This window comes from Pseudomonas sp. NPDC090201 (assembly GCF_044746825.1).
Taxonomy (GTDB): Bacteria; Pseudomonadota; Gammaproteobacteria; order Pseudomonadales; family Pseudomonadaceae; genus Aquipseudomonas; species Aquipseudomonas putida_AD.
The window spans coordinates 1,232,164-1,341,818 of sequence record NZ_JBIVCX010000001.1 but is presented as its reverse complement, the minus strand read 5'-3'; the positions used below and the strand labels follow the sequence as shown (position 1 = coordinate 1,341,818).

The 109,655-nt window shown below is 61.4% G+C and carries 109 protein-coding genes, 2 tRNA genes, 3 pseudogenes and 1 riboswitch; of the genes and pseudogenes, 51 read left to right on the top strand and 63 right to left on the bottom strand.

Features of this window, described 5'->3' with window-relative positions; all coding sequences use genetic code 11:
- Window positions 1-170: 170 nt before the first annotated feature.
- Window positions 171-443: a BrnT family toxin gene (locus ACIPOO_RS06210; protein WP_400605116.1), complete on the top strand. Its 273-nt coding sequence runs from the start codon at window positions 171-173 to the stop codon at window positions 441-443.
- On the top strand, window positions 403-684 hold the full coding sequence (locus ACIPOO_RS06205) for a BrnA antitoxin family protein (protein ID WP_400605114.1): 282 nt from the start codon (window positions 403-405) through the stop codon (window positions 682-684). The genes ACIPOO_RS06210 and ACIPOO_RS06205 overlap by 41 nt, the downstream gene beginning before the upstream one ends.
- 32 nt (window positions 685-716) lie before the next feature.
- Here ACIPOO_RS06205 and ACIPOO_RS06200 read toward each other — a convergent pair whose 3' ends face one another.
- Window positions 717-1,367 (bottom strand): HD domain-containing protein, encoded by a 651-nt coding sequence (locus tag ACIPOO_RS06200; protein ID WP_400605112.1) that lies wholly within the window; start codon window positions 1,365-1,367, stop codon window positions 717-719.
- Between the two features lie 87 nt (window positions 1,368-1,454).
- Window positions 1,455-1,919 carry an Lrp/AsnC family transcriptional regulator gene (locus ACIPOO_RS06195; RefSeq protein ID WP_274132772.1) on the bottom strand — a complete coding sequence of 155 codons (465 nt, stop codon included), beginning with the start codon at window positions 1,917-1,919 and terminating at the stop codon, window positions 1,455-1,457.
- 122 nt (window positions 1,920-2,041) lie between these two features.
- Here ACIPOO_RS06195 and mdeB point away from each other — a divergent pair, with 122 nt between their 5' ends.
- Window positions 2,042-4,735, top strand: coding sequence for an alpha-ketoglutarate dehydrogenase (gene mdeB, locus ACIPOO_RS06190; RefSeq protein WP_400605109.1), 2,694 nt, complete (start codon window positions 2,042-2,044; stop codon window positions 4,733-4,735).
- 119 nt (window positions 4,736-4,854) lie between these two features.
- Here mdeB and ACIPOO_RS06185 read toward each other — a convergent pair whose 3' ends face one another.
- The 3 genes from ACIPOO_RS06185 to aztA are packed head-to-tail and all read right to left on the bottom strand — an operon-like array spanning window position 4,855 to window position 7,387.
- A complete protein-coding gene (locus ACIPOO_RS06185) occupies window positions 4,855-5,742 on the bottom strand; it encodes a metal ABC transporter substrate-binding protein (RefSeq protein WP_400605107.1) in 888 nt (295 codons plus the stop codon).
- 26 nt (window positions 5,743-5,768) lie between these two features.
- On the bottom strand, window positions 5,769-6,638 hold the full coding sequence (locus ACIPOO_RS06180) for a metal ABC transporter permease (protein ID WP_400605105.1): 870 nt from the start codon (window positions 6,636-6,638) through the stop codon (window positions 5,769-5,771).
- Window positions 6,635-7,387, bottom strand: a complete 753-nt coding sequence (aztA, locus tag ACIPOO_RS06175) for a zinc ABC transporter ATP-binding protein AztA (RefSeq protein WP_400605103.1) — start codon at window positions 7,385-7,387, stop codon at window positions 6,635-6,637. Before aztA ends, ACIPOO_RS06180 begins: the two co-directional genes overlap by 4 nt.
- Window positions 7,388-7,707: 320 nt before the next feature.
- Here aztA and ACIPOO_RS06170 point away from each other — a divergent pair, with 320 nt between their 5' ends.
- Entirely contained in the window at window positions 7,708-8,316 is a 609-nt protein-coding gene (locus ACIPOO_RS06170) for a flavin reductase family protein (RefSeq protein WP_274132763.1), read from the top strand.
- Window positions 8,317-8,450: 134 nt separating this feature from the next.
- Here ACIPOO_RS06170 and ACIPOO_RS06165 read toward each other — a convergent pair whose 3' ends face one another.
- Window positions 8,451-10,031 carry an aldehyde dehydrogenase (NADP(+)) gene (locus tag ACIPOO_RS06165; protein ID WP_400605101.1) on the bottom strand — a complete coding sequence of 527 codons (1,581 nt, stop codon included), beginning with the start codon at window positions 10,029-10,031 and terminating at the stop codon, window positions 8,451-8,453.
- Window positions 10,032-10,215: 184 nt separating this feature from the next.
- Here ACIPOO_RS06165 and ACIPOO_RS06160 point away from each other — a divergent pair, with 184 nt between their 5' ends.
- Window positions 10,216-10,464, top strand: coding sequence for a type II toxin-antitoxin system Phd/YefM family antitoxin (locus ACIPOO_RS06160; protein WP_274132797.1), 249 nt, complete (start codon window positions 10,216-10,218; stop codon window positions 10,462-10,464).
- Between the two features lie 41 nt (window positions 10,465-10,505).
- Here the strand turns inward: ACIPOO_RS06160 and ACIPOO_RS06155 are convergent, their stop codons facing one another.
- The 3 genes from ACIPOO_RS06155 to ACIPOO_RS06145 form a co-directional block, all read right to left on the bottom strand.
- Window positions 10,506-11,210, bottom strand: coding sequence for a hypothetical protein (locus ACIPOO_RS06155; protein WP_400605099.1), 705 nt, complete (start codon window positions 11,208-11,210; stop codon window positions 10,506-10,508).
- 71 nt (window positions 11,211-11,281) lie between these two features.
- Entirely contained in the window at window positions 11,282-11,626 is a 345-nt protein-coding gene (locus tag ACIPOO_RS06150) for a bacteriocin (RefSeq protein ID WP_274132758.1), read from the bottom strand.
- Window positions 11,627-11,766: 140 nt separating this feature from the next.
- Window positions 11,767-11,843, bottom strand: a tRNA-Met gene (locus tag ACIPOO_RS06145).
- A gap of 400 nt (window positions 11,844-12,243) precedes the next feature.
- Between ACIPOO_RS06145 and ACIPOO_RS06140 the strand changes: the two genes are divergently transcribed.
- Together ACIPOO_RS06140 and ACIPOO_RS06135 are read left to right on the top strand one after the other, a co-directional pair.
- Window positions 12,244-14,301 carry a methyl-accepting chemotaxis protein gene (locus ACIPOO_RS06140; RefSeq protein WP_400605097.1) on the top strand — a complete coding sequence of 686 codons (2,058 nt, stop codon included), beginning with the start codon at window positions 12,244-12,246 and terminating at the stop codon, window positions 14,299-14,301.
- A gap of 266 nt (window positions 14,302-14,567) precedes the next feature.
- Complete coding sequence (locus ACIPOO_RS06135) at window positions 14,568-15,224, top strand: class I SAM-dependent methyltransferase (protein WP_400605095.1); 657 nt, start codon at window positions 14,568-14,570, stop codon at window positions 15,222-15,224.
- A gap of 57 nt (window positions 15,225-15,281) precedes the next feature.
- On the opposite strand, the gene ACIPOO_RS06130 is transcribed toward ACIPOO_RS06135, so the two are convergent.
- Together ACIPOO_RS06130 and ACIPOO_RS06125 are read right to left on the bottom strand one after the other, a co-directional pair.
- Window positions 15,282-15,992, bottom strand: coding sequence for a glutathione binding-like protein (locus tag ACIPOO_RS06130; protein ID WP_400605093.1), 711 nt, complete (start codon window positions 15,990-15,992; stop codon window positions 15,282-15,284).
- Window positions 15,989-16,621, bottom strand: coding sequence for a TetR/AcrR family transcriptional regulator (locus ACIPOO_RS06125; protein ID WP_400605091.1), 633 nt, complete (start codon window positions 16,619-16,621; stop codon window positions 15,989-15,991). Before ACIPOO_RS06125 ends, ACIPOO_RS06130 begins: the two co-directional genes overlap by 4 nt.
- Before the next feature lie 149 nt (window positions 16,622-16,770).
- On the opposite strand from ACIPOO_RS06125, the gene ACIPOO_RS06120 reads away from it, so the two are divergent.
- Window positions 16,771-17,472 carry a glutathione S-transferase family protein gene (locus tag ACIPOO_RS06120; protein ID WP_274132750.1) on the top strand — a complete coding sequence of 234 codons (702 nt, stop codon included), beginning with the start codon at window positions 16,771-16,773 and terminating at the stop codon, window positions 17,470-17,472.
- Between the two features lie 104 nt (window positions 17,473-17,576).
- On the top strand, window positions 17,577-18,338 hold the full coding sequence (locus ACIPOO_RS06115; protein ID WP_274132748.1) for a hypothetical protein: 762 nt from the start codon (window positions 17,577-17,579) through the stop codon (window positions 18,336-18,338).
- Window positions 18,339-18,349: 11 nt separating this feature from the next.
- Here the strand turns inward: ACIPOO_RS06115 and ACIPOO_RS06110 are convergent, their stop codons facing one another.
- Together ACIPOO_RS06110 and ycaC are read right to left on the bottom strand one after the other, a co-directional pair.
- Window positions 18,350-18,619 carry a hypothetical protein gene (locus tag ACIPOO_RS06110; RefSeq protein WP_400605088.1) on the bottom strand — a complete coding sequence of 90 codons (270 nt, stop codon included), beginning with the start codon at window positions 18,617-18,619 and terminating at the stop codon, window positions 18,350-18,352.
- Window positions 18,620-19,352: 733 nt separating this feature from the next.
- Window positions 19,353-19,979: an isochorismate family cysteine hydrolase YcaC gene (ycaC, locus tag ACIPOO_RS06105; RefSeq protein WP_274132746.1), complete on the bottom strand. Its 627-nt coding sequence runs from the start codon at window positions 19,977-19,979 to the stop codon at window positions 19,353-19,355.
- A 276-nt stretch (window positions 19,980-20,255) separates the two neighbouring features.
- Between ycaC and ACIPOO_RS06100 the strand changes: the two genes are divergently transcribed.
- On the top strand, window positions 20,256-22,364 hold the full coding sequence (locus ACIPOO_RS06100) for a TonB-dependent siderophore receptor (protein WP_400605086.1): 2,109 nt from the start codon (window positions 20,256-20,258) through the stop codon (window positions 22,362-22,364).
- Between the two features lie 9 nt (window positions 22,365-22,373).
- On the opposite strand, the gene ACIPOO_RS06095 is transcribed toward ACIPOO_RS06100, so the two are convergent.
- The 3 genes from ACIPOO_RS06095 to ACIPOO_RS06085 form a co-directional block, all read right to left on the bottom strand.
- The gene (locus ACIPOO_RS06095) at window positions 22,374-23,498 is read right to left on the bottom strand and encodes an FAD-binding oxidoreductase (protein WP_400605084.1); all 1,125 of its coding nucleotides are present in this window, start codon (window positions 23,496-23,498) and stop codon (window positions 22,374-22,376) included.
- Between the two features lie 4 nt (window positions 23,499-23,502).
- Window positions 23,503-24,759 (bottom strand): SRPBCC family protein, encoded by a 1,257-nt coding sequence (locus ACIPOO_RS06090; protein ID WP_400605082.1) that lies wholly within the window; start codon window positions 24,757-24,759, stop codon window positions 23,503-23,505.
- A 101-nt stretch (window positions 24,760-24,860) separates the two neighbouring features.
- Complete coding sequence (locus tag ACIPOO_RS06085) at window positions 24,861-25,796, bottom strand: LysR substrate-binding domain-containing protein (protein WP_400605080.1); 936 nt, start codon at window positions 25,794-25,796, stop codon at window positions 24,861-24,863.
- Window positions 25,797-25,914: 118 nt separating this feature from the next.
- Between ACIPOO_RS06085 and ACIPOO_RS06080 the strand changes: the two genes are divergently transcribed.
- Window positions 25,915-26,601, top strand: a complete 687-nt coding sequence (locus ACIPOO_RS06080; RefSeq protein ID WP_400605078.1) for a TetR/AcrR family transcriptional regulator — start codon at window positions 25,915-25,917, stop codon at window positions 26,599-26,601.
- A complete protein-coding gene (locus tag ACIPOO_RS06075) occupies window positions 26,594-27,373 on the top strand; it encodes a pyrroline-5-carboxylate reductase family protein (protein WP_400605076.1) in 780 nt (259 codons plus the stop codon). Before ACIPOO_RS06080 ends, ACIPOO_RS06075 begins: the two co-directional genes overlap by 8 nt.
- A 561-nt stretch (window positions 27,374-27,934) precedes the next feature.
- Here the strand turns inward: ACIPOO_RS06075 and ACIPOO_RS06070 are convergent.
- The gene (locus ACIPOO_RS06070) at window positions 27,935-29,971 is read right to left on the bottom strand and encodes an FAD-dependent oxidoreductase (RefSeq protein WP_400605074.1); all 2,037 of its coding nucleotides are present in this window, start codon (window positions 29,969-29,971) and stop codon (window positions 27,935-27,937) included.
- A gap of 322 nt (window positions 29,972-30,293) precedes the next feature.
- On the opposite strand from ACIPOO_RS06070, the gene ACIPOO_RS06065 reads away from it, so the two are divergent.
- Window positions 30,294-31,169: a glycine betaine ABC transporter substrate-binding protein gene (locus ACIPOO_RS06065; RefSeq protein WP_400605072.1), complete on the top strand. Its 876-nt coding sequence runs from the start codon at window positions 30,294-30,296 to the stop codon at window positions 31,167-31,169.
- Window positions 31,170-31,420: 251 nt separating this feature from the next.
- Window positions 31,421-31,939, top strand: coding sequence for a hypothetical protein (locus ACIPOO_RS06060; RefSeq protein ID WP_400605070.1), 519 nt, complete (start codon window positions 31,421-31,423; stop codon window positions 31,937-31,939).
- Window positions 31,940-32,361: 422 nt separating this feature from the next.
- Here the strand turns inward: ACIPOO_RS06060 and ychF are convergent, their stop codons facing one another.
- From ychF to ACIPOO_RS06020, 8 genes are all read right to left on the bottom strand, one after another.
- Window positions 32,362-33,462, bottom strand: a complete 1,101-nt coding sequence (gene ychF, locus ACIPOO_RS06055; protein ID WP_400605068.1) for a redox-regulated ATPase YchF — start codon at window positions 33,460-33,462, stop codon at window positions 32,362-32,364.
- 21 nt (window positions 33,463-33,483) lie between these two features.
- Window positions 33,484-34,068: an aminoacyl-tRNA hydrolase gene (gene pth, locus ACIPOO_RS06050; RefSeq protein ID WP_274132729.1), complete on the bottom strand. Its 585-nt coding sequence runs from the start codon at window positions 34,066-34,068 to the stop codon at window positions 33,484-33,486.
- 75 nt (window positions 34,069-34,143) lie between these two features.
- Window positions 34,144-34,743 (bottom strand): 50S ribosomal protein L25/general stress protein Ctc, encoded by a 600-nt coding sequence (locus ACIPOO_RS06045; protein WP_274132728.1) that lies wholly within the window; start codon window positions 34,741-34,743, stop codon window positions 34,144-34,146.
- A gap of 140 nt (window positions 34,744-34,883) precedes the next feature.
- Window positions 34,884-35,825, bottom strand: coding sequence for a ribose-phosphate pyrophosphokinase (locus tag ACIPOO_RS06040; protein WP_037018241.1), 942 nt, complete (start codon window positions 35,823-35,825; stop codon window positions 34,884-34,886).
- Between the two features lie 47 nt (window positions 35,826-35,872).
- Window positions 35,873-35,947 (bottom strand) — tRNA-Gln (locus tag ACIPOO_RS06035).
- A 36-nt stretch (window positions 35,948-35,983) separates the two neighbouring features.
- Entirely contained in the window at window positions 35,984-36,850 is an 867-nt protein-coding gene (ispE, locus tag ACIPOO_RS06030; RefSeq protein WP_400605065.1) for a 4-(cytidine 5'-diphospho)-2-C-methyl-D-erythritol kinase, read from the bottom strand.
- Between the two features lie 2 nt (window positions 36,851-36,852).
- Window positions 36,853-37,470 carry a lipoprotein insertase outer membrane protein LolB gene (gene lolB, locus ACIPOO_RS06025; RefSeq protein WP_274132724.1) on the bottom strand — a complete coding sequence of 206 codons (618 nt, stop codon included), beginning with the start codon at window positions 37,468-37,470 and terminating at the stop codon, window positions 36,853-36,855.
- Between the two features lie 3 nt (window positions 37,471-37,473).
- Window positions 37,474-39,201: a tetratricopeptide repeat protein gene (locus tag ACIPOO_RS06020; protein ID WP_400605063.1), complete on the bottom strand. Its 1,728-nt coding sequence runs from the start codon at window positions 39,199-39,201 to the stop codon at window positions 37,474-37,476.
- Between the two features lie 258 nt (window positions 39,202-39,459).
- On the opposite strand from ACIPOO_RS06020, the gene hemA reads away from it, so the two are divergent.
- The 6 genes from hemA (at window position 39,460) to ACIPOO_RS05990 (ending at window position 44,857) form a co-directional block, all read left to right on the top strand.
- Window positions 39,460-40,737: a glutamyl-tRNA reductase gene (gene hemA, locus ACIPOO_RS06015; RefSeq protein WP_274132721.1), complete on the top strand. Its 1,278-nt coding sequence runs from the start codon at window positions 39,460-39,462 to the stop codon at window positions 40,735-40,737.
- The gene (gene prfA / locus ACIPOO_RS06010) at window positions 40,734-41,816 is read left to right on the top strand and encodes a peptide chain release factor 1 (RefSeq protein ID WP_274132719.1); all 1,083 of its coding nucleotides are present in this window, start codon (window positions 40,734-40,736) and stop codon (window positions 41,814-41,816) included. The genes hemA and prfA overlap by 4 nt, the downstream gene beginning before the upstream one ends.
- On the top strand, window positions 41,817-42,650 hold the full coding sequence (prmC, locus tag ACIPOO_RS06005) for a peptide chain release factor N(5)-glutamine methyltransferase (protein WP_274132718.1): 834 nt from the start codon (window positions 41,817-41,819) through the stop codon (window positions 42,648-42,650). It begins immediately after the preceding gene.
- An 11-nt stretch (window positions 42,651-42,661) separates the two neighbouring features.
- The gene (locus ACIPOO_RS06000; protein ID WP_400605217.1) at window positions 42,662-43,414 is read left to right on the top strand and encodes a molybdopterin-synthase adenylyltransferase MoeB; all 753 of its coding nucleotides are present in this window, start codon (window positions 42,662-42,664) and stop codon (window positions 43,412-43,414) included.
- An 11-nt stretch (window positions 43,415-43,425) separates the two neighbouring features.
- Window positions 43,426-44,226, top strand: a complete 801-nt coding sequence (murI, locus tag ACIPOO_RS05995; protein WP_400605060.1) for a glutamate racemase — start codon at window positions 43,426-43,428, stop codon at window positions 44,224-44,226.
- Between the two features lie 112 nt (window positions 44,227-44,338).
- Complete coding sequence (locus ACIPOO_RS05990; RefSeq protein WP_274132793.1) at window positions 44,339-44,857, top strand: acyloxyacyl hydrolase; 519 nt, start codon at window positions 44,339-44,341, stop codon at window positions 44,855-44,857.
- A 125-nt stretch (window positions 44,858-44,982) separates the two neighbouring features.
- On the opposite strand, the gene ACIPOO_RS05985 is transcribed toward ACIPOO_RS05990, so the two are convergent.
- From ACIPOO_RS05985 to ACIPOO_RS05930, 12 genes are all read right to left on the bottom strand, one after another.
- The gene (locus tag ACIPOO_RS05985; protein ID WP_274132714.1) at window positions 44,983-45,300 is read right to left on the bottom strand and encodes a YkgJ family cysteine cluster protein; all 318 of its coding nucleotides are present in this window, start codon (window positions 45,298-45,300) and stop codon (window positions 44,983-44,985) included.
- A 58-nt stretch (window positions 45,301-45,358) separates the two neighbouring features.
- The gene (locus tag ACIPOO_RS05980) at window positions 45,359-45,874 is read right to left on the bottom strand and encodes a DUF2878 domain-containing protein (RefSeq protein ID WP_274132713.1); all 516 of its coding nucleotides are present in this window, start codon (window positions 45,872-45,874) and stop codon (window positions 45,359-45,361) included.
- Window positions 45,867-47,129 (bottom strand): class I SAM-dependent methyltransferase, encoded by a 1,263-nt coding sequence (locus ACIPOO_RS05975; protein ID WP_400605057.1) that lies wholly within the window; start codon window positions 47,127-47,129, stop codon window positions 45,867-45,869. The genes ACIPOO_RS05980 and ACIPOO_RS05975 overlap by 8 nt, the downstream gene beginning before the upstream one ends.
- On the bottom strand, window positions 47,119-47,916 hold the full coding sequence (locus ACIPOO_RS05970) for a DUF1365 domain-containing protein (RefSeq protein ID WP_274132711.1): 798 nt from the start codon (window positions 47,914-47,916) through the stop codon (window positions 47,119-47,121). Before ACIPOO_RS05970 ends, ACIPOO_RS05975 begins: the two co-directional genes overlap by 11 nt.
- Window positions 47,913-49,166 carry an NAD(P)/FAD-dependent oxidoreductase gene (locus tag ACIPOO_RS05965; protein ID WP_400605055.1) on the bottom strand — a complete coding sequence of 418 codons (1,254 nt, stop codon included), beginning with the start codon at window positions 49,164-49,166 and terminating at the stop codon, window positions 47,913-47,915. Before ACIPOO_RS05965 ends, ACIPOO_RS05970 begins: the two co-directional genes overlap by 4 nt.
- Window positions 49,163-49,939 carry an SDR family NAD(P)-dependent oxidoreductase gene (locus tag ACIPOO_RS05960; protein WP_400605053.1) on the bottom strand — a complete coding sequence of 259 codons (777 nt, stop codon included), beginning with the start codon at window positions 49,937-49,939 and terminating at the stop codon, window positions 49,163-49,165. The genes ACIPOO_RS05965 and ACIPOO_RS05960 overlap by 4 nt, the downstream gene beginning before the upstream one ends.
- Window positions 49,936-50,361, bottom strand: a complete 426-nt coding sequence (locus ACIPOO_RS05955) for a nuclear transport factor 2 family protein (protein ID WP_400605051.1) — start codon at window positions 50,359-50,361, stop codon at window positions 49,936-49,938. Before ACIPOO_RS05955 ends, ACIPOO_RS05960 begins: the two co-directional genes overlap by 4 nt.
- Window positions 50,354-51,799 (bottom strand): deoxyribodipyrimidine photo-lyase, encoded by a 1,446-nt coding sequence (gene phrB / locus ACIPOO_RS05950; RefSeq protein ID WP_400605049.1) that lies wholly within the window; start codon window positions 51,797-51,799, stop codon window positions 50,354-50,356. Before phrB ends, ACIPOO_RS05955 begins: the two co-directional genes overlap by 8 nt.
- Before the next feature lie 9 nt (window positions 51,800-51,808).
- Window positions 51,809-52,747: a MerR family transcriptional regulator gene (locus ACIPOO_RS05945; RefSeq protein ID WP_274132706.1), complete on the bottom strand. Its 939-nt coding sequence runs from the start codon at window positions 52,745-52,747 to the stop codon at window positions 51,809-51,811.
- Window positions 52,748-52,750: 3 nt separating this feature from the next.
- Window positions 52,751-53,731, bottom strand: coding sequence for a YbgA family protein (locus ACIPOO_RS05940; RefSeq protein ID WP_400605047.1), 981 nt, complete (start codon window positions 53,729-53,731; stop codon window positions 52,751-52,753).
- 467 nt (window positions 53,732-54,198) lie between these two features.
- Complete coding sequence (locus ACIPOO_RS05935) at window positions 54,199-54,417, bottom strand: TIGR02450 family Trp-rich protein (RefSeq protein WP_400605045.1); 219 nt, start codon at window positions 54,415-54,417, stop codon at window positions 54,199-54,201.
- Entirely contained in the window at window positions 54,414-55,400 is a 987-nt protein-coding gene (locus ACIPOO_RS05930; RefSeq protein WP_400605043.1) for an NAD(P)/FAD-dependent oxidoreductase, read from the bottom strand. The genes ACIPOO_RS05935 and ACIPOO_RS05930 overlap by 4 nt, the downstream gene beginning before the upstream one ends.
- A gap of 300 nt (window positions 55,401-55,700) precedes the next feature.
- Between ACIPOO_RS05930 and ACIPOO_RS05925 the strand changes: the two genes are divergently transcribed.
- Both ACIPOO_RS05925 and hemH read left to right on the top strand, forming a co-directional pair.
- Window positions 55,701-56,603: a TIGR01777 family oxidoreductase gene (locus tag ACIPOO_RS05925; RefSeq protein ID WP_400605041.1), complete on the top strand. Its 903-nt coding sequence runs from the start codon at window positions 55,701-55,703 to the stop codon at window positions 56,601-56,603.
- Between the two features lie 13 nt (window positions 56,604-56,616).
- Window positions 56,617-57,645 (top strand): ferrochelatase, encoded by a 1,029-nt coding sequence (gene hemH / locus ACIPOO_RS05920; RefSeq protein WP_400605039.1) that lies wholly within the window; start codon window positions 56,617-56,619, stop codon window positions 57,643-57,645.
- Window positions 57,646-57,778: 133 nt separating this feature from the next.
- Here hemH and ACIPOO_RS05915 read toward each other — a convergent pair whose 3' ends face one another.
- Window positions 57,779-59,059: a uracil-xanthine permease family protein gene (locus tag ACIPOO_RS05915; RefSeq protein WP_400605037.1), complete on the bottom strand. Its 1,281-nt coding sequence runs from the start codon at window positions 59,057-59,059 to the stop codon at window positions 57,779-57,781.
- On the bottom strand, window positions 59,059-59,697 hold the full coding sequence (upp, locus tag ACIPOO_RS05910; protein WP_274132699.1) for a uracil phosphoribosyltransferase: 639 nt from the start codon (window positions 59,695-59,697) through the stop codon (window positions 59,059-59,061). The genes ACIPOO_RS05915 and upp overlap by 1 nt, the downstream gene beginning before the upstream one ends.
- 199 nt (window positions 59,698-59,896) lie before the next feature.
- On the opposite strand from upp, the gene ACIPOO_RS05905 reads away from it, so the two are divergent.
- From ACIPOO_RS05905 to ACIPOO_RS05890, 4 genes are all read left to right on the top strand, one after another.
- Window positions 59,897-60,454: a hypoxanthine-guanine phosphoribosyltransferase gene (locus ACIPOO_RS05905; RefSeq protein ID WP_274132698.1), complete on the top strand. Its 558-nt coding sequence runs from the start codon at window positions 59,897-59,899 to the stop codon at window positions 60,452-60,454.
- A 3-nt stretch (window positions 60,455-60,457) separates the two neighbouring features.
- Entirely contained in the window at window positions 60,458-60,937 is a 480-nt protein-coding gene (locus ACIPOO_RS05900) for a WbuC family cupin fold metalloprotein (RefSeq protein WP_274132697.1), read from the top strand.
- A gap of 92 nt (window positions 60,938-61,029) precedes the next feature.
- Window positions 61,030-61,521 (top strand): hypothetical protein, encoded by a 492-nt coding sequence (locus ACIPOO_RS05895; protein ID WP_400605034.1) that lies wholly within the window; start codon window positions 61,030-61,032, stop codon window positions 61,519-61,521.
- 67 nt (window positions 61,522-61,588) lie between these two features.
- Entirely contained in the window at window positions 61,589-61,876 is a 288-nt protein-coding gene (locus tag ACIPOO_RS05890; protein ID WP_400605032.1) for a PA4642 family protein, read from the top strand.
- Window positions 61,877-61,989: 113 nt separating this feature from the next.
- Here ACIPOO_RS05890 and mqo read toward each other — a convergent pair whose 3' ends face one another.
- The gene (mqo, locus tag ACIPOO_RS05885; protein ID WP_400605030.1) at window positions 61,990-63,495 is read right to left on the bottom strand and encodes a malate dehydrogenase (quinone); all 1,506 of its coding nucleotides are present in this window, start codon (window positions 63,493-63,495) and stop codon (window positions 61,990-61,992) included.
- 729 nt (window positions 63,496-64,224) lie between these two features.
- Entirely contained in the window at window positions 64,225-64,458 is a 234-nt protein-coding gene (locus ACIPOO_RS05880) for a hypothetical protein (RefSeq protein ID WP_274132692.1), read from the bottom strand.
- Between the two features lie 216 nt (window positions 64,459-64,674).
- On the opposite strand from ACIPOO_RS05880, the gene ACIPOO_RS05875 reads away from it, so the two are divergent.
- Window positions 64,675-65,256 (top strand): YajG family lipoprotein, encoded by a 582-nt coding sequence (locus tag ACIPOO_RS05875; RefSeq protein WP_274132690.1) that lies wholly within the window; start codon window positions 64,675-64,677, stop codon window positions 65,254-65,256.
- 174 nt (window positions 65,257-65,430) lie between these two features.
- Here the strand turns inward: ACIPOO_RS05875 and ACIPOO_RS05870 are convergent, their stop codons facing one another.
- Window positions 65,431-65,634, bottom strand: a complete 204-nt coding sequence (locus ACIPOO_RS05870) for a hypothetical protein (protein ID WP_274132689.1) — start codon at window positions 65,632-65,634, stop codon at window positions 65,431-65,433.
- Between the two features lie 134 nt (window positions 65,635-65,768).
- Between ACIPOO_RS05870 and ACIPOO_RS05865 the strand changes: the two genes are divergently transcribed.
- The gene (locus tag ACIPOO_RS05865) at window positions 65,769-66,038 is read left to right on the top strand and encodes a hypothetical protein (RefSeq protein WP_274132688.1); all 270 of its coding nucleotides are present in this window, start codon (window positions 65,769-65,771) and stop codon (window positions 66,036-66,038) included.
- Window positions 66,039-66,181: 143 nt separating this feature from the next.
- Here the strand turns inward: ACIPOO_RS05865 and ACIPOO_RS05860 are convergent, their stop codons facing one another.
- Window positions 66,182-67,345 (bottom strand): 1-acyl-sn-glycerol-3-phosphate acyltransferase, encoded by a 1,164-nt coding sequence (locus tag ACIPOO_RS05860; protein ID WP_400605026.1) that lies wholly within the window; start codon window positions 67,343-67,345, stop codon window positions 66,182-66,184.
- Between the two features lie 116 nt (window positions 67,346-67,461).
- On the opposite strand from ACIPOO_RS05860, the gene ACIPOO_RS05855 reads away from it, so the two are divergent.
- From ACIPOO_RS05855 to ACIPOO_RS05845, 3 genes are read left to right on the top strand one after another with little or no spacing between them, the layout of a single operon-like run.
- Window positions 67,462-67,644 (top strand): CPXCG motif-containing cysteine-rich protein, encoded by a 183-nt coding sequence (locus tag ACIPOO_RS05855; protein ID WP_274132686.1) that lies wholly within the window; start codon window positions 67,462-67,464, stop codon window positions 67,642-67,644.
- A complete protein-coding gene (locus ACIPOO_RS05850; protein WP_400605215.1) occupies window positions 67,644-67,904 on the top strand; it encodes a DUF2007 domain-containing protein in 261 nt (86 codons plus the stop codon). The genes ACIPOO_RS05855 and ACIPOO_RS05850 overlap by 1 nt, the downstream gene beginning before the upstream one ends.
- Before the next feature lie 51 nt (window positions 67,905-67,955).
- Window positions 67,956-68,579 carry an SOS response-associated peptidase gene (locus ACIPOO_RS05845; RefSeq protein WP_400605024.1) on the top strand — a complete coding sequence of 208 codons (624 nt, stop codon included), beginning with the start codon at window positions 67,956-67,958 and terminating at the stop codon, window positions 68,577-68,579.
- 127 nt (window positions 68,580-68,706) lie between these two features.
- Here the strand turns inward: ACIPOO_RS05845 and ACIPOO_RS05840 are convergent, their stop codons facing one another.
- Complete coding sequence (locus ACIPOO_RS05840; protein WP_400605213.1) at window positions 68,707-69,450, bottom strand: methyl-accepting chemotaxis protein; 744 nt, start codon at window positions 69,448-69,450, stop codon at window positions 68,707-68,709.
- A 111-nt stretch (window positions 69,451-69,561) separates the two neighbouring features.
- Window positions 69,562-69,765, bottom strand: a pseudogene (locus tag ACIPOO_RS05835) (HAMP domain-containing protein); the annotation flags it as partial.
- Window positions 69,766-71,142: 1,377 nt separating this feature from the next.
- Between ACIPOO_RS05835 and ACIPOO_RS05830 the strand changes: the two are divergent.
- Window positions 71,143-71,961, top strand: coding sequence for a M48 family metallopeptidase (locus ACIPOO_RS05830; protein ID WP_274132683.1), 819 nt, complete (start codon window positions 71,143-71,145; stop codon window positions 71,959-71,961).
- Window positions 71,962-72,125: 164 nt separating this feature from the next.
- On the opposite strand, the gene ACIPOO_RS05825 is transcribed toward ACIPOO_RS05830, so the two are convergent.
- The 3 genes from ACIPOO_RS05825 to ACIPOO_RS05815 form a co-directional block, all read right to left on the bottom strand.
- The gene (locus ACIPOO_RS05825; protein WP_274132682.1) at window positions 72,126-72,710 is read right to left on the bottom strand and encodes a TMEM165/GDT1 family protein; all 585 of its coding nucleotides are present in this window, start codon (window positions 72,708-72,710) and stop codon (window positions 72,126-72,128) included.
- Between the two features lie 90 nt (window positions 72,711-72,800).
- Window positions 72,801-72,920, bottom strand: a riboswitch (yybP-ykoY riboswitch).
- Window positions 72,921-72,960: 40 nt separating this feature from the next.
- Window positions 72,961-73,959 carry a methyltransferase gene (locus ACIPOO_RS05820; protein WP_400605021.1) on the bottom strand — a complete coding sequence of 333 codons (999 nt, stop codon included), beginning with the start codon at window positions 73,957-73,959 and terminating at the stop codon, window positions 72,961-72,963.
- A gap of 173 nt (window positions 73,960-74,132) precedes the next feature.
- Window positions 74,133-75,098 carry a 2-hydroxyacid dehydrogenase gene (locus ACIPOO_RS05815; protein ID WP_400605019.1) on the bottom strand — a complete coding sequence of 322 codons (966 nt, stop codon included), beginning with the start codon at window positions 75,096-75,098 and terminating at the stop codon, window positions 74,133-74,135.
- A gap of 87 nt (window positions 75,099-75,185) precedes the next feature.
- On the opposite strand from ACIPOO_RS05815, the gene ACIPOO_RS05810 reads away from it, so the two are divergent.
- Window positions 75,186-75,815, top strand: a complete 630-nt coding sequence (locus ACIPOO_RS05810; protein ID WP_274132679.1) for a LysE family translocator — start codon at window positions 75,186-75,188, stop codon at window positions 75,813-75,815.
- 137 nt (window positions 75,816-75,952) lie between these two features.
- On the opposite strand, the gene ACIPOO_RS05805 is transcribed toward ACIPOO_RS05810, so the two are convergent.
- Window positions 75,953-76,723, bottom strand: a complete 771-nt coding sequence (locus tag ACIPOO_RS05805; RefSeq protein ID WP_400605016.1) for an AraC family transcriptional regulator — start codon at window positions 76,721-76,723, stop codon at window positions 75,953-75,955.
- A gap of 91 nt (window positions 76,724-76,814) precedes the next feature.
- On the opposite strand from ACIPOO_RS05805, the gene ACIPOO_RS05800 reads away from it, so the two are divergent.
- From ACIPOO_RS05800 to ACIPOO_RS05770, 7 genes are all read left to right on the top strand, one after another.
- The gene (locus ACIPOO_RS05800) at window positions 76,815-78,017 is read left to right on the top strand and encodes an MFS transporter (protein WP_400605014.1); all 1,203 of its coding nucleotides are present in this window, start codon (window positions 76,815-76,817) and stop codon (window positions 78,015-78,017) included.
- 142 nt (window positions 78,018-78,159) lie between these two features.
- Window positions 78,160-79,836, top strand: a complete 1,677-nt coding sequence (locus ACIPOO_RS05795; RefSeq protein ID WP_400605012.1) for a fatty acid--CoA ligase — start codon at window positions 78,160-78,162, stop codon at window positions 79,834-79,836.
- A 365-nt stretch (window positions 79,837-80,201) separates the two neighbouring features.
- Window positions 80,202-82,061: a DUF1302 domain-containing protein gene (locus tag ACIPOO_RS05790; RefSeq protein WP_274132675.1), complete on the top strand. Its 1,860-nt coding sequence runs from the start codon at window positions 80,202-80,204 to the stop codon at window positions 82,059-82,061.
- A gap of 15 nt (window positions 82,062-82,076) precedes the next feature.
- Window positions 82,077-83,441: a DUF1329 domain-containing protein gene (locus ACIPOO_RS05785; protein ID WP_400605211.1), complete on the top strand. Its 1,365-nt coding sequence runs from the start codon at window positions 82,077-82,079 to the stop codon at window positions 83,439-83,441.
- A gap of 415 nt (window positions 83,442-83,856) precedes the next feature.
- A complete protein-coding gene (locus ACIPOO_RS05780) occupies window positions 83,857-86,616 on the top strand; it encodes a LuxR C-terminal-related transcriptional regulator (protein WP_400605010.1) in 2,760 nt (919 codons plus the stop codon).
- 116 nt (window positions 86,617-86,732) lie between these two features.
- Window positions 86,733-88,055, top strand: a complete 1,323-nt coding sequence (locus tag ACIPOO_RS05775) for a type II toxin-antitoxin system HipA family toxin (RefSeq protein ID WP_400605008.1) — start codon at window positions 86,733-86,735, stop codon at window positions 88,053-88,055.
- A complete protein-coding gene (locus ACIPOO_RS05770; RefSeq protein WP_400605006.1) occupies window positions 88,052-88,321 on the top strand; it encodes a helix-turn-helix domain-containing protein in 270 nt (89 codons plus the stop codon). The genes ACIPOO_RS05775 and ACIPOO_RS05770 overlap by 4 nt, the downstream gene beginning before the upstream one ends.
- Before the next feature lie 27 nt (window positions 88,322-88,348).
- Here the strand turns inward: ACIPOO_RS05770 and ACIPOO_RS05765 are convergent, their stop codons facing one another.
- Window positions 88,349-89,539 carry an HD-GYP domain-containing protein gene (locus ACIPOO_RS05765; protein WP_400605004.1) on the bottom strand — a complete coding sequence of 397 codons (1,191 nt, stop codon included), beginning with the start codon at window positions 89,537-89,539 and terminating at the stop codon, window positions 88,349-88,351.
- Between the two features lie 84 nt (window positions 89,540-89,623).
- Here ACIPOO_RS05765 and ACIPOO_RS05760 point away from each other — a divergent pair.
- Together ACIPOO_RS05760 and ACIPOO_RS05755 are read left to right on the top strand one after the other, a co-directional pair.
- Window positions 89,624-90,559 (top strand): annotated as a pseudogene (locus ACIPOO_RS05760) (methyl-accepting chemotaxis protein); the annotation flags it as partial.
- Between the two features lie 9 nt (window positions 90,560-90,568).
- Window positions 90,569-90,982, top strand: coding sequence for a CZB domain-containing protein (locus ACIPOO_RS05755; RefSeq protein WP_400605209.1), 414 nt, complete (start codon window positions 90,569-90,571; stop codon window positions 90,980-90,982).
- Here the strand turns inward: ACIPOO_RS05755 and ACIPOO_RS05750 are convergent.
- Entirely contained in the window at window positions 90,924-91,718 is a 795-nt protein-coding gene (locus tag ACIPOO_RS05750) for an Abi family protein (protein WP_400605207.1), read from the bottom strand. The two genes, ACIPOO_RS05755 and ACIPOO_RS05750, sit on opposite strands and share 59 nt — an antisense overlap.
- 253 nt (window positions 91,719-91,971) lie before the next feature.
- Between ACIPOO_RS05750 and ACIPOO_RS05745 the strand changes: the two genes are divergently transcribed.
- Window positions 91,972-92,610: an MBL fold metallo-hydrolase gene (locus ACIPOO_RS05745; RefSeq protein ID WP_400605002.1), complete on the top strand. Its 639-nt coding sequence runs from the start codon at window positions 91,972-91,974 to the stop codon at window positions 92,608-92,610.
- Between the two features lie 111 nt (window positions 92,611-92,721).
- Complete coding sequence (locus tag ACIPOO_RS05740) at window positions 92,722-93,420, top strand: OmpA family protein (protein WP_274132661.1); 699 nt, start codon at window positions 92,722-92,724, stop codon at window positions 93,418-93,420.
- 171 nt (window positions 93,421-93,591) lie between these two features.
- Here the strand turns inward: ACIPOO_RS05740 and ACIPOO_RS05735 are convergent, their stop codons facing one another.
- From ACIPOO_RS05735 to ACIPOO_RS05725, 3 genes and pseudogenes are all read right to left on the bottom strand, one after another.
- Entirely contained in the window at window positions 93,592-94,491 is a 900-nt protein-coding gene (locus tag ACIPOO_RS05735) for an acyltransferase (protein WP_400605000.1), read from the bottom strand.
- A 70-nt stretch (window positions 94,492-94,561) separates the two neighbouring features.
- Window positions 94,562-96,652 carry a phosphate acetyltransferase gene (pta, locus tag ACIPOO_RS05730; RefSeq protein WP_400604998.1) on the bottom strand — a complete coding sequence of 697 codons (2,091 nt, stop codon included), beginning with the start codon at window positions 96,650-96,652 and terminating at the stop codon, window positions 94,562-94,564.
- Between the two features lie 89 nt (window positions 96,653-96,741).
- Window positions 96,742-97,076: pseudogene (locus ACIPOO_RS05725) on the bottom strand (DUF3565 domain-containing protein).
- Here ACIPOO_RS05725 and ACIPOO_RS05720 point away from each other — a divergent pair.
- From ACIPOO_RS05720 to ACIPOO_RS05710, 3 genes are all read left to right on the top strand, one after another.
- Window positions 97,075-97,560, top strand: a complete 486-nt coding sequence (locus tag ACIPOO_RS05720) for a peptidylprolyl isomerase (RefSeq protein WP_274132658.1) — start codon at window positions 97,075-97,077, stop codon at window positions 97,558-97,560. The pseudogene ACIPOO_RS05725 and the gene ACIPOO_RS05720 overlap by 2 nt on opposite strands.
- A gap of 121 nt (window positions 97,561-97,681) precedes the next feature.
- Entirely contained in the window at window positions 97,682-98,164 is a 483-nt protein-coding gene (locus ACIPOO_RS05715; RefSeq protein WP_274132657.1) for a glutathione peroxidase, read from the top strand.
- Between the two features lie 217 nt (window positions 98,165-98,381).
- Complete coding sequence (locus ACIPOO_RS05710) at window positions 98,382-99,485, top strand: NADH:flavin oxidoreductase (RefSeq protein ID WP_400604995.1); 1,104 nt, start codon at window positions 98,382-98,384, stop codon at window positions 99,483-99,485.
- Between the two features lie 205 nt (window positions 99,486-99,690).
- On the opposite strand, the gene ACIPOO_RS05705 is transcribed toward ACIPOO_RS05710, so the two are convergent.
- On the bottom strand, window positions 99,691-100,857 hold the full coding sequence (locus ACIPOO_RS05705; RefSeq protein ID WP_274132655.1) for a glycosyltransferase family 1 protein: 1,167 nt from the start codon (window positions 100,855-100,857) through the stop codon (window positions 99,691-99,693).
- A gap of 126 nt (window positions 100,858-100,983) precedes the next feature.
- Window positions 100,984-101,283: a hypothetical protein gene (locus ACIPOO_RS05700; RefSeq protein ID WP_400604992.1), complete on the bottom strand. Its 300-nt coding sequence runs from the start codon at window positions 101,281-101,283 to the stop codon at window positions 100,984-100,986.
- 194 nt (window positions 101,284-101,477) lie between these two features.
- Here ACIPOO_RS05700 and ACIPOO_RS05695 point away from each other — a divergent pair, with 194 nt between their 5' ends.
- Window positions 101,478-102,086: a hypothetical protein gene (locus ACIPOO_RS05695; protein ID WP_400604990.1), complete on the top strand. Its 609-nt coding sequence runs from the start codon at window positions 101,478-101,480 to the stop codon at window positions 102,084-102,086.
- 30 nt (window positions 102,087-102,116) lie between these two features.
- On the opposite strand, the gene cysZ is transcribed toward ACIPOO_RS05695, so the two are convergent.
- Window positions 102,117-102,872: a sulfate transporter CysZ gene (gene cysZ / locus ACIPOO_RS05690; protein WP_400604988.1), complete on the bottom strand. Its 756-nt coding sequence runs from the start codon at window positions 102,870-102,872 to the stop codon at window positions 102,117-102,119.
- Window positions 102,873-103,132: 260 nt separating this feature from the next.
- On the opposite strand from cysZ, the gene ACIPOO_RS05685 reads away from it, so the two are divergent.
- Both ACIPOO_RS05685 and trxB read left to right on the top strand, forming a co-directional pair.
- Window positions 103,133-103,732: a peroxiredoxin gene (locus tag ACIPOO_RS05685; protein ID WP_274132651.1), complete on the top strand. Its 600-nt coding sequence runs from the start codon at window positions 103,133-103,135 to the stop codon at window positions 103,730-103,732.
- 159 nt (window positions 103,733-103,891) lie between these two features.
- Complete coding sequence (gene trxB, locus ACIPOO_RS05680) at window positions 103,892-104,854, top strand: thioredoxin-disulfide reductase (protein WP_400604986.1); 963 nt, start codon at window positions 103,892-103,894, stop codon at window positions 104,852-104,854.
- A 314-nt stretch (window positions 104,855-105,168) separates the two neighbouring features.
- On the opposite strand, the gene ACIPOO_RS05675 is transcribed toward trxB, so the two are convergent.
- The 6 genes from ACIPOO_RS05675 to ACIPOO_RS05650 all read right to left on the bottom strand — a co-directional run bounded on the left by ACIPOO_RS05675 (window position 105,169) and on the right by ACIPOO_RS05650 (window position 108,279).
- Window positions 105,169-105,510 (bottom strand): HopJ type III effector protein, encoded by a 342-nt coding sequence (locus ACIPOO_RS05675; RefSeq protein WP_400604984.1) that lies wholly within the window; start codon window positions 105,508-105,510, stop codon window positions 105,169-105,171.
- Entirely contained in the window at window positions 105,503-105,799 is a 297-nt protein-coding gene (locus tag ACIPOO_RS05670; RefSeq protein ID WP_274132648.1) for a DUF1244 domain-containing protein, read from the bottom strand. Before ACIPOO_RS05670 ends, ACIPOO_RS05675 begins: the two co-directional genes overlap by 8 nt.
- A gap of 43 nt (window positions 105,800-105,842) precedes the next feature.
- Entirely contained in the window at window positions 105,843-106,214 is a 372-nt protein-coding gene (folX, locus tag ACIPOO_RS05665) for a dihydroneopterin triphosphate 2'-epimerase (RefSeq protein ID WP_274132647.1), read from the bottom strand.
- A gap of 3 nt (window positions 106,215-106,217) precedes the next feature.
- On the bottom strand, window positions 106,218-106,778 hold the full coding sequence (folE, locus tag ACIPOO_RS05660; RefSeq protein ID WP_274132646.1) for a GTP cyclohydrolase I FolE: 561 nt from the start codon (window positions 106,776-106,778) through the stop codon (window positions 106,218-106,220).
- A gap of 21 nt (window positions 106,779-106,799) precedes the next feature.
- Window positions 106,800-107,510: a dihydromonapterin reductase gene (gene folM, locus ACIPOO_RS05655; RefSeq protein ID WP_400604981.1), complete on the bottom strand. Its 711-nt coding sequence runs from the start codon at window positions 107,508-107,510 to the stop codon at window positions 106,800-106,802.
- Window positions 107,511-107,718: 208 nt separating this feature from the next.
- Complete coding sequence (locus tag ACIPOO_RS05650) at window positions 107,719-108,279, bottom strand: antibiotic biosynthesis monooxygenase (RefSeq protein ID WP_400604979.1); 561 nt, start codon at window positions 108,277-108,279, stop codon at window positions 107,719-107,721.
- 216 nt (window positions 108,280-108,495) lie between these two features.
- On the opposite strand from ACIPOO_RS05650, the gene ACIPOO_RS05645 reads away from it, so the two are divergent.
- The gene (locus ACIPOO_RS05645) at window positions 108,496-109,446 is read left to right on the top strand and encodes a MerR family transcriptional regulator (RefSeq protein WP_400604977.1); all 951 of its coding nucleotides are present in this window, start codon (window positions 108,496-108,498) and stop codon (window positions 109,444-109,446) included.
- Window positions 109,447-109,655 lie beyond the last annotated feature (209 nt).

Genomic DNA, 109,655 nt, shown 5'->3' with positions numbered 1-109,655 from the left:
ATCGGGCGAGAAATGTTGCAGATTTGTTGTAATTTGACGGCAGGGCGATGAACGGTACTTCATCACCCCGTTTGAGCCTCTGGTTCAGCCTTTTCAGCGGAGGTCGTCAGATAAGTCTGAAGCTGCGTTTGACGTCTTGATGGATTATTTTCTGTACATACAATAATTTGATGCAGATAATCTTCGACATTGCCAAGCGCGACAAAACCTTGAATGAGCGAGGTCTCGATTTCGCTGATGCGAGTCTTGTATTCGCAGGTCCGCACCTATCCGCCGAAGATGATCGGCAAGAGTACGGAGAGTGTCGGTTCATCACGATAGGACTGTTGTCAGGGCGAATGGTCGTCCTCGTCTGGACACCGCGCGGCGCGGCTCGCCGCATCATTTCCATGAGGAAGGCCAATGAGCGCGAACAAAAACTCTACGGACACCGCCTGGGTTGATCCGGATGATGCTCCTGAACTGACGGAAGACTTTTTTGAACGGGCCGATGAGTTCGTCGGTGGGCGGTTGGTCAAGCGCGGCCGCCCCAAGGCTCAGATCGTTCGTGAGCGGATCACGATTCGGCTGGAGCCTGACGTCGTTCAGCAATTCAAGGCTTCGGGTCCCGGTTGGCAGACGCGAATGAATGCTGCGCTTGTCGACTGGCTCAAGACTCACACGCCATCGGAAATATCGGTTTAACCGGACACGCGAGCACGGGGGGGGGCTCTTCTTCAGCCTCCAATCTCCTCCATGAACTCGCGCAAGAACCGCTTCGCCCGCTCATGCCTGACCTGCGCCATTTCGCGGCCGGTTCGGGTCTGGAAGCCCTGGGCCAGGGTGAAGATCTTGGTGGTGAAGTGATCGACGGCAAAGCGTTTGTCGTCCAGTTCGCGGCGCAGGGATTGTGGGTCGGCGGGGTCGTAGAGGTGGCTGCCCATGCGGCCTGAGACGTAGAACAGCCGGGCGACGCCGACCATGCCGATGGCGTCGAGGCGGTCGGCGTCCTGGAGGATTTTCGCTTCAAGGGTGGTGGGCGTGATGTTCGCGGAGTAGCTGTGGGCTTCAATGGCGTGGGCCACGGCCTGGGTGCGTTCTTCGTCCCAACCCATTTCGGCCAGTAATTCGCTGGCCTTGGCGGCGGCCAGGCGCGAGGCGCTGGCTCGGAATGGGGAGTTCTTTTCCACGGCGACGCAGTCGTGCAGCAGCGTGGCGGCCAGCAGGATCTGATGGTCGCCGCCTTCCTTGTCGCGGATCGCGCAGACATTACTCCACACCCGATGCAGGTGCGAAACGTCGTGGGAGCCATCGGCGTGTTCGGCCACGGTGTGCGGGATGAGCCGGTTGGCCAGGTCTTGAAACGGCGCGAAGCAAAGGGCAGTCATCGAGGCTCCTTTATTGCAGGCGGGCGCAGACAATGCTCGAATGGCCGCCAGCTTACAGGATTGACCCGCAACCGCGCCCGAAGGTCCTTACGGCCTGAGCGGCAGCGCAGTCTTGTAGCGCACCTGCTTGAGCGAAAGGCTGGAGCGGATTTTTTCCACTTCCGGCATCGGCGACAGGCGTTCGATGATGAAGTGTTCCAGCGCCTGCATGTCGGCCATCACCACGCGCAGCAGGTAATCGGCATCGCCCGTCATCAGGTAGCACTCCATCACCTCTTCACATTCACACACGCGGCGCTCGAAATTCTGCAGCGCTTCGCGGCTCTGTTCCTTGAGGCTGATGGAAATGAACACGTTCAGGCGCAGGCCCAGGTGTTCCGGTGCGAGCAGGGCGACGTATTCGCGGATGCAGCCGCTGGCTTCCAGTGCCTTGACCCGCGCCAGGCATGGCGAGGGCGAAAGGTGCACGCGCCTGGCCAGTTCGACGTTGGACAGGCTGCTGTCGCGTTGCAGTTCTCGAAGGATTTTCAGGTCAATGCTGTCGAAGTTCATCGTGCTTCAATCTGCCAGTTATTGAGTTTTTTATGCTGACGATCATGCTCGTGGCCCTGCAGATCGGTCATTAAATCTGCAGGCACGAGCATAGACTTTTCCTTATTCAACGGGAGGTGTCTATGAGCCATTTCGATTCGGCGGCCAGTGTGCGCAGCCATGACGATCAATTGGAGATGAACGAGTGGCGAGATGCCCTGATGTCGGTGCTCGACAACGCGGGTGCCGAGCGCGCGCGTGAAATCCTCGACATGCTGGCCAGCCTGGCCCGCGATCCCGGCATCGGTTGGCAGCCTTCCCATGGCACGCCGTACATCAACACCATCGGTGTCGACCAGCAGCCGATGTTTCCCGGAGACCTGGCCATCGAAGAGCGTCTGGCGTCGCTGATGCGCTGGAACGCGCTGGCGATGGTGGTACGCGCCAATCAGGCCTATGGCGAACTGGGCGGGCATATCGCTAGCTACGCCAGCGCCGCTGACCTGTTCGAGGTGGGCTTCAATCATTTTTTCCGCGCCCGCAATTCGGATCAGGGTGGTGACCTGGTGTTCTACCAGCCCCATTCGGCGCCGGGGATCTATGCGCGGGCGTTTCTCGAAGGGCGTTTGAGCGAAGAGGATCTGGCTCACTATCGTCAGGAAATCGGAGGTCCGCGTGTAGGAGCCCGTGGGCTGTCGAGTTATCCACACCCCTGGCTGATGCAGGATTTCTGGCAATTTCCCACAGGCTCCATGGGCATCGGCCCGATCAGCTCGATTTATCAGGCGCGGTTCATGCGCTACCTGCAACATCGCGGGCTGCAAAGCACCGCCGCCCGCCATGTGTGGGGTGTGTTCGGCGATGGCGAGATGGATGAGCCGGAAAGCATGTCGGCGCTGACCCTGGCCGCGCGTGAAGGGCTCGACAACCTGACTTGGGTGGTCAATTGCAACCTTCAGCGGCTCGACGGGCCGGTGCGTGGCAATGGCCGGATCATCGATGAGCTTGAGGCGCTGTTCAGTGGCGCGGGCTGGAATGTGATCAAGCTGGTCTGGGGTTCTGACTGGGACCCGTTGTTCGCCCGGGATGCGGACGGCTCGCTGGTCCGGGCGCTGTCGCAGACCGTCGACGGCCAGTTCCAGACCTTCGCGGCAAAAGACGGCAGCTACAATCGTGAGCACTTTTTCGGGCAGAACGATGCCTTGAAGAAACTCGCCGAAGGCCTTACCGACGAGCAGATCGACCGCCTCAAGCGCGGCGGCCACGACCTGGTGAAAATCTTCGCGGCTTACAAGGCGGCGAGTGAGCACAAAGGCCGGCCGACGGTGATTCTGGCCCAGACCAAAAAGGGTTTCGGCATGGGCGAGGCGGGGCAGGGCAAGATGACCACCCATCAGCAGAAGAAGCTGGACCGCGAGGCGCTCCTCAACTTTCGTAACCGTTTTCATCTGCCACTGACAGATGAGCAGACAGAAAACCTGAGCTTCCTCAAGCCCCAAGCGAACAGCGCGGAAATGCGCTACCTGCAACAGCGGCGCCAGGCGCTGGGTGGCTCCGTGCCGAGTCGTTGCAGTGCGGCAGAACCTGTCGCCGTGCCGCCTCGCGAGGGCTACGCAAGCTTCGCCACCCAGGCGGACGGCAAGGAAATGTCGACCACCATGGCCTTCGTGCGGCTGCTCGGCAACCTGCTCAAGGACAAGCAACTCGGCCCGCGGGTGGTGCCCATCGTCGCGGATGAGGCGCGCACCTTCGGCATGGCCAACCTGTTCAAGCAGATCGGCATCTACTCCAGTGTCGGCCAGCGCTATGAGCCCGAAGACATCGGTTCGATCCTCAGCTATCGCGAAGCCACCAACGGCCAGATTCTGGAAGAGGGCATCAGCGAAGCGGGGGCAATCAGTTCATGGGTGGCGGCGGCAACCAGTTACTCGGCCCATGGCCTGCGCATGTTGCCGTTCTACATTTACTACTCGATGTTTGGTTTCCAGCGTGTCGGCGATCTGATCTGGGCTGCGGCCGACCAGCGTGCCCGCGGGTTTCTGCTGGGCGCAACGGCTGGCCGCACCACTTTGGGTGGCGAGGGGTTGCAGCATCAGGACGGTGCAAGTCATCTGATCGCATCGACCGTGCCCAATTGCCGGGCCTACGATCCGGCGTTTGCCGGTGAGCTTGCGGTGATCCTCGACCACGGCATGCGGGAGATGCTGGAGCGGGATGTCGATGAGTTCTACTACGTCACGGTGATGAACGAAAATTATCCACAGCCTTCATTGCCCGAAGGTGTGGAGGCGTCGGTGATTCGTGGCCTGTACCGGTTCGCCGAGCATCGGCTGGACGAGGCCCGGGGCCGGGTGCGTTTGCTGGGGGCCGGCACCCTTCTGCGTGAGGCGATTGCCGCCGCCGAGCTGCTGGCGCAGGACTGGCAGATTGAAAGCGAGGTGTTCAGTGTCACCAGCTTCACCGAACTTGAACGCGAGGCCCGTGAGGTGGAACGCTGGAACCGGCTGCACCCGGAGGATGCCAAGCGGGTCAGCCATCTTGAACAATGCCTGCCAACAGGCGCGCCGGTGATTGCGGTGTCTGATTACGTGCGGGCGCTGCCGCAGTTGATCGCCGCATATGTGAGCAGTGATTACACGGTGCTGGGCACCGATGGTTTTGGCCGCAGCGACACCCGCGCCAGGTTGCGCGGTTTCTTCGAGGTGGATCGCTATCACATCGTGCTGGCGGCGGTGACGGCGCAAATCCGCGTGGGCAAGGTGCCTGCGCAAATGGCGGCCCAGGTGATCGAGCGTTACGGCATTGAAGTCGCCAACGAGGCGCCCTGGACGCAGTAAGTCCGTAGCAGCACGGCTTGCCGGCGGGGCGGTGTGCCAGACGGCGCATTCGTCACAGACACACCGCTCCCGCCGGCAAGCCGTGCTGCTACGGTTCCTGGTTGTTCAAGAAATTGTATTCACTGCCCCTTCATCGCCGCCGTCATCTTGTCCACGTTGTAGCGAAACATCTTCACGTAGGTAGCCGCCGGGCCGTTGGCGGGCGACAGCGATTCCACATACAACTCGCCACCCGGATGCGCGCCGCTGGCATTGGCGATCTGCTGCACCAGGCGCGGGTCGCTGGAGTTTTCGAAGAAGTAGGCGCTGACGTGCTCCTGTTTGATCTGGGTAATCAGCTTGCCGACATCGGCAGCCGAAGCCTCGGTTTCGGTGGAAAAGCCCAAGGGCGAGAGAAAGGTCACGCCATAGGCGTCGCCGAAATAGCCGAACGCGTCGTGGGACGTCAGCACTTTGCGCTGTGGGGCGGGGATGGCGTTGATCTGCGCGCGGGCGTAGGCGTCCATGTCCTGCAACTGGACGATGTATTTCTCACCGTTGGCCTTGTAGTCGGCAGCGTGCTCCGGGTCAGCTTTCTGCAGGGCCTTGATGATATTTCTGACGTAGACGATGCCGTTTACCGCGCTGTTCCAGGCGTGCGGATCGGTGATCTTCTCGCCGTCTTCTTCCATGCTGCGGGTCATGATGCCGTTGGACAGCACCACTGGCTCACCCTTGTAGCCGGATGCCGTGATGAGCCGGTCAAGCCAGCCTTCCAGATGCAGCCCGCTGACGAACACCACGTCGGCCTTTTTCAGGGCCTGGGCGTCGTTGGGTGTCGGCTCGTACACGTGGGGGTCGCCATTGGGACCGATCAGCGAGGTCACGTGGACGTGATCGCCGCCGACGTTCTGCACCATGTCGGCAATAACGGTGAAGGAGGCAACGGTTTCCACGGGTTTCGCCTGGGCGAAGTTGGCCAGGCCCGACAGCGCCAGTGCGGCGGTCAGAAGCGTCAAACGTTTCATGTGATTTCCTTGAGGTGGGAGAACGATCAGCCGGACAGGTGAGCCCTCGGAAACAGGCGGTGCAGAAAACCGCTGCGTCCAAAGAACAGGGAGAACAGGTAGAAGGCGCTGGCAGTCAGGACGATGGCCGGGCCCGAGGCGACGCTGGCGTGGTAGGACACGATCAACCCGATGAAGCCGGACAGGGTAGCCACTACCGTGGAAATCACGATCATGCCGGTCAGGGACGTCGCCCAGAACCGCGCCACGGTAGCGGGGAGCATCATCATGCCCACGGCCATCAGCGTGCCCAATGCCTGGAAGCCTGCGACCAGATTGAGCACCACCAGCAGCAAAAACAGCACGTGGTACAGCGATCCGCGGCCACCGACGGCACGCAGGAAGCCAGGGTCGAAACACTCCAGAATCAGTGGCCGGTAAATCAGCGCCAACAGCACCAGGGTGAAGGAGGCGATGGCGCCGACCATGAAAATCGCTTGATCGTCGATGGCCAGAATGGTGCCAAACAGTACGTGCAGCAGATCGACGTTGGAGCCGTGCAGCGACACGATCAGCACGCCGGCGGCGAGCGACGTCAGGTAGAAACTGGCAAAGCTTGCGTCTTCGCGCAGGGTGGTGAAACGGCTCACCAGACCCGACAGCAACGCTACGGCAAGGCCGGCGATCAGCCCGCCGAAGCCCATCGCCGGCAACGACAGCCCGGCGAACAGGAAGCCCACGGCGGCACCGGGTAGCACCGCGTGGCTCATGGCGTCACCCACAAGGCTCATGCGGCGCAGCATCAGCAACACGCCGACCGGGCCGGAACCGATGCCGAGCGCCAGACAGGCCACCAGCGCGCGGCGCATGAAGCCGAAATCGACGAAGGGTTGAATCAACAGGCTATAGAGGGTCACAGCGTGGCTTCCTCGTCGAGTTCACAGGCCGCAGCGTCCGGGCTCCAGTGCTCGGCCATGTTCTTGGCGCGGCGCAGGTTATCAGCGTGAAGGATGTCGGCGGTGTTGCCCCAGGCGATGGTTTCCCGCGCCAGCAGCAAGGTACTGGGGAAGTGCTGGCGAACCTGCTCGATGTCGTGCAGCACGGCAATCACGGTGCGGCCCTGGCCGTGCCAGGTGTTGATGAGCTTGAGCAGGTCCCGGGTGGTGCGCGCGTCGATGGCGTTGAACGGCTCATCGAGCAGGATCACCGAAGCGTCCTGTAACAGCAGCCGCGCGAACAGCACCCGCTGAAACTGCCCCGACGACAGCGAGCTGATGCTGCGCTGTTCAAAGCCCTCAAGGCCTACCGCCAATAACGCCTGGCGCGCCTGTTCGGCATGCTGGCGGGTGGCGCCGCGAAACGCGCCAATGCTGCGCCAGGCGCCCATCATCACGGTGTCGGCCACGCTCAGTGGAAAGCTGCGATCGATCTCCGCCGCTTGAGGGAGATAGCCGATGTGCCGGGTTTTCAGGCTGCCACGGTCGATACGGCCCACCGCAGGTTTCAGTGTCCCGGCGATGGCCTTTATCAGCGTCGACTTGCCTGCGCCGTTCGGCCCGACAATCGCCGTCAGGCTGCCCGCCGCGAAACGCCCGCTGACGTGATGCACCGCAGGCCGGCGCTCGTAGGTCACGGTCAGGTCGTGTAGATCAATCGCGGCACTCATGGGATTGCCACCGCCCACGCGATGCCCGCCCACAGGAGCGCGATCAGGGCCAGTGAAACCAGCACCCGCCTGCCCGCCGATTGAGCGAGCGCGGAGACAGCGATGTTGGGGGAAAGTCGGGGAGCGGGTTTCACTGTAAATGTGCCTGAAATGTTTTGTTATAGTATTACATCACTATTTTCCGGCGTGAGGGAAGGGGTATTTTGGGCTGGTTCAGCAAGCCGACAGAATGCTGGTGGGTGTGGCCCCGGCGTTTTCTCGGGGCGACAAACCCTGTAGTTTCCTGAGCATGTGTTTTTCTTTTCTCAGGATCATCCGTCATGTCCGCTTCCCATCGCCGCGCTGTTCCCCTCGCCAAATGCTATCGCCTGCTCAATCACGGGCCGACGGTGCTGGTCAGTGCCGCCCATGAAGGGCAGCGCAATATCATGGCGGCGGCGTGGGCGATGCCACTGGACTTCCTGCCGCCCAAGGTGACGGTGGTGCTGGACAAGTCGGTGTGGACGCGCACCTTGCTGGAAGGCTCGGGGACCTTCGTGATCAACGTGCCGACGGTCAGCCAGGTGGATATCGTCGAGACGGTGGGTTCGACTTCGGGGCTGGAGATTTCCGGAGAGCAGGGCTTCGACAAGTTCAAGGCGTACAACCTGTCGACCTTCGACGGTGAGGTGGTCGAGGCGCCGCTGCTGGAGGGCTGTGTGGCCTGGCTGGAGTGTCGCTTGCTGCCCGAGCCGCATAACCAGAATCAGTATGATCTGTTCATCGGCGAGGTGGTCGCCGCCTGGGCGGACGAGCGCGTGTTTTCGGACGGGCGCTGGCATTTTGATGGGTTTGATGAGTTGCGCACCTTGCACCACGTGGCCGGCGGGCATTTTCTGGTGATCGGGGAGAGTGTCGATGGCAGGGTGCTGGAGCGCTCGGCGACTTGAGAGCGCAGATTATGGGCCAGTTTCAAGCTCGCTGACGCCGGCAAGCGCGACGCCCCACCCGTAGCAGCACGGCTTGCCGGCGTGGCGATCTCAAGGCCGCCGTCGCGGGCAAGCGCGCTCCTACAGAAGCGCGGTCAATCCTTGACCGGCTGACCATCCACCAGACGCCAGGTGCGCAGCGGATTGCCTTGTTGCAGCGCGGGCGGCAGCAGGGAATCCGGCACGTTCTGGTAGCACACCGGACGCAGGAAACGGTCGATGGCCGTGGCACCCACCGAGGTACTGCGGCTGTCCGATGTCGCCGGGAACGGCCCGCCGTGGACCATCGAGTAACTCACCTCGACACCGGTGGGGAAATCATTGAACAGAATCCGCCCCGCCTTGCGCTCCAGAATCGGCATCAACGCCTGGGCAATCGCCTTGTCGCCTTCCTCATAGTGCAGGGTGACGGTCAACTGGCCGTCGAACCTGGCCGCGACTTTCTGCAGGTCCGCCACATCCTTGCACACGATCAACAGCGCGCTCGGGCCGAAGTTCTCGTCTTCCAGCGCCGGGTTGGCGAGGAAGGTAGCCGAGTCGGTGCGAAAGAACGCGGCCCGTGCCTGGAACGAGCCCTCAGCTTCGCGACCTTCAGCCACCAGCGTAACGCCAGCGGCTTTGTGCAGGTTGTTCAGGCCATTGCAGTAGGCGCCGTGAATATTCGGCGTGAGCATGGTGGTCGGCGTCTTTTCAGCCAGTGCCTTGGCGGCGGCCGAAACGAAGCGCTCAAGCGCATCGCTTTCCAGCGCCAGCAACAGGCCGGGGTTGGTGCAGAACTGCCCGGCGCCCAGCACCAGGGAATCGACAAAGCCTTGTGCGATGCTGTCTGCACGGCTCGTCAGCGCAGCGGGCAGGAGGAACACCGGGTTGATGCTGCTCATCTCCGCGTAAACCGGAATCGGCACCGGGCGGGCTTGGGCTGCGGCGACCAGCGCCAGGCCACCGCGACGCGAACCGGTAAAACCTACCGCCTGAATGCGTGGGTGGCTCACTAGCGCCTGGCCGACGCTGATGTCCTTGTCGATCAGTAGCGAGAACACGCCGTCCGGCATCCGAGTGTCGGCGGCGGCTTTCTGGATCACTCTGCCAACCAGCTCGCTGGTGCCCAGGTGCGCCGGGTGAGCCTTGACGATGACCGGGCAACCGGCCGCCAGCGCCGAGGCCGTGTCGCCACCCGCCACCGAAAAGGCCAGCGGGAAGTTGCTGGCGCCGAACACTGCAACCGGGCCGACGCCGATGCGGCGCTGACGCAGGTCAGCGCGAGGCAGCGGCTGACGATCCGGCAGTGCACTGTCCAGCACCGCGCCGTGCCAGCGACCGTCGCGCAACAGGCTGGCGAACAGCTTGAGCTGGTTGACGGTGCGCATGCGCTCGCCCTCCAGGCGCGGCTTGGGCAGGCCGCTTTCCAGGTGAACACGCTCGGTCAGGGTGTCGCCAAGATCCAGCAGGCCTTGTGCGATGGCATCGAGAAAACTCGCCCGCTGCTCGTCGCTCAAGTGTCGGTAAGGGTCGAAGGCGGCTTCTGCCAGTTCACAGGCCGCCTGCACATCATCCACCGTGCTGGCGCCGAAGGCCGGGGTCAACTGCTCGCCGGTGGCGGCCGCAAGGGCAAACACCTCGCCACCCTGGCCGCGCGCGGTACGTTGGCCGATGATCGTTTCACCAAGAATCTGCATCGCTACACCTCCCGTTGTTTCCATGACGACCACTATCGGCCTGTTGTATTGCAATGCCGTGGACAGGTGTCGAGGTTACATCAGGCGCTGGGCACGCGAGCGCGAAAACTGGAAACAACAGGGGCGGGGATTGTGGGGCAGGGATAAAAGGTCCAAAATAACGACCTGTTTTGAGGGCTTAAATATGCAAAGTGTTCTTGCTGATGTCGCCGTAAGCGTGTCCGAACTAAAGAAAAACCCTTCGGCGGTACTAAAGGGGGGAAACGGTCAGCCCATTGCGGTGCTCAACCACAACCGAGTCATGGGTTACATGGTGCCGACCGAGGTCTTTGAAGCCATGATGGAGCGGCTGGACGATCTGGATCTGGCAGAGTTGATCAAGTCTCGCGCGCACGAGGTGCCGGTGCCGGTGAGTGTCGCGAAGAAGCGCTGAGTGTTGCAGATCAGAACCTGCAACACCCAGGATGTGAAACCTTACTGCTGAACCGCGCTATACCCTGCAAACGCCGTCTGCTGGGCAATCGCTGTCACGATGTTCTTGCGGGTGGCAGGCTGTTCGTTGCCTTCGTTGTCCGTGAAGATTTCGCTTTGCAGTTCTGCCTCATCGCCTTCGCCGATGAACGAGAAGCCCAGGAATTCGAAGGCTTCGCGGTCCAGGCTGGCTTTGGAGCGCGGGGTGCGCAGGGGCAGGGTGACGCTGATGCCGTCCTTGCTGATGACGAACACTTCGGCTTCTTTCTTCGCCCGTGTGGCCTTGCTCTTGCCGCCGCTCGGGTTGCTGACGGCCTGATGGGTCTGGTTCAGTACCTTCAATGCCAGGCTGTAGACCAGTTCCTGGAAGCTTGGGTCTTCCTTGTAGCTGGACAGGATCCGGCTGATCGGGAATTTCGTGCTCAGGTCTTCCAGCGCGGCCATGTCGGCGGCTTCGGCGTCCTTGAGCTGTTTGAGCTGGCCCATCAGTTCGTAGGCCTGGTCGTCGTCGAAACGATCGTGGGCCTGACGGATGGCTGCGCGAAGCTCACGAATCTGATCGCTTTCCTTGGCGCTCTGGAAGGCGTCGAGCACCATCTCGCTGATGGTCTTGGCCTGGGGCACGTGCTGTGAAAGATTGATGGCGTCTTCGTAGGCCTGCTTGGAAGACTGGGCAGGCTGGGCTGCATCATTACGAAAATCAGACATTGAACATCCATTGCTTCATTAACGGGGTTTGAGACGCGAACCAGGGTGCGCGTCTCGCAAGGGAGGGTAAATTATTTACCGCCCAGAGCACCACCTGCAGCGCCGCCCAGGCCTGCGCCGATGGTGCCGCCCGTCTTGCCACCCAGCTTGTTGCCGATCACCGAACCGGCAGCGCCGCCAAGACCGCCGCCGACGGCTGCGCGGGTCTTGTGGCCCTTCTTCGCGCCCACCGCACTGCCGGCAGCGCCTGCCAGGCCTGCGCCAACCGCAGCACCGGTGCTACCGCCCATTTGCTGACCGACCACGTTGCCCAGCGCGCCACCCAGGCCACCACCAATGGCGGTGTTGGTGCTGCCGGCCATTGCGCCTTGGGAAATCAGAAGACCTAGAACCAGTGCAGGAATCGTGAAACGCATGAGCTCGACCTCAGTAGATAAGGAATGCATCTTGAAGGGATATCTTAAAGGCTCTGGGCCAGCCTGGCTGCCGGGACGATGGACGGATCAGACAGCCAGAAACAACAAAGCCCGCACGAGGCGGGCTTTGTTGAGGTACTTGGTGGCTACACAGGGACTTGAACCCCGGACCCCAGCATTATGAATGCTATGCTCTAACCAACTGAGCTATGTAGCCAAGTGGCGCGCATTATTCTCTGAGATCGGGGATGTGTCAAGCGTCTGTTCAAAAAATTTGTGCGTGCGATCAATCGGTTAGGGTTTTCGTTCCGATTCCTGCCTTCGGCGTCCCATTGTGTCCCCATGGCGGTGACAGCCCTGCGGTGCATTCTGTGTGGTTTTGCCCCACTTTGATGCGTATCGGCTGCACTGCATTCGCGCACGTGCCCATTTAGATGGCTTGTTGCTATCGGTCCGTTTCTTGCTTCGTGCCTGCCACTTCGTTTGTCTGCGCCACAGTAGACGGGCGGTGATCGTTTTCGAAACAAAGACATGGCATTTTGCCGGTAACAATGTGAGGCAACATCTGTCGTGGTCACAAGCTGCGGTGGCGGGTTGTCCGTGAGGAGTAGTCGGACATGCAAAGTCTTCTGTCGCCAGGTATCCGTCTGCTCGGACGTTTGGGGTTTGCGCGCAAGTTTCAGGTGCTGTTCCTGCTGTTCATGCTGCCACTGGCGGGCAGCCTGTGGATGATCGGTCAGGACTATCGCAGCAAGCTTGCGGTGATTTCCGGTGAGCAATCCGGCGCCCGGCAACTGCTGGCGCTCAACGCACTGGATGAGCAGTTGACCGCCCAGCGCAACCGCGCCTCTCGCTGGAAAGCCGCTGACATCCTTCACGACCCAACCCCGGCTGCCAAAGCCGCCATGGCGGCGCTGGATGCCGCGAGCCCCGTTCTGAACCAGACACTGTCAGATCTTGGCGAGCAACTGCGGCGGCACAACGCCGGTGCCGACACCCTGGCGCGCTACCAAGCGTTGCAGGCGGCGGTCAAAGGCATGGATTCCGACGCGCTGCGCACCGTGGGCTGGTGGCCGGACGGCTATGACCGCTTCACCGCAGCGCTGACCGCACTGCAAAGCCTGCGCGAACAGATCGCCATGGACACCGGACTGATCCTGGACCCCTGGCTTGAAACCTATCAGTTGATGCAAGTGGCGACCCAACAGGCGCCGGACCTGATCGAACGCGTGGCGCGCACTGCGAGTATCGGCCAGTCATCGGTGGCGTCGGGGCAGTTCTCGCTGCAGAGCCGCCTGCAGATGCGCGACCTGCGCAGCCGCATCGGCGATGCGCGCGATCAACTGGTCAAGGCCGGGGCATCGTTGCAGGCCAAGGCCTATCCGGGCATGGAAGACTGGAGCCGGCAATACAACGACAGCCTGCAGCGCCTGGACAGCGAGCTGAAGGTGCTGGATGACGGCGTCTTCGGTGGCACCATCAAACTGGATACCGCCACATTCGAACGCAGCGTCGACGGCACCCTCGAAGCGCTGGCCGCGCTGCGCAACCGCTCGCTGATGTCGCTGGACAGCCGTCTGGATCACTACCACGATCAGGCGATCCGGCACTTCATCCCCGTCGCTGCGGTCTTTGGCATTCTGGCGCTGGCTGCGCTCTACCTGTTCATGTGTCTGCAAACCTCGATTCGGCGCAGCGCCAGTGGCATCACTACCCTGGCCGAGTCGCTGCGTGACGGCAACCTGTGCGTGGAAGTCGCGGTAGAAGGCCGCGATGAGCTGGCAGCCATCAGCACCGCCCTCAACGTTGCCGTGGTGCAGTTGCGCAGCAGCCTGCTGGGCGTCAACCACGAGACTCAGCAGCTGGGCGCGGCGGTGCAGACCCTCAACTCGCAATCGGGCAGCACGCTCAACGAAGTGGAAGATCAGCAGCAACAGATCAGCCAGATCGCGGCGGCGGCGACCCAGTTGGCGGCAACTTCCATGGGCGTCGCCAAGAGTTGCGAAGAGGCGTCCGGCAGCGCACAGCGCACCCGCCTCATCGCTCAGGACAGCAGCCGCGATAGCCAGCGCACCACGGCAAGTATCCAGCAGCTCAATCAGAAACTCACCGAGACCGCCGACGCACTGGGCAAGGTCAGCGAGCAGGGCCAGCAGATTCAGTCGGTGGTGGACAGCATTCGTGGCATCGCCGAACAGACCAACCTGCTGGCGCTCAACGCCGCTATCGAAGCGGCCCGGGCGGGGGAGCAGGGGCGTGGTTTTGCCGTGGTGGCCGACGAAGTGCGCAGCCTCTCGCAGCGCACCCAGGCGTCGACCGCGCAGATCGCCGGAACCGTCGACAGTTTGCGCGCGACCGTGAGCCAGGCGGTGAACCTGATGGAGGCGGCGTGCGGCCAGGCCGTCACCGATGCGCAGTCGGTCACAGGTTTGGGTGAGCGACTTGGGGAGATTGCCAGCGCGGTGCAAGTGGTGACCGATACCTTGGCGCAGATCGCAACCGCCGTGGAAGAACAGGCAGCGACCGCCGATGAGGTCAGCGGCAACATCCAGCAGGTGGATCAGGCCGCCGGGCGCCTGCTCGATGGCGCGCGGGCGGTGAACCACGCAGCCGATACCCTGAGCAAAGGCAGCCGCGCGCTGAGCGACAACACCTCGCGTTTCAATTTGGGATAAACCAGTCCCGTAGCAGCACGGCTGACAGGGGCGCAAACCTGTAGCAGCACGGCTTGCCGGCGGGCTGGTGCGCAGCGCCAGTAGAACCAGACGCCGCCGGTGCATCAGGCAGATCGCGTGCTCAGGGTTTACTGGCGCTTCGCACCAGCCCGCCGGCAAGCCGTGCTGCTACGGGATCGGGTTCGCAAGAACACAAAAACCTTGACGAGGCATCCTGGTCATCGGTCTTATTGCCGACTGATTCGATCACTCGCAAGGTGCTTCCCATGACCGACAGCAGCGCCGCCGGTGCGGCGGTTTACTCTCCACTGACCCTGGCCCTGTACGACGCGTGGGTGCTGGGTATCTCCAATCGCTACGCCTGGCGCTGCCCGACCGGTTCGACGCTGTTGCCGTTTTTTCGCGCCAACGTGCGCCCGCGTCATCTGGATATCGGCGTCGGGACCGGCTACTACCCGGCGAAGGCGCAGCTGTCTTCCCAGACGCAAGTCACCCTGCTCGATCTCAACCCCAGCAGCCTGGAGGCGGCCAAGCGCCGGATCAACCGCCCAACCACCCGCACAATCCAGCACGATGTGATGCAGCCGCTCCCGGGCGAGCCGCGCTTCGATTCGATTTCCCTGTTCTACCTGCTGCATTGCCTGCCGGGCCCGCTGGACGCCAAGGCGAAGATCTTCGCCAACCTCAAGCACAACCTGCAGCCGGGCGGGGTGCTGTTCGGTGCGACGATTCTGGGGGACGAGGCCGGGCACAACGCCTTCGGCCGCAAGCTGATGGCCGTGTACAACAAGAAGGGGATTTTCGGCAATCGCCAGGACACCCAGGTCGGTTTCGAAGGGCATCTGCGCGAGCACTTTCGCGACGTCACCATCAAGCGCGAGGGCTGCGTGCTGCTGTTTCGGGCGGCCCAGCCGATTATCTGAATCGGCTCGCTGCGGTCAGCGTCATTCAGTGGAAAGCGACGCTGACCGGCCCAGCGATCAGGCTTTTGTCTGCACGCTGGCAGCGGTTTGCCCGAACAGGATCTTTTTGCCTTCCTCGGTCACGGTGGTGCGGTTTTGTGAAACCGTCTCACCCTTGGCGTAGGCGCGGATCGTCGCCGGGCGAGCGGCGATCGCGTTGAGCCAGCGCTTGAGGTTCGGGAAGTCATCCAGATTCTGCTGCTGGCGCTGCCACGGCACCACCCACGGATAGCACGCCATGTCCGCCACCGAATAATCCTGCCCGGTGATGAAGTCGCGGCCTTGCAGGCGACGATCCAGGACGCCGTACAGGCGGTTCGTCTCGTTCACGTAGCGGTCGATGGCGTACGGCAGTTTTTCCGGCGCATAGACGCCAAAATGATGATTCTGGCCGGCCATCGGACCAAGGCCGCCGACCTGCCACATGAGCCATTCGGTCACGGTGTTTTGACCGCGCACATCGCTTGGCATGAACCGGCCAGTCTTCTGCGCCAGGTACAACAGGATCGCCCCCGACTCGAAAACGCTGATCGGCTCGCCGCCGTCGGCAGGCGCGGTGTCGATGATCGCCGGCATCCGGTTGTTCGGTGAGAACGCCAGGAACTCGGGTTTGAACTGATCGCCCGCGCTGATATCGATTGGGTGAATCCGGTAATCCAAGCCAGCCTCTTCCAGAAACAGGGTGATTTTGTGGCCATTGGGTGTTGGCCAGTAGTAGAGCTCGATCATCGCTGCGACTCCATGACAAGTGAGGAAAGCGAAGCAGGCGCAAGCTGTACATCGAGCAGCGCCAGCACCGGGCGGACCACGCTTTCCAGCAGGGCCCGCTGCGGTTTGGCCCGCGCCAGTACGCGCAGGCCCAGCAAGGTGTTGAGCAACAGGCTGGCCAGGTCTTCGTCGGCTTGAAAGCGCGAAATCGTGCCGTTGTCCTGACCCGCTTTGAGGCAGCGCAGGAAGAACGCCTGTGCCTGCGCCAGAAACTCATCCACCACCGCCTGGGCGTCGGGATTGTGCGGCGCGGCCTCAAGCGCCGAGTTCACCATCAGGCAACCGCGTTGCTGCGGGTCAGTGATGGAGCGCTCGATGATCTCGGCGAAAAACGCCTCGATGGCCTCACGCGGGGCGAGGCTGCCTTCAAGGCGGGCAACACGTTCCCCCAGACCGTTCTGCAGATAATGTTCCAGCGCCTTGCGGTACAGCGCGCGCTTGTCGCCAAACGCGTTGTACAGGCTGGCGCCGGTGATGCCCATGCAGTCGATCAGGTCGCGCATCGACGTCGCCTCGAAACCCTTGACCCAGAAGCACTGGATCGCCGCATCGAGCACGCTGGCTTCGTCGAATTCTCTGGGTCTTGCCACGTTGATTTCCTTGCCTGGCTGACACAAACGTTGCGCCATGCTTCACATTGCGCCTAATCTAGATCAACTGTTCTAAAACGCAAGGTGCTTTTTCGAGCAGCGCAGCCATTCGCGATTTTGCCCATTTCCTACCGTACGAGATGACCGCCATGATCCGTTTTTACTTCCATCCCACACCCAATCCCGCCAAGGTCGCGCTCTTCCTTGAAGAGTCGGGCCTGGCCTATGAATTGGTGCCGGTGGATACCAGCAAAGGCGAACAGCACCTGCCCGAGTTTCGCGCCATCAACCCCAACGGCAAGGTGCCGGCCATCGTCGACACCGACGGCCCCGGCGGCAAGGACGTGCGGGTGTTCGACTCCACTGCGATCCTGCTGTACCTGGGCGAAAAAACCGGCCAGTTCATGGGCGCTGCTGAAGACAAACCCGAGCTGCTCTCATGGCTGTTCTTCATCGCCTCGGGTCTTGGGCCGTTCTCGGGTCAAGCGGTGCATTTCCAGTACGCAGCCCCCGAAGGCAACGACTACGCCGTGAACCGCTATCGCCGTGAAATCGAGCGCCATTACGAGGTGCTGGACAAGCATCTGGCAGGCCGCGACTACATCGTCGGCAACCAGTACACCCTCGCCGACATCAGCGCATGGGGCTGGCTGATCCGCGCCCCGCGCGTAATGAAAGGCGCCGAGGATGCGCTGGCAGACTTCCCGAATCTTGCCCGCTGGTTCCACGCCATCAACGCCCGCCCGGCTGTGGCCAGGGCGAACAAGGTCGGGAGCGAGGTGGCGTTCAAGAAGGACATGGATGAACAGGCGAAGCGGGCGTTGTTTCCGTCGAATTATCCGAAGGGCTAACGCATACGCGCAGGAGCCGGACGCGCATAAGCAAGGCATGAAGCCATGCAGAGCAAGTCCCAAGCGTGTAAAACGTAGCTCCTGCCAACCGACCCGATGCGTTCATGACTGCCTTCTACCTCAAGCTCCTCATCACACCACTGCTGATGCTCTCGATTTCACTGGCCGCCAAGCGCTGGGGCACCCGGATTGGCGGGTTGCTTTCCGGGCTGCCGGTGACGTCGGCGTCGGTGATGTTGTTTCTGAGCCTTGAACAAGGCCCGGGCTTCGCCGAGAAGGCGGTGCCTGGGGCGCTGGCGGGAGTGGCGGCGATTCAGGCGACTTACCTGTTTTACTTCCTGGTGACGCGCAGGCTTTCAGTGCTGCCCGGGTGCGTGGCGGCATTGGTTTTCTATGCCGCTGTCGCATTTCTGATGAGCTGCATCGGATGGCAGGCGGTGTCGATTGTGGTCGCGCTGTGTCTGGTTGCGGCAATCGTCCGGGCCACCGCTAAAGGCAGCGAGCCTGCGCCTGGGCGTTATGTCTCGCTGCCGCGCTGGATCATCCCGATGCGCATGCTGACCGCGACCCTTCTGCTGCTGGCCATTACCGCTGGCGCCCAGTGGTTCGGGCCGGTGGTCAGTGGCTTTCTGGCGCCGATCCCGGTGATCGCCTGGCCGCTTGCGGTCTTCGCTCACGTCCATGGCGGACGCTATGAACTGGCGGCCATCGTGCGCGGGAATGCCATCGGCGGTGTTGGCGTGATCGGGTTTTATCTCGCGCTTCAGGGCCTGGTGATGCAATGGGGCATCTTCGTGACGGTAGCCGTCGCGGTTGCGTTGGCTGTCGTGGTAACTGCCGGTCTGGCGGGGCTGCTGAAGGATTGATAGAGCGTCGCTCAGACCCGCTCTTCTGCTTCGGCCACCTGGGTCGCGATGCCTTCCAGGTACTGGGATTTCAGGTCATCGGTCAATGGGCCGAGGATGGGATTCTTCTTGAAAGCGCCCATCAGGCGATTGATTACCGCATCGACCGTCACCTTGGCCGCCTCGACGCTGGCGGGGATTCGCGGGTCGAACTCGATCCGTTCCATCTCCAGATCGAGCCGTTTCAGGACCGGTTCGGCATCCTGAATCTGGTTACGAAGCACGTCGAGCGCTGATCCCATCATGTATCTCCCTATGTGATGTTCGATCCGAAACCTGTGCCCACACGCTTTGCGGCGGCTTTCCAGGAAGCCAGGAATACCGTCCTAGAGCCTCGCGTGGCGATTTCAGGCGGCGCGACTATACCGCTGAAATGTTGAATTGCTGTAGTGAAAAAGTTTACATCTGGTTACCAGCAGCCTCTTCTGCGATACGCAGGCAATAAAAAACCCGCCGAAGCGGGTTCTTTTCTATCAAGGCCATCCAACGTCCTGTCGGTAGCGTTCCTGGCAGTGGCAGATCATCCGTGATCTCCGAGGTGCTTCCTGCTCCCCGGTTGATGGATCCAATTTATGACTTTGCCCTCGTTGTGTAAACGGCCAGTTTGATGAACTGCGTGTAAGCCTTTTCTTACACGTTTGCGCCGGGGTTGCGAGGTCGTGCTTCTACGTCAGATTCCCACCTGTAGGAGCGCGCTTGCCCGCGACTTGTCGTGTCAGGCGATAGAGATGTGTTGGATGTACCGACGTCGTCGCGGGCAAGCGCGCTCCTACAATGGCGTGGTGGGCGCAGGTGATGTTTGTGGCATGCCTGTAGGAGCGCGCTTGCCCGCGACTTGTCGTGTCCGGCGATGGAGATGTGTTGGATGTAACGACGTTGTCGCGGGCAAGCGCGCTCCCACAATGGTGGCTCAGAGGTCTCTGGAAACCACGCAAAAAGGGCGAGCATCATGCCCGCCCTTGTCATTGAGGGAAGTTACTTCTTGGCAGCCGTCAGCGCCGAGTAGCTGTTCATCAGGTTGCGGTAGTTGGGAATGCGCTGGGACAGCAGGTTGCCCAGGCCTTCGATGTCGTTGCGCCAGTCGCGGTGCAGCTCGCAGGCCACGGCGAACCAGTTCATCAACTGCGCACCGGCCGCCGACATGCGATTCCATGCCGCCTGCTGCACGCCTTCATTGAAGGTGCCCGAAGCGTCAGTCACCACGAACACATCAAAACCTTCGGCCAGGGCGCTCAGGGTCGGGAAGGTCACGCAGACGTCGGTCACAACGCCGGCAATGATCAGCTGCTTGCGGCCAGTGGCCTTGATCGCCTTGACGAAATCTTCGTTGTCCCAGGCGTTGATCTGGCCAGGGCGGGCGATGTACGGCGCGTCGGGGAACATCTCTTTCAGCTCCGGCACCAGCGGGCCGTTCGGACCCTGCTCGAAGCTGGTGGTCAGGATGGTCGGCAGGTCGAAGAACTTGCCGCAATCGGCCAGGGCCAGCACGTTGTTCTTGAATTCGTTGGGCGAGAAATCCTGAACCAGGGAGATCAGGCCAGTCTGGTGGTCAACCAGCAGCAGTACGGCGTCGTTCTTGTCCAGGCGCTTGTAAGTAGTCATGTGTGCATTCCTTTTGAGTCGAGAGAGTTGTGAATCGAAAGTGTTGCTGCGGCGTGTCTGTGTGTTCAGTCGCTGCGGCATGGGATGAACTTTAGGGGTGATTCGATTCGCTAACAATCCGGCAAAAAAGAGACTTACTGATTCAAAATCAGGGACAGTAATACAGACATTGCATCAATCTCCGCAAATTCCCGAACATGAAGGATGGTAATGAGAATCTTTCTATGTATCATGCGCGACACTTTTCTTGGTATACCATCGTCTGAGAGTTTCTAGATGCGCTACGCGTTGACCTCGCTGTGCCTGCTTAACGTATTTTCCCCGGCCGTATGGGCAGAAGGTTCGAATGAACTGGCACTGCCCGCAATCGACATCCAGGCCAGCAGCCAGGGCGCAGCGAGTGAACGCGAGGCGTACCGTGCCACGCACACGTCCAGCGCCACGCGCACCGATACCGACATCCACGAGGTGCCGCAGTCGGTCTCCGTCATCACCAACAAGGTGCTGGAGGACAGCAACGTCACCCGCCTGCAGGATGCACTGGATTACGGCGGCGGCATTGGCCGGGCCAACAACTTCGGCGGCCAGGGGCTGACCACTTACACCGTGCGCGGCTTTACCACCGGCGAGTTTTACCGGAACGGTTTCCCGGTCAACCGCGGCTATCCCAACGCGCCGGATGCCAACACCATTGATCACGTGGACATCCTCCGTGGCCCGGCGGCCACCATGTATGGCCGCAGCGATCCGGGCGGCACCTTCAACGTGGTCACCAAGCAGCCCGAGGCCGAGCAGAAAACCTCCATCGGCGGGCAGATGGACGACCAGGGCATGTACCGTGGAACGCTGGACACCACCGGCGCGCTGAATGATTCCAGGACCCTGACCTACCGCCTGAACTTGTTGGGCGAGGGCGGCGATTCGTTCCGCGATCACGTCGAAACCGAGCGCTACGACCTGGCACCGGTGATCGAGTGGCAGGCCACCGACGACACGCGCATCACCTTCGAGGGTGACTACATGCGCAACAACCATCCGCTCGACCGTGGCAATACCCATTACGGCAGCCAGATCGGCGTCGGAAAGCGCGATACTTACGTGTGGGAAAAAGGCTCGGACAACCTGCTGCACAACGACAACAACGTCAGTCAGTTGCGTTTCGAGCACCTGCTCAACGACAACTGGAAGCTGAGCGGTGGTGTGCAGTGGCTCGATGGCCAGCTCAAGGGCAACGCGGTGGAGGCCAACGGTATCCAGGCGGACGGCCGCACCCTGGGGCGCAATTTCAACTGGCGCAAATTGGAGTGGAACGACCAGGACTTCCAGCTGAACCTGTCCGGCACCTTCAACACCGGCAGCATCGAACACACCCTGCTGACCGGCCTTGAGTATGAGGAATACGACTACAAGTCGATCATCATGCGTTCCAGCGGAGCGTTGACGGCGTATCCGATCGACATCTTCAATCCGGTACTGGGCCAGGCGCGTCCGGCGCTGACCCGCACAACCACCCATGACCACGAAAAGCTCAAGAGTACGGCAGCCTTCGTGCAGGATCAGATGCGCCTGACCGAGCGGTTGAAGTTGCTGGTTGGCGCCCGGATCGAGCGTGACGAGCACGACTACGACAACAAGCTGCCCAACTCCGTGGACTGGAACAAGAGCGAGAGCGCGGTCACGCCACGTTACGGCCTGGTCTACGACCTGACGCCGGATGTTGCGCTTTATGGCAGCTACTCGGAGTCATTCAAGCCCAACACCGGCGCATCGCGTGAAGGTGGCGGTTTCGATGCAGAAGAAGGCAAATCCTACGAACTGGGCGTGAAGTGGAAGACGCTGGAAGATCAACTCACCGTCGATGCGGCCATCTTCCACACCATCAAGGACAACGTGCTGACCCTCGATCCGGTCGATTCCAACTACAGCGTGGCGGCCGGGCGCGTGCGCAGCCGAGGTTTCGACCTGAACGTGGCGGGCAACATCACCCCGCAGTGGCGCGTGCTGGGCGGCTATTCTTACGTCGATGCCGAAGTGGTCAAGGATAACTCGCTGCAAACCGGCACTCGCCTGGCGAACATCCCGCGCAGCAGTTACAACCTGCTGAACGTGTATGAGTTCCACGAAGGCACACTCAACGGCCTTGGGCTGGGCTTGGGTGTGCGCCATGTGGGAGGCCGTGCGGGCCAGACCGCCAACTCGACCTACAACATGGCGAGCTACACCGTGGCCGACGTGCTCAGCTTCTACCAGATCACGCCGAAGCTGCGGGTGAACCTGGACCTGAAGAACGTCTTCAACGAAGACTACGAAGAAGGTGCGTTCAACCTGTACGCCTATCCGGGCGCGCCGCGCACGGTTCAGACTGGCTTCACCTACACGTTCTAAAAAGCGTCATCAAAGGTCCAGCACCAGATCGGATGTCGGGCGGCTGCAACAGAGCAGACGCAAGCCTTTGTCGATCTCGCGCTGGCGAATCCCTCCGTTGTGCTGCATATCGACTTCGCCCTGCAGCACGGCGGTCTTGCAGGTGCCGCATACGCCCTGGCTGCAGGAGGAGGGGACTACGGCTCCGGCTTTTTTCGCCGCGGCCAGCAGGGTCTGGCTGGGGCTGACGCTGAAGGTCTTGCCGGATTTGGCGAGGGTCACGGTGAAGTTCGTTTCGCTCGGTGCGCTGGTTGGCGCCACCGGTGGAGCCGTTTCCGCAGCCAGCGCGTTGATGTCGAAACTTTCCTGATGGTAGTGCGCCACATCGAAGCCCGCTTTCTCCAGCACGCCACGGGTTGCGCTCATGTAGCCCTGGGGGCCGCAGGTGAAGACTTCCCGCTCCAGAAAGTCGGGCACCTGTGTGCTTAGCACCGCCAGGTCCAGGCGGCCAGTCGGACCCTGCCAGTCGGCTTCGTCACCTTTCGCCTCACAGACTGCCAGCACCCGGAAGCGGGATTGCTGGGCCTGCATCTGCGCCAGTTCATCACGGAAAATGATGTCGGCGGGCGAGCGCGCGCTGTGGACAAACACGATGTCCAGATTCGCCGCCAGATCGTACGCTGCCCGTGCCATGGCCATCAGCGGGGTAATGCCCGAACCTGCCGAGAGATACAGCAGCTTGCCGGTGGGCAGCCCGACTGGCGTGAAGCTGCCTGCCGGCCCTGACGCCGCCAGTGTGCTGCCCGGATGCAGGTTGTCGTGCAGCCAGTTGGAGACCTCGCCGCCCGGCACCCGCTTGACCGTGATGCAGAAGTTGAAAGGCCGGGTCGGCGAGGACGACAGCGTGTAGCAGCGCGAAACGATCTTGCCGTCGATCTGCGGCGAAATCGTGATGAACTGCCCCGGTTCGAAGGCCAGCGCGGTGAAGTCGGCACAGCGAAAGACGAAGGTTTTGACGTCGTGGGTTTCGTTGCGCACGGCGCAGCATTCGATGCGCCTGGTTTCCCCACTGGGCCATTCGGCGCCATGGGTGGCCCAGGTGGTTTCGTCGGCGAAGCGCACGTCCGGGATATGCTGCAAAGTAGTCATGGTCATTCCCTCACACGCCGTGGGCGGCCAGACGCGCGGCGTACCAGCGCGAGAACTGGTCGACATAGGACTCGGTGAACGCCGAGAACGGCCCCGGTGCATAGGCCGGGTCCTGCGTGCCACTGTGGGTGATGGCGACCAGATTGGCGTCCTGCTGGTTGGTGGCGTTCCACACTTCGGTCAGGGTCTGGCGGTCGTAATCGACGCCTTCGACCGCATCCTGGTGCACCAGCCAGCGGCTGCGCACCAGGGTCTTGTCAGCGGACAGCGGGATGATCCAGGAGATCACCGCGTGGTCGCTCATGACATGGGTCCAGGAGTTGTGCGTCCACAGGTGCATGTCGCCCAGATCGCGGCGCGTCACGTCGCCCAGCAGGCGAGTGCAGGCCACCTGGGTGTTGAGGGTTTGCGACTCTCCGTTGCCGGCGATCACAAGCCGTTGCGAGCGAAACTGCGTGATCGAGGCTTCGTCCAGGTACTCGACGGCGTCACAGATGAAGCCGTCTGCTTCCCAGCTCGCCTTGGCTGCGGCGTTGCGAGCGTAATAGTCGTCCAGCGCGGCGAGAGATTCCTCGCTCAGACCGTCGGCGCAGAAGCCGAAGTCTTCCGGCAGGAACGAGGCGGTCAGTTCCGGGTGGGTGCCTGCGCAGTGGTAGCACTCGCGGTTGTTCTCGATGACCAGCTTCCAGTTGCCGTTCTCGATGATCTCGGATTCGTGGGCGATCTTGGCCCTGCTCAAATCGAACGGTGCGAAGCGCGGCGTCATGGTGTCTTCGAGGTAACCGATGTCTTCTGGCGGCTCGCTGGACAGGCAGACGAACACGTGGGCACCCACCACCCTGGTGTGCACCGGGTGCAGGCTCTTGCAGGTGCGGTCGAAGTCCTTGCCCATGTGCGCGGCGTGCTTGAGGCTGCCGTCCAGGTCGTAGGTCCACTGGTGGTAGGGGCAGACCAGCATCCCCACCGTAGACTTGCCGGCCTCCTTCAGGCGCGCGCCGCGATGGCGGCAGACGTTGCGGAAGGCCTGGACGTTTTCGTCATCGTCGCGCACCAGGATGATCGACGCCTTGCCCAGGTCCACCGTGTAGACATCACCCGGTTCCGGAATGTCGGCGGTGACGCCGACCAGAATCCAGTGCTTGTTGAAGAACACGTCAACGTCGGTGGTGAAGACGTCGTCGCGACCGAACAATTCGCCGGGCATGCCGTGGCCGGGCATGCGTTCGACGAGCAGTTGGCGATGGCTCTTCACGGGGGATACGATCATGTTGCACCTCGGGTCATCAGGCTTGTTTTGCTTCGATCCAGTATCGAAATGCCCCGAAGAACGGTCAACGCGCTTTATTCTCACCCTCGTATGAGCGCAGGTTATGCGAACTCCCGCGTGCCATCCTGACGCAGCCACTGGGTCAGGATCTGCACGAATCCCGAGCTGCTTCGGCCTGTGGGAACCACCACGTAATAAGCGTCCTTGGGCTTGACCACCAGCGGAGTGACCCGCACCAGCTCCCCCGATTCCAGCAGGTGATGCACCAGCCGGCCCCAGCCCAGCGCGATGCCGTGACCCTGCATTGCGGCCTGAACCGCGTCGCTGTAATGGCTGCAACGCAGCTGATAGGTCAGGCGCGGCGGCGCGTCTCCCAGCGCACGGAACCAGCTGTTCCAGGTGATCCAGCCTTCGAGGGTGGCGTCGGAATCGATCAGCGGCGCGTGGTGCAGATCCTGCTCGGTGTGCGGCGCCGGATGGCTGGCGAGCCAGGCCGGGGAGCACACCGGGAAGACCTCTTCATCGAACAGCAGCGTCGAGGTGCCGTCGTCCCAGCGGCCTGTGCCGAAGCGCACCGAGAGATCTACGTCATGATGCTGCGTGGACACCAGCCGCAGGTGCAGGTCCGGTTGCGCCTGGCGCAGCGCCGTAAGCCGGGGGAGGATGCGCAGTTGCGAAAATGCCGAGGTGCTGGCGAGCACCAGTTCCTGCTCGGTGGTGCCTTCGGCAATCTTGTCGAACGTGCCGGCGATGCGCTGCATGGACTCGGCGACCACGGCGTACAGCGCGTAGCCCTCGGTGGTGAGCTTGATCGAGCGGTGCAGGCGATGAAAAAGCCGGGCATTGAGGGTGTCTTCCAAGAGCTTCACCTGCTTGCTCACCGCCGCCTGGGTGACGCCCAGTTCCTGCGCCGCGAGGGTGAAGCTGCTCAGGCGCGCCACGGCTTCGAATTCCAGCAGCGCGGTCATCGAAGGAATAAGGCGCCGGTAGCCCTTGATGCGTCGCGGTCCGGGTGGTTGCAAGCTGGGGATGCTCATGGTCGGCCTCGGCTGTTTTTATAGTCTTTCGGAATAGCGTCCACACAATGTACGCAGGTGTACATTAAATGATCGATCCAGTACAGTGCTTTTATATTGATGTGTGGGGAAAGCGGTCATGGCGAGAATCAAGGCACAGGACGCGGGCTGGCGCGGCTCGGCGGAGGGCTGGCTTCAAGCGGCTTATGAAGCGCTGAAAGAGGCGGGCATCGATGCCGTTAGGGTGATGCCGCTCGCCAAGCGCCTGAACCTCTCGCGCACCAGTTTCTACTGGTTTTTCGAAGATCGCGAGCAATTGCTCGCTGCGCTGATCGCGCGTTGGCGGGACAAGAACACCGGCAGCCTGCTGCGCCAGAGCGAGGGCTATGCCGAAAGCATCAGCGAGGCTGCGCTGAACGTCTTCGAGTGCTGGCTCAACCCCGAAATGTTCGATTCGCAATTCGAGTTTGCAGTGCGCAGTTGGGCGTTGCAATCGCCGGAAGTCAGCCAGGAAGTGGCCGCCGCCGACCAGGCGCGCCTGGCCGGATTGGCCGCGATGTTTCGCAGATTCGGTGCCGAACCCGAGGTGGCAGATGCCCGGGCGCGGACGCTGTACCTGACGCAGATCGGCTACATCACCATGAACACCCGTGAAGAGGCCGTGGAGCGTTTCCAGCGCATTCCGCACTACGTGACCATCTTCACCGGCAAGGCGCCCAAGCGCCGCGAGCTTGACCGTTTCTATGGCAAATTCGGCTATGCGCAGACCGATCCCGGCGTGTTTGTTCCGCTGGCTGATACCTTTGAGGAGGCTGTGAGTGAGTGACGCTGTGCTGGGCATCATCGGCGGCACCGGCTGGTTGGGCGACGGGATTGCCAAGGCTGCGCTGGCGAGCGGGCTGCTGTCGGTGGATCACCTGGTGCTGTCTAACCGGTCCGGCGAGGGTGAGCTGGCCGGGTGTGGGGTGCGCATCACCACCGACAATTGCGAGCTGGTTCAGATGAGCTCGATGATCATGCTGTCGGTCCGGCCCGAGCAGTTCGATGGTTTGAAGCTGGACGCAGCGGGCAAGTGCGTGATTTCGCTGATGGCTGGCGTCCCTGCGTCGCGCATCAAGGCGGCAACCGGTGCCAGCGTTGTGGTGCGCGCGATGCCCAATGCGGCGGTGGAGATTCGACGCTCGTTCACGCCGTGGTTTGTGGACGGTGAGCTGTCGGTGGCCGACAAGGCGTTCGTGCAGCGCTTGTTCGAAAGCGTGGGCGATGCGGCCGAAGTGCCGTTGGAAGATCACATCGATTACCTGAGCGCGCTGTCCGGCACCGGACCTGCGTACCCGGCCTTGCTGGCGCAGGCGTTGACCCAGGGTGCAATCGCTCAAGGCATACCCGATTCAATCGCCCGTCGCGCAGCCTTGGGTGTGGTGGTCGGCAGTGCACCGTTGCTGGCCGAGCGTTCCGCAGAGCAGTTGATCGAAGCCCTGATGGCGTATCGCGGGGTAACCGCAGCCGGATTGCAGGCGCTCACCGATGGCGGGTTCGATGGCCTGATAGGCAGCGCGATCCAGGCCGGCGCCACGGTCGCCCGAAAAGGAATGTAGCCCCTTCCCACAGAGTTCTGGGGTGTACACGGTCACGCTTCTGCCCGAAGGGCGTAGCAGCACGGCTTGCCGGCGGGCTGGCGCGAAGCGGCAGTAAACCCTGAGCACGCGGTTTGCCTGACACCACCGCGGCGCCTGATTTTACTGGCGCTGCGCACCAGAACGCCGGCAAGCCGTGCTGCTACGGGTGCAAGGCTGGCAAGCCGGACTGCTACGGGGTGCGGTTGTATGGGCAATCTCTGTGGGAGCGGGCTTGCCCGCGAATGCGGTGGGGCAGTCAGCACCGATGCAACAGGCCCGACGCCTTCGCGGGCGAGCCCGCTCCCACAGGATTCTGGGGAGCACACGGTCACGCTTCTGCCCGAAGGGCGTAGCAGCGCGGCTTGCCGGCGGGCTGGCGCGAAGCGGCAGTAAACCCTGAGCACGCGGTTTGCCTGCCACCACCGCAGCGTTGATTTTACTGGCGCTGCGCACCAGAACGCCGGCAAGCCGGACTGCTACGGGTGCAACGCCGGCAAGCCGTGCTGCTACGGGGCAGCGTCAGCAGGCCGGGTGACGTCTTTAGAGGTCCTTCACCAACCGCAGTGCGTCGTAGATCGCGGCGTGGGTGTTGCGTGCCGCGACGGCGTCGCCGATCCGGAACAGCTGGAAGCGCCCATCGGGGTTGGTCACGATGTTTTGCGCGTTGCCGGCGATCAGGTCGTGCTGCTCCACGGCCCCATCGTTGAGCGAGTGAGGGCGCAGGTCGAAATACAGATCGTCCAGCGGAAGGGTGCCGTGGTTGACGATCACCTGATCAACGACCCGATGTTTGTTCACCGGCCCATAATCACTGCCCAGATGCGCAACCAGTTTGCCGTCCTGGCGCTCAACCCGATCAACCCGGTAGGTCACGGTGAAGGTCACGTCCAGGTCCTGCAGCGCCCGCATGTACGGCACGAGGTTCATCGCCATCACTTCCGGCGAGAACGAACGGTCCGGGGTAATGACTTCCAGCGTCGCGCCGCTTTTGGCGATCAATTCCGCCGCCTGAAGCGCGGCATGATCGCCCGCATCATCGAAAATCAGCACGTTCTTGCCGGGCTTCACGTCGCCGGAAATCACGTCCCAGGCCGACACCACCAGTTCGTTGCCGCTGCTCAGCACTTCAGTGTCAGGCAGGCCGCCGGTGGCGACAATCACCACGTCCGGCTCTTCGGCCATCACAGTATCGGCCTCGGCCCAGGTGTTGAAGTTGAATCTGACCCCCAGGCGTTCGCACTGGGTCATGCGCCAGTCGATGATGCTGATCATCTCCCGACGACGTTCTGACAGCGCCGTCAGGCGAATCTGCCCGCCCGGCTGATCCGCCGCTTCGAATACCGTCACCTGATGCCCGCGTTCGCCTGCGACCCGCGCCGCCTCAAGCCCGGCGGGCCCTGTGCCGATCACCACCACCTTGCGCGGTTTCGCCGCCTTGGGGATGTCATGGGGCATGGTGGTTTCACGCCCGGTGGACGGGTTGTGGATGCAATACGCCGCGCCGCCCTGATAGATGCGGTCCAGGCAGTAGTTGGCGCCGACACAGGGGCGGATGTCTTCTTCGCGTTTCTCGATGATCTTGCGCACGATGTGCGGATCGGTCATGTGCGCGCGGGTCATGCCGATCATGTCGACCTTGCCCGAGGCGATGGCGTGGCGCGCGGTGGCCACGTCCGGAATCTTCGCTGCATGGAAGGTCGGGAAGCCGGTGGATGCGCGAATCTCTCCGGCGAAATCCAGGTGCGCGGCGTTACGCATGCCCTGAATCGGAATCACGTCGGTCAGGCCTGCGTCGGTGTCGATGTGCCCGCGCACCACGTTGAGGAAATCGACCAGGCCGCTGTCCTTGAGCATGTGGGAAATCTTCATGCCTTCTTCAGCGTTGAAGCCACCCGCCAGGTCCTCATCGCCGGTGTAGCGGACGCCCAGCAAAAAGTCCTCACCGCAACGCTTGCGAATGCCGCTCAGGATATCGAAGGTGAAGCGCATGCGGTTTTCCAGCGAGCCGCCGTACGGGCCGTCCAGATCGTTGGTCAACGGCGACCAGAACTGATCCATCAGATGCCCGTACGCCTGCAGCTCCAGGCCATCCAGGCCTGCGGCCTTCATGCGTTCCGCGGCATCGACATAGTCCTTGATGATGCGGTCGATGTCCCAGTCTTCCAGCTTCTTCGGGAACGAGCGGTGCGAGGCTTCGCGACGGTGCGAAGGCGAGACGACCGGCAACCAGTCGGCCTTGTCCCAGCGCGTGCGACGGCCCAGGTGGGTCAACTGGATCATCACCGCCGCGCCGTGTTCGTGGCACTCGTCGGTCAGGTCCTTCATCCACTTCACCACCTCATCCTTGTACGCCAGCACGTTGTTGAACACCGGCGGACTGTCCCGCGACACCGCGGCCGAACCTGCGGTCATGGTCAGCGCCACACCGGCCTTGGCGCGCTCCACGTGGTAGGCGCGATAAAGGTCCTTGGGCATGCCGTCCACCGGATACGCCGGTTCGTGGGAGGTGGTGATGATGCGATTGCGCAGGGTCAGGTGCTTGATCTGGTAGGGCTGCAGAAGCGGATCGGTGGACATTATCGGTGCTCTCTTGGAGGAACATCAGGCTCGGTCTGGCATAACATTAGGATCGAATGTTCACAGGTGTCAATCTCTAAAACACAGGTGTACATTTTGCTTGCTAGCCCCGAAAACCATGGCTAAGATCCGCTCACAACAGGCGATACAGCGTCCTGAAGACGAAGGAGACCGATACGTAGCTCACTCATTACCTGGATTCATTCGACGCAGCGTTTTAGTCGTTTGAACGCGGTGTGGCATTTTGCTTTGATAGGCCGAATGCCTGCCTTTTTCACTGCCAGCTCCACCACACATAGAAGAACCAAAGGAGAAGCCCTAGATGAATAATTGCGCGTTCAAGACCAAGACAGGCCGCTGGCTTGCCGGCATGGCCCTGGCGACGGTGTCGATGTTTTCCCAGGCGGCCGAGCCCGTGAAGATCGGCTGGGTCAACTGGTCGGACACCGAAATCGCAGTGAAACTGGCCTCGGCCGCTCTGCAGGATCATCTGCAGCAGCCCGTCAAACTGGTGCAAGCCGACATCGGTATCCAGTTTCAGGCACTGGCCAACGGCAGCATCGACCTGATTCCGATGGTCTGGCTGCCCTACACCCACAAGCCGTTCTACGACAAATACAAGGACCGTCTGGAAGATCTGGGCGTGTTGTATGAAGGCCGCATCGGCATGGCGGTGCCGGACATCGTGCCGGAAAGCGAAGTCGCCAGTATCGAGGACCTGAACAAGCCCGGCATCCGCGAGAAGTTCAGCGGACAGATCCTCACTTCCGAGGTGGGCAACGGCCAGTACAAGGTCACCCTCAAGGCGATCGACGACTACAAGCTCAATGGCTACAAGATGGTCGCCTCAAGCGAAGCGGGCATGCTCAGCGAACTGGACCGCAACCTCAAACGCGGCAAGTGGTCGCTGGTCAACGCCTGGAGCCCGCACTGGATGTTCTCCAAATATCCGCTGCGTTACCTGGCTGACCCTAAAGGCGCACTGGGCGGCACCGAGCAGATCCACGCCATCGCCCGCAAAGGCTTCTCCGCCGAACACGCCGACGTCGCTCACTTCTTCGCCAACTTCAAGATTCCAAAGGAAGATCTGGAAAAGCTGATGCTGGCCGCACGTGAAAGCAGCGCAGACAAGGTCGTGGCCGATTACTACGCCGCGAACAAGGCGCGTTACCAGGCGATGTTTGCCAGCGCGCAATAACGATTATCTGCGGTAACGAAGAAGCCCCGACATCTCGCGATATCGGGGCTTTTTTGCAGCGCCGGAATCTTGTTTCTCGCCTTATCAATACCGTTGGGGACTTGGCCAACAGCCTGTCAGGCAATATCTGCGTCATCTTCAGGTCTGCGGTGAGAAGATCATGCACCAACCGCCCAGTTACATTTGCGTCAGCCGACGACCCACCAGAGCCGTGTAAAATCAGATGATTACAATGCGCTCGAGGACTGAGCTTGGCGAAATTTCACGTTGACGCTATCCAGCATTGGGAGTCGTTTGAACATGCTGGAACGTCGTATGATCTTGGTCACTTGGACTGTCACGAAGTCCTGCTACGCAAAGAAGCGGGGAAGGATCCGATCCGCTTCGTCGTCACTTACGGGCTGCATTGCTTCACCAAAGATGACACGGAACAGAACATTCCACTGAAATACGCTGATGGGCGTGAGAGCCGCCTGGTTTGCATTGAGCGCTATGAAACCTCCCGACAACTGCGCAGCGCGCTCGAAAAATTGGCCGGCGCGACTGTCTACCTGACCCAGGACGAAAGCTTTTTCACCATGGATGTCATGAATAACGCGAGCGGTGAGGTAGAACCATCAAGATCTGCATGGCTATTTTTCGAGAAAACCGGGTTTTGCGGATCCATGTCACCAGCGCATTTTTTGCGAGGTCAGGTGAAGGTTCGCCTGGGGTACCGATCAGAAGAAAAGGTTTCAGCATCTTCAAGATCGCAGTCGACGCTCTCTTAAGAAACCGAACGGCCAATTCCCCAAAGAGGTTCGGAATCGCTATCCCAAGAGGAAATGAATGGCCCAGAAACGGCGAATCCCTCTCAAGGAGGGATTCTCAGCCGTTGATGCATGCTTCAACGGGGCAGGTCGTTCTCACGTCGCGCTCGGCGAACTGGTGTCCCAGTAACGGGGTGCGATCCGAAGATCCCTGTAACCACCCTTTGGTTTACGCATATGCGCAAAAATACCTTCCACTATCAGTGGAATGGGATCAAGGTTTTTTTATGTTCTCTCAAAGCTGCCGATCCCATTGGTCGTAACAGCATCGTTATGCTGACTTTCTGTCACCCGATATCAGAGCCTCTAAAACGCAAAACCCCCGTATCGCTTGGCGATAACGGGGGAGATCTTTCACGCGCCGTGGAATCCCACGAAGTACGTCAGACGTTGAAACGGAAGTGCAGCACGTCACCGTCCTTGACGATGTAGTCCTTGCCTTCCAGGCGCCATTTGCCTGCCTCCTTGGCACCGGCTTCGCCCTTGTACTGGATGAAGTCGTTGTAGGCGACGCATTCGGCGCGGATAAAGCCTTTTTCGAAGTCGGTGTGGATCACGCCAGCGGCCTGTGGCGCGGTGGCGCCGACGCGGACGGTCCAGGCGCGGACTTCTTCGACGCCTGCGGTGAAGTAGGTCTGCAGGTGCAGCATCTCGTAACCGGCACGGATCACGCGGTTCAGGCCTGGCTCTTCGAGGCCCAGGGCTTCGAGGAACATGTCTTTCTCTTCACCGTCTTCGAGTTCGGCGATTTCTGCTTCGATCTTGTTGCAGACCGGCACCAGCATTGCGCCTTCTTCTTCGGCGATGGCGCGGACCACGTCCAGGTGCTGGTTGTTCTCGAAGCCGTCTTCGGCGACGTTGGCGATGTACATGACCGGCTTGGTGGTCAGCAGGTGGAAGCCCTTGATGACGGCTTTCTCATCGACACCCATGTTCTTCATCAGGCTGCGCGCAGGCTTGCCTTCGGTGAAGTGGGCGATGAGTTTTTCCAGCAGGCCTTTCTGGACCACTGCGTCCTTGTCGCCGCCCTTGGCGTTGCGGGCAACTTTCTGCAGCTGTTTTTCGCAGCTGTCGAGGTCGGCGAAGATCAGTTCCAGATCGATGATCTCGATGTCGCGTTTCGGGTCCACGCTGTTGGAGACGTGAATCACGTTCTCGTCTTCGAAGCAGCGAACCACGTGGGCGATGGCATCGGTTTCGCGGATGTTGGCCAAAAACTTGTTGCCCAGGCCTTCACCTTTGGACGCACCGGCTACCAGGCCTGCGATGTCGACGAACTCCATCGTGGTCGGCAGGATGCGCTTGGGGTTGACGATGTCCGCCAGCGCCTGAAGGCGGGAGTCGGGCATGGCCACGATGCCGCTGTTCGGCTCGATGGTGCAGAAGGGAAAGTTCTCTGCCGCGATACCGGATTTGGTCAGGGCGTTGAACAGGGTGGACTTGCCGACGTTGGGCAGGCCGACGATGCCGCAGTTGAATCCCATGATGTTTCCCCTCGAGTGATGTCAGGCCTTCTGGCTGTGCAGGACGCGCATCGCCTTGGCGAAGTCGCCGGCGAATACATCCGGCAGCACGCCGAGGGCAAAGTCGATGCTGGCATCGAGTTTTTCCTGTTCGGCGCGTGGCGCACGACCCAGGACGAAATTTGAAACCATGCTGGCGACGCCCGGGTGGCCGATGCCAAGCCGCAGGCGGTGGAAATTGTTCTGATTACCCAGTTGCGCAATGATGTCGCGCAACCCGTTGTGCCCGCCATGGCCGCCGCCCAGCTTGAGCTTGGCAACGCCCGGAGGCAGGTCGAGTTCGTCGTGTGCCACCAGGATTTCTTCAGGCTTGATGCGGAAGAAACCGGCAAGTGCCGCCACGGCCTGGCCGCTGCGGTTCATGTAGGTGGTGGGAATCAGCAGACGAACGTCCTGGCCCTGATGGCTGAATTTAGCCACAAGACCGAAATACTTGCGATCAACGGTCAGATTGACACGCTGTGCGCTGGCAATGCGTTCAACGAAAAGAGCCCCTGCGTTATGCCGGGTCTGTTCGTATTCGGGGCCGGGGTTTCCCAGGCCGACGATCAGTTTGATGGCGGTCACGTCAGGGGCTCTTCCTTGGGTTGCGAGTGACGATAGCGAATACCGTCACCCGGTCAACCGGCGTGCGAGTAAAGATTACTCGGCAGCGCCTTCTTCAGCTTCTTCAGGAGCAACGCGTGGAGCGTGAACGTTGGCAACTGCCTTGTCGTCACCGTGAGCCAGGGCCACGAATTCAACGCCTTTCGGAGCTTTGAGGTCCGACAGGTGGATGATGGTGCCGATTTCAGCGTTGGCCAGGTCGACTTCGATGAACTCAGGCAGGTCTTTGGCTTCGCAGGAAACTTCGATGTCGTTTTCTACGTGCGAGATTTCGCCGCCTTTCTTGACCGGGGCTTCTTCGTTGATGAAGTGAACCGGAACCTTGGCAGTCAGTTTCTGGCCAGCGACAACACGGATGAAGTCAGCGTGCATGATGAACTGCTTGGCTGGGTGGCGCTGCATGGCCTTGACGATGACGTTTTGCTTTTTGCCGTCAACGTTCAGTTCGATAACGTGGCTGTAGGCCGCTTCGTTTTCGAACAGTTTGGCGATTTCCTTGGCCACGATGGTCAGGGATTCAGCGGCTTTGTCACCACCGTAAACTACGGCAGGGATGCTGGCGGCGTGACGCAGGCGGCGGCTCGCACCTTTCCCCAGGTCAGTACGCGCTTGGGCGTTCAGAGTGAAATCAGTCATTTTGTATCTCCAAAATAGCCATTCCCGGTTGGCGTTTGCGACCAGCGCCAGACTCGGTATGGGCAAAAAAGCCCCGCCCCGACAATGAGTGTCGGGGCGGGGCGCTTTTCGTCAACGGATGATTCGAAAGGGCAGGGCCCTTAGCGGAACATCGCGCTGATCGATTCTTCGTTGCTGATGCGACGCATCGCTTCAGCGACTACCGGTGCGATATCCAGTTGACGGATACGGTCACAGGCTTGTGCTGCAGCGGACAGCGGGATGGTGTTGGTCACCACCAGCTCGTCCAGCACGGAATTTTCGATGTTCTCGATCGCGCGACCCGACAGAACAGGGTGGGTGCAGTAGGCGAAAACCTTGGCTGCGCCGTGTTCTTTCAGGGCCTTGGCCGCGTGGCACAGGGTGCCGGCGGTGTCGACCATGTCGTCGACGAGAATACAGGTACGGCCTTCGACGTCACCGATGATGTGCATCACTTCGGAGTGATTGGCCTTCTCACGGCGCTTGTCGATGATCCCGAGATCCACGCCCAGGGATTTGGCAACAGCACGTGCACGCACGACGCCGCCGATATCCGGGGACACGATCATCAGGTTTTCGAAGCGTTGGTCTTCGATGTCATCCACCAGAACCGGGGAGCCGTAGATGTTATCTACCGGAATATCGAAGAAGCCTTGAATCTGGTCAGCGTGCAGGTCAACGGTCAGCACACGGTCGATACCGACGACGGTGAGCATGTCCGCAACCACTTTAGCGCTGATAGCCACGCGAGCGGAACGCGGACGGCGATCCTGGCGGGCATAACCAAAGTAAGGAATAACAGCAGTGATACGAGTAGCCGAGGAACGACGGAAGGCATCAGCCATCACGACGAGTTCCATCAGGTTATCGTTGGTCGGAGCGCAGGTCGGCTGAATAATGAAGACGTCTTTACCGCGAACGTTTTCATTGATCTCAGCGGTAATCTCGCCGTCGGAGAATTTTCCGACAGAGATGTCACCGAGAGGGATATGCAGCTGACGTACGACACGCCGAGCCAGATCGGGGTTGGCGTTCCCCGTAAAGACCATCATCTTGGACACGCGCAGTACCTGGAGGCTTAGGGTATGCCTGGATGACTATAGGAAAATGGCAGGGGCGGCTGGATTCGAACCAACGCATGGCAGGATCAAAACCTGCTGCCTTACCGCTTGGCGACGCCCCTGTATCTGTTGCAACGAATGCCTGGCATTCGGTTCTCTTAGAGCAGTGTCTGTAACTTGCGATGCAACATCGAAACGTTGCTTCCCTTTGCTACAAACCCTGTAAGGGTCTCTGTAAGAAGGGCCGAGACTTTATCAGCTTCAGCTTTGTTTGGGAAGGCCCCAAACACACAACTTCCAGTTCCGGTTAATTTTGCTTCGGTAAATTTACCTAACCAATTCAAAGCGTTACGTACATCTGGATAACGCCTTGCTACAACCGGTAAGCAGTCATTTCGACTGTTTCCCTTGGGAACGGGGCGCACTTTAATGGGAGGAGTGTCACGTGTCAACAGTGGATCTGAAAAAATTTCTGCTGTACTTACAGATACTTGCGGCACGAGCACGACATACCACGGTTCTTCGGGGGTTACAGGGGTAAGGATTTCGCCCACGCCCTCAGCAAATGCGGCGTGTCCGCGCACGAAAATCGGCACGTCAGCCCCCAGCTTGAGCCCCAGCGCCGCCAGGCGATTTTCATCCCAGCCCAGTTGCCAGAGATGATTGAGCCCCAGCAAAGTCGTCGCTGCATCGGAGCTTCCGCCACCGATGCCCCCGCCCATGGGCAGGATTTTTTTAAGCCAGATGTCCACGCCAAGCGTGCAACCCGATTGTTCTTTCAAGGCGCGAGCCGCTTTGACAATCAGATTGCTGTCGTGAGGGACGTCGGCAATTTCCGTTTGCAGGCGCACTTCACCATCTTCGCGCAGGGCGAAACTCAACTCGTCGCCGTAGTCCAGAAACTGGAAAATCGTTTCGAGCTGGTGATAGCCGTCTTCGCGGCGGCCAAGAATGTGCAGCATCAGGTTCAGTTTGGCCGGCGCGGGGAGGGTCAGGCGGGGTGCGTCTTGAACAGGCAGCGACATGATCATTGCCCCAGCTTGCGTGGTTGCCAGTCCTTGATGACCAGCGTGACGTCCAGGTCCTGGCCGTGCAGTTTCATCCGCTCGGGCAGCCAGTAACCGTTTTGCTCGGTGTAGCTCAGGTACTCGATCTGCCAGCCATCCTGCTCAAGACCCGACAGGCGGCTGTCGCCGTCCAGGGTCAGGCTGCTCTTGGTTTCGGGGGCGGGCAGGCCGCGGACCCACCACACCAGATGCGAAACCGGCAGTCTCCAGCCCAGTTGATCCTTGAGCAGGGTTTCGGGATCGGGCGCGTCATAGCGGCCCTGGTTGGCGACTTCCAGCGAGACAGCGCCAGGGCGCCCGGTCAGGCGTGCTGCACCGCGCCCCAGGGGGCCGGAGAGGCGAATGTCGTAATAATCCTGGCGTTGCAGCCAGTACAGCGTGCCGCTGCCGGAATCCTTCGGTGCGCGAATGCCGACCTTGCCGTTGATCTCCCAGCCATCGAGACGGGTGAGCTGTTCTTTGTTGACGCGCCATTTGGCGGCGTCGCCCGTGCCTTGTACAGCTTCGCGCGGGGTGACCCCTGCGCAACCGGCGAGCAGGGCGATAAGGGTAAAAGCGATCAGGTGGCGCAAAGACATAAATCAGAGAGTCTCGGAGCCGGTCAGGCGCTTGAGGGTGCTGCGCAGGACCGGGCTGTCAGGTTGTTGTTCCAGGGCCTTGCCCCATATTTTGCGTGCTTCGCGCTGTTGGCCCTTGGCCCAGAGCACTTCGCCCAGGTGCGCGGCCACTTCGTGGTCGGGGAAGCGCTCCAGGGCTTCGCGCAGCAGGCGCTCGGCCTCGTCGAGGTTGCCCAGGCGATAATTGACCCAGCCCAGGCTGTCGAGGACCGCAGGGTCTTCGGGGTTGAGCTGGTGGGCGCGTTCGATCAGTTCCTTGGCTTCGGCATAGCGCGTGGTGCGGTCGGACAGGGTGTAGCCCAGCGCATTGAGCGCCATGGCGTTGTCCGGCTCGCGCTTGAGGATCGCCCGCAGGTCGGTCTCCATCTGCTTCAGGTCGTCGCGCTTCTCCGCCAGCATCGCGCGGGTGTACAGCAGGTTCAGATCGTCCGGATACAGCTTCAAGGCCTGGGTCAGCACTTGCCAGCCACGGTCGCTCTGATTGTTGTTGGTCAGGGTTTCAGCTTCGATCAGGTACAGCTGAATCGTGTAATCGGGCTGATCGGCACGGGCCTGGGCCAGGCGCTTGGAGGCCTCGGCGGTGTTGCCGTTGCTCATCAGGATGTCAGCCTGACGCAATTGCGCCGGCAGGTAATCGTTGCCTGGCCCGACCTGGGCGTACTCGCTCAAGGCGTTTTGCGGGTCGTTGCGCTCTTCGTAGATGCGGCCAAGGTTCACATGAGCCGAATCGACGTGGCTGCCACGGGCGACCAAGTCTTCGAGATAGCCCTGGGCCTCATCCCAGGCCTTGTTCTCCAGGCACACCAGCGCCAGCGAATAACGCAGTTCGTCGTCATCCGGGTACTGCTGAACAAGATTGGAGAACTGCACCTTGGCGTCTTCCATGCGGTTCTGTTCCACCAGCATGCGCGCGTAAGTCAGGCGCAGACGCTTGTCGTCCGGGTACTTCTTGATGCTCTTTTCCAGCAGCGGAATCGCTTCCTTGCCGCGGTTCATGCTTTGCAGCAGGCGTGCGCGCAACAGGATCGGCGCGACTTCGCCTTCGCCCGGCGGGTTGTCTTCGAGCAGCTTGAGGGACGCATTGCTGTCGCCCTCCTGCTGGAGCAGCAGCGCCTTGCCGAAGATCAACTGGCCGTTTTTCGGGTACTTGGCCAACAGCCGGTCAAAGCTGGCCAGAAGGCCCTTGCGGGTGTTGGAGTCGGTTTCCGCAGCCGACAGGGCGAGGAAGTCGAAATGGGTATCGCCCTGACCCTGCAGCACCTTTTCCATGTAGCGCATGGCGTCGTCGTAGCGACCGGCCCGGGCCAGCTGGATAGCGGCCGCGCGCTGGGCTTCCAGGTTGGTCGGATCGTTGCGCGCCCAGATCATCGAGGTGTCCAGCGCTGCCTGATCGGCGCCCAGGTACTCGGCAATGCGGAAGGCTCGCTCGGAAATGCCCGGATCCTGGGTCTGGATGGCCTGGGTCACGTAGTTGTCCAGCGCAATGTCGAAGCGGTTGCGCTGCCCGGCAAGCTCGGCAGTCAGCAGGCTGACGACGGTGTCCTGGGTGAACGATCCGTAGACCTGCGGCTTGGCCTCGGGCGCGGGCGTCGTTTCCTTCGCCGCAGCCGGCGGCTGCGAGGATGCGGGAGGCGTCGACTGACAGCCACCGAGAACGACTAGGGCAAGGAACAACGCGGACGATTTATTCATATAGAAGAGGGGCGGCTTACCTGCGGTTTGGAAGCATCATGACATAAGGCAGGGAGCAAACCCACAGCCCGGCTAAAAACTTAAAGACCCGTTATTTAAAGCCTGCGCCCGGACAATTTGTCGCAGGGGCAGGGCTGCGAAGCGGATCTCTATAGGGACAATAGACTGTCCTGGACGTTCTGAATGTATTGCGGTGGTTGTTCTCGGTCTAGTGAAGTAGGACAATTGCCGGCTTCTCGTCACCGTCAGCGACCTTGAATGGCCTTTCTTGCTCTGGGTATCAATCATAAGACTGCATCAGTGGATGTCCGCGAGCGCGTGGCATTTACGCCTGAGCAGCTGGTTGAGGCATTGCAGCAGCTGTGTCGCCTGACCCAGAGTCGTGAAGCGGCGATTCTTTCGACCTGCAACCGCAGCGAGCTCTATATAGAGCAGGATCAGCTCACCGCCGAGGTGGTGCTCAGCTGGCTGGCCGACTATCACCACTTGAACCTCGAAGAGTTGCGCGCCAGTGCCTATGTGCACGAGGACGACGCTGCCGTGCGCCACATGATGCGCGTGGCTTCGGGGCTCGATTCGCTGGTGCTGGGCGAGCCGCAGATTCTCGGCCAGATGAAATCCGCCTACGCCGTGGCGCGTGAAGCGGGGACCATCGGCCCTTTGCTCGGACGGTTGTTCCAGGCCACCTTCAGCGCTGCCAAGCAGGTGCGCACCGACACGGCCATCGGTGAAAACCCGGTTTCCGTGGCTTTTGCCGCCGTCAGCCTGGCCAAGCAGATATTCAGCGACCTTCAGCGCAGCCAGGCATTACTGATCGGCGCCGGCGAAACCATCACGCTGGTCGCCCGGCACCTGCGTGATCTTGGGGTCAAGCGTATCGTGGTCGCCAACCGCACGCTGGAACGCGCAAGCATCCTGGCCGAAGAGTTCGGTGCCCACGCGGTGTTGCTGGCCGACATCCCGGCCGAACTGGTCAACAGTGATATCGTCATCAGTTCCACCGCCAGCCAGTTGCCGATCCTGGGCAAGGGCGCGGTGGAAAGCGCGCTGAAACTGCGCAAGCACAAACCGATCTTCATGGTCGACATCGCCGTCCCTCGCGACATCGAGCCGGAAGTCGGCGAGCTGGACGACGTTTACCTGTATACCGTCGACGATCTGCACGAAGTCGTCGCGGAAAACCTCAAGAGTCGCCAGGGTGCAGCCCAGGCGGCCGAGGAACTGGTGAGCCTTGGCGTCGATGATTTCATGTCGCGCCTGCGCGAGCTGGCGGCGGTCGATGTACTCAGGGCCTATCGTCAGCAGAGCGAACGCCTGCGCGACGAAGAACTGCAAAAGGCCCAGCGCCTGCTCGCCAATGGCGCCAACGCTGAAGATGTACTGGCGTCGCTGGCCCGTGGCCTGACCAACAAAATGATGCATGCCCCCAGCGTGCAACTCAAAAAGCTGTCCGCCGAAGGCCGCGTCGATGCGCTGGCCATGGCCCAGGAACTCTTTGCCCTCGATGAGGGCTCCACGGATAAACCCCCGCAATGAAAGCTTCACTGCTCAACAAGCTGGACGTGCTCAGCGACCGTTTCGAAGAATTGACCGCGTTGCTGGGCGACGCCGAAGTCATTTCCGATCAGACTCAATTTCGCGCCTATTCCCGTGAATATGCGGAAGTCGAGCCGGTGATCCAGGTCTATCGCCAACTGCAGAAGGTGTACAGTGATCTTGAGGGTGCCCAGGCGCTGCTCAAGGACAGCGACCCTGACCTGCGCGAAATGGCGGTCGAGGAAGTACGCGAAGCCCGCGACCGCCAGGAAGTCCTGGAAGCCGATCTGCAAAAGATGCTGCTGCCCAAGGATCCCAACGACAGTCGCAACGTGTTTCTGGAAATTCGTGCCGGCACCGGTGGTGACGAGGCGGCGATTTTCTCCGGCGACCTGTTCCGCATGTACTCGCGCTATTCGGAGCGTCGTGGCTGGCGGGTGGAAATCCTATCGCAGAACGAAGGCGAGCATGGCGGCTTCAAGGAAGTCATCGCGCGGGTCGAGGGCGACAACGTCTACGGCAAGCTGAAGTTCGAATCCGGGGCGCATCGCGTGCAGCGGGTTCCCGAAACCGAATCCCAGGGCCGCATCCATACCTCGGCCTGCACGGTGGCGGTATTGCCCGAGCCCGATGAGCAGCAGGACATCGAGATCAACCCGGCGGATTTGCGGGTCGACACTTACCGTTCTTCGGGTGCGGGCGGGCAGCACGTGAACACCACCGACTCGGCCATCCGTATCACTCACTTGCCAACCGGTATCGTGGTCGAGTGTCAGGAAGAGCGTTCCCAGCACAAGAACCGCGCCCGGGCGATGGCCTGGCTCGCGGCCAAGCTCAAGGATCAGCAGACTTCCGCAGCGGCCAACGCCATCGCGTCCGAGCGCAAGCTGCTGGTGGGTTCGGGCGACCGTTCCGAGCGCATCCGCACGTACAATTTCCCACAGGGGCGAGTGACAGATCATCGCGTCAACCTGACGCTGTACTCGCTGGATGAAGTTCTGGCCGGTGGAGTCGATGCAGTGATAGAACCGTTGCTTGCCGAGTATCAGGCAGACCAACTTGCGGCACTGGGTGAGTAAATGACCATCATCGCCAGCCTGTTAAGAAACGCCGAACTGCCGGACTCCCCGACAGCCCGCCTGGACGCCGAACTGCTGCTCGCCGCTGCCCTGGGCAAGCCGCGCAGCTTTCTGCACACCTGGCCCGAGCGCATCGTCAGCTCCGAAGCCGCCCAGGCCTTCGATGGCTATCTGAAACGCCGTCGTACTGGCGAGCCGGTGGCCTATATTCTGGGCCTGCAGGGCTTCTGGAACATCGATCTGGAAGTCGCGCCCCACACGCTGATTCCGCGGCCGGAAACCGAAATGCTGGTGGAGACCGCGCTGGAGCTGCTGCCCGGCGCCATCGCTCATCGCCTGCTGGACCTTGGCACCGGCACCGGGGCCATCGCGCTGTCGCTGGCCAAGGATCGCCCGCAGTGGACCCTGACCGCCGTGGACCGCGTGGAAGACGCCGTCGAGCTTGCCGAGCGCAATCGCCAGCGCCTGCACCTGGACAATGCCCGGGTGCTGCAAAGTCACTGGTTCAGCGCCGTTGAGGGTCAGCGTTTCGACCTGATACTGAGCAATCCCCCTTACATCGCCGCAAGCGACCCGCACTTGGTCGAAGGTGACGTGCGTTTCGAGCCCAGCAGTGCGCTGGTGTCGGGCGACGACGGGCTGGACGACCTGCGCCTGATCGTCTCCCAGGCGCCTGCGCATCTGGAAGCCGGTGGCTGGTTGCTGCTGGAGCACGGCTACGATCAGGGCCCGGCGGTGCGCGAACTGCTCAATCGTCATGGTTTCGAACAGATCCAGACCCGCCGCGATCTGGGGGACCACGAACGCATCACTTTCGGACGCGTGCCACTTTGAACACTGCCGACCTGACCGACGAAGAACTGCTGCGCTACAGCCGACAGATCCTGCTGTCGCAGGTCGATATCGAAGGCCAGTTGCGCATCAGGCACAGCCGCGCACTGATCGTCGGCGTCGGCGGGTTGGGCTCGCCGGTGGCGTTGTACCTGGCGGCGGCCGGTGTGGGCGAGCTGCATCTGGCGGACTTCGACACGGTCGACCTGACCAACCTGCAACGCCAGATCATCCACGACACCCAGAGCGTCGGCCAGAGCAAGGTCGATTCGGCCATCGCCCGTTTGAGTGCGATCAACCCGCAGATCAGACTGGTGGCCCATCGCACGGCGCTGGATGTCGATTCCCTGGCCGCTGCGGTGGCGGGTGTGGACCTGGTGCTCGATTGCTCCGACAATTTCTCGACCCGCGAGGCGGTCAACGCTGCTTGCGTGGCCGCCAGACGTCCGCTGGTCAGTGGCGCGGCGATCCGTCTGGAAGGGCAGCTCTCGGTGTTCGACCCGCGTCGCCCTGAAAGCCCGTGCTATCACTGTCTTTACGGGCATGGGAGCGAAAGCGAACTGACCTGCAGCGAAGCCGGCGTGATCGGCCCTCTGGTGGGCCTGGTCGGCAGCCTGCAAGCGCTGGAGGCCCTGAAACTGCTGGCCGGTTTTGGTGAGCCGCTGGTCGGGCGGCTGCTGTTGATCGACGCCCTGGGCAGCCGCTTCCGCGAGCTGAAGGTCAAGCGTGATCCGGGTTGCAGCGTCTGCGGCGCGGCCCATGAATAGAGCGCGCAAGGATGGCTAGAGACAACGATGCGCCCATCGGCGTGTTCGATTCAGGTGTCGGCGGCCTGTCGGTCCTGAGCGAAATCAATCAGCTGTTGCCCCGCGAGTCGCTGCTCTATGTGGCTGATTGCGGGCACATCCCCTATGGCGAGAAATCCCCCGAGTTCATTCGTGAGCGCTGCGTGATCGTCGCCGAATTCTTTCGCGCTCAAGGCGCCAAGGCCCTGGTGCTGGCGTGCAATACCGCGACGGTTGCGGCGGCTGCCGACCTGCGCGAGCGCTACCCGGACTGGCCAATCGTCTGCATGGAACCTGCGGTAAAGCCTGCGGCCGCCGCCACCCGCAGCGGTGTGGTCGGTGTGCTCGCCACCACGGGCACCCTGCAAAGCGCGAAGTTCGCCGCCTTGCTCGACCGTTTTGCCGCCGATGTGCAGGTGGTCACCCAGCCTTGCCCCGGGCTGGTCGAGCTGATCGAAACCGGTGATCTGGCGAGTCCTGCCCTTCGGCAACTGCTCAAGGGCTATGTCGACCCGCTGCTGGAAGCTGGTTGCGACACCATCGTGCTGGGTTGCACCCACTATCCCTTCCTCAAGCCGCTGCTGCGGGAGATGATTCCGGCGTCGATTTCGCTGATCGATACCGGCGCCGCCGTCGCTCGTCAATTGCAGCGTCTGCTCAGCCAGCAAGACTTGCTCGCCACCGGTCACCCTCTGACCGCGCAGTTCTGGACCAGTGGTGATCCGGAAAATTTCAGAAACATCCTACCTGTACTATGGAAATATTCTGACAGTGTGCGAAGCTTCGGCCTGTGAAAAAAACGTGAATAGCGCTGTTTTCTACTGAACTAAAGCTCGCTGACGGATTTCTACACGAAGTCTGTTGATATAAAAATTTCTAACTGCACTCGAAAATGGGATGTTTCAGATGAAGCGACTGTTTTGTTTGGCTGCGATTGCGGCCGCGTTAACGGGGCAAAGTGCAATTGCTCAGGCCGATGGGGTCGAGTTCTCGGTGGGGCACACCGGCGAATCGACGATGACCTATCGTCTGGGCGCGCAATTTGATTGGGACAAGAGCTGGTGGCAAACCAGCGTCGGTCGTCTGACTGGCTACTGGAGCGGCGCCTACACCTACTGGGAAGGTGACAAGAGTTCCAGCAACAACAGCCTGTCGTTCTCCCCGGTATTCGTTTACGAATTCTCCGGTGAAAGCGTCAAGCCGTACATCGAGGCCGGCATCGGTGCTGCAGTATTCCAGCACACCGAAGTTGAAGGGAACAAACTGGGCAGCGCCTTCCAGTTCGAAGACCGCATCGGCTTCGGCCTGCGCTTCGCCGGTGGTCATGAAGTCGGCCTGCGCGCCACTCATTACTCCAACGGTGGCCTGACCAGCAGCAACGATGGTATCGAAAGCTACGCGATCCATTACACGATGCCGTTTTAAGCATCTCGTCGTGTGATTGTGTAGGAGCGCGCTTGCCCGCGATTGCGGTGTGTCAGTCAACAGACCAGGCACAGTAACAACGCATTCGCGGGCAAGCGCGCTCCTACAGGTCCAGATCTGCGGTGTTACACATACGCCGTCGCAATCCCTTCCCGCTCGGTGATGCATTCCGGCGCACCCATCTCGAATTCCCTACAGATCAACGGCCTTTTGTCGTAGATCGTGCAGCGCATCGTGTCGCGATCCAGCGCCGCGCACCAGCCGTCGTCCAGGCGCAACATGACCTCGCCGCCCCAGTCATCGGTATCGATGAAGCGTTCGGGCACGCCGGTATCGGTGATCAGCATCACTTCCAGTTGGCAGCAGCAGGCGGCGCAGGTAGAACAGGAAACGGCGGGCTCGGCAGGTTCTGCGGGGAGTTGCAGCAGGGGAATGGCACTCATGGGCGGCAGTTTAAAGCAGTGAAGCTGTCGCAGGTGAGCGGACTGACAGACGTAGTCGTCAGGCTGAAACCTCGCTGTGGTGGGCCTGGCGAAAGTAGTTCGCCAGCCAGTGCAGCAACGGCAGCACCAGCGCCCATATCGCGGCAAGGATCAGCGCACTGGGCCACACGCCCAGCGGCAGTTGAACGTAGGTCAGGTGCGAGCCGGCAATGTAGGACGCCGGGCCGCCCACGGCGCCCATGACACTGGCCAGCCACCAGCGCTTGCCGGACCACGCCAGGCAATGTCCCAGGGTGGTCGCCAGCAAGGGCCAGAGCAGCGCCAGCCACAGCGGGATTACCCGTCCGACCTCGCCAAAATCGAACACGCCGATTTTGATCAGCGCGCTGTCGAGCACGCAGCCCAGGGCGAATACGGTCATCAGCAGCTTGCCCTCGGCCCGCCAGGAGCCGATGAAACGCAGGTGCACGAGCAGAATCGCAAAGGGGATCAGCAACCAGCCACTGTTGCCGCCCAGCACACAGGTGAACCATCCCAACTGAAACAAAACTGCGTTCAGTAGATTTCTAAGCATCGAAACGTCCCAACAAAGGCTGCGACATCGCCCGGGGCTTGGCCAGCAGCAATTGCGCGGTACCAATGGTGCGCTCAAGAAAACCGCCTTCGCAGTAGCATAGGTAAAACTCCCACAGGCGCAGGAAGTAATCGTCATAACCCAGTTGCGAAAGACGGCTGCTGGCATGCCTGAAGTTCTCGTGCCACAGGCGCAGGGTGCGCGCGTAATGCAGGCCGAAGTCCTCCATGTGCAGCAGGTTCATGTCGGTGTCCTTGGCGACGACTTCCAGCATCCGCGTGACCGACGGCAGGGCGCCCCCGGGGAAGATATAGCGCTGGATGAAATCGACACTGCGCCTGGCCTGTTCGTAGCGCTGCTCACGGATGGTGATCGCTTGCAGCAGCATCAGGCCATCGTCCTTGAGCAGGCGCGTGCATTGCTTGAAGTAGGTGGGCAGGAAGCGGTGGCCGACCGCCTCGATCATCTCGATGGACACCAGCTTGTCGTATTGCCCGGTCAGGTCGCGGTAGTCACTGAGCAGCAGGGTGATGCGGTCCTGCAGGCCCAGTTCGGCGATGCGCTGCTCGGTGTAGGCGAACTGCTCCTTGGAAAGCGTCGTGGTGGTGACCTTGCACCCGAAGTGCTGCGCCGCGTGGATCGCCATGCTGCCCCAGCCGGTGCCGATTTCCAGCAGGTGATCGCTGGGTTTGAGGGCAAGCTTCTGGCAGATCCGCGTCAGTTTGTTCAGTTGCGCCTGCTCAAGGGTGTCGTCGGGGCTCTGGAACTGCGCGGCCGAGTACATCATGGTCGGGTCCAGGAACTGCTCGAACAGGTCGTTGCCCAGGTCGTAGTGGGCGGCGATGTTCTTCTGCGAACCTTTGCGGGTGTTACGGTTGAGCCAGTGCAGGCCGTGCACGAAAGGCCGTCCGAGCCTGGCCAGGCCACCTTCCATGGCGTCGAGCACATCCAGGTTGCTGACGAACACGCGGATCACGGCAGTAAGGTCAGGGCTGGTCCAGTACCCGTGGATGAACGCCTCCCCGGAGCCGATGGAGCCGTTGCTGGCGACCAGGCCCCAGACCGCCGGGTCATGCACGTGGATTTCGCCGAGGGTCTTGGAGCCCGCCGCGCCGAAGACATGGCGTTCATCGCCTTCATACACCACCAACTGGCCATGGCGCAGATGCGAAAGCTGGCGCAACACGCCTCGGCGCAACAGGCCCGAGGTCAGGCTGTTGGCGTTCAAGCCAGCAGCGAGGCTGTTACTTTTCATGGCGTCGATCCTCGGGTTGAACGGCGGCCGTGCGGTAGGTGCCTTCGGCGGCTTGATGGGAAAAAACCGGAACACGTTTGAGAAACAGGCGCAGCGCCTGCCAGTAGATGGCCAGGCAGGTCTTGGCGGTCATCCACGGGAAATCCCGCAGATGGCGATGCAGGGCGGAGCGATCCAGCGCCTGACGGTGCAGGTTCAGCGTGGCGTCGAACACTTTTTCATCGCCTTGCCAATCGGCCATGTGCACGCCCAGGCGCTCGCCGGGCGGGCTGAAACTCATGCGGTACTCAAGATCGGCTGGCAGAAACGGCGACACGTGAAAGGCCTTGGCCACGGCAAAGTGCTGGTGGCCCTCGCTGCCTGCCGGCAGCACGTAGTGATAGCGCTCGCGCCAGGGCGTGTTGGTGACTTCACAGACAATCGCCGCCAGCGAGCCATCGGTTTCGAAGCAATAGAAGAAGCTCACCGGGTTGAACGACAGGCCCCAACTGCGTGCTTGCGTCAGCAGGCAGACCCGGCCCTGGGGCGTGCGGCCCAGCGCGGTATGCAGAATTTCTCGCACGGAATCGATCAGAGACAGGCCGCGCCCGGTGTGTGCGCGCAGATAGTCGCTGTGGCGAAACGAAAACGGCGCAAGGCGACTGGCGCCGGACAGCGGTGACAGCTTCATCACCGCGTCCTGTTCGTCGAGGTCCAGGTACAGCATGCCGATGCGGTAAGTGAACGCATGGGCCTTCGGCGAGAAGCGCCGATGGGTCACCAGGCCGCTGTACAGGGCGCTGTTCATAGCGCCTCCCCGAATGCCGACGCCACGCGCAGCGCACTGACCACGCCATCCTCGTGAAAGCCGTTGGCCCAGTAGGCGCCGCAGTAATAACTGTGTTGCGCGCCGAGCAACTCCTGCCAGCGCGCTTGGGCGGCGATGCCCTTGAGGCTGTATTGCGGATGGGCGTAGCGGTAGCGGGCGAGGATCTTGTGCGGGTCGATCGCCGGCGTCTGGTTCAGGCTGACGCAGAACGTGGTATCGCTCTCGATGCCTTGCAGGATATTCATCGCGTAGGTCACCGCTGCCGACTGATCCCCCGCGCCGCCGAGCCGGTAGTTCCAGCTGGCCCAGGCCAGTGGGCGCTTGGGCAGCAGGCGAGTGTCGGTGTGCAGCACCACGTCGTTGTCGGCGTAGGGCAGGGCGCCGAGGATTTCCCGTTCGGCGTGGCTGGGTTCGGCCAGCATTCCCAGCGCCTGATCGCTGTGGCAGGCGAAGATCACCTTGTCGAAGCGCTCGCCGTTGCTGCTGCCCCCGCTGTAGATCGTCACGCCCTCACTGTCACGCTCGACCCGGCTCACCGGGCATTGCAGGCGAATGCGCTCGCGAAACGGCGCGGTCAGCGGTTCGATGTAGCGGCTGGAACCGCCCTCGATCACGCACCACTGCGGGCGATTGCTGACCGACAGCAAGCCGTGGTTCTTGAAGAAGCGCACGAAGAATTGCAGGGGGAACGCCAGCATGTCGGCCAGCGACATCGACCAGATCGCCGCGCCCATGGGCACGATGTAATGGTCGGTGAAGCGCTGCCCGTACCCCTCGGACTTGAGGTACGCGCCCAGGGTGGTGTCGGCGGCGATACGCTGGCTTTGCAGATCGGCCAGCGCCTGTTTGTTGAAGCGCAGAATGTCGCGCAGCATGCCCCAGAAGGATGGCGACAACAGGTTGCTGCGCTGGGCGAACAGGCTGTTGAGGTTGTTGCCGTTGTACTCGGTCTGGCTGCGCGGGTCGCTCACCGAAAAGCTCATCTCGGTGGGTTTGAAGGCGACGCCCAGGGTGTCCAGCAGCTTGATGAAGTTGGGGTAGGTCCAGTCGTTGAAGACGATGAAACCGGTGTCGATGGCGTGGCTCTTGCCGTTCACCATGACGTTGACGGTGTGGGTATGCCCGCCGATCCAGTCATTGGCTTCGAAGACCGTAATGTCGTGGGCCCGGTTCAGCAACCAGGCGCAGGTCAGGCCGGAAATGCCGCTGCCGATAATCGCGATCTTCATGCCGAGCTCCCGCTCTGCCTGGCGTCACGGACCATGCGTTTGCCCAGCGCCAGTTGCAGGCGCTCGGGGAGCAGGGCGAGGAGTTTCAGGGACAGGATCAAGGGCCAGGGAAAGGCGACTTCCATGGGGCGGCGGTTTTTTTTCAGACGCTGCGCGATGAACCGCGCGGCTTTTGGCGCAGGCCAGCTCATGGGCATCGGAAAGTCGTTCTTGCGGGTCAGGGGGGTATCGACGAACCCTGGGCTTACCACCGTGACATCGATCCCTTCGCGGGCCAGGTCGATGCGCAGGGAGCGAAACAGGTAACGCAGGCCGGCCTTCGAGGCGCCATAGGCTTCCGAACGGGTCAGCGGCAGGTAGGCCACGGAGCTCGCGACCCCCACCAGATGCGGCCGTTGACCCAGGCGCAGCAGGGTCAGCGCTTCCTGAATGCAATAGGACGTGGCGATCAGGTTGGTCCTGACCACGCGCTCGACCAGTTGCGCGTCGAACCGGGTGGCGTCGATGTACTCGCATGTGCCAGCGTTGAGAATCGCCGTGTCCACTGCTCCCCAGACCTGCGCGATGCGCTCGCCGATACCCTTGACCTGGTCTGGATCGGTAATGTCGCCCGGTGCCAGCAGCACCTGGCGCGGGAAGCGCTGGTCCAGGGCCTCCAGCGGCTCGAGGTTGCGCGCCGTCAGGGCAAGCTGGTGCCCGGCGTTCAGCAGTTCTTCAGCCAGTGCCAGTCCGATGCCGCTGCTGGCGCCGGTCAGCCAGATGCGCCGCTTCATCCCAGTCGCCCCTTGAGCCAGCGGATCATCCTGCCCATGACCGGCAGGTGTTCGTAGAGCAGCGCGCCCGCGTCGAAAAAGTCCCGGTGCTGGAAGACCTTGTTGTCAGCCCATAGCAAGTGCGAGCAACCCTGCACGGTGATCGGCTCGCCATGCTTGAGATGGGCGTGGCGCACGGTCATGGTCCAGCGCAGATAGCCCTTGCCTTCGCGTACCTGATCGTAGGCGTGGAATTCGAACTGCAGGTCCGTGACGTTGGCGTACAGGTCGGCGAAGTATTTCTGCAGTGCCGGCAGGCCCTGAACCTCATGCAGTGGGTCGGCGAAGGCGATGTCGTCGCTGTACAGCTCGCCGAGGCGGTGCAGGTTGTCCTTATCCAGTTCGGCAAAGCGCCGGGCGTAGTCGCGCAGGAATTCACTCATGGTCTTGAGTCTCTGCTTGTCGATGAGGCAGGGATTTGAACGCGGCCAATGCGCGCTCGCGGCTGGATTTCAGGTCGACGATGGGCCGTGGGTAACCCTGGACGCCAAACAGGCCGCCCATTGCCGATGGATCATGGATGTCGCGTTTGTTCAGCTCGGCCAGTTCAGGCACCCACTGCTTGATGAACAGCCCTTCAGGGTCGAAGCGCTCGGACTGGCTGACCGGATTGAAGATCCGGAAATAGGGCGAGGAGTCGGTGCCGGTGGACGAACTCCATTGCCAGCCGCCGTTATTGGCCGCCAGATCGCCATCGATCAGGTGCTGCATGAAAAAACGCTCGCCTTCGCGCCAGTCCAGCAGCAGGTTTTTGGTCAGGTACATCGCCACCACCATGCGCAGGCGGTTGTGCATCCAGCCGGTTTCCAGCAACTGGCGCATGGCGGCGTCCACCAGAGGCAGCCCGGTGCGGCCCTGTTGCCAGGCTTCCAGGTCCTTGGGGGCATGGCGCCATTTCAGCGCTTCGGTTTCAGGGCGGAAGGCCCGATGCCGGGATACCCTCGGGAAGCCCACCAGGACGTGCTTGTAGAACTCGCGCCAGATCAACTCGTTGATCCAGGTGACGGCGCCCTGGCTGCCGGATTCGAACTCGCCATGGTTGCTGCGCAGGGCGGCGTGCAGGCACTGGCGCGGCGAAACCACGCCCGCCGCCAGGTACGCAGACAACTGGCTGGTGCCGGGTTTGGCCGGGAAATCCCGCTCGTCGTTGTAGTAATGCACCTGGTCGTCGGTGAAGTGCTCAAGGCGCTTGCGTGCCTCGTCCTCCCCCGCCGGCCAGAGCTTGCGCAGCGCCTGGGACGGCGTGGCGAAACCCTTGACGCTGTCGGGCACTTCGTCGCTCTTGATATGCACCGGCGACTGCTTGTGCGGCAGGCGCACCACCGACGGCACCGAGTGGTGCAGACGGCCGTAACAGACCTTGCGAAACTGGGTGTAGACCTTGAAATAGCCGCCGCTCTTGGTCAGCACGCTGCCCGGCTTGAAGAACAACTGGTCCAGATGGCTGTGAAACGCGATGCCCTGTTTATCCAGTGCGGCGGCCACCTCGCGGTCCCGGCTCTGTTCGTTGACACCGTATTCTTCGTTGACGTGAACCTGCTCGACCCCGTGTTCCTTGCACAGATCAACCAGGGCCTTGGGCGCCTTGTCCCAGGTGTTGGCGTGAACGATCAGCAGGGGCACGTTCAGGGCCTTGAGCTCGGTCTGCAAAGCCTTGAGGTTGCGCAGCCAGAAGTCGACCTTGCAGGCGGCATCGTCGTGCAACTGCCACTGGCCGGGGCTGATCATGTACAGCGCAATCGTCGGCCCCTGATGCATGGCAGCGCTCAGGGCGGTGTTGTCATGTACGCGCAGGTCGGTGCGCAGCCAGAAGAGTTGCATGGTCATTCCTTAGATGAGCCCCAGCCGCTGCAAGGCGGTCTGGGTGGTCAGCGGGTCTTCGGCAAGGGTGAGTCCGGCGACCTCACTGACAGATACGGTCAACTCGGCCGAATGGATGCGCACCGTCGGTCCGATAATCAGTTTCGGGCAATCGATGTTGTTCAGCAGGCGCGGCAACTGACTCAGGTTCAGTGACTTGCTGGAGTACAAGAGCACCGCGCGAGGCTTGAGATGTTCGCAGGCCAGGCCCAGCTCGCCCGGCGGCACCGGCCAGTCGAAGACTTCCACGGGGCAGTCGGCGCTGCTGATCAGCCAGGCGGTCAGCCACAGATGCGGCTCCAGCGGGACATCGGACTGATTGATCAACAGGAATGGCGCACCACTGACCTGGCGGTTGTTGTGGTACAGGCGTGCGCCGAACTTGCTGCGCAGCCAGGAGTAGAAGAACACCCGCTCCATCTGCGCGCCGAACTGACCTTGCCAGCGTTGCTCCAGGGCGGCCAGCAACGGCAGCAACAATTGCTCGCACAGCGTGCGCGGCGGGTAGAGCGACATGGCCTGGTTGACGGTTTCGTCCAGCTTGCGCTCGGCCAGGTTGCTGATCGCTTGCAGGAGCGTCTGGCGCAGCCGGTCCCAGTCGCTTTCGACATCGGGAGGCGGCGTCTGCTGGCTGTCGATCAGGTTCTTGACCTGGCTGACGGCCACGCCGCGATTGAGCCAGGTGAGGATGGTCAGCACCCGCTCGACATGTTCGGTGCTGTACAGACGGTGCCCCTTGGGCGTGCGATGGGGGACGATCAGGCCGTAGCGACGTTCCCAGGCACGCAGGGTCACGGCGTTGACGCCGGTCAGGCGCGCCACCTCGCGGATCGGCAGCCAGCCGTGTTCGATGGCCTGGGCGTATTCGTGCGGATCGTCGGCGAGGGCTTCTGGATTGGAATTGTTCATGGGTCAGATCGCATTGCGCAGGCTGAGGTTTTCCGGATGCGGTTGCAGGTAAACCTGTAGCGCGATGTAAGGGTCCGGGTGTTGGCGAAAGTGGTGCTTGAGCAGCGTCAGCGGCACTACCAGCGGCACGATGCCTTGGTGGTACTGGTTGATGAGCCCCTGGATTTCCTGCTTGTCGGAAGCGCTGATGGTTTCGCGCAGGTAGCCGCAGATGTGTTGCAGGACATTGGTGTGGGTGCGGCGGGTGGCCGGTTTTTTCAGGGCGGTCATCAACTCGCTGAAATATCGCGGGGCGATCTCGGCGGGGTCGCTGCGCCCCATGTTGCCCAGCAGGCTGCCCAGCGCCTTGTACTGCATGGGGTCGTTGGCCATCAGCTGGTACTTGTAGCGCGAGTGAAACTCGGTGAGCGCGCGGCGGGTGATGCCGGCTTTGAGCAACTCTTGCCAGGCGGCGTAGGCGAATACCCGGGTAATGAAATTCTCCCGAAGCACGGGATCATTCAGGCGCCCGTCTTCTTCCACCGGCAGGTTGGGGTGCTGCTCGCAGAAGGCCTGGGCGTAGATGCCACGGCCCCCTTCGTCGAACGGCGCGCCGTTGGGGCGATAGACCTTGACCCGCTCCAGGCCGCAGGACGGGGATTTCTGCATGAAGATGTAGCCGCAGATGTCGTCCATTTCCTTGGCCATGTGCGTGCCGTAGTCGGCCAGCGGTTGGGTGACGTTCATGTCCTCGTGGACAGTGCCCACCGCCTGCGGGTGCGCGGGATCGCCCACCAGGCGGATGGCTTCGCGAGGGATACCCATGCCGATGGCGACTTCAGGGCAGGCGGGGACGAAATCGAAATATTCGTTCAGGGCGCGGGTGAGCAGATGGGATTCCTTGTGCCCGCCGTTGTAGCGAACCTCGACTCCCATCAGGCAGGCGCTTACGCCCAGTTTGGGTCTGGATGTGTGTTGCGGCGATTGATCCGCAGGCGTGGACATGGCAAAACCTCGATAAGCGACTTGTACAACTTGTAATGGTTGTACAACTTAGCTTCATCATAGGTTTAGACTTGTACAAGTCAAATTATTTGTACAAGGTTTTTTGCGGTGCCCTGGACAGTGTAGGAGCGCGCTTGCCCGCGACGGCGGTTGTGCACCCGACACATCTCCATCGAATGTACCGCCCATTCGCGGGCAAGCGCGCTCCTACGGTTTTGGCTATGCCAAGAATATGGAACTGATCCAAATCCTGTAGGAGTGAGCTCGGTCTGGGCCGCATTCGGACGATGGCGTCCGCAAGATCGCCGACGCCGGCAAGCCGGACTGCTACGGATCGGTGTTCGCATCTTTCGCATCTGTAGGAGCGCGCTTGCCCGCGATGGCGACCTTGAGATCCTTCCCGCCGGCAAGCCGTGCTGCTAGGGGTGGAGGCGGCGTTGGGCCATTTCGTAAGAAAGGCAAACAGCTCAGAGCTTCCAGCCCATCAGCCAGCTCTGATCATCCTGCAGCACCTGCCAGGCCATTCGCTCGCTGCGTTTGGTGAGCACGGCCTGCAATTCGACCTCCAGCACGGTGCCTTCTTCATCGCAGAAGAGCTCGGTAACCAGGAAGTGTTTCTCGCGGTTTCGGGGATGGGCTGCTGTCCATTTCGACAGCAGCAATTTGCGCGGGTTGAGACGATTCACTTCAGGTGTTCAAGCAAGCGACGTGCTGCCTCCTGGCCGCTGAGCCATGCGCCTTCGACACGCCCGGACAGGCACCAGTCGCCGCACACGTAAAGGCCCAGATCCGGATCGGACAGGGCGCCGACTTCGCGTCCTCCGGCAGGGCGGGCGTACAGCCAGCGGTGGGCGAGGGTGAAGGCCGGGGCGGGCATTGCGCAGTTCATCAACTCGGCGAAGGCCCCGTGCAGATGGTCGATCACCTGTTCCTTGGGCATGTCCAGGTGCTGGCGGCTCCAGGCGCTGGTCGCGTGCAGCACCCAGGTGTCCATGCGGTCGTCGCGGCCGGGTTTGCTGCGGTTGCGGGCCAGCCAGTCCAGCGGGCTGTCTTGAACGAAGCAGCCTTCGAGCGGTGTATCGAGTGGGGTATCGAACGCCAGCGCGACCGCCCAGGTCGGCTCCATCTTCACGCCCGCCACCACACTGGCGAGCTTGGGCACCGAGGCCAGCAGGGTCGAAGCCTGCGGTGCGGGGATGGCGATGACCACCTGACTGAAGGGGCCGTGGGTGCGGCCATCGGTGTCGATCAGGTTCCAGTGCTCTTCGCCCCGGAAAACTTCGGCGATGCGGCAGGAAAACGTGACCGGCATGTCGCCAAGCATGGCGCGGGTGATGGCGCTCATGCGCGGCGTGCCTACCCAGCGGACCTGTTCGTCCGGGGACAGGCTGAGCTGGCCGCCGTGGAAGTTGTACAGCAGCGGCGCCCATTCGGCGACGTGACCTTCGGCCTGCCACTGCTGAACGGCAGCGGCAAAGCGGCGGTCGCGGGCCGTGAAGTATTGCGCGCCCATGTCGAGCGAGCCTGCATCGCTGCGCTTGCTGGACATCCTGCCGCCCGGGCCGCGGCTCTTGTCGAACAGGTGAATGCCATGCCCGGCGGCTTGCAGCGCCCGGGCGGCAGAGAGTCCGGCGATGCCGGTACCGATGATTGCGATGGGTACAGTCATGGGGGCCTCGTTACCTTGTCTGCACAGACTACGCCGTCGTTGAAACCTGTACAATTCTGTTTTTCGGTATAACTTGGCGTCCTTCGACGTTCAGGACGCAGACCGCTCTGGCGATTAATCTTGAGTCTGACGCTTCACGAAAAACGTTCAACTCTACGAACGGATTAATCGAACGGATGCGGATGAGGTCGTTCTCTATAGCGTGGCCTATGGTTCAACAATGCGCTTCGTTCAGAAGCACTTTGTTTGTGAAGAAATAGACTACTGATTTGCGACGAACGCCACGCGAGGAACTCAGTCATGCACATCTTGCTGACCGGCGGTACAGGTCTGATAGGTCGTCGGCTTTGTCGGCACTGGCTCGATCAGGGCCATCAATTGACGGTCTGGAGTCGCAGGCCCGAACAGGTCGCGCGGCTGTGTGGCGCTGGCGTGCGCGGCATTGCCCATCCGGACGATTACGGCAGCCAGCCGGTCGATGCCGTCGTCAACCTGGCCGGTGCGCCTATTGCCGATCGCCCCTGGACCCGCAAGCGCCGGCTGCTGCTGTGGGACAGCCGCATCACCCTCACCGAGCAACTGGTGAGCTGGCTTGAGCGGCGAGAGCAGAAACCCGCTGTATTGATTTCCGGCTCGGCCGTGGGCTGGTATGGCGATGGTGGCGAGCGTGAGCTGGATGAAAACGCCGGGCCCGTCAGCGAAGATTTCGCCAGCCAGCTTTGCATCGCCTGGGAGGAAACGGCGCAGCGGGCGCAGGCGCTGGGCATTCGCGTGGTGTTGCTGCGAACCGGGCTGGTGCTGGCGCCTGACGGCGGCATGATGCAGCGGCTTTTGCCACCGTTCAAAATGGGTCTGGGCGGGCCGATTGGCAACGGGCGCCAGTGGATGCCGTGGATTCACATCGATGACCAAATCGCTGCGATTGATTTTCTGTTGAACCGTGAAGACGCCGAAGGTCCTTATAATGCCTGCGCGCCATCACCGGTTCGCAATCGTGATTTCGCCAAAACCCTGGCCGAGATCCTGCACCGCCCGGCGTTCATGCCCATGCCCGCTCTGGCCTTGCGGGCGTTGATGGGCGAGTTGTCGATTCTGCTGTTGGGCGGCCAGCGCGCACGCCCGGCCCGGTTGCAGGCTGCCGGGTTCACTTTCCGATTCACCGAGCTGCACGCGGCCCTGGAAAACCTTTTGGGCCGCCACTGACATAAGGTGTTGCATGACCGATCACGCACTACTGCTGGTTAACCTGGGCTCGCCGGCCTCCACCGAGGTCGCGGACGTACGTCGTTACCTCAACCAGTTCCTGATGGACCCCTATGTCATCGATCTGCCGTGGCCGGTCCGGCGCCTGCTGGTGTCGCTGATCCTCATCAAGCGCCCGGAGCAGTCGGCCCACGCCTACGCCTCGATCTGGTGGGACGAGGGCTCGCCACTGGTGGTGCTCAGCAAGCGTCTGCAACAAGCCATGACCCGAGAGTGGACCCAAGGCCCGGTGGAGCTGGCGATGCGCTACGGCGAGCCGTCGATTGAAACGGTGCTGACCCGGCTGGCGAGCCAGGGCATCAAGAAGGTCACGCTGGCGCCGCTTTATCCGCAGTTCGCCGACAGCACGGTGACCACGGTGGTCGAAGAGGCCCGGCGGGTGATTCGCGATAAAAAGCTGAGTTTCGATCTGGCGCTGCTGCCGCCGTTCTTCAATCAGCCTGAATACCTTGATGCATTGGTGGAGAGCGTGCGTCCGCATCTGACACAGGATTTCGATCACCTGTTGCTGAGCTTCCACGGCTTGCCCGAACGACATATCACCAAGCTGGACCCTACCGGCAGTCATTGCTTCAAGAACGGCAATTGCTGTGAGAACGCGACGCCTGAAGTCCTTGCCGTGTGTTACCGCGCGCAATGCATGCGCTCATCGGCTGAGTTCGCCAAGCGGATGGGACTGCCCGATGGCAAATGGTCGGTGTCGTTCCAGTCGCGACTGGGCCGCGCCAAATGGATCGAACCCTACACCGAGGCGCATCTGGCCGAACTGGCGGGGCAGGGGGTGAAGAAGCTGCTGGTGATGTGCCCGGCGTTCGTTGCCGATTGCATCGAGACACTGGAGGAAATTGGTGATCGCGGGGCCGAGCAGTTCAAGGAAGCGGGGGGCGAGGAGTTGGTGTTGATACCGTGCCTCAATGACGACCCGAACTGGGCGAAGGCTTTGAATACGCTGTGTGAGCGTGCGCCAGCCATGAGGGTATAAGCGCGATTGCGTCTGTACACTTGGGATTGATGGTGTTCGGTCCACCGATGTCGCGGGCAAGCGCGCTCCTACAGGTTTGCTTTTGTAGGAGCGCGCTTGCCCGCGATGGCGTCATGACAGACGCTGCAGAACCTTACGGCATCTGATCATCCAGACGCTTGTTCTTCCAGCCATCGTTGCCCGGCAGGATCAGGTTCAACAGAATCGCGGTCACCGCACACAGCGCAATGCCTTTCATGCCGAAGTCATCCGGGCCGTTGCCGGTGCCGATCAGTACGCCGCCAATGCCGAACACCAGCGTCACTGACACGATCACCAGATTGCGTGCCTCGGCGAGATCGACCTTGTGGCGAATCATGGTGTTCAGGCCCACAGCGGCGATGGAGCCGAACAACAGGCACAGGATGCCGCCCATCACGGGTACCGGAATGCTCTGCAGCAGCGCGCCGAACTTGCCGACAAACGCCAGGGTGATGGCGAATACCGCCGCCCAGGTCATGATCTTCGGGTTGTAGTTCTTGGTCAGCATCACCGCGCCGGTCACTTCGGCGTAGGTGGTGTTGGGCGGGCCGCCGAACGCGCCGGCCACCGTGGTGGCGATGCCGTCACCGAGCAGGGTGCGATGCAGGCCAGGCTTTTTCAGGTAGTCGCGACCGGTCACGCTGCCCACTGCAATCACGCCGCCGATGTGTTCGATGGCTGGCGCCAAGGCGACCGGCACGATGAACAGAATGGCCTGCCAGTTGAACTCAGGCGCAGTGAATTTCGGCAGTTCCAGCCATGGCGCTGCGGCGATCTTCGCCACGTCCACCACGCCGAACCAGAACGACAGCGCGAAACCCACCAGCACGCCGGAGATGATCGGCACCAGGCGGAAGATGCCCTTGCCGAACACCGCGACGATCAGCGTGGTCAGCAGAGCTGCCATGGAGATCGAGATCGCGACGTGGTACGGAATCAGTTCGGCTGCGCCGTCACCGGTCCTGCCCATGGCCATGTTCGCGGCAATGGGTGCCATCGCCAGGCCAATGGATATCACCACGGGACCAATCACCACCGGCGGCAGCAAGCGGTCGATGAATCCGGTGCCCTTGATCTTCACCGCCAGGCCCAGGAAGGTGTAGACGAAGCCTGCCGCCATCACGCCGCCCATGGTCGCCGCCAGGCCGAACTGGCCCTTGGCAAGAATGATCGGGGTGATGAATGCGAAGCTGGAAGCCAGGAAAACCGGCACCTGACGGCCTGTCACCACCTGGAAGCACAGCGTGCCCAGACCTGCGGTGAACAGCGCAACGTTGGGATCAAGCCCTGTAATCAATGGCATCAGCACCAGCGCGCCGAAGGCCACGAACAGCATCTGCGCACCCGACAGCACGGTGCGCCACAACGGGTCGTTGAACTCATCCTGCTTCATCAGGCGTCCTTCTGCTTGGTGCCGAAGATCTTGTCACCGGCATCGCCCAGGCCCGGAATGATGTAGCCGTGCTCGTTCAGGCGCTGATCGACGGATGCGGTATACATCTGCACGTCCGGGTGAGCCTTCTCGACCACCTCGATGCCTTCGGGCGCCGCCACCAGCACCATGGCGCGGATGTCCTTGCAGCCGGCTTTCTTCAGCAGGTCGATGGTGGCGACCATCGAGCCGCCGGTGGCGAGCATCGGGTCGATGATCAACGCCAGGCGCTGGTCGATTTCCGGCGCGAGCTTTTCAAGGTAGGTGTGCGCTTCGAGGGTTTCCTCGTTGCGCGCCACGCCCACGGCGCTGACCTTGGCGCCCGGGATCAGGCTGAGCACGCCCTCGAGCATGCCGATGCCGGCGCGCAGGATCGGCACCACGGTGATCTTCTTGCCAGCGATCTTCTCGACCTGAACGGTACCGGCCCAGCCCTGAATGTCGTAGGTTTCCAGCGGCAGGTCCTTGGTCGCTTCGTAGGTCAGCAGTGCGCCGACTTCCTGAGCCAGTTCACGGAAATTCTTGGTGCTGATATCAGCACGGCGCATAAGGCCGAGCTTGTGACGGATCAGCGGATGGCGGATCTCACGAATGGGCATAGGGGGAAGGCTCCAGCGGGCGGGCAAAAAAAACGGCTTAGATTAATCTATTCAGCTGTAACTTGTCTTACCGGTTAGGTTCAGCTTTCTTACATTAATGGGACGTCAGTTCTACGTTAGTCCAGAAACGCTTGCTCTGACGAAGCCGGATGCGTACCTTTGCCCGCTTTTCCTTACCCAGCCCCCCTTGGAGAGCGTCATGTCCGCTGATCTCGAGCATATCCGTCAAATCATGCGCGAGGCTGACTGCCTGTACACGAACGACGAAGTCGAGGCGTCCATCGCCCGCGTTGGCGAGCAAATCAACAGCGTGCTGGCCGACCGCAACCCGGTCGTGTTCTGCGTGATGAACGGCGGTCTGATTTTCGCCGGCAAGCTGCTGACGCATCTGAACTTCCCTCTGGAAGCGTCCTACCTGCACGCCACCCGCTACCGCAACGAAACCAGCGGCGGCGAGCTGTTCTGGAAAGCCAAGCCGGAAGTGTCGTTCATCGACCGCGACGTGCTCATCATCGACGACATCCTCGACGAGGGTCACACCCTGGGCGCGATCATCGACTTCTGCAAACACGCCGGCGCCCGCGCCGTGCACACCGCAGTGCTGATCAACAAGGATCACGATCGCAAGGCGCGTCCTGACCTGAAGGCCGATTTCGTCGGCTTGCCATGCATCGACCGTTACATCTTCGGTTACGGCATGGACTACAAAGGCTACTGGCGCAATGCGGCCGGTATCTTCGCCGTCAAGGGGATGTAAGCCATGAGCGCGCCACGTTACATGGATGCATCGCTGTTCCAGGGGCTTGCTGGCAAGGCAAAGGACAGCCCCCGTGGGCGCGCTCATCACAACTTCCACGAGATGGAAGAGCCGTGCCATCGGATGATGGTCGGGATGCAGCCCGAAACCTACATCCCGCCGCACCGTCATCTGAGCCCGGACAAGGCTGAAGCCTTGCTGGTGCTCAAGGGCAAGCTGGGCCTGCTGGTTTTCAGTGAGCAGGGCGAGCTGCTGGACAAGCGCGTGCTCGAGGCCGGTGGCGAATGCGTGGGCGTCGATCTGTCGCCCGGTGTCTTCCATGCCCTGGTGGTGCTGGCCCCCGACACACTGATGTTCGAGTGCAAGGCCGGTCCTTACCGCCCGGTCAGTGAAGCGGAGATGGCCCACTGGGCGCCTCGCGAAGGCGACGCCGGAGTGGCCGCCTATCACGCCTGGATGCTGGCACAGTTCGCCGAAGCCTGATCGACGCCCCTGACCCCCGTCGCGCTGCAGCCGGCAGCGAAACCCGTTGTGCCCCATGCTAGAGTGCTCCCCTGTTTTCCTGGGGAGCCACCATGTCTTTGTCATTGCGCCGTCGAGCTGCGTTGCTGGCCCTGTTGTGCCTGCCACTCAGCGCTCCTGTTTTTGCCGAACCCATGCACGCCCAGTACCTGCCGCCCGACGAGTTGTCGGTGCGCGAGGGCGAACCCGAGCAACAGCAATTGCTGCAGATCACCGACTATACGGTGGTGGTCGGCAGCCAGCGTCAGTCCAACCAGCAGCCGATTCCGGTGACGTCTCCCTTGAGCCTGAGCCTCAAAGGCAAGCCGATGAACAAGGGTGCGACCATCGCGCAGGTCTTGATTCACTTCGACGGTGAAAGCAAAAGCCTGAAAAAACCGGCCTACGATGAGCCGAGCCGGACCCTGACCCTGTACTACCCACCGAGCCAATACCGCGTGCTGGTCGATCTGCTGCGCAATGAAAAGGTCTACGTCCAGTTCCTCAGCTACGCCAACGGGCATGTCTGGGCCGATCTGCACACCGGCAGCGTACGAGCGCGTTGAGCCCGGGACCGGGCGAGGGGTAAACTGCCCGCCCCGTGAATGTCTTGCAAGTCAGTTGGAGTCAGCAATGCGTAAAGATAAGAAGCAGGTGATTGGCGATGAAATCGGCGACGCCCAGATCAAGCTGTTCCTGGATTTCGAACCGGCCGATGCCACTTCGCCGTCGCTGCACAAACTGATCAAGGCCTACCGTGGCCTGCGTATCGATGACTTCGAGCGTTTTCTGGCGTTCTTCAAGGAAGCCGGCTACGACCTCGATGGCAAGGACGAACAGGGCAATGATTTCGTCGCGATCATCAAGGATCAGCGTAACGCCGAAGACTATATCGAGCTGATCGAGAAGGCCCGAGACTGATCGCAACGCAAGTTGCGCAGTGGGCGAGTGATGCGGATGTCGATGCAAAACTGAAAGCCGCGCTGCGTGGGCGTGGCTTTCAGTGATCTCACTGATTCAGGACAAGCCCTGAATCAAGCGAAGCTTGCCGCCTGGCTGCTCGAAACCAGGTCCAGGCTCTCGTCGCTCTGGGCGCTGACACGCTGGTACAGCTGCGCGTCGGTTTCCAGGGCTTTTTCCCGAGCCGGGAAGATTTCGTTCAGTTTGGCGGCCCATTCGGTGCGGGCTTTCTCTGGGAAGCAGCGTTCGATCAGGTCGAGCATGATCGAAACGGTCACCGAGGCGCCCGGGGAGGCGCCCAAAAGCGCTGCAAGGGAACCGTCCTTGGCCGAAACCAGTTCGGTACCGAATTGCAGGACACCGCCTTTCTTCGGATCTTTCTTGATGATCTGCACGCGCTGACCAGCCACCTCCAGGCGCCAGTCTTCGGCTTTGGCTTCCGGATAGAAGCGACGCAGGGCATCCAGACGCTGTTCCATCGACTGCCGCACTTCGCTGATCAGGTACTTGGTCAGGTCCATGTTGTCGCGGGCGACGGCCAGCATCGGCGCAATGTTGGCGGCGCGGATCGACAGCGGCAGGTCCATCAGCGAGCCGTGCTTGAGGAACTTGGTGGTGAAGCCGGCGTACGGGCCGAACAGCAGGGAGGTCTTGCCGTCGACGACGCGGGTGTCCAGGTGCGGAACCGACATCGGTGGCGAACCCACGGCGGCCTGGCTGTAGACCTTGGCCTGGTGGCGCTTGACCACTTCAGGGTTGTCGCAACGCAGCCACTGGCCGCTGACCGGGAAGCCGCCGAAACCCTTGCCTTCTTCGATGCCCGACATCTGCAGCAGCGGCAGGGCCGCGCCGCCGGCGCCGAGGAACACGAACTTGGCGTCGATTTCGCGGGTGCCGCCGCTGTTGACGTCCTTGATCGTCACGCTCCAGCCGTCGCCTTTGCGGGCAAGGCCGGTGACGCGCTTGCAGTACTTGACCTGCGCATCGGGTGCGCTGGACAGGTGCTTGAGCAACTGGTTGGTCAGGTTGCCGAAGTTCACGTCAGTGCCATGCATGACGCGGGTGGCGGCAATCGGCTCGTCGGCCGGGCGGCCCGGCATCATCAGCGGCATCCACTCGGCCAGCTTGGCCTTGTCTTCGGTGTATTCCATGGACGCGAAGGCGTGGTGCTTGTGCAGCGCCTCGTAGCGTTTCTTCAGGAACGACATGCCTTTTTCGCCCTGAACGAAGCTCAGGTGCGGCACCGGCGTAATGAAGGAACGGGCAGAGCCAAAGCTGCCTTTGCGCGCCAGATACGCCCAGAACTGCTTCGAGACTTCGAACTGGGTGTTGATGTGGATCGCTTTCTTGATGTCGATCGAGCCGTCGGCCGCCTGCGGCGTGTAGTTCAGCTCGCACAGGCCTGCGTGGCCGGTACCGGCGTTGTTCCATGGATTGGAACTCTCTGCGGCACCGGAATCCATCAGCTCGACGACTTCGAGTTTGAGGCTCGGATCAAGCTCCTTCAGCAGCACTGCGAGGGTGGCACTCATGATGCCGGCCCCGACAAGTACTACATCCACTGCTTCGTTATGCGCCATTAACGCGTCTCCAAAATCTGCAGCACCAAATTGACGACATGGGATCCCGAGGTCAGTTGCCAGGTGTGGGCGTCGCGGTCTTCGCGGGGTGCCTTTCACGACCTGGCCGGGTCGTCATGTCCGATTCTTCGCAATTCTTTGCACTTGCTCGCACGCCTTCATCGGGCCTGGGTCGATGCTCTTATAGAGAGCATGAACTCATTTTTTGGCCCCGACAGCCATTCGACCATCGTCAAGACGTCCGGTCATGCAGCCCGATCCGTAACGGAAAGGGCTCAGGCTCCGGTTGAGGAGGCTGCGTTGCGCGCGGTCCTGTGCAAGGGGGCTGGGTCAGACGCTAATGGTGCATTTACAAACGCGTAACTATTCATTTGCTCGCCACACTCTTGTGAAGTTGTGAAAACCCGTTTTTTTCACGCTCTTTTGGAGACGCGAACCTCAAAAAAGGCTGCGCGATGGCAGCACTGGCAGATCATGTTCCAGCACAGTGTGGGCATTGGCGTGGGCGAATGGTTCGAGCGAATCGAGTTTTTTCGCACCAGCAAGGCGGACACACGACGCTGCACGTGTCTGTGTGGAAGGCTCTCTGTGGGCGATACGGAGGTGTTGATAACGGCATCAACGGTGCTGCGAGGCCCGATCAGGAGACGTCCTTATAATCGGGGGGAGATTATAGCGATGAAACGCGCAGAATTGATCCAGTAAAAATGACTTTTATTCGCCGTTCGGTCAGATGCTGAGCAATTGGCGGGCGGTAATCGCACGCGGGCGTGGACTGACCCGTACGTTGGACGGCAGGGGCTGGTGCAGCCAGCTCAAGCGGGCCTCGCTGATTTCCACCCAGCCGCTGCCTTGTGGCTGCGCTGCGCAGTGCTTGAACGCCATGCAGACGCCGTGCTGATCCAGGCGGGCGAAGTGGCGATACCGGCGACGTGGCGAGAACAGAGACCAGAGAAAGTCCATGGTCGGACTCCTTGTTGGGGGCTGTGAAAATTATGTCGTGCGGCGATGACATCCCTGTGACGAGGTGATTGCACATTGAAGTTTTACAGCGACACGGCGCCGTCATGATGCGGAACCGGTGCGATGGCATTTTGTCTTATCTTTACGCTAGTGAGCGGCCACAGGAGGTCGTTATACTGCGGCACATTTAGTGCCTTGGCCCATGGAGAAATGAGCATGTTGCGTCGTGTTTTGTTCGGTTTGCTTGCTGTAGGCAGTCTGACGCTGGTGGGTTGTGCCCACAGCCCGCAGTCACTCAACCCGCAACCCAAGCTGAACAGCCAGCTGGCGCCGGTCGGCCATGGTCAGCAAGTGGTGGTGCGCGTGGTGGACGGTCGCCAGTCGCAGACCTTGGGCACCCGTGGCGGCCTGTACCCTGAAACCAGCTCTATCACCGTCAATGGCCAGCAACTGGTGCCGCAGTTGCAGGCTCAGGCCGAAGCGGCCGTGCGCCTGCTGGGCTTCACCCCGGTTCAGGGCGGCAACGGCCCGCAGTTGACCATCACCCTGGCTGACCTGAAGTACCAGTCGCCGAAAGAAGGCCTGTACGTGACGGAAGCCAACATCAGCTCGACCTTCCGCGCTGACGTGCAGAACAATGGTCGCAGCTACAGCGGTCGCTATGCCGCCTCGCTGGACCAGCGCTTCGGCATGGCGCCCAACGAAGAGACCAACACCAAGCTGATCGGCGATGTGCTCAGCGATGCGCTGACCCGTCTGTTCCAGGACCAGACCATCGGTCAGATGCTGGGCCAGTAAGCCTCAGGATCGCTACGAAAAAGCCCCGGTATCGCGAGATGCCGGGGCTTTTTGCGTTCTGACGCGGCTCCCGTAGCAGCACGGCTTGCCGGCGGGGGCGTCGTGTCAGTCGATGCGTCTATCGCTGACCCACCGCCCCGCCGGCAAGCCGTGCTGCTACGGAGTTCGTGGGTGTCAGGCGGCCTGGTAGAAATCCAGAAAGCTGAACCCCGTCTGCAGGTCAACCTCGGGCAGGTCGTGATGCTGGTGCCCGCCCAGCGCGCAATAGACCAGCCAGTGGCGGTCCTGGACGTTGAAAGCCAGGCCATCGATCAAGGCTTGTTGTTCGTCGCTTTCGGCGATGAGGTAGAGGCGATCCTGGTTGCGGGCGTGCAGCATGACGGGCTCCGTGTCGGGTGGGGTGGGGCTACACAGTGACCGGTTCAGGTGACGTTAAGGTGACACGCAGTACCGTTATCGTCAGTTGCAACCGAATCTGCCGCGCCTCTTCGCCAGGCGCCCTCGAGGCCCCCATGTCTGTCCTCTCGCAATCTCCCGGGATCATCCTCAACCTGTTCGCATTGCTGGCTGCCGGCCCCGGCATCTGGCTGCTGCACACCACCCGCAGCCGGGAGCAACGCGAGACCTCGCACCTGAACAGCCTCACCGAGCAGGCACCTATCGACGAGCCGATGCACCTGATGGACGTGGCAACGCTGCGCATGATCCGCCAGAGCTACCGCATCGGGGCGGCGTGCCTGGCGTTTGCGCTGGCGTTGTCGTGGGTGAGTACCAAGCTCTGAAGATCGGGGATGCTCGCCCCGGCATTGCCGACAACTCATAACCTGTGGGAGCTGGCTTGCCAGCGAATGCAGAGTGTCAGACGACGCAGCATTGAATGACACACCGATTCGCTGGCAAGCCAGCTCCCACAGGAGGTAATGAGTCAGAGAGGCAAGCCGGCCTTGACCCGATACTGATTGCGCACTGGTGTCGCATATTGCAGCACCAGGTAAGGCCGGTGTTCGGCCGGGCAACCTTCCAGGCGGCGCTGCCATTCTTCCCTGGCGCGCTCCAGTTCTTCTGCCGGGAACACCTGGGCAGCACTTGGCACGTTCAGTTCAGGGTCGGCGTCGACCCATTGTGCGTAGGCCAGGTAATGTACCGGGAACAGGCGATAGCCGCCCAGGATCTGCTTGTCCATTTCCACCGCCAGTTGCTTGGTGTCTTCGAACAGCCCGGTGACCGGCGGGGCAAAGTTGACGTGCACCCGGCCTTTGTAGCCGGTGATGCCCAGTGCGATGCTGACGTCATCCTCCCCCGGCGCCTTGGTGTAGCTGCCGGTCGTGGCACGGATATACAGCTCGCGGGCCTTGGCGTGGTCGCATGGGTCATATTCGTAGCTGATCGACACCGGCGTCAGGTTCAGCGACTGGATGACTTCGCCGAACGGCTCGTCCTTGCGGCTCATGTGGAACATCTTGAGGATCGCCGATTCGGTGCGATCGTCGCCATCTTTGGCGCGTCCTTCGGCCTGGGCGATCCAGATCGAGGCGCAGTCATTGCGGATGGAGTGGTTGATGTAGGCCGACAGCAACTGATAAGCCGCCATCTTTTCCCGGCGTCCGGCGATGGAGCGATGCACGATGAAGCTCTTGTTCAGGCGCATCAGGTCGCTGACGAAGGGTTTTTGCAGCAGGTTGTCGCCAATGGCGATGCGTGGCGTGGGCAGGCCCGCGTGGTACACCGCGTAGTTGACGAACGCCGGGTCCATCACGATGTCGCGGTGGTTGGCCAGAAACAGATAGGCCACGCCCGACTTGAACTGCTCGACGCCGGTGTAGGTCACACCATCGGTGGCACGTTCGATTGTGTGGTCGACGTAATGCTCGACCTTGTCCTGCAAGGCCGCGACCGACTCGATACCGGCAAACTGACGGCGCAGCTTGCGCGCGATGGCCGGCTGCAGCACCCAGCCCAGGGAATTGGCCAGGCGCGGAAAGCGGAAATGCGTGAGGATCGACAGGAACGCCTTGTCACCCAGCAGCCGGTCGAGAACGGCTTTTACTTCGGTGTCGTCGTACGGTCGGATGGCATCGAATTCGCCCATCATGCTCTCTTTCAGGAAACGGCTAGGGTAAAGGTAGGTCAGGCTCAGATGCTGAGATAGTGGCCGGACCGCAAACAAGTCGGCGATTATACGCAAAACTGCGCCCGGAGACTGTGATGCAGGAAATACAGGACTATGACTGCCCTTATTGCGGCGAACCGGTCGAAGCAGTGCTGGATCTTTCAGGCGGCGACCAGACCTACATCGAAGATTGTCCGGTGTGTTGCCGGCCCATCATTTTCAGCCTGCACACGGACGGGGAAGACTGGACGCTGGACGTGCGTAGCGAGAATGAATGATGCGCAAGATCTATGAGCCGGAAAACATGATGGAAGGCGAGTTGCTGCAGTCGATGCTGGCCAGCGAAGGCATCAAGTCGCATATCAGCGGGCGCCACCTGCTGGGCGGGGTTGGCGAGTTGCCGGTGTTCGGTTTGCTGGGTCTTGCGGTGGACGATGAGCAGGCCGAACGGGCGCGGCAGTTGATCACTGAGTACAATGGCGCCTTCGTGCTGCCCGGTGAGGAACCTGACAGCTATCCCGATGTGTTGTTGTGCTGAAACCGGTACGGCGTCGCTTCATCCGCTTACAAGACGAGTTGGCCCCAACCCATGTGTGGACGTTATGCCCTGTTTCGCTGGACGCCAGCCTTTGCCGCCTTGCCCGGATTTCCCGCAGGCCAGCAGGCGCAATGGAACATTTCTCCGGCCGATTCGGTGCTGATGATTCGGGCAGGCGAGGAGGGAGGTCGGGAAGTGGCCCAGGCCCGCTGGGGGCTGACGCCGCCCTGGCTCACTGACATGTCCCGCACCCCGGCCCATGCCCGGGCTGAAACCCTGGCCGAGCAACCGATGTTTCGGCAGGCGTTCCGCGAACGCCGCTGCCTGCTGCCGGCAAACGGCTTCTATGAATGGCGCGGTACGGTGCGCAAGCGTCCGTTCTGGCTGACGCCGGGGGAGGGTTCGTCGCTGTACTTCGCGGCGATCTGGGAGGCGTATCCGGTTGAGGGCCACACCTATCTGAGTGTGGCGGTGGTCACCCAGCCTGCGATGAACCAGCGCCGGCCGCTGATTCTCGACGAGGAAGGCCAGGCCCAGTGGCTGGACCCGAACAGCTCGCTGATCACCCTGCAATCACTGCTCGCCGTCCCGCAGGCACCGCTGCGCGAGCGGCCATTGGCCAATCTGGTGAACGATCCCAAGCTCAATGCGCCGGAGTGCCTGACGCCGCTTTAAGGCTCACGGAGAGCGATTGTAGGAGCGCGCTTGCCCGCGACCGCGGTGTGCCGGTGACAAATATGTCGTCTGACACAGCGCCGTCGCGGGCAAGCGCGCTCCTACAGTTTTTGGCAAGCCTGTCCCATCAAACCCTGAACTGATTGATCAACCGCCGCTGCTGCTCCGCCAGCTTGGTCAGTTCCGCGCTGGCCTGGCTTGATTCATCCGCGCCGCCGGCCACTTCGTTGGCGACCTGGCCGATATTGATCACGTTGCGGTTGATGTCGTCGGCCACTGCACTCTGTTCCTCGGCAGCGCTGGCAATCTGGGTGTTCATGTCGTTGATGACCGACACCGCCCTGGTAATGCTTTCCAGCGCCTGGGCGGCCTCGGCAGCGTGGCCCACGCTTTCGTCGGTCTTGGTCTGGCTGTCTTCCATGACCTTGACCACCTGCCGCGTGCCGGTTTGCAGTTGCTGGATCATGCTCTGGATTTCTTCGGTCGCCTGCTGGGTCTTCTGCGCCAGGTTGCGAACCTCGTCCGCCACCACCGCAAAGCCGCGACCCTGTTCGCCCGCACGGGCCGCCTCGATGGCTGCGTTCAGGGCCAGCAGGTTGGTCTGCTCGGCGATGCCACGGATGGCCGTCAGGATCGCGTTGATGTTCTCGCTGTCCTTGGCCAGGGTCTGGACCACGCCCACCGCACGGCCGATTTCCACCGCCAGTTCGCTGATGGAGTTCGAGGTGTTGTGCACGATGCGCATGCCCTGGTTGGCCGCGTCGTCGGCATGGTTGGCGGCTTGCGCGGCCTGGGTAGCGTTGCGCGCCACGTCCTGTGCGGTGGCGGTCATTTCGTGAACGGCGGTGGCCACCAGATCGATCTCGGCCATCTGTTTGTGCACGCCCTTGTTGGTGCGGATGGCGATGTCGGCGGTGTGCTCCGAGGAATCGCTGACCTTCTGCACCGAGGTCACCACCTGGGTAATCATCGCCTGCAGCTTGCCCAGGAAGGTATTGAAGCCGCTGGCGATGGCCCCCAGTTCGTCTGCACGGTCGCTGGTCAGGCGGCGGGTCAGGTCACCTTCGCCCTTGGCGATATCGTCGAGCATGGCAACCATCTGCTTGAGCGGACGGGCGATGCCACGGCCCACGAGCCAGACGATCAGCAGGCCCAGTGCCGCGATCACCAGGCCTACCACGGTCATGCCGAAGATGTCGGTGTCGCGCTGGTGCGCCAGGTCTTTCTGCAGCTTCTGCAGGTCAGCCATGACCGCATCGACCGGCATGCGGATCATCAGGGTCCAGCGGGCGTCGGTGTTGCCGATGCCGAACGGCAGGTACAGCTCGATGTGGCCGTGCTCCTTGTCGATGTCGTAACGCACTTCGCCTTTGGTGAGGGTATTGAGGTTGGCGACTTCGTTGGCGTCCAGAATCTCGCTGGCCTTCTCGCCCAGCTTGCTGGTGTCCTTGGTGTAGGCCACCAGCCGGCCGTTGGTGGCGATCAGGGCCAGGTCGCCTGCGCTGTTGTAGAGCTTCTTGTCGGCGTTCTCCAGCATGTCCTGGATGAAGTTCACCGACAGGTCGGCGCCGACGATGCCCTGGAACTTGCCATCGACCATGATCGGCTCGATGAAGGAAGACAGCATGACCATCTTGTCACCGACTTTGTACGGTGCCGGGTCGATCACGCAGGGCTTGCGGGTTTCACGAGAGCACAGGTAGTACTCGCTGGAGCGGATGCCGGTGGACAGGACCTTCTGGTCTTCAAGGCTTGCGAGTTTTTCCAGGTTGAAGGTGCCATCCGGTTTGCGATACCACCAGGCCATGAAGCGGCCGTCCTTGGGGTCGACGCCGGTAATCGGCGCTTCGGCGTAGGCCGCGTCATTGTGATCCAGTGCGTTGGGTTCCCAGCCAATGTAGGAGCCCAGAATCTTCGGGTTGCGCACCACGGTTTCGTGCAGCACGTTGAGCAGTTGCTCGCGAGTGACTTTGAGTAGCGGCTCGCCCTTGGCGTCTTTCATCCCGATGACGGCGTTGGTGGTGGCAAGGCCGGCGGCCGTCTGCAGCGGCGCTTCGAGTTCACGCTGGATCTCGCTGGCCTGGGTGCGGGCGATGGCGGTCAGGCGTTCTTGAATGGCCTGTTCGAACTGCTCAGAGGTGCGGTGCTCCACCAGTTCCTGGGTGCGGGCGCCGGAAAACAACGAATAAATCACGAGGGCCGCAACGACGCTGAGGACGATGGCACCTGCCAGCGCGGCAACCGAAAACTGGATCGACTTGAACTTCATAGGGGCTCCGGACGTGGAATTACGCCTGAATGGGCTATCGCCCCGGCGGTGTTTTCCATGAGCCGCAATCCGACGAAATGGCCGTTTTCGATCGCTATTGGTCGTTATTGGATATGTGGCCCGAATGCCCGGATTCATTGGGCTTCGGCCGTCCAGAAAGAGAGACGGTCAGTGTTTCAATCCTGTTACGTTAACGGCAGATTCTGATGTCTGTTTATATGGCAATCCGCTGCCATCTGGCACATGAGTGCCGTACCGCCTAGGATGGGCGCCATGTTTCCACGGAGATACAAAATGCGTCAGACCTTTGCTCTATGTGCGCTGAGTGCCGCGCTGCTGGTTGCAGGCTGCCAGTCCGTCAATACCACCAGCGGAGATTCGGTGGGCGTCGAGCGCAAGCAGTACATGTTCAGCATGCTGTCGACCGACCAGGTCAACCAGATGTATGCCCAGTCCTATCAACAGACGGTCAGCGAAGCCACCACTAAAGGCGTGCTCGACAACAGCAGTGCCGAGGCCAAGCGCGTGCAGAACGTTGCCAAGCGCCTGATCGCCCAGGCGCCGAAGCTGCGGCCTGATGCTGCCCAGTGGCAATGGGAAGTGAACCTGATCAAGAGCGACGAGTTGAACGCCAACTGCGGCCCGGGCGGCAAGATCATCGTTTACAGCGGGCTGATCGACACGCTCAAGCTGAGCGATGACGAACTGGCCGCGGTCATGGGGCATGAAATCGCCCACGCCTTGCGTGAGCACGGTCGCGAGGCGATGTCCAAGGCATACGGTGTGCAGATGGCCAAGCAGGGCGCCGGGGCATTGCTGGGCTTGGGCCAGGACAGCCTGGCGCTGGCCGACACGGTGGTCAACTACAGCCTGACCTTGCCCAACAGCCGGGCCAATGAGAACGAAGCCGACCTGATCGGCCTGGAGCTTTCGGCGCGTGCCGGCTACAACCCCAATGCCGCGATCACCCTGTGGCAGAAGATGCAGGCCCAGGCCGGTGCTTCGCAGCCTGAGTTCATGAGCACTCACCCGGCTTCGACCAACCGGATCGCTTCGCTGCAGGCAGCGATTCCGAAAGTGATGCCGCTTTACGAGCAGGCGCCGAAGTCTTGATGACACTCGTTGGGTGATGATCGTTCCCACGCTCTGCGTGGGAACGCCTCCCCGGACGCTCTGCGTCGATGGTGACGCAGAGCGTCACAGGCAGCATTCCCACGCAGAGCGTGGGAACGATCAGCGACGCCGGCAAGCCGGACTGCTACGGGAGAGTCGCTGGCTTAGACCCAGCCACTCACCTGCATCGCCTTGTACACCGCGACGATCGCCAGGATGAAGAACGCACCCGCAGCCAGGCGGCGAATCAGCGTCAGGGGCAGTTTTTCCGCTGCGAAATTACCCGCCAGCACCACCGGAACGTTGGCCAGCAACATGCCCAGCGTTGTGCCCAGGATCACCAGCCACAGGTAGGAATACTGCGCCGCCAGCATCACGGTTGCGATCTGCGTCTTGTCACCGATTTCGGCGAGGAAGAACGCGATCAGCGTGGTCAGGAACGGGCCGAACTTGCGGCCGGTGTTGGCTTCATCGTCGTCCATCTTGTCCGGCACCAGCGTCCAGAGCGCCGTGGCGGTGAAGCTTGCGGCCAGGATCCAGTGCAGCATGGCGTCGGAGAAGAAACTGCCGAACCAGGCACCGACGGCACCGGCTGCGGCGTGGTTGGCCAGCGTGGCCGCGACAATACCAGCGATAATCGGCCAGGGCTTGCGAAAGCGGGCTGCGAGGATAAGCGCGAGGAGTTGGGTCTTGTCACCGATTTCTGCCAGTGCGACGACGGCGGTGGGGACCAACAGGGATTCCAGCATCAGGATTTTCCTAAGGGGCGGGTCGACACGGCTATGACACGTACAGCCTCCCCGCCCCGGGTCAGGATGTTCGTGTCATAGGTCTTGTCAAACCGCCGATCCGTCTATGCGGATCTGGGGTCGCACGCACCATGGTCTGAGGACCAAGTATGTTGATGCGCGCCATACGAGCAAGGGGCTCGCGGGAGACTACTCCCCTAGGACGGTGCGGATTCTGCCTACAGCTTTTGCATTCGGCAAGCGCTAATTTTCACCCACGTTTTGCACGGTAAATCCGGAAACCCTGTCCTTCTGCCAAGACGGCACATACGCCAAGATGTTGCTCGATGATCGGCTGGTAGCGCAGGAAACTGTTGGCGACCAGCCGCATTTCGCCGCCTTTTTTCAGATGATCGCGGGCTTTTCGCAGCAGGGTTTCTGTTGCGGCGTAGTCGGTGTGAACGCCGGTATGGAAGGGCGGATTGGTCAGAATCGAATCCAGGTGTTTCGGCGCTGCGTCGATTCCGTCACCGGTAATGACCTCGCCTTCCAGGCCATTGGCGGCCAGGGTGAGGCGGCTGCTGGCGGTGGCGAAGGCATCCACGTCGAGCAGGGTCACTTGCATGCCTGGATTGCGGCGTTTGACCGCAGCGCCGAGCACACCAGCGCCACAACCGAAGTCCAGCAGGTGCCCGGTGGGCAGGTTGGCGATGTTCTCAAGCAACAGCGCCGAGCCGCGATCAAGGCGGCCGTGGCTGAACACGCCGGGCAGGCTGACGATTTTCAGTGGCTCGCCGTTCACATCGATTTCAAAGTGTTTGGCCAGGCTGTCCAGTTCGACTGCCTGTGGAGGGTTTTCCACGGTGACTTGCCAGAGCTGGCAGTGGCGGGCGCTGTCGAGTTTGCGGGCGCGGCCCAGGGGGCTCAGTTGGCGGGCAGCGGCTTCGATTCCGCCGCGTTTCTCGCCCACCAGGAACAGTTCCTTACCGGCCAGGCGGGAGGCGAGGGCGTTGATCAGGTAGTCGCTGAGGTCCCGCGCCTTGGGCAGGAACAGCACGGCGGCATCGAATGCTTCAGCAGGCGGTTCGGTGCCAAAGTGGGTGCGCGCGCCGAAGCGCGCGTCCAGCGCGGCGAAATCGCCGGCGTGCCAGCTCCAGCCCCGGGCATTGGGCAAGGTGCCGAGCAGATCGTCGGCAGGCAAGCCGGTCAGCAGCAAAGAGCCCTGAAACAGTTCGGCCTGACGGAGTAATACTTCACTGCGCGGGTCCATCTTCGGCTCCTGCAAAAAAACGCGGAGTTTAACAGGTGCAACGGGGCCTGCGCGTGACACGAAAAACGTTGAATGCCTAACGCCTGTAGGAGCGCGCTTGGTCTGGGCCGCATTCGGACGACGGCGGTGTGTCAGACGACACGCCATCGCGGGCAAGCGCGCTCCTACAGTTGTTAGCTGACTACGCGGATGGGCTGGCCTGCGTAAAACGCCTGGGCGTTCTCGTTCACCTGGCCGACGATGCGCTGCCGGGCTTCCTGGCTGCCCCAGGCGCTGTGCGGGGTGATGATCAGGCGCGGGATGTCCCCTGACAGCAGCGGGTTGCCGTTGACCGGTGGCTCGACGGTCAGCACGTCCGTCGCAGCGCCGCCCAGGTGACCATTACGCAGCGCATCGGCCAGCGCCTGCTCGTTGATCAGTCCGCCGCGAGCGGTGTTGACGATGAATGCCTTGGGCTTGAACAGGCTCAATTCATGGGCGCCGATCATGTCGCGGGTGTGTTCGTTGAGCGGGCAGTGCAGGGTCAAGGCATCGACCTGCGGCAGCAATTCATGCAGCGGCACGCGATCCGGGCGGGCAGGGCGGCCTGGAATCTGGCCCAGCAACACGCGCATGCCAAAGGCTTCGGCCAGTTTCGCCACCGCGCCGCCCAGCTCGCCATGACCCAGCAAGCCAAGGGTCTTGCCTTCCAGTTCGACGATGGGGAAATCCAGCAGGCAGAACTGTTTCGATTTCTGCCATTGGCCCTGGTGAATGGCTTGTTGATAGTCCGGCAGCCGGGTCGCCATCGCCAGCAGCAACATCAGCGTGTGTTGGGCCACGGACGGTGTGCCGTAGCCCTGGCAATTGCTCACCACCACGCCATGTTTGCGCGCAGCATCGAGGTCAACGTTGTTGACTCCGGTGGCGGTGACCAGTACCAGCTTCAAGTCCGGACAGGCGGCGAACGCGGCGGCATCGATCAGGATCTTGTTGGAAATGGCCACTTGCGCGCCTTGCAGGCGCTCGATCACCTGATCCTGTGTCGTGCTGCTGTGCAGAACCAGTTCGCTGAAGGTTTCACGCCAGGGGGCGAGGTCCAGATCGCCGAGGTCCAGAGAGGTGTGATCCAGGAAAACTGCTCTGCTTTGACTCGACATCAGCTGTACCTTTTGCTCGAAGGATGGGAGGCGTAAGGTAACGAACATATCAGAGCCTGTCGTTCGCCAACATATCTGGAGCACCCGATGTACTGGACGGAATTCCTCACCGTTGCGCTGATTCACCTGCTCGCCGTCGCAAGCCCGGGTCCGGACTTCGCGGTGGTGGTGCGTGAAAGCGTGACCCATGGCCGCAAGGCCGGCACCTACACCGCCATGGGCGTGGGCACCGCGATTTTTCTGCACGTCGGCTATTCGCTGCTGGGCATCGGGCTGATCGTTTCGCAGTCGATCGTGCTGTTCAACGCCTTGAAATGGGCGGCGGCGGCCTACCTGTTGTACATCGGCTTCAAGGCCCTGCGCGCCAAACCTGCCGGCGCATCCGATGCTCCGGTGGACATCGCCAAGGGCGAGCGCACAGCCAAGGGCGCCTATGTCGCAGGCTTCGTCACCAACGGCCTGAACCCCAAGGCGACGCTGTTTTTCCTGTCACTGTTCACTGTCGTGATCAACCCTCACACGCCGCTGCTGGTGCAGGCCGGTTATGGCGTTTACCTGGCCCTGGCGACCGGCATCTGGTTCTGCCTGGTGGCGCGCCTGTTCAGCCAGCCGCGCGTACGCGCAGGCTTCGCCCGCATGGGCCACTGGTTCGACCGCGCCATGGGCGGCGTGCTAGTGGCGCTGGGGATCAAGCTGGCGTTTACGCAGGCGAATTGATTGCCGTCAGCCACGCCACCTTGAACACCGCACAAAACCTGTAGGAGCGCGCTTGCCCGCGACGGCGGGGGGGCAGACGGCATTTTCGTTACAGGCACACCGCCGTCGTCCGAATGCGGCCCAGACCAAGCGCGCTTCTACAGGCGTTTCAGTTCTTTCAACTGCTTCAACGCCCCCAGATACTCCCGGGGGCTTTCCCCCAGCAGCCGGCTGAACATCGCACTGAACGCCCGGGCGCTGCCGTAGCCCAGGTCGTTCGCCACCCGCTGCACACTCTCGCCGTCCAGTAACCGTGGCAGCGCTTCCATCAGCCGCACCTGCTGGCGCCAGCTGTTGAAACTCAGCCCCAGTTCCTGACTGAACAACCTCGTCAGGGTGCGCGAGCTGGCGCCGACGTCCTGCGCCCAGTCCTCCAGCGTGTTGCCGTGATCCGGCTTCTGCAGCAGCGCCATGCAGATGTTCTGCAAGCGCCGGTCCCGGGGCATGGGAATGTGCAGCGGCAGATTCTCCAGGGTCGCGACTTCTTCGAGCATCAGCCGCTGGATCAAGGGATTGGCCGCGTGCTCATCACTCTGGGTAGCGCGCACGATCAATTCACGCAGCAAGGGCGTCACCGCCAGCACGCAGCAGTGGTTCAAACCCGGCGGGCAATGCTCGGCGGCGACGAACAGCGAGCGCATCAGGACCTCCCCGGACATGAAGATCTCATGCTCGACCCCCGGCGGAATCCACACCGCACGGCTGGGCGGGATCACCCACGCGCCACTGTCGGTAATCAGCCGCATCACACCGCTGACGGCATACAGCAGTTGCGCCTCGGCATGCAGGTGCCGGGGCTGGTGGGCGCCGTCGGGATAATCTCTGGGGTGGGCGGTGACGGGGCTGTGGCTGAGCAGGCTGATCAACATGGCGGATTCGATGACTTATGTGTCTCAAATGCGGTTTGTCGCCAACTTAGCATGATCCTCCACAATCACTGCAAGCCCAGGATGCGCTGCCATGAGTCAGACCCGAGCCGCCAACTCACCCCAACGGGTGATCCATTTCATCAACGCCGCCCACGTCATCGATCACATGTTCATGCTGATCTTTCCCGCCGCCGTGCTGGGCATGACCCACGCCTTCGCGCTGGACTACGCGCAACTGATCGGCCTGTCGCTGGGCGGCTTCATCGCCTTTGGTGCCTGTTCGCTACCGGCGGGCTGGCTGGGTGATCGCTGGAGCCGTCGGCACATGATGCTGGTGTTTTTCTTCGGCATCGGCGCGGCGTCGATTCTCACCGGGCTGAGTACCAGCACAACGATGCTGGCCATCGGCATGACTCTGGTCGGTGTCTTCGCCGCCATTTATCACCCTGTCGGTACGGCCATGCTGGTGGCCTATGCGCAGAATCGTGGGCGCGAGATTGGCGTGAATGGCATGTGGGGCAACCTGGGCGTGGCCTTTTCGGCATTGCTGACCGGCTTTCTGGTGGCGCAGTTCGGCTGGCGCTCGGCCTTTATCCTGCCTGGCGCGGTGGCCATGGTGATCGGGTTGCTGTTCGCCTGGCAGGTCAAGGACGAACCGATTCCGGCGCGCCCCCACGCCGCGCCCAAGGGCAGCTCGGGCCAGCGTATTTCCATGACCATGGTCTTTACCGTGCTGGCCATCGCCACGGCCACCGGCGGCGTGGTGTTCAACGCCACCACCATGACCTACCCGAAATTGTTTCAGGATCGCTTGCATGAGCTGTTCGCCTCGCCGCAGACCCTGGGCCTGGTCATCAGCCTGGCTTACGCCTTCGGCGCCGTTGCGCAACTGACCATTGGCCGTTTTCTCGACCGCTTCAGCCTCAAGTGGCCGTTCGTGATCCTGACCGTTGCCCAGGCGCCGTTTCTGTTCGCGATGGCGTACGTCGATAGCTGGCCGGTGATCGTGCTGGGCGCAGGCTTCATGTTTGTGGTGTTCGGCCAGGTCACGGTCAACGATGCGATGGTGGCCAACTTCGTGGCCCCGCAGTGGCAATCCCGGGTGTTCGCACTGCGTTACTTCCTGTCGTTCGGCGCCAGTGCCACGGCGATTCCGCTGATTGCCTTTGTCGAGCCGCGTCAGGGCCTGGCCGGGCTGTATGTGATCCTGGCCGGGTTCGCTGCACTGACCTTCGCTGCAGCGCTGATTTTTCCTCGAACTCCGGCGCAAAGCCCCGTCGCAAAGCTCGCCTAGGGCCGTTTTGCCCTTTCAAATGGCGCAATGCCTGTATGGTCGCTCGTCACCCGAATCATCCCTTTGGCTGATTTGGCTGGCGAGCGAAGGCTCTAGAGTGCATATTTTCGGCTCCGCCAATGCATCTTGAAAAGGGATTCCTATGCTGCAGACACGCGTGATTCCGCCAGCTGATGGCGCGTACCAGTATCCTCTGTTGATCAAACGCTTGCTGATGTCGGGCAGTCGCTATGAAAAAACGCGGGAAATCGTCTACCGGGACCAATCACGCTATTCGTATCTGACGCTCAACGAGCGGATCTGCAGACTTGCGAATGTGCTGACCGAGGCGGGAGTGAAAGCGGGCGATACGGTGGCCGTTATGGACTGGGACAGCCATCGCTATCTGGAATGCATGTTTGCCATTCCCATGATCGGCGCAGTGATCCACACCATCAACGTGCGCCTGTCTCCCGAGCAGATCCTGTTCACCATGAACCACGCCGAAGACACCTTCGTGCTGGTCAACAGCGAGTTCGTGCCGCTGTACAACTGCTTCGCCGACAAGCTCACGACCGTCGAGAAGACGCTGCTCCTGACCGACACCCCCGACCAGACCGCCGAGCTGCCGAACCTGGTGGGGGAGTACGAAACCCTGCTGGCGGCCGCAAGTCCGACCTATCACTTCGAAGACTTCGACGAGAACTCGGTGGCGACCACCTTCTATACCACCGGCACCACGGGCAATCCCAAGGGCGTGTACTTCACCCATCGCCAGCTCGTGCTGCACACCATGGCCGTGGCGACGATCATGGGCAGCGTCGAGGGGCTGCTGGGCACCGACAAGGTCTACATGCCGATCACTCCGATGTTCCACGTCCACGCCTGGGGCGTCCCATACGCCGCGACCATGCTGGGGGTGAAGCAGGTCTATCCCGGCCGTTACGACCCTGAACTGCTGGTGCAGTTGTGGCGCGACGAGAAAGTCAGTTTCTCCCACTGCGTGCCGACCATCATGCAAATGGTGCTCAACGCCAAGTCGGCCAAGGACGTCGATTTCACCGGCTGGAACATCATCATCGGCGGCAGCTCGCTCAACCGGTCGTTGTATGAGGCGGCCAAGGCCAAGGGCATCCAGTTGACCGCAGCCTACGGCATGTCCGAAACCGGGCCGCTGGTCTCGGTGGCGCATTTGAACGACGAGTTGATGGCGGGCAGCGAAGACGAACGCACCACCTACCGCATCAAGGCCGGTGCGCCAGGGGTACTGGTCGAGGCGGAAATCGTCGACGGCGAAGGCAACTTCCTGCCCCACGACGGCGAAACCCAGGGCGAACTGGTACTCCGTGCGCCATGGCTGACCGAGGGTTACTACCGTGAGCCCGAGAAAGGCGCCGAACTCTGGGCCGGCGGCTGGCTGCACACCGGCGACGTCGCGACGCTCGACAGCATGGGCGGCATCGATATCCGCGACCGCATCAAGGACGTGATCAAGACCGGCGGGGAGTGGGTGTCGTCACTTGAGCTGGAAGACCTGTGCAGCCGTCATCCCGGCGTGCGCGAAGTGGCGGTGGTCGGGATCGCCGATCCGCAGTGGGGCGAGCGGCCTTTCGCGCTGCTGGTCGCGCGGGAAGGGCATGCCATCGACGCCAAGGCCCTGAAGGAGCACCTCAAGCCTTTCGTGGAACAGGGGCACATTAACAAATGGGCGATTCCGAGCCAGATCGCTCTTGTTACCGAAATTCCCAAGACCAGCGTCGGCAAGCTCGACAAGAAGCGCATCCGCCTGGACATCCTCGAATGGCAGAGCACTAACAGCGCTTTCCTCTCCACCCTCTGACCTTCTGCACTTCACGCCCATTGCCACGATTTCGCTCGTGGCAATGTGTCGTGAACGTGTCTGGCTTGCGTCTTCCTTGCCATATTTCGAAATTCAGCCATCCTCCCTGTGCCGCACCCGTCGGCACGTCGAAATCGGCGTGCCAGACGCTCTGACGCTCAAATCACACTTTAGAGGGATCAAGCGCTAGCGCACGCTCGTTATAGTCGGCTTCAGGTCTGAACCGGAGAAAAACGCCACGTCGTTTCGCAGCTTCACATGGGCTGCCCGACACGCGTTGCCACTCAGCCACTGCGGATCGGTGAGCCTGGGTCGTTTCTGGAAGCACCCACTGCCATAAAAATAAAGCACATGGAGTAGCGTCGATGACATCTGCAAACCAGTTCTGGCGCCGGGCGAAACTGCCTCTGGCCGTCAGCCTCGCTTCAACGCTCGCCGGTCCTGCATTCGGCGTCAGTTTCAACATCGGGGAAATCGAAGGCAATTTCGACTCGTCGCTCTCCATCGGCGCCAGCTGGTCGACCGCCAAGCCCAACAAGGACCTGATCGGTGTCAACAACGGCGGGCGAGGCCTGTCCCAGACTTCCGACGACGGTCACCTGAACTTCAAGCGTGGGGAGACCTTCTCCAAGATCTTCAAGGGCGTGCACGACCTTGAGCTGAAATACGGTGACACCGGCGTGTTCATGCGCGGTAAATACTGGTACGACTTCGAGCTCAAGGATGAAAACCGCGAGTTCAAGGACATCAGCGATTCGGGCCGCAAAGAGGGCGCCAAGTCGTCCGGCTTCGAACTGCTCGACGCATTCGTCTACCACAACTATTCCATTGCCGATGAGCCGGGTTCCGTGCGTTTCGGCAAGCAGGTGGTGAGCTGGGGTGAAAGTACCTTCATCGGCGGCGGCATCAACTCGATCAACCCCATCGACGTCTCCGCGTTTCGTCGTCCCGGCTCGGAAATCAAGGAAGGCCTGATTCCGGTCAACATGTTCTACCTGTCCCAGAGCCTGACCGAGAACCTGTCGGCCGAAGCCTTCTACCAGCTCGAATGGGACCAGACCGTTGTCGACAACTGCGGCACCTTCTTCTCCCAGCCTGACGTGATCGCCGACGGTTGCAGCAACAACCTGCGCGTGCTGAACAAGCGCTCGACCATTCCGGCTGCCGCCTTGCCAACCCTCACCGCGCTTGGCGTCGACGTGAACCAGGAAGGCGTGCTGGTGCGCCGTGGCCCGGACCGCGATGCCCGGGACAGCGGCCAGTTCGGCGTGGCGATGCACTACAACTTCGAACCGCTGGATACCGAATTCGGCGCGTACTTCATGAATTACCACAGCCGCAACCCGATCTTCAGTGCCCAGGGTGCCGCCGCTTCGGCGTACACCCGTCCACTGGGGCCACTGGCTGCGCTCCGTCCGCTGATCGTGGCGGGCAGCTCCAACTACTTCGTCGAGTACCCGGAAGACATCCGCCTGTACGGCCTGAGCTTCTCCACCACCTTGCCAACCGGTACGGCCTGGAGCGGTGAACTGAGCTACCGTCCGAACGCGCCTGTGCAATTGAGCACCACCGACATCCTGTTTGCCGGTGTGACGCCGATCCCGGGCTTTGCCAACGCCTCTGTGCTGACCGGTACTCCGGGGCAGGACCTGCACGGTTACAACCGTAAGGAAGTTACCCAGTTCCAGACCACCTTCACCCACTTCTTCGACCAGATCATGGGCGCCAGCCGCCTGACCACCGTCGCTGAAGTCGGGGTGACCCACGTCGGTGGCCTGGAAAGCAAATCCGATGCGCGCTACGGCCGTGACCCGGTCTTCGGCCCTGGTTCGCTGCCCGGCAACTTCTGCAACGTGCTGAACAACTCGACCGCACAAGGCGGTGGCCTGCCAAATGCCGCCGGCCTGAACACCAACTGCAGCAACGATGGCTACACCACCGCGACCTCCTGGGGTTATCGCGCCCGTGCCATCTGGGACTACAACAACGTGTTCGCCGGGGTGAACCTCAAGCCGAGCGTGGCCTGGTCCCATGACGTCAAGGGTTACTCGCCAGGTCCTGGCGGCAACTTCGAGGAAGGTCGCAAGGCGGTCAGCCTGGGCGTGGAAGCGGAGTACCAGAACACCTACACCGCCAACCTTTCCTACACCAACTTCTTCGGCGGCGATTTCAGCACCGTGGATGACCGCGACTTCGTGGCCCTCAGCTTCGGCGTGAACTTCTAAGGACGATTTATGAACATGAAAATCACCAAGAGTCTGTTGCCTGTCGCCATGCTGGGCCTGTCACTTCTGGCCACCAGCGTGATGGCGGCAGTTTCTCCGGACGAGGCCGCCAAGCTGGGCACTACCCTGACCCCGATGGGCGCGGAAAAAGCCGGTAACGCCGACAATTCGATCCCGGCCTGGAGCCCGATGCCGACCAACGCCGGCGCGGTCGATGACAAGGGCTTCCTGGCCAACCCGTACGCCAACGAGAAACCGCTGTTCACCATCACCGCGCAGAACGTGGAGCAGTACAAGAACAAGCTGGCGCCCGGCCAATACGCGATGTTCAAGCGTTACCCGGACAGCTTCAAGATGCCGGTCTACCCCTCGCACCGTGGCGCCACTGTGCCGGCCGATGTGTTCGCCGCCATCAAGAAAAACGCCACCAACACCAAGCTGGTCGCTGGCGGCAACGGTCTGGAAAACTTCGAAACCGCAGTGCCGTTCCCGATTCCCAAGGACGGCCTGGAGGTGATCTGGAACCACATCACCCGCTACCGTGGCGGCAGCGTGTCGCGCCTGGTGACCCAGGCCACGCCGCAGACCAACGGTTCGTTCAACCCGGTGTATTTCCACGATGAGTTCGTGTTCCGCGACAAGATGAAGGATTTCGATCCGAAGAACCCGGGCAACATCCTGTTCTACTTCAAGCAGGAAGTGACCGCGCCAGCGCGTCTGGCCGGTTCCGTGCTGCTGGTTCACGAAACCCTCGACCAGGTCAAAGAGCCACGTGCAGCGTGGGTCTACAACGCCGGGCAACGTCGCGTACGTCGCGCACCGCAAGTGTCCTACGACGGCCCGGGTACCGCAGCCGACGGCCTGCGCACCTCCGACAACCTCGACATGTTCAACGGCGCGCCGGATCGCTATGACTGGAAACTGATCGGCAAACAGGAAATGTACATCGCCTCCGACAGCTACAAGCTCGACGATCCGAAGCTCAAGTACGCCGACATCATCAAGGCCGGCCACATCAACCAGGACCTGGCGCGCTATGAGCTGCGTCGCGTCTGGCACGTGACCGCGACCCTCAAGGACGGCCAGCGCCACATCTACGCCAAGCGTGACTTCTTCATCGACGAAGACACCTGGCAGGCAGCGGTGATCGATCACTACGATGGTCGTGGCCAACTGTGGCGCGTGGCCGAGGCCCATGCCGAGAACTACTACGACAAGCAAGTGCCGTGGTATGCCCTGGAAGCGCTGTATGACCTGCAATCGGGCCGCTACCTGGCGCTGGGCATGAAGAACGAAGAGAAGAAGGCCTACGACTTCGGCTTCACGGCTTCCATCAGTGACTTCCAGCCCAACGCCCTGCGCCAGGAAGGGGTGCGTTGATCTGAGCTGAATTGGCGCAGAGCTGCCTTGTTGATCACAGCTGCAAAGCACCGTTGTCCTGCGCCGCCTTACCCTATGGTTGAACCCCATAGCCGCAAGAAGAAAACGCCCCGATTCGTCGGGGTGTTTTTTATTGTGTATGGGCTGGCTTGTCGCTGAATTTGGCTTCTGTAGGAGCGCGCTTGCCCGCGACCGCGGTGTGTCAGGTTCGCATCAACACCAGAAAGAACGCCATCGCGGGCAAGCGCGCTCCTACGGAATCGGTGTTCGAAAACATATAAAGCAACATTCGCACTGTTGATTGGATATGTTTTCTTACAGACTTTCGTCGAACTTTCTTCAAAACTCCAGGCATAGCCGCTAGTCTCCGGATCATCTGAACGCCGAATAACAAGCATCTCAACAAGAGCCGGCCATGACTGATCTGTCGCGTTTGCAGGGATTCGCAAATCACGCAGTCACTGCGTTGGAAGGACGTTTCTTCCGCCCACCCTTGCCCGAAGGCTATGTGCCCAGACCCCGGCTGTGCCAGCGCTTGAGCGCCGGTCTGTCCGGTCGCCTGTTGCTGGTCAGCGCGCCGGCCGGGTTCGGCAAGAGCTCGCTGGCGGTGGAGTTCTGTCAGAGCCTGCCCAGTCAGTGGCAAAGCCTTTGGCTGGGCCTGAGCCAGCGCGACAGCGATCCGGGGCGGTTTCTGGAACGGCTGCTTTGCGGCCTTCAGCAGTTTTTCCCGCAGTTGGGCAATCAGGCGCTGGGCCTGTTGAAGATGCGTCAGCGCCATCAGCCCTTTGCCTTCGAGGAATGGCTCGACGGCCTGCTGGACGAGCTGGCGATGCACCTGATGCTGAGCAAGCCGCTGTTGCTGGTGCTCGACGACTATCACCTGGTGCAGGGCCCCGTGCTGGATCGCTGCCTTCAATTCCTGCTCAATCACTTGCCGGCCGGCATGATCGTCATGGTCACCAGCCGCCAGCGTCCTGACTGGCATCTGGCGCGGCTGCGTCTTTCCCGGCAGTTGCTCGAGCTTTCCGAGCAGGACCTGCGCCTGACCCACGACGAATCACTGGCGGTCCTTGAGCAGCACAGCAGTTCACTGACCGAGGAAGCGTTGCACACACTGCTGCAACGCAGCGAGGGGTGGGTCGCGGGTTTGCGCTTCTGGCAACTGGCAGCCACTGAAGCCGGCAGCGATGCCTTGAATCACGGGTTCAACGGCGGAGAGGGGCTGATTCGGGAGTATCTGCTCGAAGAGGTCATCGATTGCCTGCCTGCCGATGTGCAGGCCTTCCTCTATGAAACGGCCTGTCTCGAAAAATTCTGCGCAGCCCTGTGCAATGCCGCCCGGGATACCCACGACAGCAGCGAAATGCTCGCTTTCCTGCAAGCGCATCAGGTTTTTCTGGTGCCGCTGGACGAAACCGGGCGCTGGTTTCGCTATCACCATCTTTTTTCCGACCTGCTGCGCGCCCGCGCTGGCAGTAACGTCGCGCCGCAGCAACGGCGCCTGCATCTGAATGCCTGCCGCTGGTTCAGTGAACAGGGCCTGCTGGATGAAGCCATCGAACAGGCCCTGCGCGCGGGCCATCTGGATGTGGCGGCCAACCTGGTACAAAACCTCTCCGAGGAGCAATTGCTCGCCGAGCAGAACGTCGGAATGCTGCTGCGCTGGAAGATGGACCTGCCCGACAGCCTGCTGGTCAGCACGCCGCGTCTGATCGTGCTGTACGCCTGGGCGCTGGGGCTGGCCTGCCAGCTGGATGCCGCCGAGGAACTGGGCAATCAACTGAGTCGCTTTCTACCGGCGCCTTCGGCCACGGCGCAGAAATCCATGCTGGCCCAGTGGCTGGCGCTCAGCGGCATCATCGCCCGCGGGCGCGGCGACAGCGAAACGGCCCATCGCTACTGCAGCGAGGCCCTGGCGAGCCTTCCGCAGAAACGCTACGGGCAGCGGCTGATGTGTCTGTCGACGCTGGCCAATCTGGCGATTGCCGAGGGCGACCTGTGGCGCGCCCGGGCACGCAATCGCGAAGCACTAGAATTGGCCCAGCGGGTGGCCAATCCGCTATTCGAAGCGCTGGCGCATTACGATCGTGCGCGCACCTTGCAGGCTCGCGGCGAGGCGTTGCGCGCCCTGGAAGAGGTGCGTCAGGGCCTCAAGCGATTGAACGGACTGTCTTCGCAGCGCCTGTATGCCGTGCGTGCGCGTTTGACGCTGTACGAAGGCTACCTGCTCGCCCAGTGCCTGCAACCGGTGGCCGGACGCGAGCGCCTTGCCGCAGGCCTTGCCGAAGCCCGCGCCTGTCGTGACATCAGCGTGCTGATCGGGCACTGCGTGATCGCCGGGCTGGAAGGCCGGGAAGGGCGCTTTGCCGAGGCCTTCGCGGAGCTGGCCGAAGCCGAACGCCTGATGCACATCTGGGACGTGCCGCCAGTGTATTACCTGGCGATGATTACCCTGGCCAAATGCGAACTGTGGCTGACCCAGGGCCGCATCGACCTGGCCGACGCCTGGCTGCTGCGCCTGGGCCAGACCTACGGTGGCGAGCATCCTGCCGCAGCGCCCGAATGCCTGCCGCAGATGCCGCAGCACATCGAACTGCTGCGCGCCATGCTCGACCGGATCCAGGGCCGCACGGAACAATCAGCCCTGCGCCTGACACAGCTGCGAGACGACGCCTTGAAAACCGGCGCAGGTGTGCTCGCGCTGCATGCGTCGAGCCAGCACATCCTGCTGGCGCTGGACGCATCCGACCGCGCCCTCGCACAAAAACTGCTGGAACCTGCGCTACAGGCCGCCACCGGCGGAGCCATTCTGCCGCTGCTCGGTGTAATCCGCCAACACCCCGACTGGCTTCGCGAACAACTGCTCAAGCGCCCTGCGTGCCGACTGGTCAGCTACCTGCTCGACCAGCTTCCCCCAGGCCCCGACAAAGACCTGCCCTGCGCGCGTGATCCCTCTGAACAGATCGCCTGCGCCGGCACCGACGCCCTGAGCGCACGGGAGCTGGGCGTGTTGCAACTCATCGCCCAGGGCTGCTCGAATCAGGAAATCAGCGACCGCCTGTTCATCTCCCTGCACACCGTCAAAACCCACGCCAGCCATATCAACAGCAAGCTTGGGGTCGAACGTCGGACCCAGGCGGTGGCGCGGGCGCAGGAGTTGGGGTTGTTGGGGTGAGATAAATCGGTATTAAAATGCCGATTTTTTGAACATAAGCGCTTTGGTCGGCATTAAATTGCCTTTTTGCTTCGTCTTGGCTATGGTCATAGGCATTAAATTGCCGAGTTGCGTTCATGCTGCTTACCTTACAGCTGTATGCCGACCATCGTTGGCGCGACGTGATGCGCCTGGAGTTCGAGCAGCCTGAAAAGGGCCAGAACAGTCCGTGCAGCTTTGGTTACGATCAGCACTACCTGGTTGAAAATCTGCAAGCGCTTGGATCTACGACGGCCCAGTCTGTCAGCGCCATGATCCCTCTGGCGTGGGACCTGCACCGCACCCCAGGATTTCCGCCGTTTTTGCTGGATATTCTTCCAGCCGGGGCGGCTCGCAGGTTTTTGCTGGCAAGACTTGCAATCCCTGAGGGCGAAAACACGTCTGCGGATCTGACATTGCTGCAGCGTTGCACACCCGCGCCTGTTGGACATCTTCGGATCAAGGAATCTGTCGATGCTCTGGGAAAGGGGCAAAGCATCGGCTTTGATCGAAGTGAAGTCATCACTCGCGACAGCCGTTTTCTGGAATATGCCTACGAGCAAGGCGCCGCAGTCGGTGGCGCGACGGGGGCAGGGGGCGAGGCGCCGAAGCTGTTGCTCGCTGAGGATGCAGGCGGTTTTTTGCACTCCGATGCCACCCTCGCAGACAATCTGGTCCGTCAGCACTGGTTCGTCAAATTCTCGCGTAACAAAGGCAATGAGACAGATCGAACCATCCTCAGAAGCGAGTTCTGTTATTACAAGGCACTGGAGCGTATCGGGGTCAACACCGTGTCGTGCGATGGCATGACGCTGGAGGAGTCCGCCAAGCCCAGCCTGTGGATGAAGCGTTTTGATCGCACGGTGAGCGAGGACAGGGTGAGCCGGCAGGCCGTAGAGTCAGTGTATTCCCTGGCACAGATCACCCGCCCGGGCAGCTACATGTCCCATGTAGATGTCGTGAAAGTACTTGCCCAGGCTTGGGAGGCCAATGGGCAGCGGGATGAGATTCCCGAACTGATCGCCGAGTATCTTCGCCGGGATCTGATCAACCAGATTCTGGGCAACAGCGACAATCATGGCCGCAACACCTCCATCGTACGTGACCCACAGCGTCTGGCCTTATCGCCCATCTATGACTTGGCGCCCATGGTCATGGACGAAGAGGGAATAACCCGCACGACCAAGTGGCCTGATCCGGTGGAGCGTGCAGGTGAAGTGGACTGGATGGCAGCTTGCAGGTCGCTCGCCGTGTGGGGCGACAGCGATCAGTGGTTCGAGGGACTCAGGGACGACGCCCGCCGCTTTCTTGCCTTGCCTGATCTATTGAGCGAAGCAGGGTTGCCGCACATGACCTTCAAGCATCCGCGCATCGCTTTGTCTCGTCTGGATGCGACGCTGAAAGCATGGGGCCTGCTATGACGAATGAACTACGCCAGCGCGGCATCATCCTGGATGAGTTGCGCACGCAACTGGCGGAGGGAGCGATCAGCATCGGAGCCGCCGTCAAGCGGCTGCGCAGCGAGATCACCGGATTACGTCAGGAGCAGTTTGCCGATATGTGCAAGATTTCGTTGCGCACTCTGCGGCAGATCGAACAGGACGAAGGCAATCCCACCATCAATACGCTTAACGCGGTCTTCAAGCCGTTCGGGATGCGTGTAGGCATCGTTCCTACGCGGCGCTGATATGCAATTGCCCTGGCAGGCAACGCCTCACCCAGGCGCGCCTGCCCACAGGGTCTCCACATCCCTGACGCCCCAATCCTGGGCGAGTTCGTATTTGACGATCATGTCCTGCCCCAGCGAGAGGTTGATGACCTCATGGGGGACGGAGAGGCCGGTTCGTGTGGACATGAAGACTTTCACTTTCGGATGCAGCAGTGATTTCTCGCCTTGCTCAAGCACGACGCCCAGCCGCTCGCTCCTGAGGCGTACCAGGGCGCCGATCGGGTAGATCCCCACGGTTTTGACGAAGTGCTGGAATATCTGCTCATCGAAATGCCCTTTCCATGAAGCCATCTCGCGAATCGATTGCGCGCCGTCCCAGCCCTTTTTATAGGGCCGTTCCGAGGTGACGGCGTCGTACACGTCGCAGATCGCACCCATCCTGGCGAACAGGCTGATGTCATCGCCCTTCAGACCGTGCGGATAACCCGTGCCGTCGATTTTCTCGTGGTGATGCAGGCAGACGTCCATGACCGCCTGAGTCACTTGCTCGGTGCTCCGAAGAATCTCGAATCCGGCCTGGGGATGAATCTTCATGGCCTCGTATTCATCCAGCGTCAGGCTGCCCGGCTTGTTGAGGATGGCCTGGGGGATCGTCATCTTGCCGACGTCGTGCATCAGCCCTGCAACCCCTGCCTCGCGCACCTGTTCTTCGCTCAGGTTCATCTGCCGGGCGAGGGCGACCATCAGCGCGCAGACCGCCACTGAATGCATGTAGGTGTATTCGTCGGAGGTCTTAAGGCGCGAAAGGCTGATCAACGCGTGGGGGTGGCGCATGATCGAGGTCGAGATTTCTTCGACCAATAAATCGACGTCCTCGGTGTTCATCGAGCGCCCCATGCGCGCATCGCTGAACATGGTCATGACCGCCGCTTTGGCCCGCCCGCATATCAGCCTGGCGCGGGCCAGTTCCTTGTCCATGGAGGCAGGCGCGGTGTCGGTCTCGCGGATGAGGGGCGAAGCGATGCGTTCACAGGGCGTCGAGCCATCGGGGCTCCTGCCGCGTCCTATGTCGATCCATACCTCGCGGGTCGAGGCCTGGATACGACGCAGCACCGCTTCATCGCGAAGTTCGCGTTCGATATGTTCAGTCCAGAAGGGATCGTTGATCCGTGGGCGACAGAACTCATGGATATACATGCCCAGAGTGAGATCGGATACGGCGATTTTTCTCAGCATAAGACAACTCTTTAACGCTCAGGTCCGGGCTTTCCTGCAAGGGCATCGAGTTGTTTGCTTTTCTCTCGAGCGCCAGCCAATCCGATGGTTGCGCAGTGCCAGTATACGAGCCGGTCTTTGAAGAAATCATTAAGGAAAAGTGTGGCCCACTCGCAGGGATTTTGCTTTTTGTGTGCAAACAATGAGTTACCGATCACAGACCGGTTATCGAAGAGGTCAGCCACGGAAAAACAGCGCCCGAAGCGGACTGTCAGAACGGTGGTCTATGCCGTTACCGCACAATTGGATCTTTTCATCCAGATACGGCCAACCGTACTTTCCGCGCTTTCGCCCGCATTGGCGGGGCAGGGGGATGGCATGGGTCTGATGTGGTGGAAAGAGGCCGCTGTGCCTCAGGTGGAATCGGCGTCAACGGGCCGAAGCGGCCCGACGGCAGAACAGCTGCAGGCTTTGATTGTCGAGCTGCGTGAGGCGAAAAAAGACGACCTGCGTCAGCGCGACTTCTATCGGGGCCTTTCTGAGAATCTACTTACGTGTGGCAATTCTCTTTCCCACGTCAGCGAGTCCTTTTCCTCCCTTAACCAGCAACTCAAGACCAACCATCAGCGCGCTGACAACGTTGCCCGCTCGGCCATCGACAATCGCGAGCAGATCAGCCACCTGCAGGAGCAGTCGCGGGTGATGGAAGCGGGTGTCGATGCACTGGAAACCGTGATCAACCATCTGGTGGGTCGCGCGGGTGAAATTGACCGCATCGTCGACCTCATCAGTGACATCGCCCGCCAGACCAACCTGCTGGCCCTCAATGCCGCCATCGAGGCGGCGAGGGCGGGTGAGTCAGGCCGCGGATTTGCGGTAGTTGCGGGAGAAGTCCGCCACCTGGCCGAGAAAACGGCTCAGGCCACGCAGGAAATCGTCAAGGAAACCTCGGCCATCCAGCAGGACATCCAGGTTGCCAAACAGGCCATTTCCGAACAGAGCCAGGCATCCGGTGCATTCTCCGTGGTCATCGACAAGACCGCCCAGGCCATGGCCGGCATGTATGACGAAGCCCAGACCATGCAGCGGGAAATCGACCAGTCGCACCTGCTCTCGAAGATCGAACTGGCCAACATGGAAGAACTCACCCTCAAGGTCGCCGTCTACGACCGCCTGCTCAACCCGCGCCCCGAACCTCTCGTCCTGCCCGACGAGACCGAATGCCTGTTCGGCAAGTGGTACTACGAACAGCAAGACCCCAACCAGCAACGCAGCGCCGAATTCCGCCGCCTGGAAATCCCCCACCAACTGGTGCACACCAGCGGCCAGGCCGCCATCGATGCCCATGCACAGGGCGAGCTGGAAAAAACGCTGGAGCACGTCGCGAAGATGGAGGCCGCGAACGTCACGGTGATGCAGGCTGTGAAGGGGTTGTTGAAAGGCAGGAGAATGGGGCTGGGCTGAAAAGTGTGGAGTCCAAAAAAATGTAACGGGACAAGTGTGTGTGTTGCCTACGCCTAGGGCTGACGCTTAACATACATCCCAACACGGCCCCCGCCTCTTGGCTTTTCATTGAGCTTACGCGGGGGTTTTTATTTGCCTGTGGAAAAGTGTTCGGTCCACCAGGCCTCCCACTCCGGCGGCGCACCTGAGTCTGCGAGGGAGAGCTTTCGGCTGGAGTGTTGCAGCGGGAAGCGGTCGAGGTGCTGCTTAAGGTACTGATGCCACGTAGAGTGAGGTGCAACGTGCTTAACCATGTGCAGGACGATGGCCAATAGCAGTCTTCCTTGGATCGCTTGAGCAGTGCGCTGTATTTCTGCTGCCATGCTTCAAAGGCTGTCTTGCCTGTGGATCTTGAGAGCCGAGCCGCAAATGACGGGTGTAGCGCTGCCGGATTCAGATGGGCGAGCGGGTTTCTGGCGCCCAGCCGGTAAGCGATATCGACGCGCAGGGCAATTTCAATGGACTCCAGTGCGTCCATGAGGATCAGGCGAAGCTGCTTATCGAAGTGGTACAGATTCACTGCATCGTTGAACTGCGTTCCAGGTTCGAACAGATCCGTTTTAACGTAGCCAAGTTGCTCCCTGCCCGACTCCCGCGTGAGCTCGAAAGATCTGAGTGGATACCAGTAGCCGCTGAGCCGGTAGTAACCAATATGCTCCAACTGATGGAGTGCCCACCTCTCGTCACTAATGTTCATGCCGCGGCGTTTGAGCAGATCCAGCTGATCAACGAATGATTTCCAGGGTCGTTGATATGCTCCCGGGGAGAGCTGCGAATTGGGATCGGGTTCTTGCTGTTGCATCGTGAAAGGACGCCCTGTCGAGAAAGGGCAATTTACATCGCCGACAATGGTGGCAGACGTAGGAGATCTCCGTATTTGCCTGCAGATTTGGCATCTAATACAGTCCGCGAATGCGTCACGATGCTTCACTGCACTCACAGGAACAATCATGCCCCCCAACACCCTCATCCGCGAAACCTTCCCCGTCGGCCCGTTGCAGTGCAACTGCACGATCATCGGCGATCCGATCACCAACCAGGCCATCGTCGTTGATCCGGGCGGCAATCATGAGTTGATTCTCGCCAGGCTCGAGGCCCATGGGCTCAAGGTCGTGAGCATCATTCACACCCATGCGCACCTGGATCATTTCCTGGCGTCGGGGCAGTTGAAGGAGAAGACCGGCGCGACCTTGCACCTTCATAAAGAGGATCAGTTCCTGTGGGATAACCTCGAAACCCAGTGTCAGGTGTTTCGTGTGCCGTATGTTCCTGTGCCGCCGCCGGATCGCTGGCTGGAGCACGAAGAGCAGCTGGCCTGCGGTTGCGGGGTGGCGTTGCACACGCCGGGGCATACGCCGGGGTCGATGAGTTTCTGGTTCGAGGACGCGGGGCTGTTGATTGCCGGGGATACCCTGTTCAAACGCGGCGTGGGGCGGACTGATTTGTGGGGTGGCGATCAGGCGACCATCGTGCGTTCGATCAAGGAGCGGCTGTATACCCTCGATGAGGACGCGACGGTTGTTGCAGGGCACGGCCCTGATACGCGGCTTGGCGATGAGATGCGCGAGAACCCTTTCGTCAGGGCGTGAAACTGTTCAGGTCGGGTTAAGGAATTTTTGAGCGCCTCCGTGCTCTAATCGCGCACATGGCCCGGCCTTTGGCCGCTATGCCAAAGAAAAGCAAAACAGGAGCTCTCCTTGATGTTCACTTCCCGCCGTTTGATCATCGCTGCCACCGCACTTGCCATGCTGTCTGGTTGCGCATCGCAGAATCCATATGACAATCAGGGGCAGGCACAGAATTCCGGCGGCATGAGCAAGACCGCCAAATACGGTGGCCTCGGCGCACTGGCCGGTGCTGTCGCCGGCGCTGCCATCGACCATAATAACCGTGGCAAGGGTGCACTGATCGGTGCTGCTGTCGTGGGTGCCGCTTCGGCCGGTTATGGCTACTACGCTGACAAGCAGGAGGCCGCACTGCGCGCGAGCATGGCCAACACTGGCGTTCAGGTGCAGCGTGAAGGCGACAACATCAAACTGGTAATGCCAGGCAACATCACCTTTGCCACCGACTCGTCGGCCATTGCCAGCAGCTTCTACTCGCCGCTGAACAACCTTGCCGGTTCGCTCAAGCAGTACAACCAGAACGTGATCGAGATCGTCGGCTACACCGACAGCACCGGCAGCCGCCAGCACAACATGGACCTGTCCCAGCAGCGCGCCCAGAGCGTGGCGACTTACCTCACGTCCCAGGGTGTAGATGCTTCCCACCTGTCGGTACGCGGTGCAGGCCCGGACTCTCCGATTGCCAGCAACGCCGACGTCAATGGCCGTGCGCAGAACCGTCGTGTCGAGGTCAACCTCAAGCCGATTCCTGGCCAGCAGTACCAGCAGCAGTAATCAGCTGCTTGTCACAAGAACCCCGGCCTTTGCCGGGGTTTTTTATTGGGCGGACCCCTGACACCGTAGCAGCACGGCTTGCCGGCGGGGGCGGTGTGTCAGGCACTGCATCGATCACTGACACACCGCCCCGCCGGCAAGCCGTGCTGCTACGGGGGCGATGGTCGGACCCTATGCCGAATACCGCTCATGCATCTGCCCCAGCAACGCGTCCTTCTCTTCCCACAACTGGTTGATCCACTGCTGGAACTCGAGGCGGTAGGCCTCGTCCTGGTCGTAGCTGTTGCCGATGAACTGCGCAGGGATCTGTACCTCTTCAAAGTGCGCAACCACCTGACGAACCCTGCCGCACAACAGGTCCCAATAACCGGGCTGCCCGGACGGGTAATGAATGGTCACGTTGACCAGTGATTGCAGTTGTTCACCCATGGCGTCGAGCACGAATGCGATGCCGCCGGCCTTGGGCTTGAGCAGGTAGCGGAATGGCGAGCCCTGCTGGGCGTGCTTGGCCTGGGTGAAACGCGTGCCTTCGGCGAAGTTGAAGATGCCCACCGGGTTGTTGCGAAACTTGGCGCAGGTGCGGCGGGTGGTTTCCAGGTCCTTGCCTTTCTTTTCCGGATGTTTCGCCAGATAAGCTTTGCTGTAACGCTTCATGAACGGAAAGCCCAACGCCCACCAGGCGAGGCCGATCACCGGGACCCAGATCAGCTCCTGCTTGAGAAAGAACTTGAGCGGGCGAATGCGCCGATTGAGCACGTACTGCAGCACCATGATGTCGACCCAGCTCTGGTGGTTGCTGGTCACCAGGTACGAGTGCTGATAATCCAGGCGCTCCAGCCCGCTCAGGTGCCAGCGGGTGCGGCCCAGCAGATTGATCCACGCATTGTTGTTGCCGACCCAGGCTTCATGGATGTGGCTCATGAGCCAGTCGGTGACTTTTTGTGCGGCGGGGAAGGGCAGGCACAGTTTGAAGATCGCGACGATGAACAGTGGCGTGCAGCAGACAATCGTGTTGAGCGCCAACAGCAGCGAGGCGATGACGCCGCGCAAGGGGGCGGGCAAGAAATCCATGATGGATCGAACTCCAGAGGCAAGGCGGCCGCCGGTGAGTTCCCGGCGGCGTTATTGTGAATGACGTCTATTAAGGCAGGGTTGCAGCCTGAATGGCGGTGAGGGCGATGGTGTAGACGATGTCGTCCACCTGGGCACCGCGCGGCAGGTCGTTGACCGGCTTGCGCAAGCCTTGCAGCATCGGGCCCAGGCTTACGCAATCGGCACTGCGCTGCACAGCCTTGTAGGTGGTGTTGCCGGTGTTCAGGTCGGGGAATACGAACACGTTGGCGCGACCGGCCACGGGGCTGTCCGGCGCCAGTTGCCGGGCGACGTTTTCGTTGGCGGCGGCATCGTATTGCAACGGGCCGTCGATCAGCAGTCCGCGCTGGGTTTCCTGGGCCAGCAAGGTTGCCTCGCGGACCTTTTCCACCTCTTCGCCGCTGGCTGAGTTGCCGCTCGAATAGCTGATCATCGCCACCCGTGGCGAGAGGCCGAAGGCCACCGCCGAATCGGCGCTCTGCACGGCGATTTCCGCCAGCTCACGAGCCGTCGGGTGCGGGTTCATGATGCAGTCGCCGTAGACCAGCACCTGCTCGGGAAACAGCATGAAAAACACTGACGACACCAGGGTGCAGCCCGGCGCCGTCTTGATCAGCTGCAAGGCCGGGCGGATGGTGTTGGCGGTGGAGTGCACCAGCCCCGACACCAGGCCATCCACCTCGTCGAGTGCCAGCATCATGGTGCCGATCACCACCGGGTCTTCCAGTTGCTGCTCGGCCATGGGCGCGTTGAGGTTTTTCGCTCGGCGCAGGTCGACCATCGGCGCCACGTAGCGCTCGCGGATTTCATCCGGGTCGAGAATCTCAAGCCCCGGGGGCAGTTCGATGCCCTGGGCGCGAGCGACGGCGTGCACCTCTTGCGGCTTGGCCAGCAACACGCAGCGGGCGATGCCACGGGCCTGGCAGATCGCCGCAGCCTGCACGGTCAAGGGCTCGGCGCCTTCGGGCAGGACGATGCGCTTGTTGGCGTTCTGTGCACGCTGAATCAACTGGTAACGGAAAACCGCAGGCGACAGGCGCATCTCACGCGGCGTGCCACAGCGCTGATGCAGCCAGTTGGCGTCCAGGTGGCTGGCGACGAAGTCGGTGATGATCTCCGCACGCTCGCGGTCATCGATGGGGATTTCCTTGTTCAACTGATTGAGCTGGTTGGCCGTGTCGTATGAGCCGGTGCTCACCGACAGCACCGGCAAGCCGGCCTGCAGCGCGCCGCGACACAACTCCATCAGGCGCGGATCGGGCAGGGTGTCGCTGGTCAGCAGCAGGCCGGCCAGTGGCACACCGTTCATGGTCGCCATGCTCACCGCCAGGATGATGTCGTCGCGATCCCCCGGCGTCACCACCAGTACGCCCGGCTTGAGTAGCTGCAGGGTGTTGAGCACGGTGCGGGCGCAGATGATGATTTTCGACATGCGCCGCGTTTCATAATCACCCGCATTGATGACCTGGGCGCCCAGCAGCTCGGCCACGTCTCGGGTGCGCGGAGCGTTCAGGTCGGCCTGGAACGGGATGCAGCCCAGCAGGCGGAAATCACCGCTGCGCAGCAAGGGCGAATGCTCCTTGAGCCGTGCGGAGAAGGCTTCCATGCTCTCGTCAGTGCGCACCTTGTTGAGAATCACGCCGAGCACTTTCGGGTCCTTCGGGCCGCCGAACATCTGGGCCTGTAGCTCGACGCGACCGGAAAGCTCGGTCAGCACTTCATTCTCGGGCGCCGACACCAGGATCACCTCGGCATCCAGTGCCTTGGCCATGTGCAGGTTGACCCGTGCGGCGTAGCTGGCGCTGCGGGTGGGCACCATGCCTTCGACGATCAGCACGTCGCGGCCAACCGAAGCCTCCTGATAGAGGTTGATGATTTCTTCCAGCAACTCGTCGAGCTGGCCTTCACCGAGCATCCGTTCGACATGGCCCAGAGCCAGCGGCTTGGGCGGCCGCAGGCCATGGGTGCGGGCGACCAGTTCGGTCGAACGCTCAGGCCCCATGTCGCCGGGATGCGGCTGGGCAATGGGTTTGAAAAAGCCGACTTTGAGTCCGGCGCGCTCCAGGGTTCTCACCAGCCCCAGGCTGATGGACGTCAAACCCACACCGAAGTCTGTGGGCGCGATAAAAAAAGTCTGCATGCGGGCTTCTCGAAAGTGAGCGTGCAATGGTCATGGCATCACGTTGTGCCGATGAACCGAAAAACCGGACGCTGTTCAGTCGCAGCGTCTCAACGGGGCACAAGGTTATCGTCAACTGCCCCCTGCGCGCACCAGCCGCAGCGAAAGGATTGACCTATTTTTTTCTGGCGCAGGCGGGCATCGAGCACCCACTCCCGCGACTGCCACGGAGGCTGGTGGCGCAGATGCTGGGTATGCCCGCACGAGAGCTCCACGATCCAGTGGCCGTCCTCGTCCTGACGAAAGCCGATAATGGTGGTGTCGCTCATAGGCAATGGGGTGTCGTGCAATCGGGGCCGTCCGTCTGAGTTGCGTTCGCTTTCGCGCGAGTGCTTGGTTAGACTTGTTCGCTCTTATCTCTATTTTGCAAAAGGTCTTGCCCCATGCCGATCGCCGCCAACAAGGCTGTCTCCATTGACTATACCCTGACCAACGACGCTGGTGAGGTCATCGACAGCTCCGCCGGCGGCGCGCCGCTGGTTTACCTGCAAGGTGCAGGCAACATCATTCCGGGTCTGGAAAAGGCACTGGAAGGCAAGGACGTCGGCGACGAGCTGAAGGTCTCCATCGAGCCTGAAGACGCCTACGGCGAATACTCTGCCGAACTGGTCAGCACCCTGAACCGCAGCATGTTCGAAGGCGTCGACGAACTGGAAGTCGGCATGCAGTTCCACGCTTCCGCTCCGGACGGCCAGATGCAGATCGTCACCATCCGTGACCTGGACGGCGACGACGTGACCGTCGACGGCAACCACCCACTGGCCGGCCAGCGCCTGCACTTCCAGGTGAAGATCGTTGCCATTCGTGACGCAAGCCAGGAAGAAGTCGCCCACGGTCACGTGCATGGCGAAGGTGGCCATCACCACTGATTTGTCCTGCTAAGCTTCATTTAGCTGGCCAGGCGTCCTCGCGGGTCTTGTGAAAACCGTTGTTGTTTTCGCGACCTGACAGGGCGCCTTTTTCGGCCAATGGTCCTTAGGGGAGTTCGTCATGAGTATATTTCACGACCTGAAATTAAAAGCTCTGGATGGCCAGGAACTGCCTCTCGCGCCCCTGAAGGGCAAAGTGGTTCTGGTGGTCAACGTGGCCTCCAAATGTGGCCTCACGCCACAATATGCTGCGCTGGAAAACCTCTACCAGCAGTACAAGGACAAAGGCTTCAGCGTGCTGGGCTTGCCGTGCAACCAGTTCGCCGGGCAAGAGCCAGGTACCCAGGAAGAAATCCAGTCATTCTGCTCGCTCAACTACGGCGTGACCTTCCCGCTGGGCGACAAGCTTGAAGTCAACGGTCCCCATCGTCACCGGTTGTATCAGATGCTGGCCGGCGAAGGCGCCGAGTTTCCGGGGGACATCACCTGGAATTTCGAAAAGTTTCTGGTCGGGCAGGACGGCCGCGTGCTGGCTCGTTTCTCGCCGCGTACCACGCCGGATGACCCAGCGGTGATTCAGGCGATTGAAAAAGCGCTGCATTGACGCTTGCGGGCCTGTTGGAGCGCGCTTGCCCGCGATAGCGCAATGTCAGTCACCGATATCTTGTCAGGCAGATCGTCGTCGCGGGCAAGCGCGCTCCTACGGTTACTCGCGCACGCTTCTAAACCTTAATCACTCAAATCAATAGTGCTTTGCATCGTGTCATCCTCGGCTCATTCTGTATTATCTCAATAATATTTTCTTAGCCGAGGACGCTTGCATGCCAGTCAAAGCCTTGTTCAAACCGTTCCACATGGGCAGCCTGGAGTTGCCGACGCGCGTGGTGATGGCGCCGATGACTCGTTCGTTCTCCCCGGGCGGCGTCCCCAATGCTGGCGTTATCGAGTACTACCGTCGCCGTGCAGCCGCTGGCGTAGGGCTGATCATCACTGAAGGCACCACAGTCGGGCACAAGGCCTCCAACGGCTACCCCAACGTGCCGCAGTTCTTCGGCGAGGCAGCGCTAGCCGGCTGGAAGAAAGTGGTCGAGGCGGTTCATGCTGAAGGCGGCAAGATCGTCCCGCAACTCTGGCACGTGGGTGCTGTGCGCCGGCTGGGCACCGAGCCCGATGGCACGGTTCCGGCCTATGGCCCGACTGAAAAACTCAAGGACGGCAACGTCGTCGTCCACGGCATGAGCAAGCAGGACATCGCTGAAGTCATCGCCGCCTTCGCCCAGGCTGCCAAAGACGCGCAAGACATCGGCATGGATGGCGTGGAAATCCATGGCGCCCACGGTTACATCGTCGACCAGTTCTTCTGGGAAGGCACTAACCAGCGCACCGATGAATACGGCGGCGACCTTGCCCAGCGTTCGCGCTTCGCCATCGAGCTGATCAAGGCTGTGCGCGCCGCGGTCGGCCCTGAATTCCCGATTATCTTCCGCTACTCCCAATGGAAGCAGCAGGACTACACGGCGCGCCTGGTACAGACCCCGGAGGCCTTGGGGGCATTCCTCAAGCCGTTGTCTGACGCGGGTGTGGACATTTTCCACTGCTCGACACGGCGTTTCTGGGAGCCTGAGTTCGAAGGTTCCGACCTGAACCTGGCTGGCTGGACCCGCAAACTCACCGGCAAGCCGACCATTACCGTGGGCAGCGTGGGGCTCGACGGCGAGTTCCTGCAGTTCATGGTCAACACTGACAAGGTCGCCCAGCCTGCAAGCCTTGAGAACCTGCTCAAGCGCCTGGGGGAAGAGGAGTTCGATCTGGTGGCGGTGGGGCGTGCCCTGCTGGTAGACCCGGACTGGGCGGTGAAAGTGCGTGACGGTCGCGAGGAAGACATCCTGCCGTTCAGCCGCGATGCGTTGGGCAAGCTTGAGTAACCCGTAAATGCGCTCATGGCGGTCAAGGTTTACAGGTATGTACCTGAGGCCGAGCCGCCAGAACTCTGTGGGAGCGGGCTTGCCCGCGAATGGGTCAGACCTGATGCAGCGAGGGTGGCTTACCACCGCCTTCGCGGGCTAGCCCGCTCCCACAAAAGCTCGTTGATCGACGATCGTCCTTATTCCACATTCCGGTTTGCTGGGCTCAAACGCCCAGTATCACCCCATCGCGCGTCTCGCTCGCGTGGCGCAAGTAACCCTCGAATGCATCAATGATGCCTGCCCAGCCCTGGCGGCTGGCGTGTTGCCGGGCGTTCAGACGAACCCGGCGCAGGTTTTCTTCATCTTCGAGCATCCAGCACGCCGCGTCGATAAACCCTTCCTCGTCTCCAGGCATCGCCAGCGCGCCGTTGTGGCCATGGCGAATGTGCTGCGCCGCTGCGGCCTCGTCGTAGGCCACCACGCCTAACCCCGAGGCGAGGGCTTCGAGGACAACGTTGCCAAAGGTTTCCGTCAGGCTGGGGAACAGGAACAGATCGCCCGACGCATAATGCGCCGCCAGCGCCTCACCGCGCTGTGTGCCACAGAAGATGGCATCGGGAAGTTGCTGCTCCAGCGGTGCACGCATGGGGCCGTCGCCGACGATCACCAATTTGAGCTTCTTGTCGGGATAGGCATCGACCAGCTTCTCGAAGCTGTTCTTGAGCAGCCCCAGGTTCTTCTCCTGCGCCAGGCGCCCGACGTGCACCACCGCCGTGTCACCCGGTTCTAGGCCCCAGGCTTCACGCAGAAAATTCGAACGCTTCGAAGGGTGAAACAACTGGCAATCCACCCCCCGCGACAGCAACTCCAGGCGCTCGAAACCGCGCCGTTCAAGCTCGGTCTTCTGGCTGACACTCGGCACCAGCGTGGCGTTGGAACGGTTGTGAAACCAGCGCAGGTAACTGGTCAGGATCCGCGTAATGAACCCCAGCCCGTAAGTGCGCGTGTACTGCTGAAAGTTGGTGTGAAAGCCACTGACAATCGCAATGCGCAACCGCCGGGCGGCACGCAACGCTGACAACCCCAGCGGCCCCTCGGTAGCGATGTACAGCACGTCAGGCCGGTTACGCTGCCAGCGCCGCAACAGCTTGTGCATCGACGACTGCCCCCACTGCAACCCCGGATACCCCGGAATCGGCCAGCCGCGGCACAACATCAGATCCTCCCCCGCAGCCCGCAACTCGTCGTCACTCTGACGCGGCCGAATCACCTCGACCCGATGCCCACGGGTGCGCAAACCATCGCACAGCCGGCTCAATGTGTTGGCCACACCGTTGATTTCAGGCGCGTAGGTTTCGGTGATCAGGGTAATGCGCAGGGATTTACTCATGACAGCAAGTTTCAGAGGCCTGCGTTGCGCTTGTGTGGCGGTTGGGTGATGGATTTGTGACGGCGGTCGGGTGGCGGGCGAATCTGTTAAGGATCCGCCCGCGACCGGCTGATCATGCAGCCGGCTTCAAATCCCGTTTCCTGTCACAAACGGCACGATCCGCGACTTGCCCACTTTTTCCAGCGCAGACGCTTGCGGGATGTAATGGGTCTGAACCGGGTTGAGGCTGACCAGTTCCAGGTGCGAACGCGGCTTGACCTGCCTTGAGAGGCTGGCCGGTTCTGGCTGGAGTGTTCTGGACGCTACCTTTTCCACCGCGTCAGCCAGTGCCTGCATGAATTTGGGTGCATTGGGCTCGGGCTTGGGCTTTTGTTTAAGCAGCGTGGATGTGGGCGGGTTGGATGGATTGACGCGATTCGATTCCATGTTCTGGAACTCCCGAAGATTGGAGCGTGGGCCAGCCAGCGCTGGTCGCCCGTTAGAGGCGAGTCCATGGTTGAACAGGTGGTCTGTGGGATGTATGGAAGAGTTTTGTGGGACTTGTCTGATTTTTTTCGAGCGTGATCAGGAGCGTGTTTGGGCGATTAGGATGCACGGGTTCAATACATCGAGGGAACGAAATGACGGATGTTTTTTACGCGCCGCCCAAGGCAGATCTGCAGGAAGATACGCCGCAAAAGTCTGGTTTTTTTATTGTGGCTCCACGCAAATTGCTGGTGATGCTTTTCATGACCCATGGTCTGTACAGCGCTTACTGGCTACACAAAAACTGGTCGCTTTACCGAGCCTATTCTGGTCGCTCTGTCTGGCCGTTAGCACGAACCATTTTCGCGCTGTTCTACCTCCCTTCGCTGTTCTGCAAGATGAATCGCACAATCAAGGATGCGAACGGTATCGGTATTCCCAATTGGGGGTTGAAGGCGGTTGTATTTATCCTGTTGCCTTTCGCGCCTCTGATTCTCGGTTTTGTAATCGGATTCACCCGGGCAGCCGGATTGCATGGTTTTGCCGGTCTGGGCCTCTGGTTTGATTTCTGGGTGGGGAATGCCGCTGCGGTGTTACAAATAGTGGTTTTGCTCAACGTTCAGCGTTACGTGAACCGTTTCAACGAAGACCCCGAAGGATTGGCTAATAGCGGCTATTCGATATCGAACTTGGCATGGATGGTCATTGGCGTGCTTTTCTGGGGGGCGACTTATTACGCTGCCGGTCTCGCATACCCAGGATGAAAAAAGGCCTCATGAGAGGCCTTTTCGCATTTAACTCGTCTGCGGTACCAGGGTTTCCGCCCCGCGCTCCCTCACCCAGAACAGCGTCGCTCCGGCCACCGCCGCCGGCATCATCAGGATGTTGACCACTGGAATCAGCAGCACCAGGTAAACGATGCCGCCGAAGCTCATGCTCTGCCAGCGTTTGGCGCGTAGCCAGGCGAGCATGTCTTGCCAGCTCATCTTGTGGTTATCCGCCGGGTAGTCGATGTACTGGATGGCCATCATCCAGACACCGAACAGCAACCACAGTGGCGCGGCGATGATGTTCACCACCGGAATCCACGAGAGGATGAACAGCCCGATGGCGCGGGGCAGGAAGTAGCCCAGTTTGCGCATCTCCCGGCCGAAGGTGCGCGGGACCATCGCCACCAGTTCACCCCAGCTGAAGGCCGGGAAGTCGTCGGTGCCACGCACGACCACCTCGACCTTTTCCGCGAGAAACCCGTTGAACGGCGCGGCAATGACGTTGGCGATCATGGTGAAGGTGAAGAACACCATGAGCACCACCAGCACCACGAAAATGGGCCAGAGGATGTAGTTCAGGAAGCTCAGCCAGCTGGGCAGCGTGGGCATGAACGAATCGACCCACAGGCTGAACTCGTGGCCGGCGAAGTAGATGAGCGCGCTGAACAGCACCAGGTTGATGGTCAGCGGCAGCAGCACGAACAGGCGCAGGCTCGGGCTTAGAACCAGTTTCAAGCCTTCACGCAGGTATTGCGGGCCGGAAAGGGCGGGTGCGGGCATAGGGCCTCCGAGTGTTGAAGTCGCGCCGACCTTACCGGCTTTGCGTCGGGCGCGGAAGCTGGATCAGCGCGGCGACATTCGCCGAAACAATCTGCTGGGGATAAAGTCTATCCACAAGGCTTGCGACACGCTTTGTCGGAATAGGTGCTGTCTATGAACTGGATTGTGAATCGATATTTCCTTAATCTTCCCCGCCCCGATAAGCTTGCGGGCAACTTTTAGACCTATTCCCATTCACTTTGAACCTCGAAGGAGTCGTAATGAGCGTTCTGGTAAACAAACAAGCCCCTGATTTCACCGCAGCGGCAGTCCTGGGTGACGGTTCGATCGTCGACAGCTTCCAGCTGTCTTCCCTGCGTGGCAAATACGTCGTGCTGTTCTTCTGGCCTCTGGACTTCACGTTCGTATGCCCGTCGGAAATCATCGCGCACGACAACCGCATCGCTAAATTCCGCGACCTGGGCGTAGAAGTGGTCGGCGTTTCCGTCGACTCGCACTTCACCCACGCCGCATGGCGCAACACTCCGGTTGAAAAGGGCGGCATTGGCCCGGTCCAGTTCACCATGGTTGCCGACATCAAGCACGAGATCACTCGCGCTTACGGTATCGAACACGAAGACGGCGTTGCGCTGCGCGGTTCGTTCCTGATCGACCAGAATGGCGTGGTTCAGCATCAGGTCGTGAACAACCTGCCTCTGGGTCGCGACGTAGACGACATGGTGCGTCTGGTCGAAGCCCTGCAGTTCACCGAACAGCACGGCGAAGTCTGCCCTGCTGGCTGGCGTCCGGGCCAGAAAGGCATGAAGGCTGACGCTTCGGGCGTTGCCGACTACCTGGCTGAAAACGCCAAGAGCCTGTAATACCCTTGCTGCGGTGTGAGCCGCAGCATCCAGATTTTTCAGGATGGGGCACGAGCCAATGCGAGCCGTGCTCTGTCCCTAATAGATGCACCGGTTCGCCGGTTCGAAAACTGTAACTCCGACCACAGGTAAACGTTGGCCGGTCAATAGGAGTGTGTCATGTCCGATGTACGTCATTCCCGAGTGATTATTCTCGGCTCCGGCCCTGCCGGTTACAGCGCTGCGGTCTATGCGGCACGCGCCAACCTCAAACCGCTGCTGATCACCGGCATGCAGGCTGGCGGTCAGCTGACCACCACCACCGAAGTCGACAACTGGCCGGGCGACCCCCATGGCCTGACTGGCCCGGTGCTGATGGAGCGCATGCGCGAGCACGCCGAGCGTTTCGAGACCGAGATCATTTTCGACCACATCAACGCGGTCGACCTGGCCGGCAAGCCGTTCAGCCTCAAGGGCGACAGCGGCACCTACACCTGTGACGCGCTGATCATCGCCACCGGCGCCAGTGCTCGTTACCTGGGCCTGCCATCCGAAGAAGCGTTCATGGGCAAGGGTGTTTCGGCCTGTGCGACCTGCGACGGTTTCTTCTACCGCAACAAGCCAGTGGCTGTGGTCGGTGGCGGTAACACCGCTGTGGAAGAGGCGCTGTACCTGGCCAACATCGCCAGCAAAGTGACCCTGGTTCACCGCCGCGACACGTTCCGCGCCGAGAAGATCCTGATCGACAAGCTGCACGCCCGTGTGGCCGAAGGCAAGATCGAGCTCAAGCTGAACTCGAACCTGGACGAAGTGCTGGGCGACAACATGGGTGTCACCGGCGCACGCTTGAGGAACAACGACGGCAGCTTCTCGGAGCTGAAAGTCGATGGCGTGTTCATCGCCATCGGCCACACGCCGAACACCTCGCTGTTCGAAGGCCAGCTCGCGCTGAAAGATGGCTACATGGTCGTCAACGGTGGCCGTGAAGGCAACGCGACTGCCACCAGTGTTGAGGGTGTGTTTGCCGCAGGCGACGTGGCTGACCACGTGTATCGCCAGGCGATCACCTCCGCCGGTGCAGGTTGCATGGCGGCACTGGATGTCGAGCGTTACCTGGACGGTCTGGCGAACGCCTCGTTCTGATTGACTGCTGCAAACAAAAAAACCGGCCCCAGGGCCGGTTTTTTTGTGTTCGCGTCTTAGGAACGCGCTCACTCGCGATGGCGTCTTCAAGATCGCTCCCGCCGGCAAGCCGTGCTGCTACGGGGCGGTGTTGATCCTGTAGGAGTGAGCTTGCTCGCGATGGCGTCCTCGAGATCGCTCCCGCCGGCAAGCCGTGCTGCTACGGGGCGGTATTGATCCTGTAGGAGCGCGCTTGCCCGCGATGGCTGTGTGTCAATCGCATCAATGTTTCTGACCCACCGCAATCGCGGGCAAGCGCGCTCCTACAACGGGTGTTACGCCTTGCGTTTGAGTGGTTCGCCTGAAAACTTCACGCCGGCCAAACCGTGGGCTATCAGTGCGCGGATGTTGCCGTGGTCGCTGCCTTCGGGGGTTGCGACGACGGAGCGGTAGTGCTCGCCGAACGCCAGCAGCGCTTCTTCATCGCTCAAGCCTTCCAGCACGGCCAGGCCCAGGGTCTTGCACGAACCTTCGTTCTGGCCTGCGGCGTTTTCCACCGGGCCGTTGCTGAACGCTTGTGGCTGGTAGTCGTAATGCTCGGCCACGAAGGCCAGGGTGTCGGCAAAAACGTGCTCGCCGGATGCGAGGCTCATGCGCAGGGTGTTCAGGTCAGTCATGCTTCTTTTCCTTGGCAAACGCCGCTTGCTGCTCGGCGCTGGCTTCTTTCTGATAAAGGGATTTCCACTCGCTGTACGGCATGCCGTAAACCACTTCGCGGGCGTCATCCAGGCTGATGTCGATCTGCTTCTCGTCGGCGGCGGCCTTGTACCATTTGGACAGGCAGTTGCGGCAGAAACCGGAGAGGTTCATCAGGTCAATGTTCTGCACGTCCTTGCGGCTGTCCAGGTGCGCGACCAGGCGGCGGAAGGCGGCGGCTTCGAGTTCGAGGCGTTGTTGCTCGGTCATGGCGGGCTCACGTGTAAAGAATTGATGCGAATTTTAACGGCGCCTAGCGCTCGGCGGCCAGGGTGATCGACACCGACTCGGCAAAGCGCAGGGCGTGGGGCTTGTCGACTTCCACCTCGGCATAGCGGACCGGCTCATGGCTCATCACCAGGTCCAGCACCTCTTGGGTCAGGCGTTCGAGCAGCGCAAAGCGGTTGCTCTCGACGTGCTGAATGATCGCCTTGGTGATGGTGCGGTAGTTGAGCGCGTGGTCGATGTCGTTGTCGCGCACCGCTTCCTGGGCCGCGTACAGGATCGTCAGGTTGATCAGCACGTCCTGCTTGTTGAGGATTTCGTCTTCGTTGATGCCGATGTAGGTGCGCAGGCACAGGTCCTTGACGCGGATGCGTGCGGTGCCGGGTTCGAGTCTGGCCATGGCTTACTTGCTCCGTCCGATAAGTTGCAGGAATTCCATCCGTGTCGTGTTCGACTCGCGAAATGCACCCAGCATCACCGAGGTGTTCATGGTCGAGTTCTGTTTCTCGACGCCGCGCATCATCATGCACATGTGCTGCGCTTCGATGACCACCGCCACGCCCGCGGCATTGGTCACGCTCTGTACCGCATCGGCGATCTGCCGGGTCAGGTTTTCCTGGATCTGCAGGCGGCGGGCGTACATGTCCACGATCCGCGCGATCTTCGACAGGCCAAGTACCTTGCCGGTGGGAATGTAGGCGACATGCGCCTTGCCAATGAACGGCAGCAGGTGGTGCTCGCACAGCGAATACAATTCGATGTCCTTGACGATCACCATCTCGTCGTTGTCGGAGGCGAACAGCGCACCGTTGACGATTTCTTCCAGGGTCTGCTCGTAGCCGTGACACAGGTACTGCATGGCCTTGGCGGCGCGCTTGGGGGTATCCAGCAGGCCTTCGCGTTGTGGGTCTTCGCCCAGTCCGACCAGGATTTCACGATAGTGCTCAGGCAGTGACAGTGTCATCAAAGGGTTCCTCGGGGCGGCTTACTTGACGTGCCGTCCACCGTTTACGGTCATTGTGGTGCCGGTGACGTACGGGCTGTCCAGCAGATAGCGCAGGCTCTGGTAGATCACCTCGGCACCGGGTTCGATGCCCAGTGCCGACTTGGCCAGGGTTTGCGCGCGGTAATGTGCGTCGTCGTCGGGTTGGAATATCAGCATGGCCGGAGCGATGCCGTTGACCTTGATATGTGGAGCGAACTTCGCCGCGAACGACAGCGTCAGGTTCTCCATGCCGGCCTTGGTGGCGCAGTAGGCCAGATGCTTGCTGCTGCCCTTGCGCGTCACGTCGTCACTGATGTGAATGATGTCCGCAGGTGTCGAGCGTTGCAGCAGCTCGGCGCAATGCAGGTTGATCAGGTACGGCGCGAGCATGTGCACATTGAACATGCTCAGGAATGCATCGCCCGGATCGCCCGGGGTTTCGGCCAGCCATTCGGAAGCGTTGTGCACAATGGCGCGCAGGCGGTCGGTCGTGTCCTTGAGGCGGGCGATGAAGGCCATCACCGACTCCCGGGACGAAAAATCAGCCTGGATCGCAATCGCCCCCAGATCCCTGAGCCGCTGCACGCCGGGGCGCTCGGTGCGGTAGCTGAAGATCACCGGTTGACCGTCTGCAAGCAACCGCTCTGCACAATGCAGCCCGACGCGCTGGCCGGCGCCAGTAATCAGGACAGGGGCGGGAGAGGAGGTCATGGTAGCTCGCGCAGTGATCGGGGAGGGCAGGTAAGCGACAGGCACCGATTGCTTTCATTGCGCCATCAAAGAGCGACCGTCTGGAGGCAAAGTTAACGCAATGGTCACAGCTGTACAACCTGCTCACACCTGCCGTTGTAGCAGCACGGCTTGCCGGTGGGGGCGACCGTGAGTACGCCACGCCGGCAAGCCGTGCTGCTACGGGGGGCTAACTAGTGGAAACTGGCGCAACCGGCGTGCGCGGCTCGCTGTTGAGCCAACCGGACAGCAGCCAGGTGGACAGCGGAATGAACCAGAACACCATCAGCGGGGTGAGGATCAGTGTACTGATCATGATTCGCGGCACCAGATCGAACTGCGCCAGCAGCGGGCCAAGCACGAAGTTGAAGATCAGTGACACCGGAAAGAACGCCAGCCAGATCGCCACTGCCTGTTTCCAGCGAGGAGGGCGCTGACCGACGGCGCCGAACCAGCCGTCCATGCCACGTACGCGATGGGTGGAGTTCTTGGCGAACAGCCCGCTGCCACGCACCAACCAAGAGCGTCTGGAGGCCGAATGCTCCCAAGCGTGCATGGTGGCTTCATCGGCGAAGCGGAAAATGATCTGGAATTCATCGTCTCCCGGAGGCGGTGCGAGCACGCCTGAGCCCAGGTAGCCGGGAAAGTCGGTGGCCAGTTGTTCGCCTTCGCGCAGCCAGTTCATCATCTCCTGGTACTGGCCATGGGCGACGCGACGGGCAACCATCAGCGTGACGGGTGAGGTAGACATTGTGTATCTCCAATAAGACGAGTGAGATTCCCGGGTGGGGGAAGTCACAGGCGCGGCGCCGGGGTGGTGGCGTCGCGTCAGCTTCATCTGGAAGCAAGCAAGGATTATTCCTGATTTCATGTTTCATTTCAGAACTTCCGCAGAGGCGGACACAATCCCCGGTCGGGCGGGATGTACAATTGACGCTTCTTTATTGACGTCGCGACAGGCACCCACATGGCTCACTCGCTCGATACCCCGTCGACTCCTGAGGGGCCTTCAGCCGATCAACTGCTTCCGATTCGCGAAGTGTCGCGTATCACGGGGGTCAACCCGATCACCCTGCGCGCCTGGGAGCGCCGCTACGGCCTGATTGCACCGACGCGCACCGAGGGCGGTCACCGGCTGTACTCCGAGGACGACGTCGACACGATCCGGCGCATCACCGGCTGGATCGAACGGGGCGTGGCAGTGAGCAAGGTTGGCAGGATTCTGGCCGCTACCCGCACCCAGGACGCCCGCGCGCGGGGTCCGCGCAGTGTCATCGACACTGGCGGCCAGCGCGCCTGGCAGGACCGGCTGCGTCAGGCCGCGTCGTCGTTCGATGAGCCCTTGCTGGATCAACTGCTCCATGGCGTGTTCGCCGTTTACCCCGTGCCGGTCGCCTACGAGAACGTATTGATGCCGGTGTGGCGTGACTTCGCCGCGCGCAAGGAGTCATACGGCCAGATCAGCGAATGGCTGTTTTTCGACGGCTTCTTGCGCCTGCGTACGCTGCGGCTTCTGCAACGGGATGGTGGCGCAGGCGGGCGACACGTGCTGCTGGCATCGATTCCGGGCATGTGCCGCGAGCTTGAACTGTCGGTCGCGGCCTTGCTGATGACGACGCCACACACGCGGATCACCGTCCTGTCTCCCGAGCAGCCGCTGGAGGAACTGAGCCTGGTCTGCAGCCGGATTCGCCCCGATGCGCTGGTGCTGTTTTCCAACCACAAACCCCACGGCTATCAACCCAGACGCCTGCTCAAGCTCGGCCTGGGGTTGAGTTGCCCGATGGTGATGGCAGGGGAAATGGCCGACATGGTTCAGGACGACATCAAAGGCACGCCGATCGGTTGCCTGGGCAGCGACGGTGCCGTGATGCGCGAGCGTTTGCAGCGGTTTCTGGAGGGCAGACTCGATACGTAGCAGCACGGCTTGCCGGCGGGGGCGTCCGTACAATCGCCCCCGCCGGCAAGCCGTGCTGCTACGGTGTGGTATTGATCTGTAGGAGCGGGGGGGGGGGGGGGGGGGGGGGGGGGGGGGGGGGGGCGGGGGGGGGGGGGGGGCGGGGGGGGGCGGGGGGGGGGGGGGGCGGGCGGGGGGGGGGGGGGGGGGGGTTTGTTTTTTTTAGGTAG

Excerpts from the sequence above, each read along its gene's own strand:
- ycaC (WP_274132746.1), bottom strand. The coding sequence starts at position 19,979 with ATGACTACTTACAAGCGCCTGGACAAGAACGACGCCGTACTGCTGCTG.
- ACIPOO_RS05905 (WP_274132698.1), top strand. The coding sequence starts at position 59,897 with ATGTCCGCTGATCTCGAGCATATCCGTCAAATCATGCGCGAGGCTGAC.
- ACIPOO_RS06100 (WP_400605086.1), top strand. The coding sequence starts at position 20,256 with ATGCGCTACGCGTTGACCTCGCTGTGCCTGCTTAACGTATTTTCCCCG.
- folE (WP_274132646.1), bottom strand. The coding sequence starts at position 106,778 with ATGACACTGTCACTGCCTGAGCACTATCGTGAAATCCTGGTCGGACTG.
- ACIPOO_RS05765 (WP_400605004.1), bottom strand. The coding sequence starts at position 89,539 with ATGCTGAGAAAAATCGCCGTATCCGATCTCACTCTGGGCATGTATATC.
- folM (WP_400604981.1), bottom strand. The coding sequence starts at position 107,510 with ATGACCTCCTCTCCCGCCCCTGTCCTGATTACTGGCGCCGGCCAGCGC.
- ACIPOO_RS05945 (WP_274132706.1), bottom strand. The coding sequence starts at position 52,747 with ATGAACAATTCCAATCCAGAAGCCCTCGCCGACGATCCGCACGAATAC.
- pta (WP_400604998.1), bottom strand. The coding sequence starts at position 96,652 with ATGCAGACTTTTTTTATCGCGCCCACAGACTTCGGTGTGGGTTTGACG.
- ACIPOO_RS05705 (WP_274132655.1), bottom strand. The coding sequence starts at position 100,857 with ATGAGTAAATCCCTGCGCATTACCCTGATCACCGAAACCTACGCGCCT.
- ACIPOO_RS05985 (WP_274132714.1), bottom strand. The coding sequence starts at position 45,300 with ATGAGTGCCATTCCCCTGCTGCAACTCCCCGCAGAACCTGCCGAGCCC.
- cysZ (WP_400604988.1), bottom strand. The coding sequence starts at position 102,872 with ATGCCCGCACCCGCCCTTTCCGGCCCGCAATACCTGCGTGAAGGCTTG.
- ACIPOO_RS05850 (WP_400605215.1), top strand. The coding sequence starts at position 67,644 with ATGCGCAAGATCTATGAGCCGGAAAACATGATGGAAGGCGAGTTGCTG.
- ACIPOO_RS05870 (WP_274132689.1), bottom strand. The coding sequence starts at position 65,634 with ATGCTGCACGCCCGCAACCAGGATCGCCTCTACCTCATCGCCGAAAGC.
- ACIPOO_RS05965 (WP_400605055.1), bottom strand. The coding sequence starts at position 49,166 with ATGAAGATCGCGATTATCGGCAGCGGCATTTCCGGCCTGACCTGCGCC.
- ACIPOO_RS05930 (WP_400605043.1), bottom strand. The coding sequence starts at position 55,400 with ATGACTGTACCCATCGCAATCATCGGTACCGGCATCGCCGGACTCTCT.
- ACIPOO_RS05925 (WP_400605041.1), top strand. The coding sequence starts at position 55,701 with ATGCACATCTTGCTGACCGGCGGTACAGGTCTGATAGGTCGTCGGCTT.
- ACIPOO_RS05685 (WP_274132651.1), top strand. The coding sequence starts at position 103,133 with ATGAGCGTTCTGGTAAACAAACAAGCCCCTGATTTCACCGCAGCGGCA.
- ACIPOO_RS05670 (WP_274132648.1), bottom strand. The coding sequence starts at position 105,799 with ATGACCGAGCAACAACGCCTCGAACTCGAAGCCGCCGCCTTCCGCCGC.
- ACIPOO_RS05800 (WP_400605014.1), top strand. The coding sequence starts at position 76,815 with ATGAGTCAGACCCGAGCCGCCAACTCACCCCAACGGGTGATCCATTTC.
- ACIPOO_RS06110 (WP_400605088.1), bottom strand. The coding sequence starts at position 18,619 with ATGGGATCAGCGCTCGACGTGCTTCGTAACCAGATTCAGGATGCCGAA.
- ACIPOO_RS05875 (WP_274132690.1), top strand. The coding sequence starts at position 64,675 with ATGTTGCGTCGTGTTTTGTTCGGTTTGCTTGCTGTAGGCAGTCTGACG.
- ACIPOO_RS05675 (WP_400604984.1), bottom strand. The coding sequence starts at position 105,510 with ATGACTGACCTGAACACCCTGCGCATGAGCCTCGCATCCGGCGAGCAC.
- ACIPOO_RS05990 (WP_274132793.1), top strand. The coding sequence starts at position 44,339 with ATGAAGCGACTGTTTTGTTTGGCTGCGATTGCGGCCGCGTTAACGGGG.
- ACIPOO_RS05975 (WP_400605057.1), bottom strand. The coding sequence starts at position 47,129 with ATGAAAAGTAACAGCCTCGCTGCTGGCTTGAACGCCAACAGCCTGACC.
- ACIPOO_RS05825 (WP_274132682.1), bottom strand. The coding sequence starts at position 72,710 with ATGCTGGAATCCCTGTTGGTCCCCACCGCCGTCGTCGCACTGGCAGAA.
- ACIPOO_RS05915 (WP_400605037.1), bottom strand. The coding sequence starts at position 59,059 with ATGAAGCAGGATGAGTTCAACGACCCGTTGTGGCGCACCGTGCTGTCG.
- ACIPOO_RS05740 (WP_274132661.1), top strand. The coding sequence starts at position 92,722 with ATGTTCACTTCCCGCCGTTTGATCATCGCTGCCACCGCACTTGCCATG.
- ACIPOO_RS06140 (WP_400605097.1), top strand. The coding sequence starts at position 12,244 with ATGCAAAGTCTTCTGTCGCCAGGTATCCGTCTGCTCGGACGTTTGGGG.
- ACIPOO_RS05940 (WP_400605047.1), bottom strand. The coding sequence starts at position 53,731 with ATGTCCACGCCTGCGGATCAATCGCCGCAACACACATCCAGACCCAAA.
- ACIPOO_RS06210 (WP_400605116.1), top strand. The coding sequence starts at position 171 with ATGCAGATAATCTTCGACATTGCCAAGCGCGACAAAACCTTGAATGAG.
- ACIPOO_RS05750 (WP_400605207.1), bottom strand. The coding sequence starts at position 91,718 with ATGAACATTAGTGACGAGAGGTGGGCACTCCATCAGTTGGAGCATATT.
- ACIPOO_RS06160 (WP_274132797.1), top strand. The coding sequence starts at position 10,216 with ATGCAAAGTGTTCTTGCTGATGTCGCCGTAAGCGTGTCCGAACTAAAG.
- ACIPOO_RS06170 (WP_274132763.1), top strand. The coding sequence starts at position 7,708 with ATGTCCGCTTCCCATCGCCGCGCTGTTCCCCTCGCCAAATGCTATCGC.
- ACIPOO_RS05770 (WP_400605006.1), top strand. The coding sequence starts at position 88,052 with ATGACGAATGAACTACGCCAGCGCGGCATCATCCTGGATGAGTTGCGC.
- ACIPOO_RS06045 (WP_274132728.1), bottom strand. The coding sequence starts at position 34,743 with ATGACTGATTTCACTCTGAACGCCCAAGCGCGTACTGACCTGGGGAAA.
- hemH (WP_400605039.1), top strand. The coding sequence starts at position 56,617 with ATGACCGATCACGCACTACTGCTGGTTAACCTGGGCTCGCCGGCCTCC.
- ACIPOO_RS06205 (WP_400605114.1), top strand. The coding sequence starts at position 403 with ATGAGCGCGAACAAAAACTCTACGGACACCGCCTGGGTTGATCCGGAT.
- ACIPOO_RS06065 (WP_400605072.1), top strand. The coding sequence starts at position 30,294 with ATGAATAATTGCGCGTTCAAGACCAAGACAGGCCGCTGGCTTGCCGGC.
- lolB (WP_274132724.1), bottom strand. The coding sequence starts at position 37,470 with ATGTCTTTGCGCCACCTGATCGCTTTTACCCTTATCGCCCTGCTCGCC.
- ACIPOO_RS05970 (WP_274132711.1), bottom strand. The coding sequence starts at position 47,916 with ATGAACAGCGCCCTGTACAGCGGCCTGGTGACCCATCGGCGCTTCTCG.
- ACIPOO_RS05720 (WP_274132658.1), top strand. The coding sequence starts at position 97,075 with ATGCCGATCGCCGCCAACAAGGCTGTCTCCATTGACTATACCCTGACC.
- ACIPOO_RS05775 (WP_400605008.1), top strand. The coding sequence starts at position 86,733 with ATGCTGCTTACCTTACAGCTGTATGCCGACCATCGTTGGCGCGACGTG.
- ACIPOO_RS05815 (WP_400605019.1), bottom strand. The coding sequence starts at position 75,098 with ATGTCGAGTCAAAGCAGAGCAGTTTTCCTGGATCACACCTCTCTGGAC.
- mdeB (WP_400605109.1), top strand. The coding sequence starts at position 2,042 with ATGAGCCATTTCGATTCGGCGGCCAGTGTGCGCAGCCATGACGATCAA.
- murI (WP_400605060.1), top strand. The coding sequence starts at position 43,426 with ATGGCTAGAGACAACGATGCGCCCATCGGCGTGTTCGATTCAGGTGTC.
- ACIPOO_RS05715 (WP_274132657.1), top strand. The coding sequence starts at position 97,682 with ATGAGTATATTTCACGACCTGAAATTAAAAGCTCTGGATGGCCAGGAA.
- ychF (WP_400605068.1), bottom strand. The coding sequence starts at position 33,462 with ATGGGATTCAACTGCGGCATCGTCGGCCTGCCCAACGTCGGCAAGTCC.
- ACIPOO_RS06165 (WP_400605101.1), bottom strand. The coding sequence starts at position 10,031 with ATGCAGATTCTTGGTGAAACGATCATCGGCCAACGTACCGCGCGCGGC.
- ACIPOO_RS05695 (WP_400604990.1), top strand. The coding sequence starts at position 101,478 with ATGACGGATGTTTTTTACGCGCCGCCCAAGGCAGATCTGCAGGAAGAT.
- upp (WP_274132699.1), bottom strand. The coding sequence starts at position 59,697 with ATGCCCATTCGTGAGATCCGCCATCCGCTGATCCGTCACAAGCTCGGC.
- ACIPOO_RS05840 (WP_400605213.1), bottom strand. The coding sequence starts at position 69,450 with ATGGCCGAGATCGATCTGGTGGCCACCGCCGTTCACGAAATGACCGCC.
- ACIPOO_RS05820 (WP_400605021.1), bottom strand. The coding sequence starts at position 73,959 with ATGGACCCGCGCAGTGAAGTATTACTCCGTCAGGCCGAACTGTTTCAG.
- ACIPOO_RS06130 (WP_400605093.1), bottom strand. The coding sequence starts at position 15,992 with ATGATCGAGCTCTACTACTGGCCAACACCCAATGGCCACAAAATCACC.
- ACIPOO_RS05900 (WP_274132697.1), top strand. The coding sequence starts at position 60,458 with ATGAGCGCGCCACGTTACATGGATGCATCGCTGTTCCAGGGGCTTGCT.
- ACIPOO_RS05650 (WP_400604979.1), bottom strand. The coding sequence starts at position 108,279 with ATGTCTACCTCACCCGTCACGCTGATGGTTGCCCGTCGCGTCGCCCAT.
- ACIPOO_RS06020 (WP_400605063.1), bottom strand. The coding sequence starts at position 39,201 with ATGAATAAATCGTCCGCGTTGTTCCTTGCCCTAGTCGTTCTCGGTGGC.
- ACIPOO_RS05895 (WP_400605034.1), top strand. The coding sequence starts at position 61,030 with ATGTCTTTGTCATTGCGCCGTCGAGCTGCGTTGCTGGCCCTGTTGTGC.
- ACIPOO_RS06090 (WP_400605082.1), bottom strand. The coding sequence starts at position 24,759 with ATGATCGTATCCCCCGTGAAGAGCCATCGCCAACTGCTCGTCGAACGC.
- ACIPOO_RS06080 (WP_400605078.1), top strand. The coding sequence starts at position 25,915 with ATGGCGAGAATCAAGGCACAGGACGCGGGCTGGCGCGGCTCGGCGGAG.
- ACIPOO_RS05790 (WP_274132675.1), top strand. The coding sequence starts at position 80,202 with ATGACATCTGCAAACCAGTTCTGGCGCCGGGCGAAACTGCCTCTGGCC.
- ACIPOO_RS05700 (WP_400604992.1), bottom strand. The coding sequence starts at position 101,283 with ATGGAATCGAATCGCGTCAATCCATCCAACCCGCCCACATCCACGCTG.
- trxB (WP_400604986.1), top strand. The coding sequence starts at position 103,892 with ATGTCCGATGTACGTCATTCCCGAGTGATTATTCTCGGCTCCGGCCCT.
- ACIPOO_RS05645 (WP_400604977.1), top strand. The coding sequence starts at position 108,496 with ATGGCTCACTCGCTCGATACCCCGTCGACTCCTGAGGGGCCTTCAGCC.
- ispE (WP_400605065.1), bottom strand. The coding sequence starts at position 36,850 with ATGTCGCTGCCTGTTCAAGACGCACCCCGCCTGACCCTCCCCGCGCCG.
- phrB (WP_400605049.1), bottom strand. The coding sequence starts at position 51,799 with ATGCAACTCTTCTGGCTGCGCACCGACCTGCGCGTACATGACAACACC.
- ACIPOO_RS06135 (WP_400605095.1), top strand. The coding sequence starts at position 14,568 with ATGACCGACAGCAGCGCCGCCGGTGCGGCGGTTTACTCTCCACTGACC.
- folX (WP_274132647.1), bottom strand. The coding sequence starts at position 106,214 with ATGGCCAGACTCGAACCCGGCACCGCACGCATCCGCGTCAAGGACCTG.
- prmC (WP_274132718.1), top strand. The coding sequence starts at position 41,817 with ATGACCATCATCGCCAGCCTGTTAAGAAACGCCGAACTGCCGGACTCC.
- ACIPOO_RS05795 (WP_400605012.1), top strand. The coding sequence starts at position 78,160 with ATGCTGCAGACACGCGTGATTCCGCCAGCTGATGGCGCGTACCAGTAT.
- ACIPOO_RS06155 (WP_400605099.1), bottom strand. The coding sequence starts at position 11,210 with ATGTCTGATTTTCGTAATGATGCAGCCCAGCCTGCCCAGTCTTCCAAG.
- ACIPOO_RS05755 (WP_400605209.1), top strand. The coding sequence starts at position 90,569 with ATGGCCGGCATGTATGACGAAGCCCAGACCATGCAGCGGGAAATCGAC.
- ACIPOO_RS06095 (WP_400605084.1), bottom strand. The coding sequence starts at position 23,498 with ATGACCATGACTACTTTGCAGCATATCCCGGACGTGCGCTTCGCCGAC.
- ACIPOO_RS06070 (WP_400605074.1), bottom strand. The coding sequence starts at position 29,971 with ATGTCCACCGATCCGCTTCTGCAGCCCTACCAGATCAAGCACCTGACC.
- aztA (WP_400605103.1), bottom strand. The coding sequence starts at position 7,387 with ATGAGTGCCGCGATTGATCTACACGACCTGACCGTGACCTACGAGCGC.
- ACIPOO_RS05865 (WP_274132688.1), top strand. The coding sequence starts at position 65,769 with ATGTCTGTCCTCTCGCAATCTCCCGGGATCATCCTCAACCTGTTCGCA.
- ACIPOO_RS05830 (WP_274132683.1), top strand. The coding sequence starts at position 71,143 with ATGCGTCAGACCTTTGCTCTATGTGCGCTGAGTGCCGCGCTGCTGGTT.
- ACIPOO_RS06150 (WP_274132758.1), bottom strand. The coding sequence starts at position 11,626 with ATGCGTTTCACGATTCCTGCACTGGTTCTAGGTCTTCTGATTTCCCAA.
- prfA (WP_274132719.1), top strand. The coding sequence starts at position 40,734 with ATGAAAGCTTCACTGCTCAACAAGCTGGACGTGCTCAGCGACCGTTTC.
- ACIPOO_RS05780 (WP_400605010.1), top strand. The coding sequence starts at position 83,857 with ATGACTGATCTGTCGCGTTTGCAGGGATTCGCAAATCACGCAGTCACT.
- ACIPOO_RS06195 (WP_274132772.1), bottom strand. The coding sequence starts at position 1,919 with ATGAACTTCGACAGCATTGACCTGAAAATCCTTCGAGAACTGCAACGC.
- ACIPOO_RS05735 (WP_400605000.1), bottom strand. The coding sequence starts at position 94,491 with ATGGATTTCTTGCCCGCCCCCTTGCGCGGCGTCATCGCCTCGCTGCTG.
- ACIPOO_RS05955 (WP_400605051.1), bottom strand. The coding sequence starts at position 50,361 with ATGAGTGAATTCCTGCGCGACTACGCCCGGCGCTTTGCCGAACTGGAT.
- ACIPOO_RS05810 (WP_274132679.1), top strand. The coding sequence starts at position 75,186 with ATGTACTGGACGGAATTCCTCACCGTTGCGCTGATTCACCTGCTCGCC.
- ACIPOO_RS06115 (WP_274132748.1), top strand. The coding sequence starts at position 17,577 with ATGACTGCCTTCTACCTCAAGCTCCTCATCACACCACTGCTGATGCTC.
- ACIPOO_RS05845 (WP_400605024.1), top strand. The coding sequence starts at position 67,956 with ATGTGTGGACGTTATGCCCTGTTTCGCTGGACGCCAGCCTTTGCCGCC.
- hemA (WP_274132721.1), top strand. The coding sequence starts at position 39,460 with ATGGCCTTTCTTGCTCTGGGTATCAATCATAAGACTGCATCAGTGGAT.
- ACIPOO_RS06185 (WP_400605107.1), bottom strand. The coding sequence starts at position 5,742 with ATGAAACGTTTGACGCTTCTGACCGCCGCACTGGCGCTGTCGGGCCTG.
- ACIPOO_RS06085 (WP_400605080.1), bottom strand. The coding sequence starts at position 25,796 with ATGAGCATCCCCAGCTTGCAACCACCCGGACCGCGACGCATCAAGGGC.
- ACIPOO_RS05960 (WP_400605053.1), bottom strand. The coding sequence starts at position 49,939 with ATGAAGCGGCGCATCTGGCTGACCGGCGCCAGCAGCGGCATCGGACTG.
- mqo (WP_400605030.1), bottom strand. The coding sequence starts at position 63,495 with ATGGCGCATAACGAAGCAGTGGATGTAGTACTTGTCGGGGCCGGCATC.
- ACIPOO_RS05855 (WP_274132686.1), top strand. The coding sequence starts at position 67,462 with ATGCAGGAAATACAGGACTATGACTGCCCTTATTGCGGCGAACCGGTC.
- ACIPOO_RS05880 (WP_274132692.1), bottom strand. The coding sequence starts at position 64,458 with ATGGACTTTCTCTGGTCTCTGTTCTCGCCACGTCGCCGGTATCGCCAC.
- ACIPOO_RS05745 (WP_400605002.1), top strand. The coding sequence starts at position 91,972 with ATGCCCCCCAACACCCTCATCCGCGAAACCTTCCCCGTCGGCCCGTTG.
- ACIPOO_RS05805 (WP_400605016.1), bottom strand. The coding sequence starts at position 76,723 with ATGTTGATCAGCCTGCTCAGCCACAGCCCCGTCACCGCCCACCCCAGA.
- ACIPOO_RS05860 (WP_400605026.1), bottom strand. The coding sequence starts at position 67,345 with ATGGGCGAATTCGATGCCATCCGACCGTACGACGACACCGAAGTAAAA.
- ACIPOO_RS06200 (WP_400605112.1), bottom strand. The coding sequence starts at position 1,367 with ATGACTGCCCTTTGCTTCGCGCCGTTTCAAGACCTGGCCAACCGGCTC.
- ACIPOO_RS05710 (WP_400604995.1), top strand. The coding sequence starts at position 98,382 with ATGCCAGTCAAAGCCTTGTTCAAACCGTTCCACATGGGCAGCCTGGAG.
- ACIPOO_RS05980 (WP_274132713.1), bottom strand. The coding sequence starts at position 45,874 with ATGCTTAGAAATCTACTGAACGCAGTTTTGTTTCAGTTGGGATGGTTC.
- ACIPOO_RS06120 (WP_274132750.1), top strand. The coding sequence starts at position 16,771 with ATGATCCGTTTTTACTTCCATCCCACACCCAATCCCGCCAAGGTCGCG.
- ACIPOO_RS05785 (WP_400605211.1), top strand. The coding sequence starts at position 82,077 with ATGAAAATCACCAAGAGTCTGTTGCCTGTCGCCATGCTGGGCCTGTCA.
- ACIPOO_RS05890 (WP_400605032.1), top strand. The coding sequence starts at position 61,589 with ATGCGTAAAGATAAGAAGCAGGTGATTGGCGATGAAATCGGCGACGCC.